94 protein-coding genes, 1 tRNA gene and 1 riboswitch (2 of these 96 only partly in view) are annotated in these 115,343 nt (G+C 45.2%); of the genes, 44 read left to right on the plus strand and 51 right to left on the minus strand.

Annotated features, from left to right (window positions below):
- Nucleotides 1–630, plus strand: partial view of a UDP-N-acetylmuramoyl-L-alanine--D-glutamate ligase gene (gene murD, locus EHO57_RS12520; protein WP_135643606.1) — the final stretch only. Its footprint begins 720 nt before the window's first position; only the last 630 of its 1,350 coding nucleotides appear in the window; its start codon lies beyond the left edge, outside the window; the stop codon is at nucleotides 628–630.
- Nucleotides 631–638: 8 nt separating this feature from the next.
- On the opposite strand, the gene EHO57_RS12525 is transcribed toward murD, so the two are convergent.
- The 10 genes from EHO57_RS12525 to EHO57_RS12570 form a co-directional block, all read right to left on the minus strand.
- Complete coding sequence (locus EHO57_RS12525) at nucleotides 639–2,618, minus strand: HD family phosphohydrolase (RefSeq protein ID WP_135643608.1); 1,980 nt, start codon at nucleotides 2,616–2,618, stop codon at nucleotides 639–641.
- Nucleotides 2,619–2,829: 211 nt separating this feature from the next.
- The gene (locus tag EHO57_RS12530) at nucleotides 2,830–5,184 is read right to left on the minus strand and encodes a patatin-like phospholipase family protein (protein ID WP_135643610.1); all 2,355 of its coding nucleotides are present in this window, start codon (nucleotides 5,182–5,184) and stop codon (nucleotides 2,830–2,832) included.
- Nucleotides 5,185–5,340: 156 nt separating this feature from the next.
- The gene (gene flgE, locus EHO57_RS12535; RefSeq protein WP_135643613.1) at nucleotides 5,341–6,735 is read right to left on the minus strand and encodes a flagellar hook protein FlgE; all 1,395 of its coding nucleotides are present in this window, start codon (nucleotides 6,733–6,735) and stop codon (nucleotides 5,341–5,343) included.
- A gap of 30 nt (nucleotides 6,736–6,765) precedes the next feature.
- Nucleotides 6,766–7,488, minus strand: coding sequence for a flagellar hook capping FlgD N-terminal domain-containing protein (locus EHO57_RS12540; protein WP_135643615.1), 723 nt, complete (start codon nucleotides 7,486–7,488; stop codon nucleotides 6,766–6,768).
- Between the two features lie 10 nt (nucleotides 7,489–7,498).
- Entirely contained in the window at nucleotides 7,499–8,974 is a 1,476-nt protein-coding gene (locus EHO57_RS12545) for a flagellar hook-length control protein FliK (RefSeq protein WP_135643618.1), read from the minus strand.
- Nucleotides 8,975–9,083: 109 nt separating this feature from the next.
- On the minus strand, nucleotides 9,084–12,395 hold the full coding sequence (gene carB, locus EHO57_RS12550; RefSeq protein WP_135643620.1) for a carbamoyl-phosphate synthase large subunit: 3,312 nt from the start codon (nucleotides 12,393–12,395) through the stop codon (nucleotides 9,084–9,086).
- Between the two features lie 76 nt (nucleotides 12,396–12,471).
- Nucleotides 12,472–14,811 carry a sulfatase family protein gene (locus tag EHO57_RS12555; protein WP_135643622.1) on the minus strand — a complete coding sequence of 780 codons (2,340 nt, stop codon included), beginning with the start codon at nucleotides 14,809–14,811 and terminating at the stop codon, nucleotides 12,472–12,474.
- Nucleotides 14,792–15,373 carry an RsmD family RNA methyltransferase gene (locus tag EHO57_RS12560; protein ID WP_135643624.1) on the minus strand — a complete coding sequence of 194 codons (582 nt, stop codon included), beginning with the start codon at nucleotides 15,371–15,373 and terminating at the stop codon, nucleotides 14,792–14,794. The genes EHO57_RS12555 and EHO57_RS12560 overlap by 20 nt, the downstream gene beginning before the upstream one ends.
- Entirely contained in the window at nucleotides 15,370–15,915 is a 546-nt protein-coding gene (locus EHO57_RS12565; protein ID WP_167882249.1) for a hypothetical protein, read from the minus strand. Before EHO57_RS12565 ends, EHO57_RS12560 begins: the two co-directional genes overlap by 4 nt.
- 32 nt (nucleotides 15,916–15,947) lie before the next feature.
- Nucleotides 15,948–16,139, minus strand: coding sequence for a hypothetical protein (locus tag EHO57_RS12570; protein ID WP_135643743.1), 192 nt, complete (start codon nucleotides 16,137–16,139; stop codon nucleotides 15,948–15,950).
- A gap of 105 nt (nucleotides 16,140–16,244) precedes the next feature.
- Between EHO57_RS12570 and EHO57_RS12575 the strand changes: the two genes are divergently transcribed.
- From EHO57_RS12575 to EHO57_RS12595, 5 genes are all read left to right on the plus strand, one after another.
- Nucleotides 16,245–17,237, plus strand: coding sequence for a hypothetical protein (locus EHO57_RS12575; protein ID WP_135643626.1), 993 nt, complete (start codon nucleotides 16,245–16,247; stop codon nucleotides 17,235–17,237).
- Between the two features lies 1 nt (nucleotide 17,238).
- The gene (locus EHO57_RS12580) at nucleotides 17,239–17,598 is read left to right on the plus strand and encodes an LIC12806 family lipoprotein (RefSeq protein WP_135643628.1); all 360 of its coding nucleotides are present in this window, start codon (nucleotides 17,239–17,241) and stop codon (nucleotides 17,596–17,598) included.
- A 179-nt stretch (nucleotides 17,599–17,777) separates the two neighbouring features.
- Nucleotides 17,778–18,926 carry a DUF1574 family protein gene (locus tag EHO57_RS12585; protein ID WP_167882250.1) on the plus strand — a complete coding sequence of 383 codons (1,149 nt, stop codon included), beginning with the start codon at nucleotides 17,778–17,780 and terminating at the stop codon, nucleotides 18,924–18,926.
- A gap of 23 nt (nucleotides 18,927–18,949) precedes the next feature.
- Entirely contained in the window at nucleotides 18,950–20,326 is a 1,377-nt protein-coding gene (locus tag EHO57_RS12590; RefSeq protein ID WP_135643633.1) for an MBOAT family O-acyltransferase, read from the plus strand.
- A gap of 59 nt (nucleotides 20,327–20,385) precedes the next feature.
- Complete coding sequence (locus EHO57_RS12595) at nucleotides 20,386–20,550, plus strand: hypothetical protein (RefSeq protein ID WP_167882247.1); 165 nt, start codon at nucleotides 20,386–20,388, stop codon at nucleotides 20,548–20,550.
- Nucleotides 20,551–20,635: 85 nt separating this feature from the next.
- Here EHO57_RS12595 and EHO57_RS12600 read toward each other — a convergent pair whose 3' ends face one another.
- The 7 genes from EHO57_RS12600 to EHO57_RS12630 all read right to left on the minus strand — a co-directional run bounded on the left by EHO57_RS12600 (nucleotide 20,636) and on the right by EHO57_RS12630 (nucleotide 37,686).
- Nucleotides 20,636–20,959, minus strand: a complete 324-nt coding sequence (locus tag EHO57_RS12600; RefSeq protein WP_135643637.1) for a hypothetical protein — start codon at nucleotides 20,957–20,959, stop codon at nucleotides 20,636–20,638.
- Nucleotides 20,960–20,962: 3 nt separating this feature from the next.
- Nucleotides 20,963–28,417, minus strand: coding sequence for a SpvB/TcaC N-terminal domain-containing protein (locus EHO57_RS12605; RefSeq protein ID WP_425460793.1), 7,455 nt, complete (start codon nucleotides 28,415–28,417; stop codon nucleotides 20,963–20,965).
- A gap of 216 nt (nucleotides 28,418–28,633) precedes the next feature.
- Entirely contained in the window at nucleotides 28,634–33,007 is a 4,374-nt protein-coding gene (locus tag EHO57_RS12610) for an LIC12048 family lipoprotein (RefSeq protein WP_135643641.1), read from the minus strand.
- A gap of 522 nt (nucleotides 33,008–33,529) precedes the next feature.
- Entirely contained in the window at nucleotides 33,530–34,579 is a 1,050-nt protein-coding gene (locus EHO57_RS12615; RefSeq protein ID WP_135643643.1) for a tetratricopeptide repeat protein, read from the minus strand.
- A gap of 12 nt (nucleotides 34,580–34,591) precedes the next feature.
- Nucleotides 34,592–35,527: an energy transducer TonB family protein gene (locus tag EHO57_RS12620; RefSeq protein WP_135643645.1), complete on the minus strand. Its 936-nt coding sequence runs from the start codon at nucleotides 35,525–35,527 to the stop codon at nucleotides 34,592–34,594.
- Nucleotides 35,505–36,536, minus strand: a complete 1,032-nt coding sequence (gene ruvB, locus EHO57_RS12625) for a Holliday junction branch migration DNA helicase RuvB (RefSeq protein WP_135643647.1) — start codon at nucleotides 36,534–36,536, stop codon at nucleotides 35,505–35,507. The genes EHO57_RS12620 and ruvB overlap by 23 nt, the downstream gene beginning before the upstream one ends.
- A 10-nt stretch (nucleotides 36,537–36,546) precedes the next feature.
- On the minus strand, nucleotides 36,547–37,686 hold the full coding sequence (locus EHO57_RS12630) for a S1C family serine protease (protein ID WP_135643650.1): 1,140 nt from the start codon (nucleotides 37,684–37,686) through the stop codon (nucleotides 36,547–36,549).
- 86 nt (nucleotides 37,687–37,772) lie between these two features.
- On the opposite strand from EHO57_RS12630, the gene tmk reads away from it, so the two are divergent.
- Complete coding sequence (tmk, locus tag EHO57_RS12635; RefSeq protein ID WP_135643652.1) at nucleotides 37,773–38,366, plus strand: dTMP kinase; 594 nt, start codon at nucleotides 37,773–37,775, stop codon at nucleotides 38,364–38,366.
- On the opposite strand, the gene EHO57_RS12640 is transcribed toward tmk, so the two are convergent.
- Nucleotides 38,360–38,704 (minus strand): LIC10421/LIC12816 family protein, encoded by a 345-nt coding sequence (locus EHO57_RS12640; protein WP_135643654.1) that lies wholly within the window; start codon nucleotides 38,702–38,704, stop codon nucleotides 38,360–38,362. The two genes, tmk and EHO57_RS12640, sit on opposite strands and share 7 nt — an antisense overlap.
- 122 nt (nucleotides 38,705–38,826) lie before the next feature.
- A complete protein-coding gene (gene omp85 / locus EHO57_RS12645) occupies nucleotides 38,827–40,272 on the minus strand; it encodes an Omp85 family outer membrane protein (RefSeq protein WP_246050682.1) in 1,446 nt (481 codons plus the stop codon).
- Nucleotides 40,273–40,419: 147 nt separating this feature from the next.
- On the opposite strand from omp85, the gene EHO57_RS12650 reads away from it, so the two are divergent.
- From EHO57_RS12650 to EHO57_RS12665, 4 genes are all read left to right on the plus strand, one after another.
- A tRNA-Arg gene (locus EHO57_RS12650) sits at nucleotides 40,420–40,491 on the plus strand.
- Nucleotides 40,492–40,970: 479 nt separating this feature from the next.
- Nucleotides 40,971–42,614, plus strand: coding sequence for a DUF3556 domain-containing protein (locus tag EHO57_RS12655; protein WP_135643656.1), 1,644 nt, complete (start codon nucleotides 40,971–40,973; stop codon nucleotides 42,612–42,614).
- Nucleotides 42,599–44,068 carry a phytoene desaturase family protein gene (locus EHO57_RS12660; protein ID WP_246050683.1) on the plus strand — a complete coding sequence of 490 codons (1,470 nt, stop codon included), beginning with the start codon at nucleotides 42,599–42,601 and terminating at the stop codon, nucleotides 44,066–44,068. Before EHO57_RS12655 ends, EHO57_RS12660 begins: the two co-directional genes overlap by 16 nt.
- A gap of 2 nt (nucleotides 44,069–44,070) precedes the next feature.
- Nucleotides 44,071–44,709, plus strand: a complete 639-nt coding sequence (locus EHO57_RS12665) for a TetR/AcrR family transcriptional regulator (protein WP_135643658.1) — start codon at nucleotides 44,071–44,073, stop codon at nucleotides 44,707–44,709.
- Nucleotides 44,710–44,736: 27 nt separating this feature from the next.
- On the opposite strand, the gene EHO57_RS12670 is transcribed toward EHO57_RS12665, so the two are convergent.
- From EHO57_RS12670 to EHO57_RS12685, 4 genes are all read right to left on the minus strand, one after another.
- The gene (locus EHO57_RS12670) at nucleotides 44,737–45,396 is read right to left on the minus strand and encodes a hypothetical protein (protein WP_135643660.1); all 660 of its coding nucleotides are present in this window, start codon (nucleotides 45,394–45,396) and stop codon (nucleotides 44,737–44,739) included.
- A gap of 105 nt (nucleotides 45,397–45,501) precedes the next feature.
- Nucleotides 45,502–45,861, minus strand: a complete 360-nt coding sequence (locus EHO57_RS12675; RefSeq protein ID WP_135643662.1) for a TIGR04452 family lipoprotein — start codon at nucleotides 45,859–45,861, stop codon at nucleotides 45,502–45,504.
- Nucleotides 45,862–46,627: 766 nt separating this feature from the next.
- Nucleotides 46,628–47,317 carry a hypothetical protein gene (locus EHO57_RS12680; RefSeq protein WP_135643664.1) on the minus strand — a complete coding sequence of 230 codons (690 nt, stop codon included), beginning with the start codon at nucleotides 47,315–47,317 and terminating at the stop codon, nucleotides 46,628–46,630.
- On the minus strand, nucleotides 47,314–54,432 hold the full coding sequence (locus EHO57_RS12685) for an RHS repeat-associated core domain-containing protein (protein WP_135643666.1): 7,119 nt from the start codon (nucleotides 54,430–54,432) through the stop codon (nucleotides 47,314–47,316). The genes EHO57_RS12680 and EHO57_RS12685 overlap by 4 nt, the downstream gene beginning before the upstream one ends.
- Before the next feature lie 286 nt (nucleotides 54,433–54,718).
- Here EHO57_RS12685 and EHO57_RS12690 point away from each other — a divergent pair, with 286 nt between their 5' ends.
- The 3 genes from EHO57_RS12690 to EHO57_RS12700 are packed head-to-tail and all read left to right on the plus strand — an operon-like array spanning nucleotide 54,719 to nucleotide 57,614.
- The gene (locus EHO57_RS12690; RefSeq protein ID WP_135643668.1) at nucleotides 54,719–55,588 is read left to right on the plus strand and encodes an LA_3334 family protein; all 870 of its coding nucleotides are present in this window, start codon (nucleotides 54,719–54,721) and stop codon (nucleotides 55,586–55,588) included.
- Nucleotides 55,585–56,940, plus strand: coding sequence for a Kelch repeat-containing protein (locus EHO57_RS12695; RefSeq protein ID WP_135643670.1), 1,356 nt, complete (start codon nucleotides 55,585–55,587; stop codon nucleotides 56,938–56,940). Before EHO57_RS12690 ends, EHO57_RS12695 begins: the two co-directional genes overlap by 4 nt.
- Entirely contained in the window at nucleotides 56,937–57,614 is a 678-nt protein-coding gene (locus tag EHO57_RS12700) for a tetratricopeptide repeat protein (RefSeq protein ID WP_135643672.1), read from the plus strand. The genes EHO57_RS12695 and EHO57_RS12700 overlap by 4 nt, the downstream gene beginning before the upstream one ends.
- Nucleotides 57,615–57,622: 8 nt before the next feature.
- Here the strand turns inward: EHO57_RS12700 and EHO57_RS12705 are convergent, their stop codons facing one another.
- The 3 genes from EHO57_RS12705 to EHO57_RS12715 form a co-directional block, all read right to left on the minus strand.
- A complete protein-coding gene (locus EHO57_RS12705; RefSeq protein WP_167882252.1) occupies nucleotides 57,623–58,261 on the minus strand; it encodes an ankyrin repeat domain-containing protein in 639 nt (212 codons plus the stop codon).
- 66 nt (nucleotides 58,262–58,327) lie between these two features.
- Nucleotides 58,328–59,491 (minus strand): hypothetical protein, encoded by a 1,164-nt coding sequence (locus tag EHO57_RS12710; RefSeq protein ID WP_135643674.1) that lies wholly within the window; start codon nucleotides 59,489–59,491, stop codon nucleotides 58,328–58,330.
- A gap of 2 nt (nucleotides 59,492–59,493) precedes the next feature.
- Complete coding sequence (locus EHO57_RS12715; RefSeq protein WP_210410017.1) at nucleotides 59,494–61,560, minus strand: TonB-dependent receptor; 2,067 nt, start codon at nucleotides 61,558–61,560, stop codon at nucleotides 59,494–59,496.
- A 132-nt stretch (nucleotides 61,561–61,692) separates the two neighbouring features.
- Nucleotides 61,693–61,869: riboswitch (cobalamin riboswitch) on the minus strand.
- A gap of 191 nt (nucleotides 61,870–62,060) precedes the next feature.
- Here EHO57_RS12715 and lsa26 point away from each other — a divergent pair.
- Nucleotides 62,061–62,801, plus strand: a complete 741-nt coding sequence (gene lsa26 / locus EHO57_RS12720; RefSeq protein WP_135643678.1) for a surface adhesion protein Lsa26 — start codon at nucleotides 62,061–62,063, stop codon at nucleotides 62,799–62,801.
- Between the two features lie 86 nt (nucleotides 62,802–62,887).
- On the opposite strand, the gene EHO57_RS12725 is transcribed toward lsa26, so the two are convergent.
- From EHO57_RS12725 to EHO57_RS12735, 3 genes are all read right to left on the minus strand, one after another.
- Entirely contained in the window at nucleotides 62,888–63,934 is a 1,047-nt protein-coding gene (locus tag EHO57_RS12725; protein WP_135643680.1) for a CapA family protein, read from the minus strand.
- Nucleotides 63,935–63,964: 30 nt separating this feature from the next.
- Nucleotides 63,965–64,594: a hypothetical protein gene (locus EHO57_RS12730; protein WP_135643682.1), complete on the minus strand. Its 630-nt coding sequence runs from the start codon at nucleotides 64,592–64,594 to the stop codon at nucleotides 63,965–63,967.
- 78 nt (nucleotides 64,595–64,672) lie between these two features.
- The gene (locus EHO57_RS12735; protein WP_135643684.1) at nucleotides 64,673–65,209 is read right to left on the minus strand and encodes a hypothetical protein; all 537 of its coding nucleotides are present in this window, start codon (nucleotides 65,207–65,209) and stop codon (nucleotides 64,673–64,675) included.
- A gap of 173 nt (nucleotides 65,210–65,382) precedes the next feature.
- Here EHO57_RS12735 and EHO57_RS12740 point away from each other — a divergent pair, with 173 nt between their 5' ends.
- Nucleotides 65,383–66,252, plus strand: coding sequence for a class I SAM-dependent methyltransferase (locus tag EHO57_RS12740; protein ID WP_135643686.1), 870 nt, complete (start codon nucleotides 65,383–65,385; stop codon nucleotides 66,250–66,252).
- Between the two features lie 12 nt (nucleotides 66,253–66,264).
- On the opposite strand, the gene EHO57_RS12745 is transcribed toward EHO57_RS12740, so the two are convergent.
- The 4 genes from EHO57_RS12745 to EHO57_RS12760 form a co-directional block, all read right to left on the minus strand.
- Complete coding sequence (locus tag EHO57_RS12745; protein ID WP_135643688.1) at nucleotides 66,265–66,837, minus strand: hypothetical protein; 573 nt, start codon at nucleotides 66,835–66,837, stop codon at nucleotides 66,265–66,267.
- Nucleotides 66,838–66,992: 155 nt separating this feature from the next.
- The gene (locus tag EHO57_RS12750) at nucleotides 66,993–67,703 is read right to left on the minus strand and encodes an LIC_13076 family protein (RefSeq protein WP_135643690.1); all 711 of its coding nucleotides are present in this window, start codon (nucleotides 67,701–67,703) and stop codon (nucleotides 66,993–66,995) included.
- A 44-nt stretch (nucleotides 67,704–67,747) separates the two neighbouring features.
- A complete protein-coding gene (locus EHO57_RS12755; protein ID WP_135643693.1) occupies nucleotides 67,748–68,236 on the minus strand; it encodes a hypothetical protein in 489 nt (162 codons plus the stop codon).
- A 12-nt stretch (nucleotides 68,237–68,248) separates the two neighbouring features.
- Entirely contained in the window at nucleotides 68,249–68,629 is a 381-nt protein-coding gene (locus tag EHO57_RS12760; protein WP_135643695.1) for a hypothetical protein, read from the minus strand.
- A gap of 103 nt (nucleotides 68,630–68,732) precedes the next feature.
- Here EHO57_RS12760 and EHO57_RS12765 point away from each other — a divergent pair, with 103 nt between their 5' ends.
- Complete coding sequence (locus EHO57_RS12765) at nucleotides 68,733–69,419, plus strand: hypothetical protein (RefSeq protein ID WP_135643697.1); 687 nt, start codon at nucleotides 68,733–68,735, stop codon at nucleotides 69,417–69,419.
- Nucleotides 69,420–69,476: 57 nt separating this feature from the next.
- The gene (locus EHO57_RS12770; RefSeq protein ID WP_135643699.1) at nucleotides 69,477–70,418 is read left to right on the plus strand and encodes a DMT family transporter; all 942 of its coding nucleotides are present in this window, start codon (nucleotides 69,477–69,479) and stop codon (nucleotides 70,416–70,418) included.
- A gap of 4 nt (nucleotides 70,419–70,422) precedes the next feature.
- Here the strand turns inward: EHO57_RS12770 and EHO57_RS12775 are convergent, their stop codons facing one another.
- Together EHO57_RS12775 and EHO57_RS12780 are read right to left on the minus strand one after the other, a co-directional pair.
- The gene (locus tag EHO57_RS12775) at nucleotides 70,423–71,523 is read right to left on the minus strand and encodes a sensor histidine kinase (protein WP_135643702.1); all 1,101 of its coding nucleotides are present in this window, start codon (nucleotides 71,521–71,523) and stop codon (nucleotides 70,423–70,425) included.
- A 3-nt stretch (nucleotides 71,524–71,526) separates the two neighbouring features.
- Nucleotides 71,527–73,278, minus strand: coding sequence for a SpoIIE family protein phosphatase (locus tag EHO57_RS12780; RefSeq protein WP_246050685.1), 1,752 nt, complete (start codon nucleotides 73,276–73,278; stop codon nucleotides 71,527–71,529).
- A 116-nt stretch (nucleotides 73,279–73,394) separates the two neighbouring features.
- Here EHO57_RS12780 and EHO57_RS18815 point away from each other — a divergent pair, with 116 nt between their 5' ends.
- The 4 genes from EHO57_RS18815 (at nucleotide 73,395) to EHO57_RS12795 (ending at nucleotide 75,676) form a co-directional block, all read left to right on the plus strand.
- The gene (locus EHO57_RS18815) at nucleotides 73,395–73,532 is read left to right on the plus strand and encodes a hypothetical protein (protein WP_167882251.1); all 138 of its coding nucleotides are present in this window, start codon (nucleotides 73,395–73,397) and stop codon (nucleotides 73,530–73,532) included.
- Nucleotides 73,533–73,606: 74 nt separating this feature from the next.
- Nucleotides 73,607–74,218 carry a LemA family protein gene (locus EHO57_RS12785; RefSeq protein WP_135643705.1) on the plus strand — a complete coding sequence of 204 codons (612 nt, stop codon included), beginning with the start codon at nucleotides 73,607–73,609 and terminating at the stop codon, nucleotides 74,216–74,218.
- A gap of 18 nt (nucleotides 74,219–74,236) precedes the next feature.
- Nucleotides 74,237–75,115, plus strand: a complete 879-nt coding sequence (locus tag EHO57_RS12790) for a TPM domain-containing protein (protein ID WP_135643707.1) — start codon at nucleotides 74,237–74,239, stop codon at nucleotides 75,113–75,115.
- 6 nt (nucleotides 75,116–75,121) lie between these two features.
- Complete coding sequence (locus EHO57_RS12795; RefSeq protein ID WP_135643709.1) at nucleotides 75,122–75,676, plus strand: TPM domain-containing protein; 555 nt, start codon at nucleotides 75,122–75,124, stop codon at nucleotides 75,674–75,676.
- A gap of 103 nt (nucleotides 75,677–75,779) precedes the next feature.
- Here the strand turns inward: EHO57_RS12795 and EHO57_RS12800 are convergent, their stop codons facing one another.
- Nucleotides 75,780–76,178, minus strand: coding sequence for a SufE family protein (locus EHO57_RS12800; protein ID WP_135643711.1), 399 nt, complete (start codon nucleotides 76,176–76,178; stop codon nucleotides 75,780–75,782).
- A 124-nt stretch (nucleotides 76,179–76,302) separates the two neighbouring features.
- Nucleotides 76,303–77,187 (minus strand): DUF4349 domain-containing protein, encoded by an 885-nt coding sequence (locus EHO57_RS12805; protein ID WP_135643713.1) that lies wholly within the window; start codon nucleotides 77,185–77,187, stop codon nucleotides 76,303–76,305.
- 247 nt (nucleotides 77,188–77,434) lie between these two features.
- Here EHO57_RS12805 and EHO57_RS12810 point away from each other — a divergent pair, with 247 nt between their 5' ends.
- The 3 genes from EHO57_RS12810 to EHO57_RS12820 all read left to right on the plus strand — a co-directional run bounded on the left by EHO57_RS12810 (nucleotide 77,435) and on the right by EHO57_RS12820 (nucleotide 80,205).
- Nucleotides 77,435–78,562, plus strand: a complete 1,128-nt coding sequence (locus EHO57_RS12810) for a TauD/TfdA family dioxygenase (protein ID WP_135643715.1) — start codon at nucleotides 77,435–77,437, stop codon at nucleotides 78,560–78,562.
- 4 nt (nucleotides 78,563–78,566) lie between these two features.
- Entirely contained in the window at nucleotides 78,567–79,478 is a 912-nt protein-coding gene (locus tag EHO57_RS12815) for a bile acid:sodium symporter family protein (protein WP_135643717.1), read from the plus strand.
- A 121-nt stretch (nucleotides 79,479–79,599) separates the two neighbouring features.
- Nucleotides 79,600–80,205, plus strand: coding sequence for a 2-hydroxychromene-2-carboxylate isomerase (locus EHO57_RS12820; protein WP_135643719.1), 606 nt, complete (start codon nucleotides 79,600–79,602; stop codon nucleotides 80,203–80,205).
- Between the two features lie 141 nt (nucleotides 80,206–80,346).
- Here the strand turns inward: EHO57_RS12820 and ygiD are convergent, their stop codons facing one another.
- Nucleotides 80,347–81,246, minus strand: coding sequence for a 4,5-DOPA-extradiol-dioxygenase (ygiD, locus tag EHO57_RS12825; protein ID WP_135643721.1), 900 nt, complete (start codon nucleotides 81,244–81,246; stop codon nucleotides 80,347–80,349).
- Nucleotides 81,247–81,348: 102 nt separating this feature from the next.
- Complete coding sequence (gene trhO / locus EHO57_RS12830) at nucleotides 81,349–82,398, minus strand: oxygen-dependent tRNA uridine(34) hydroxylase TrhO (protein ID WP_135698318.1); 1,050 nt, start codon at nucleotides 82,396–82,398, stop codon at nucleotides 81,349–81,351.
- A gap of 147 nt (nucleotides 82,399–82,545) precedes the next feature.
- Here trhO and EHO57_RS12835 point away from each other — a divergent pair, with 147 nt between their 5' ends.
- From EHO57_RS12835 to EHO57_RS12845, 3 genes are all read left to right on the plus strand, one after another.
- Nucleotides 82,546–83,328, plus strand: coding sequence for a DNA alkylation repair protein (locus tag EHO57_RS12835; RefSeq protein WP_135645709.1), 783 nt, complete (start codon nucleotides 82,546–82,548; stop codon nucleotides 83,326–83,328).
- Nucleotides 83,329–83,508: 180 nt separating this feature from the next.
- Nucleotides 83,509–84,999 carry a DEAD/DEAH box helicase gene (locus EHO57_RS12840; protein WP_135645708.1) on the plus strand — a complete coding sequence of 497 codons (1,491 nt, stop codon included), beginning with the start codon at nucleotides 83,509–83,511 and terminating at the stop codon, nucleotides 84,997–84,999.
- A gap of 88 nt (nucleotides 85,000–85,087) precedes the next feature.
- The gene (locus EHO57_RS12845) at nucleotides 85,088–86,440 is read left to right on the plus strand and encodes a DNA recombination protein RmuC (RefSeq protein ID WP_135645707.1); all 1,353 of its coding nucleotides are present in this window, start codon (nucleotides 85,088–85,090) and stop codon (nucleotides 86,438–86,440) included.
- Nucleotides 86,441–86,445: 5 nt separating this feature from the next.
- On the opposite strand, the gene EHO57_RS12850 is transcribed toward EHO57_RS12845, so the two are convergent.
- Nucleotides 86,446–88,527 (minus strand): adenylate/guanylate cyclase domain-containing protein, encoded by a 2,082-nt coding sequence (locus EHO57_RS12850; protein WP_135645706.1) that lies wholly within the window; start codon nucleotides 88,525–88,527, stop codon nucleotides 86,446–86,448.
- A gap of 120 nt (nucleotides 88,528–88,647) precedes the next feature.
- Here EHO57_RS12850 and EHO57_RS12855 point away from each other — a divergent pair, with 120 nt between their 5' ends.
- Nucleotides 88,648–89,616, plus strand: a complete 969-nt coding sequence (locus EHO57_RS12855) for an LIC12353 family lipoprotein (protein ID WP_135645705.1) — start codon at nucleotides 88,648–88,650, stop codon at nucleotides 89,614–89,616.
- A gap of 27 nt (nucleotides 89,617–89,643) precedes the next feature.
- On the opposite strand, the gene EHO57_RS12860 is transcribed toward EHO57_RS12855, so the two are convergent.
- From EHO57_RS12860 to EHO57_RS12885, 6 genes are all read right to left on the minus strand, one after another.
- Nucleotides 89,644–90,093: a MarR family winged helix-turn-helix transcriptional regulator gene (locus tag EHO57_RS12860; protein WP_135645704.1), complete on the minus strand. Its 450-nt coding sequence runs from the start codon at nucleotides 90,091–90,093 to the stop codon at nucleotides 89,644–89,646.
- Nucleotides 90,080–90,511, minus strand: coding sequence for an EVE domain-containing protein (locus EHO57_RS12865; protein ID WP_135645703.1), 432 nt, complete (start codon nucleotides 90,509–90,511; stop codon nucleotides 90,080–90,082). The genes EHO57_RS12860 and EHO57_RS12865 overlap by 14 nt, the downstream gene beginning before the upstream one ends.
- Nucleotides 90,508–90,933 (minus strand): SRPBCC family protein, encoded by a 426-nt coding sequence (locus EHO57_RS12870; RefSeq protein WP_135645702.1) that lies wholly within the window; start codon nucleotides 90,931–90,933, stop codon nucleotides 90,508–90,510. The genes EHO57_RS12865 and EHO57_RS12870 overlap by 4 nt, the downstream gene beginning before the upstream one ends.
- 176 nt (nucleotides 90,934–91,109) lie before the next feature.
- Nucleotides 91,110–92,018 carry an esterase/lipase family protein gene (locus tag EHO57_RS12875; RefSeq protein WP_425460786.1) on the minus strand — a complete coding sequence of 303 codons (909 nt, stop codon included), beginning with the start codon at nucleotides 92,016–92,018 and terminating at the stop codon, nucleotides 91,110–91,112.
- Nucleotides 92,019–92,588: 570 nt separating this feature from the next.
- Nucleotides 92,589–94,403 carry a translational GTPase TypA gene (typA, locus tag EHO57_RS12880; protein ID WP_135645700.1) on the minus strand — a complete coding sequence of 605 codons (1,815 nt, stop codon included), beginning with the start codon at nucleotides 94,401–94,403 and terminating at the stop codon, nucleotides 92,589–92,591.
- A gap of 110 nt (nucleotides 94,404–94,513) precedes the next feature.
- Nucleotides 94,514–95,368, minus strand: coding sequence for a pirin family protein (locus EHO57_RS12885; protein ID WP_135645699.1), 855 nt, complete (start codon nucleotides 95,366–95,368; stop codon nucleotides 94,514–94,516).
- Between the two features lie 207 nt (nucleotides 95,369–95,575).
- Here EHO57_RS12885 and rplU point away from each other — a divergent pair, with 207 nt between their 5' ends.
- From rplU to rsfS, 10 genes are all read left to right on the plus strand, one after another.
- Nucleotides 95,576–95,887, plus strand: a complete 312-nt coding sequence (rplU, locus tag EHO57_RS12890) for a 50S ribosomal protein L21 (RefSeq protein WP_135645698.1) — start codon at nucleotides 95,576–95,578, stop codon at nucleotides 95,885–95,887.
- Nucleotides 95,884–96,204 carry a ribosomal-processing cysteine protease Prp gene (locus tag EHO57_RS12895; protein WP_135645697.1) on the plus strand — a complete coding sequence of 107 codons (321 nt, stop codon included), beginning with the start codon at nucleotides 95,884–95,886 and terminating at the stop codon, nucleotides 96,202–96,204. Before rplU ends, EHO57_RS12895 begins: the two co-directional genes overlap by 4 nt.
- 2 nt (nucleotides 96,205–96,206) lie before the next feature.
- Nucleotides 96,207–96,461 carry a 50S ribosomal protein L27 gene (gene rpmA / locus EHO57_RS12900; RefSeq protein WP_135645696.1) on the plus strand — a complete coding sequence of 85 codons (255 nt, stop codon included), beginning with the start codon at nucleotides 96,207–96,209 and terminating at the stop codon, nucleotides 96,459–96,461.
- A 96-nt stretch (nucleotides 96,462–96,557) separates the two neighbouring features.
- Nucleotides 96,558–97,604 (plus strand): GTPase ObgE, encoded by a 1,047-nt coding sequence (gene obgE, locus EHO57_RS12905; RefSeq protein ID WP_135645695.1) that lies wholly within the window; start codon nucleotides 96,558–96,560, stop codon nucleotides 97,602–97,604.
- A complete protein-coding gene (gene proB, locus EHO57_RS12910) occupies nucleotides 97,597–98,457 on the plus strand; it encodes a glutamate 5-kinase (RefSeq protein ID WP_135645694.1) in 861 nt (286 codons plus the stop codon). Before obgE ends, proB begins: the two co-directional genes overlap by 8 nt.
- Nucleotides 98,454–99,716: a glutamate-5-semialdehyde dehydrogenase gene (locus EHO57_RS12915; protein WP_135645693.1), complete on the plus strand. Its 1,263-nt coding sequence runs from the start codon at nucleotides 98,454–98,456 to the stop codon at nucleotides 99,714–99,716. The genes proB and EHO57_RS12915 overlap by 4 nt, the downstream gene beginning before the upstream one ends.
- A 14-nt stretch (nucleotides 99,717–99,730) precedes the next feature.
- A complete protein-coding gene (nadD, locus tag EHO57_RS12920) occupies nucleotides 99,731–100,345 on the plus strand; it encodes a nicotinate (nicotinamide) nucleotide adenylyltransferase (RefSeq protein WP_135645692.1) in 615 nt (204 codons plus the stop codon).
- A 4-nt stretch (nucleotides 100,346–100,349) separates the two neighbouring features.
- Nucleotides 100,350–100,943: a bis(5'-nucleosyl)-tetraphosphatase (symmetrical) YqeK gene (gene yqeK / locus EHO57_RS12925; protein ID WP_135645691.1), complete on the plus strand. Its 594-nt coding sequence runs from the start codon at nucleotides 100,350–100,352 to the stop codon at nucleotides 100,941–100,943.
- A gap of 42 nt (nucleotides 100,944–100,985) precedes the next feature.
- On the plus strand, nucleotides 100,986–102,134 hold the full coding sequence (locus EHO57_RS12930) for an LCP family protein (RefSeq protein ID WP_135645690.1): 1,149 nt from the start codon (nucleotides 100,986–100,988) through the stop codon (nucleotides 102,132–102,134).
- A gap of 3 nt (nucleotides 102,135–102,137) precedes the next feature.
- Nucleotides 102,138–102,515: a ribosome silencing factor gene (gene rsfS / locus EHO57_RS12935; protein ID WP_135645689.1), complete on the plus strand. Its 378-nt coding sequence runs from the start codon at nucleotides 102,138–102,140 to the stop codon at nucleotides 102,513–102,515.
- Here the strand turns inward: rsfS and EHO57_RS12940 are convergent, their stop codons facing one another.
- Nucleotides 102,516–104,594, minus strand: coding sequence for a thioredoxin domain-containing protein (locus EHO57_RS12940; RefSeq protein ID WP_135645688.1), 2,079 nt, complete (start codon nucleotides 104,592–104,594; stop codon nucleotides 102,516–102,518).
- A gap of 165 nt (nucleotides 104,595–104,759) precedes the next feature.
- On the opposite strand from EHO57_RS12940, the gene EHO57_RS12945 reads away from it, so the two are divergent.
- Nucleotides 104,760–106,325, plus strand: a complete 1,566-nt coding sequence (locus EHO57_RS12945; RefSeq protein ID WP_246050687.1) for a TolC family protein — start codon at nucleotides 104,760–104,762, stop codon at nucleotides 106,323–106,325.
- 7 nt (nucleotides 106,326–106,332) lie between these two features.
- Here the strand turns inward: EHO57_RS12945 and EHO57_RS12950 are convergent, their stop codons facing one another.
- On the minus strand, nucleotides 106,333–107,271 hold the full coding sequence (locus EHO57_RS12950; protein WP_135645686.1) for a cytochrome-c peroxidase: 939 nt from the start codon (nucleotides 107,269–107,271) through the stop codon (nucleotides 106,333–106,335).
- 152 nt (nucleotides 107,272–107,423) lie between these two features.
- Between EHO57_RS12950 and EHO57_RS12955 the strand changes: the two genes are divergently transcribed.
- The 4 genes from EHO57_RS12955 (at nucleotide 107,424) to EHO57_RS12970 (ending at nucleotide 111,297) form a co-directional block, all read left to right on the plus strand.
- Nucleotides 107,424–108,611 carry an NAD(P)/FAD-dependent oxidoreductase gene (locus EHO57_RS12955; RefSeq protein WP_135645685.1) on the plus strand — a complete coding sequence of 396 codons (1,188 nt, stop codon included), beginning with the start codon at nucleotides 107,424–107,426 and terminating at the stop codon, nucleotides 108,609–108,611.
- Nucleotides 108,608–109,603: a sigma-70 family RNA polymerase sigma factor gene (locus tag EHO57_RS12960; RefSeq protein ID WP_135645684.1), complete on the plus strand. Its 996-nt coding sequence runs from the start codon at nucleotides 108,608–108,610 to the stop codon at nucleotides 109,601–109,603. The genes EHO57_RS12955 and EHO57_RS12960 overlap by 4 nt, the downstream gene beginning before the upstream one ends.
- Nucleotides 109,604–109,691: 88 nt before the next feature.
- Nucleotides 109,692–110,603 (plus strand): alpha/beta fold hydrolase, encoded by a 912-nt coding sequence (locus EHO57_RS12965; protein WP_425460787.1) that lies wholly within the window; start codon nucleotides 109,692–109,694, stop codon nucleotides 110,601–110,603.
- A 121-nt stretch (nucleotides 110,604–110,724) separates the two neighbouring features.
- Nucleotides 110,725–111,297, plus strand: coding sequence for a Crp/Fnr family transcriptional regulator (locus EHO57_RS12970; protein ID WP_135645683.1), 573 nt, complete (start codon nucleotides 110,725–110,727; stop codon nucleotides 111,295–111,297).
- Nucleotides 111,298–111,587: 290 nt separating this feature from the next.
- Here EHO57_RS12970 and EHO57_RS12975 read toward each other — a convergent pair whose 3' ends face one another.
- From EHO57_RS12975 to EHO57_RS12985, 3 genes are all read right to left on the minus strand, one after another.
- Nucleotides 111,588–112,751 (minus strand): acyl-CoA dehydrogenase family protein, encoded by a 1,164-nt coding sequence (locus EHO57_RS12975; protein WP_135645682.1) that lies wholly within the window; start codon nucleotides 112,749–112,751, stop codon nucleotides 111,588–111,590.
- A gap of 283 nt (nucleotides 112,752–113,034) precedes the next feature.
- Nucleotides 113,035–113,979, minus strand: coding sequence for an MBL fold metallo-hydrolase (locus EHO57_RS12980; protein ID WP_210410038.1), 945 nt, complete (start codon nucleotides 113,977–113,979; stop codon nucleotides 113,035–113,037).
- Between the two features lie 247 nt (nucleotides 113,980–114,226).
- Nucleotides 114,227–115,343 carry the 3' portion of a CaiB/BaiF CoA transferase family protein gene (locus EHO57_RS12985; RefSeq protein WP_135645680.1) on the minus strand. It continues 56 nt past the right edge of the window, so only the last 1,117 of its 1,173 coding nucleotides appear in the window; the start codon falls outside the window, past its right edge — the gene reads right to left on this strand; it ends in the stop codon at nucleotides 114,227–114,229.

The raw sequence follows: 115,343 nt of genomic DNA on the forward strand, positions 1-115,343 counted from the left end.
CTTATCTCCGACGAAGAACAAACCGTCCAAACCTCCCAGGCAAAATACGATGTGAGATCTTTTCCGCTTCCCGGCGGGCATAATCTGGAGAATCTTGCGGCCTCCATTCTCGCAGCCGAGGCAATCGGCGCGAAACCGGAGAATATCCAGAGGCTGATAGGGACATTCCAGGGACTTCCACATCGTTTTCAATATGCGGGGAAGGCAGCGGGAGTCTCCTTTATCAACGATTCCAAATCCACGAATTTACACAGTATGTTAGCTGGCTTAAGCACCTGGAAGGACAAGAAGGGAACCTTTCTGATCCTTGGTGGAAGGCCAAAAGCAGAACCTTTAGAGCCTTTAAAGGAATTCCTTTCTTCCGGAATTGGCTGGGTTTTACTCATAGGAGAGGCCAGGGAAAAATGGGCATCTGAGATCTCCCCTATCTTGGGTTCTCATTTGATCCAAGCCGACAATCTGGAAGAAGGTTTTTCCCAGATCAAAACGGCTGTTCGATCCGGAAGGGCCAGAGTGTCTTCCGTAGTCTTCTCGCCGGCATGCGCGAGCTTCGATCTATATAAGAATTTCGAAGAAAGAGGAGATCATTTCCTCAAACTAGTAGGGATCTGGTCCAAGGAAGAACCTTAATATTATGATTATTTAATTTGAGCGTGATTGAGTCTTTCCCAGACCCGCGCTTCTATGAATACTTTCAGAAGATCCTTATCCAAATGATTTTCCTTGGCTTCCATCTCTAGGATATCCAAGGCCCGATCCAAAGGAACTGCCTTCTTGTAAGGACGATCCTGATCCGTAAGCGCATCGAATATGTCGGAGATAGTCATGATCCTGGACTGCACTGGTATATCTTCACCCGCAAGTCCTCTAGGATAACCTGTGCCATTTAACTTTTCATGATGTGCATGAGCGATTGCAGGGACCATTTTCAGATCGTTGGTCCAAGGGATCTTGCTCAAGAACTGAAAGGTATGCTCCACATGGGATTCTATTTCCTTTCTTTCATCAAAGTCCAAGGATCCTTTTCGGATGGTCAAGAAACTGAACTCGTAAGGAGAGATGAGTTCCACATTCTCTCCTTCCGTTGTGATGTATTGCATTTTGGCGATATCTTCTAGGAACTGGGAATTTGCCTCTTCTAGAATAGAAGGCTCGTTACTCTGAGCGATGATCTGGAACATGGAATTCAGTCGCTTGCATTCTTCGGCATACTCGAATTCGATCGCTTTTTCGAACTCAGAATAGCCCAGATTTCCGTGTTTTTTTAAATATTCTATTTTTCGAATATTTAATTTGGATTCGAAGTCCTTTCTAAGATATCTGAATCTCCAATCGATCAGACCGATCTCGAGATCTTCCAGCTTTTTTGCTTTTACTAGAACCTTCTCCCTTACCCCTACTTTTCCGAAGTCGTGCAGAAGGGAAGCATAACGGATCTCCTTGATCTGTTCCTTATTGAATTTCGTATCCCTATATTTTCCTTCGCTAACCGCATCTAGGGTCTCCGCCAAACCGACAGTGAGTTGTGCCACTCGGAAAGAGTGACCGCTTGTGGTAGGATCCCGAGCCTCGATCGCATTTACGGAAGCGGTAACAAATCCCTCGAATAAGGTCTCGATCTCTCTCAATAGATAATTGTTCTGAATAGCTACGGCAGCCTGACCAGCCACTCCAAGTACCAATTGCGCCGAGTAATCGTCGAAAGGTTGGATCTCTTCTCCTTTCATTTGTTCCACAGTTAATTTCTGGCTGAAGTTCCTCTTGCGATTGATCAGCTGCAGAACTCCGACCACATCCCCTCTATGACCCTTCATCGGGACCACGAGCATGGACTTTGTGTGATAATTGGAAAGAAGATCGAAATTGCCGTTAAAGGAGAACTCAGATGGATCCGGAAGATTATACACATCCGGAATATTCAGGACCTTTCCGGTTTCGGCCACATAGCCGGCAATGCTGGACTTATTGATCGGAAGAATGAACTCTTCCGTATCTATGCTCAATGCAGAGATCTTAAACCGAAGATTCTTTACGAAACCGATATCGTCCTGCTCTACCAAATACAAGGAACCGGAATCCGCATTGGAAATCTCTCTCGCACTGTAGAGGATCTCTCTCAATAGTTTGTCGAAGTCTTTTTCGTTGGCAAGACTGATACCGATCCTGGTCAGTCGATTGATCTCGTACTTTGCAGTATTGATCTTGTGCAATAGATCGAATTGATCCGTGATCATTTGCAGATTTAAGAATGCGTTTGCGAGAGCCTTGCATAAGTTCAGGTCGCTTGTGGAATCCGGAAGCACTTCGAAGATGAGATCGTCTTCGACCTCGGTATTCTTGTATCCTTCGTATCCAAGGCCGGCGTTTAATATAAACCTACCTAAAATGAGTGGGTTTATCTTGAGCTGTTCTCGGATCTTACTGTGTTCAGCTTCTAGACTGGAACTGGAGATATAAAAGACAATATTAACGAATTGAGGAGTGTCCCGGATAGAAACGGACTCGAAGAACTCCTCGAGAGTAAGAAGTTCCGGCTGCATCTTATTTCTAAGAATAGTCAATCTCTGGCCGAGAGCTTTGGAATCCGTTACGATATATTGCTGAAACTTGGATTCCATTCCGATCCATCCTGGACTACTTTCAAAATCATGAAAAGGAGTTTTTTAAGCCCGTCCGGCTCCTTCTTAGTCGAAAAACATGCGTTCGGTTTAAAGTAAAGAAGCCCAAGGCAGGCGCAGATCCTGATGTCTTTCATAAGACGAACGTAAACTCGGATTCCAGCATATAGAATTATTTTAAATTACGGATCCTGAAATAGAGAAGATCTACCTAATTCTTCCTTTTTTCGGAATATACTTTGTCTTTAATGATCTTGGCCCAATCCTTTACGAATTTTTGAGAATGCTCATAGCCTAACTCGTATAATATTCTATATTCGTCCCAATCGAATGTGGAAAAATCCCGAACAGGCAGTTCTACGAATATATCCGAGTTCTCCTTGGTCTTGATCAGATTATTCCTGCTAGACAATAACATAGATCTCATGAACAATTCTCCTATATGAGGATAGGAATATCTTTGCTCCTTCTTCATGAATTGATTTCCCAGAAGTGTTAAGGCAGAAGGCCCTTCTCCCGGGAATCTGGACTCGACAAGTTGTCCATAAGTATTGTCCTTGTTCGGTTGAGACCCCGCCCCTAAATCTACGGAGATGAGTACGCTTGCTCCCTTTCTTCTCACCAAGGAACCGGGAAGGTTGTCCCAAAGTCCTCCGTCCACATACAAGGAACCTTCGGAATAGAAAGGAGGAAAGATCCCTGGAATGGAAGTACTCGCACGAATGGCCTTCCATACTTCTCCTTCCTCGAATACCTTTGGCTTGGAATTCGTAAGATCGCAAGCCACCGCTAAGAAAGGGATCCATAATGTTTCTATCTTTCGATTCCCAAAGAATTCTTTGATCGCCTTGGAATATCTCGCTCCTCTCAAAAGAGAAACGAAAGGAAGAGTATAATCTCTGGTAAGCTTTGCTTCTATCCAGACTTCTTTGATCAACCGAAGAGATTCGTCGAATCCATAGCCCATGGCGAATAATCCTGCCATGATGGAACCGGCACTCGTTCCTCCGATCAGATCGATGGGGATCCCAGCTTCCGATAAGGATCTGAGTAATCCTAAATGAGCAAAACCCTTTGCTCCCCCACCGGCGAGTGCGATACCTACCGACTTGCCCTCTAATCTTCTTGCGATCCGATCGAATTCGCCTGCTCTGTTCTTTCTTAGGATCAGTTTTTGGCCTGGCATTTGATGAAGAAGGGCCTCTAATTCTTCCCAACGAGTATAAGAATCCTCTAAATATACCAGGGACTCTTTCATTGTTTCGCCAAGACTTTCTCCTTGGATTAAATTCCAAGAATAGGCGTTTTTGAGAATAGGTCGTCCAGTTTCCGCAAGTAGAAGGATACGATCCGCTTGTCTCAGGCTTGCTTCCGTCCAAAGAGGATCTCCTGCAGGATCCAGTTCGAATACTACGTTATCGTATTCCTTTTCCAATGCGCCGAACCAGGAAAGAATATCGGGTATCCCGAATCGTATTCCATTTTTCTGATGTAGCTTCTTCTCTTTCAGGAATTTAGAAAGCTTTTCCTCATTTACGGAAATTGCCGAACTGAATGATTTTAAGGATTTGGAAAGTTCGTTGGAAAAGTCACGGAGAGGAAATCCTTCCGTGACGGGAACTAAAGCAATTGTATGGACTTTTCTACCGAGTCGGTCGGATTCCCGATTCTTTTGTCCTAAGCGTCTGGCGATCGTCTCCGTTATATGAAAGAGCGCTTCCGGAGAATCCGAGATAAATTTCCGGAACCCGTTCCTAGAGATCTGTATCACCTGAGAAGAACGAACTGCATACACGGAGGCGGAACGAGGCTCCCCGGTGAGTAGGGACATTTCTCCGATGATATCCCCTTTTGCGAACTCCCCTTCTCCAGTGATATTTCCTTGGTCGTCGGTAACGCTGTATCTAAATCTTCCGGACAATATTACGAAAAGTGAATTTCCTGGTTCTCCTTGGAGCATCAGTCTTTCTCCGCCAGGCACATACAACCATCTTAAGTGAGGGAGCAATTCCCCGATCTTCTTGCGATCTATATGAAATAGCAGTTCTATATTTGAAATAAATTCCAATAGCTCTTTATGGCTCGGCTCATACGAAGCCATTCTGAAAAATCGATTGGTCTCTAGTCTTTCCTTCCAGCGTTTAGAAGTCTCCGGATGTTCTAACTCCCATTTTTTCCAATGTTTAGAACTGATCCGAAGCAGTTTCGAATCCTTTTCCGCTCGTACTCCGAACTTCCCTTCTTTCCAATGGAAGAATCCCGCCTCCCCAAAATGGGAATTCGGACCCAAACGGCGGATCATCAACTCTTCTCCGGAAGAAGATTTTGTGAATTCCTCACAATTCCCTTCTAAGAGAAAATAGAACCACTCGGAAGTCTTTTCGGAAGGAATAAGGACTGCGCCGGAGCTTACTGATTTAAATTCGAAAAGACCGGCAAACGAGTCGGTTTCCTCAGGATCCCAGTCTCGGAACAATTCCGGATTGGATAAAAATACGGATTTGAAACGGTTACTCTTCTCTTCCTGTTTCGTCTTTGTTACGGTCTTTTTCTTTTTTTCTCTCACAGCGTCAGTCTCTGGTCTAGCTAAAGAACATACTATTAAAAAGAAATAATACTGCAATCGGAATTGGGCGATTAGCCCCTCACAAAAGAAAAACGCCCGCGGAATTTCTCCAACGGGCGCAACTGATGAATTGATTAGGAGACTTTGTTAATTATATTAACGTTTTAATCCTAAAACCTCTTGGAGCATTTGGTCGGTAGTGGTGATCGTCCTAGAGTTTGCTTGGAAACCTCTCTGAGTAACGATCATATCCGTAAACTGATCGGATAGATCCACATTCGACATTTCTAATAGACCTGCGTTGATCTTACCTCTTCCTGCGATCCCTGCCTCTCCGATCAAAGGCTCTCCGGAGTTATTGGAGAAGGCAAACATTGTATCTCCCGCCTTGTCCAAACCGGCCGGGTTATTGAAAACAGCGGTCGCGATCCTTGCGAGAGGTTGCTTGATCCCGTTGGAGTAGACCCCAGTGACGGTTCCGGAATTATCGATAGAGAAGGACTCTAGATATCCCATGGTGTATCCGTCTTGCTTCACCGCTTTTGTAGTGAAGTCGGAAGAGAACTGAGTGATCCCGTCTACCATTCCCGCTTCTCCCAAGGAAAGGTCGAAGCTTTGGACTTGAGGATTTCCAGGAAGTTTGAAGGAAACCTTAGCATTCAATTTACCGGTGTTCATCACATCGGTTCCGTCGGAAACATAAACGATCTTACCGTCCGGAGTGAATCCGAACTCTAGCTCGGTCAATCCAGGCATTTGGGTGTTCTGTCCGCCGGTAGCAGCAACGTCTACGGAAAGTTGGGTCGCATCCGTCAAAGAGGTTCTTGCTTTCCAGGTATTCTCGCGCACTTTATAGAATTCCATTTTGAATTCTCTCTCAGCACCTTGGTCGTCAAAAACCTTGATCGTAGTAACATGTCCTCTTCTCGCCTTAGGATCCGGATCGTTGATCATGGCAGTGATCTCTTCTTGGGTCGCGTCAGGCGGGACGGCTTGTACGGAAGAATTCAAGTTGGATCTGAAATCCACTTTAGAAGTGGCTCTTGCAGGTTCTTTAGAGTATACCGGAATTATAATGTCTTCGATGGAAGCGGAAGAGTTGATATACTTATTCCCTTTTTCGTCCAAACGGGAATTCCAGCCTTGGACCTTCAGTCCGTTTGCAGGGTTTACATAGTATCCGTTCTTATCCAGGTTGAAAGCGCCTGCCCTGGTATAGAATTGTTTGTCCCCATCCTTAACGATAAAGAATCCTTCTCCGGAGATAGCCACGTCGGTATTCTTACCCGTGGTTTGCAGAGCGCCTTGGGTCATGATCTTATCGATCGCGGCGATCAATGCTCCGAGACCTACTTGTTGCGGGTTTACCCCTCCGATATTCTCTTTCGGCTCGGAAGCTCCTCTCAGCTCTTGGGAGATCATGTCTTGAAAAGTAACACGTTCCGTTTTGAAACCGTGAGTGTTCACGTTGGAAATATTGTTACCGATCACGTCCATCCGCACTTGGTGGTTTTTCAGACCGGATACTCCAGAATAAAGGGATCTCATCATGGCGCTTATACCTCGAAATTTTCTATTTAATTAATAACTGTTATTGTTCGGTTTGCCTGGAAAGTTCCAGCCAGGCGCTCCGCTGGAAGATTCTTCAAACGATTGCTCGGAAGAAGATTCGTTCTGAGATGCGTTTTGTTGGTTTTGCAATGCAGGGGCTGCATTCTGGTTTTGTAATGCTCCAGATTGTGCCGCAGGGGCTCCCATCGGAGAAGAAGCGCCCACACTCTTAGGAGCAGGTTGTCCTGCCTCCTGTTGGTTTAGAACGCTCGGGTCCGTGATCAAAGTAATCGCATCAACCTCTACCGTTCTGCCATTCACACGGACGAAGGTCTTTCCTTCTCCGTCAAAGAATAATGCGCCGGCCATTCCTACTACGTTCTCTCCGGTCACGAAATCCGGGCCGGAGACCACTTTTCCTACAAGAGAGAAGCTTTGGCGGTTACTCATCTTGCCAATGCCTTGGGAAATATTATTCATCTGTTCCAAAGAAGAGAACTGAGCCATCTGTGCGATGAAGTCCTGGTCTTTTACCGGATTTGTAGGATCTTGAGAAGAAAGCTGGGTGATAAGCAATTTTAGAAAATCATCTTTTCCTAATGCTTTCGCAGTGGAACGTATTTCGATCCCTTGGAGTCCGCTTTTTTCTTCCTTCTCCAATTTGTCGAAATGCTTCCTTAAATCATAACTTCTGTCTCCTTCGAGATAGCGGTTACGTGTTGCTTCGCTTGAAACTGCGTTTGCGTCCGGCATTTTCCTCTCCTTAAACCAAAATGTTTAAGCGTCTGTCTGTATTCTTGTCGGCGAATTCCGAAATTTCTGTAGAGCCTAACTCGGAAACTTCTTCAGAAAGAGAGGAAGAAGAAATAGCAGAAGATCCGTCTGCGAATGCGTCTTCAAAATCCCGAGCAGAGGATCCGCCTTCTCCGAAAGAAAACTGAAAGGAGTCCTCTACTTCTACGATCAGGGATTCCAATTGAAGTCCTTGCTCTTTGAAATCCTTTCTTAATTGTTCCAAGTCTCCCGCAAAGAGCTTACGGACCTGATCGGATTCAACGACGATCTTTCCTTGCACCTTATCTTCTTCCACACTGATACGAAGAGAGACTCGTCCTAACTCTTTAGGGTTCAATCTGAGAGTGGCTTCCGATCTTCCGTTCTCTACTATGTTTAATTTCGCGGACTGGACCAATCTCTGGAAGTTTTCTCTCATCTGAGAACGATCCATTATATTCTGATCCGTTTTCAATTTGGAAGAAGAGGACGCGGATACTTCCTTATTCTCTTGGACCCCAAGTCCTGCTTTCAATAAGGTCAGAGTGGTTTCGTTGCCCTGTCTCTGGGAAAACTCTTGGTTCTGAGAACCTTTACCGGAAGAATCGGATTTAGCGGATGCTTCTTCTGCGGAAGCGATCTTTGCCTGGTTCTTAGTGATTGCGGAAAGCGATTCTTGCTTCTTTTCTCTGGTGATCTTCCAGTTCTCCGATTCGGGAATGAAATTCTCTTTATGAGATTCTTTTAATACGGTTAGGATCTTTTCTTCGTTAGCCGGTTTGGAGAATTTACGGGCCTCTTCTAGGCTTTTCAGACCTTCTTCGAGACTTTCCTTTTCAGAGGATCTTTTGATCTCCTTATTAGGACGTTTTTCTTCTTCCTTACCTGTTTTAATGGAAGAAGCTTGGGTCTCTTCTTTTTCAGCAGCCGCTTGCTGCACATGGGATTCTTCTTTACTTTGCTTGGAGATCTTTTTGAATAAGGATGTTTCTTCTTTGTTTGCAGGATGGATCTCTATCTCCTTTTCCTGCTTGGATTCCAGATTTGTAATAAAGGCGCTCATCTGGCTGATAAAAGGAGAATCCAATTCTACTTCTTCTAATTCCAGCTCGAGATCTTCTTCTCCGTCCTCGGATACTTCTTCTTTGGATTTACTCTCGAAGAGTCGAACGAGTTTGGAATTCTCCGTGTCGATCTCTTTGTCTTCCGGTTCGTCGGAACTGATCTCTTCTTCTTCAAAGAGTTCTCTTTCTTCGGCGACTTCTTCTTTGGAAACTGTTTCGAAGGCTGGCTCGGAAACCTTTTGGCCTTCTTCTAAAACCATTTGAGAGCGGAGTTGTATGGACTTCATGAGATCCATGAAGCTTACGGCAGGGGCGCCCGTTTTTTCGGATACGGATGTCTTAGGCTCCGATTGGATCGAATACCCTTCTTCTCTGGTTGGTCCTTCCGTTCTGATCTGCATAGCTCGCCCCTTGCATTATTAAGGATCGAAATATGCCGGAATTCCTTGATGACTTTATAAAATTATCTTCTTCCCTTTCGGGATTATGTCTCTAATTGAACAGGTCCGCTTATTTAGAGCGATGGATCTCTTGGAGAGAACGGATGGTAAACCCCTTGTCCGTCATCTCTACGAGGCCCTTGATAAGCGCCTTCGCCGCACTTGCAGTGGTCAAACAAGGGATCTTGTAACGGATTGCGGCCTGGCGGATCGCAAAACTATCGTCCCGGGTCACTCTGCTGAGTGGTGTATTCAGTATCAGATGGATCTTGTTCTCTCTGATATAGTCGAGAGCGGTCGGGAATTGGTTATCATAGACCTTATTGATCTTGGAGGAAAGGATCCCGCTATCCGAAAGGAATTTATGGGTCCCTTCGGTGGCGATCAGATTGAAACCTAGGTTGGAAAGATCCTTGATATACTTCAAAAGCTCTTTCTTGTCCTTATCATTCACGGAAACGAATACGGTTCCCTGAGAAGGTAGCTCCTCTCCAGCCATGTACTGGGATTTTAAGAAGGCCTCACCTGCGGTGTCGGCGATCCCCATGACCTCTCCGGTGGATCTCATTTCCGGACCGAGGATGGTATCCACTCCTGGAAATTTATTAAAAGGTAATACTGCTTCTTTTACGTTGACCGTAGGGAATTCCATCTCTTTAGGAAGTGGAAGATCCTTCAGTGTCTCTCCCATCATGATGCGGGTCGCATATTTCACGATAGGATGTCCTAAAGCCTTGGATACGAAAGGTACGGTCCTAGAGGCGCGAGGGTTTACCTCGATCACATAGACGACCTCGTCCTTGACCGCGTATTGTATATTGATCAGTCCTTTGACCTGAAGTTCTAAGGCAAGCTCTCTTGTGGCTCTTCGGATCTCTGCGAGCACATTCTTGGATAGGGACTGAGGAGGAAGAACACAAGCAGAGTCACCGGAATGGATCCCAGCTTCTTCGATATGTTCCATGATCCCGGCGATAAACACGTCCTTGCCGTCGCAAAGAGCGTCCACATCCACTTCGATCGCGTCTTCTAAGAAGGAATCCACGAGTAGAGGCCTGTCTTCGGAGATCTCTTCCGCTTTTTCCATGTATTTATCCAGCTCTTTCTCTTCGCTGATAATGAGCATGGCCCTTCCGCCCAAGACGTAGCTTGGACGAACGAGCACTGGATAGGTGATCGCCTGTGCGATCTTGCGCGCCTCTTCCATGGAAGTTGCGATCCCGTTCTTAGGAGAGATTAATTTCAGTTTTTCTAATACTTCTGCGAAACGCTTTCTGTCTTCGGCTCTATCGATGGAGTCCGGGCTCGTTCCGAGGATGGGAACTCCCCTGCTCTCCAGGTCCTTAGCGAGCTTGAGAGGGGTTTGTCCTCCGAATTGGATAATGACTCCGGAAGGCTTTTCCTTTTTGTAGATCTGAAGTACATCCTCTAGGGTCAGAGGCTCGAAATAGAGTCGATCGGAAGTATCGTAGTCCGTAGAGACTGTCTCCGGATTGGAATTCACCATAATGGATTCTACTTTCAGATCCTGGAGAGCAAAGGAAGCATGGCAACAGCAATAATCGAACTCGATCCCTTGTCCGATCCGGTTCGGCCCGCCGCCCAAAATAATTACAGACTTGGCAGAAGTGACGTTTGTCTCGTCCTCTTCGTCATAGGAAGAATAGAAATACGGGGTATATGCCTCAAATTCTCCGGCGCAGGTATCGATCCTCTTGTATACGGGAGCTATATGAGAAGATTGTAATACACCTTCTAATCGAAGCTCTTCCTTCTTAAGGATGGAGCCAATCTCCGCCTTCTTCTTGTCCGGAGTATGGGTAGAAGATAGGATCTTTTCGATCTCTTGTTTCTTAGCGAGGAAGGCCAACTGGCGATTCGCAAATCCCGCTCTCTTGAGTTTCGGCAGGATAGAATCCCCTTTTTCCAAAAACTCTTTTTCTAGTTTTTGCAGGTCTTCGAATTGGTATAAGAACCAAGGATCTATCTTGCAAAGATCGTGGATCTTCTCCACGCTGTAGCCTTCTTCTAAGGCTTTCTTTACATAGAAGATCCTCTTGTCGTTCGGTCTACGTAAGAATGCGTCTATTCTTTCGGATCTTTGCGGAGCGGAAAGAGAATGGAATTCTACGAGTTCCGCGAAATTCCCGTCGGATCCAAAACCGAATCGATCGATCTCCAAGGAACGCATTGCCTTTTGGAAGCTTTCCTTGAAGGTCCTGCCGATCGCCATGGCCTCTCCGACTGCCTTCATCTGTACGCCGAGGGTATCGTCTGTGCCTGGGAATTTTTCGAATGCGAATCTTGGGATCTTGGTCACTACATAATCGATAGAAGGCTCGAAGGATGCAGGAGTGACTCTTGTGATATCGTTCTTGATCTCGTCCAAGGTATACCCGATGGAGAGAAGAGCTGCAATCTTTGCGATCGGGAATCCGGTTGCCTTGGAAGCAAGCGCGGAAGAACGAGAAACCCTAGGGTTCATCTCGATCACGATCACATCTCCGTCGGCAGGATTCACCGCGAATTGGATATTCGAACCGCCTGTCTCCACTCCGATCTCACGGATGATCTTGATGGACATGTCCCTGAGATTTTGGTATTCCTTATCGGAAAGTGTCTGCTGGGGAGCGACAGTGATGGAATCTCCCGTATGTACTCCCATCGGATCTATATTCTCGATGGAACATATAATGACTACGTTGTCAGCCAGGTCCCTCATGACCTCTAACTCGAATTCTTTCCATCCGAGTACGGATTGCTCCAGAAGCACTTGGCTGATCGGAGAGGCTTTGAGCCCCTTACTCACCACTTCTTCGAAGGTTTCCTCGTCGAAGGCAATCCCTCCGCCGGTCCCTCCCAGAGTAAAAGCAGGTCTTACGATAAGAGGAAGGCCGATCCTTGCCTTGATCTCAAATGCTTCCTTGATATTATTAGCGAGTCCGGAGTTCGGCACATTGACCCCGATCTTCTGCATCGCTTTCTTGAAGAGCTCTCTGTCCTCGGCTTTTTTGATCGCGTCGATCTTTGCCCCGATCAGCTCAACATTATATTTTTCTAAAATACCTGCATTGTGACAGGCAAGTGCTAGATTGAGTGCGGTTTGTCCTCCCACAGTAGGAAGGATGGCGTCCGGTTTTTCCTTTTCCAGGATCTTTTGGACGACTGCCACAGTGAGCGGTTCCACGTAAGTGGCATCCGCAAGGTCCGGATCCGTCATGATGGTCGCGGGATTTGAATTCAGAAGGATGACTCGAATTCCTTTTTCTCTCAGAGCCTTGGTGGCCTGGGTTCCGGAATAGTCAAATTCGCAGGCTTGACCGATAACGATCGGCCCGGATCCTAGGATGAGAACGGAGCGGATTTCTTCCCTCTTGGGCATATTATTTCCAGGATTTTTATTCTAGCTTGTACTTCAAGCCTTTCCGTGGAAGAAAACGTAGGAGTTCCTACCTATTCTAGGAACCTGTCTTAGGCAGGAAATATTCTCCCGCCTTCTTCCATTTACCGGAATTAAGAAGCAGTATTTCTAATCGAGACTTGAGATCGGCACAGGCTCCGTTGGGAAGAGGATGGGTATTCCAAGGGTCCTTCTTCCGATCGTAACAGAGATATTTCACTCCTTCCGGGCCTGGCACATAGATCAGCTTCCTGCTTCTGTCCTGGATCATTCTATGTTTCGAAAATAGGACTGTTTCCTTGGCATAGGAGTCGGAAACCGTCACGCTGTTTCCGTCCTCCGGATCGATCGTATGCAATTCCAGAATGTTCGGATAACGGATCCGATCCTTTTGGAAGAAATGATCCCCTCGGTCCGAGAACCAGATCCCGGTTTCCGAATAGACCGTTCTATCCTCGGCCCAATCCCCCCCGGTCGGCAGATGGCTTAGATCCTTCCCCCCTAGATCCGGCTTGGAATCGGTTTCCAAAACGCTTAAAACCGTAGGGAAAACATCCAAAGAGCTGGTAATCCCTTTAAAATTCCCGGCTTTTTGCCCGGAGAACGACTTAGGATACTTGAGGAGGAGAGGGACCTTGGTAACCCCTTCTCCCCGGAGATGTTCCCCATGCCCATGAGAATGGTCCTCTTCAAACAGGGACTCCCCATGGTCGGAAGTGAGAAGTATTAAAGTTTTATCATATAGATCCCTTTCTTTCAAACGAGCGATGATCTCGCCCACAGCATGATCGAAGGACTTCAGAGAGGCTTGGTATATCTTACGGATCTGTTCCTGCTCTCTTGCGTCTGGCTTCTCGGAATTGCTTGGATCTACGAATCGAAAGTATTTGGAAGGACCGTAGTAGTTCGGATCCGTCCCGTCCTTATAGAAGGGATACGGAGGACTGTATGGGAAATGGGTCACGGAGGAAAAGTAAACTGCAAAGAAAGGCTTTCCTTTTCGATCGAAGATCGGATCCAGATCGGAAAGGATACGAGAATCGTCTCCTAACGTAGGTAAGGAACGGATAGAAGAAAGATATTCCCCTCCTCCAAAAAAAGAACCGGTCAACACGGGAAGAAAGAATACCTGAGACTCTATCGTTCTCTGTTGGGTGAGAGTCTCCGCACTGAAATTCGGCGCGTGTATTTCTTGGAAACCCCAGTTGGCTCTCGGGAAAATATCTCCCGCAAAAGAAGAGACCACTGCAGTTCTATGAGTCTCCGACAGAAAGGAAGGAAGAGTAGGAATGGAAACTCCAAGCTTGGACCTATCCTCTCTATCAGGGAACATATCTTGGATGCCATGCTCAAAAGAATATCTTCCCGTCAATAGATCTGCCCAAGCGGGAAAGGTCCGAGGAATGGTAGTATGGTGATCCAGAAACACAACTGAATCTTTGGCAAGTGCATCTATATTCGGAGTGAGATCCTTATTTCCTTGGATAAAGCCGAGTTTGTCCTCTCGGATACTATCCGCGGCGAGAATGAGAACATTGAATTCTTTAGACTTCTTTGCGATCGGAAATTGCGGAGAAGAAGGTCCCTTTTGAAAATCATGATGTACGAATATAGAAATACCGAATGCGAAGAGAAGCGCGGAAGCAAGGGCGAGATCCTTTTTAGATCGGAATACGCCAGTAAGTTTCCAAGATCCTGTTTCCCCGATCGCCGAAGGATCCTTACTCACAATTGCAGGAGTGATCAGTAAAAAATCCTTACTATACAAAAAGCAAAGAGCAAAAATCCCCAAGAACAAACCGCTGAGATGGAACAAGTAGAAGAGTATTATAAATACTAGATATTCTATCAGGGAACGATACTGTTTCGTTTGCCAAAGAGAGAAGAAACTCCTGCCGACTTGTAAGCCCAGAAAGATCCCGAGCAGGGAAGAAAATACCCAAGGAGGAAAATGATCCGTGATGAAATACAGAAACCCGAGAGCCCAAGTGTGCCTATAATAGAAAAACTCTCCGTACACTTGCGGATATTTGGAAACGGAATGGCAGAATAATAGGAATAAGACAGAAAACAGAATGGAATAGATGCGCAGAGGTGAGATCCGCTCCCCCTTCTTCCAATCCATAAACTCTGGACCTAAAAATAAGATCAGGGCCGCGAGAAAGAATGAATATGCAGAAAGAAGAACTCCTCCTAAGTCTCGCAAAAGAAGAGGGGCTAGTCCATAGAACAAAGAAGCGAACTCACTGATATCCACTCCCATCACATGAAAGGAAGTATTCGTGAGTAAACATAGAAGAGAGAGAACGAATACGAAGATCCCTGCGTGAAGCCAAGGATTACCGGAATGAAACTGAGTGAAGAAAGATCCTTTGGATTTAGACCAGAATGCGGACATTCAAAGTATTCCTTCCGAAAGAACGAGAGGTAAAATCTTCCCAATCCAAAGGAGTCGGAGATTGAATGATGATCGCTGCAGTCCCAGGCTCATTCTGTATGATCTCGTCCACGACCGTTCTCAATTTCTGGGTTTTCTTTTCCCAGAAAGAATACGGTGGATCCATGAAATACACCTTGGAAGTCTCCGGAATATCCAGACCCGAATGGAACCGAAGTGCGTCCTTTCTCATGATTAGATGAGGTTTGCCTAATTTTTCCAAGACACCTTTCAGACTTTCGTAGCGGTCCCAGGCAAGTTCCAGAAAGACGGCCCGAGCAAAACCTCTACTCAAGGACTCGATCCCCATCTGCCCGGAGCCGGCAAACATATCGATAAAGGCAGAATCTTGCAGATTCAATCTGCCTTGCAATTGCAAGGACTCCAGGATATCGAATAATGATTTCTTAATGATCGCAGGAGTAAAATTACTCTTACCCTCCGGAGTGACTGGAGAAGGAATGACTCTACCCTTCAATTCTCCCGTTTGGATCCGAAGCCCTTTCCCCTTCTTTGGTTTCATTTTTCCTCTTTCTTCTTATCCAGGTTCATTTCCAGGATGCGAATACGTTTGCCCAATTTAGAATCCCTGGGAGTGGACTTGACCTTGTCTAAAACGCTTTCCGCGGATTGATAATTTCCTGCCGAATACAAAATGCAAGCGTAAGTATAGACACCTTCCGCATAACGAACGGAAGATTCTCCTTTATCTAAGAAGATCTTTCCCCAACGGGTTCCGGAGTCGTAAGCCTCTAGTACCAAGGCTCTCTCTAAGAATAAATACACGGAGTTGAAGAAGATAGAAGGATGATCCTTGGATCTGGAATAAATGCTAAGAAGGGTCTTGTCAATCTCCTCGAGGCTGGGCTCGGAGGCGACGTAGAGAAGAAGGATCTTATAATCCACTTCGCCGGAGCGGAGACCATGGCGGGAAACTTTTACGAGAGTATCGTAATTTCCTTTTTTATAATATTCGTAAACTTGCTCGAAGTCCACTCCAAAAACGGAGGCACCGAATAGAAGGAAAAATAGAATAACGGAGAATTTGGAAGCGGCCTGGAACATCCCGAATAAAAAAGGAAACGGCCGCTTTAGGATTAAAGTTCGATTACGCTGGAAGAACCGCACATGGAGCAGATATGATTTTCAGGGCCACTATAGGAACCTTCACTGTCATCTTCCCAACGATGATCGCAGTCCTCGCAAACAAAAGTGACGACTTCGTCGTCGAGAAAGTCCTCGTCGCCGTCTGTCTCGTAATCTTCATCAAACTCGTAGTTATAAGGCATATTTACACGGAATCCAAGGAGGGTCCTGGAGTCAAGCCCGAGTAGGTATTCCTGCGCCAAAAAATAAGTGAAACATCCGGCCTTTCGGGAAAATCTGTCAGATACATGCTGTACCAAGCCAACCACAGAAGTTACCGGAAGAAAGCCAATTATAAGCCCTTAGTATTCTTTCTTATCTTATTAGCCTTGGGGGGCATAGCCTTCTTCTTTCGTCAGGACATCAAGAACCTGTTCGCGGGAGACAGACGTCTTCTTTTGGAAAAGGAAAGAAAGATATTGCAAGAAGGGATCGTAAAAGGAGAACCGAAAGAAGGAGAGATCAAGGACTTCAAATCGGTATCAAAAGAATTTGTGACTTCCAATCCGAAGGAAGGGATCTCTTATCATTATTCCGCTCTATCAGGATATTATGAATTCTTACTATTGGGATTTCGTTTTGATTCCGGTACATTATCCAAGATCGCGTATACAGGATTCGAGGAATTCTTAGCCCAAGACAGCTCTTATTTACCCTTGGTCGAAGATTCGTACAGACAGGCATTACGTGCCCAAGCAGTGGATCCTGAGTTTATGGAGTCCACGGACAATCGTTATCTGATCGCATTCGGAGAAGCGATCCGCCAAAAGCTCAGCAGAGCCGCTTTGAACAAATTGCTTGTGTCCATCGATCCCGAGAAGCTGAGTCCGGAATTAAAGGCGGGTTATGCTTGGACTTGCCTCGCAGGAAGTGCACTCTCCGGGAATGCAGATTTTCTCAAAAAGACTCTCGCCCGCCCCGAGATCTCCGGCCCCTTACTGCTCTCCGGGAGGGAATCCGATTTCTTGATCGCACTCTCCGAGTTCAGAGCCGGACAATATGTATCCTCCTTGAATTTCCTCCGCAGAGTGAAAAACACAAACGAAGATTTTCTCACAGGAAGCTCCAAGATCTTGGAAGCAAAGATCTTCTTCTACCAAAACTTGTCTCCTAAGGCAATCGCTCTATTAGAAGAATATTATCCGATTTCCGCGGACAGAAAGGAAGAAGTCCTGAAATTAGCCAGAGAGATCCTCGCAAAGAACCCGACCCTCAAAACCAAACTCCCCATCGAGGAATAAAATGAAACGACTCCTTCTTCTTGTCCCATTTCTGATCCTGGATTGCGGGTTCAAACCGGTCCCCCCACCTGCAGGCAAATTCTGCGAGCCTATGCTGAAAGAAACCCAATGCATCACCCTGGATTTCAGAAAGGGAAAGGCATATCTCGCGGAGAAAGAATATCCGATGAAGTCCACTAGTATATTAAATTATTCGTATACTGTAGACGGAGTGACCTACGAGCTCGAAGTTCTGAACGAGAACCGGGTCAAGATCGTAGGCACGAACGGGTTCAACAAGACTTTGTTGAAGTTGAAAGACAAGGATGAGAGAAAGAAGGAGTGGGCGAAGTTGTGGGAGGCAGTGAAGGGAGTGTTTTGAGGGGGGAGCTTGGAGATTCGTAAATCAGCGGTTAACTTCCAACCTAAAAATCAATATTAAGATCATTAATAAGAAATTTAGAATAGAAAAATCAAACCTCCAATTAGATCTCAAGCAGTCTCCATTGCTACTATTCAAAAAAGGCTTGCTTCGATGCATTCGAATTATACACATGTAACGTGAATCATGATGTATCCGGAAAGAACTATCGAAAGCGAAAGTTTTTTGCATTTTTTATCCCAGTTTTAATTCTAATTTCCTTTCTCATAATTGATAAGATCTTCTTGATCAGCTCCGTGCAAGAGAAGCTTGCCGCCAATCTTCCATATACCGGTTCATTCACGTCTCTCATAAAGAATGAAGATCTAGATGAATTGAACTATGTTAAATCCAAGAAAGTATTTCTTGCCGCCGGAACCTCCCGAAGTATTTACTTTAATGGATATCCAAATATCGGTTTTACCCGAAAAGACCCATTTCTAACTCCGCAAATATCGAAATCGTTAGAAGAATGGGAAGGAGTAAGCATAGGCATGGCAGGCGCAAGCATGCGTCTTATTTACGTCCGCCTATTACAAGCATTAGAGCGAGGGTGGAAGCCGGATTTCGCATTCGTTGAAGTTTCGATGATGAGCTTTAACAACGATAGAAAATATAAGAATTTTCTTAAGCAGAATATCATCCCCGTAAATTTCGCCTTGTTGCATTGGAGACAACTAGGACTGAAAACCGTTTGGGAAATCGTCTTTCCAAATTTCTTTTTGTCTTACAAATATCAATTTTCTCCGAATAATTTCCTCAGACTTCTCCAAGGAGAAGATCGGAAATGGGAATCAATCGTTGCAGGCATGACTGAAAGTGGTATCTTCGACGCTACAAAACACGCATTGACCAAAAAGGACCGGCCTCGCCTAGAAACGTTTACTATCGAAGATTATTTTAATCCAGGTCCTGAGCTGGGCAATATCTATAGGGAAAAATTCGAAGCCGGTCTCCTTGTCTTAAAAAGTGAACAAACCGGGAATTCGTATAAAGCTGATCCTGAAGAATTAGAGTATTTGACCAAAACAATCTTGCTATTGAAAGAAAAAGGCATCCCTACAATTTATTGGAGACCGCGAGTTCATACCCTTTTGAACGAGTACGAGCGATCCGAATCTAATCAAAAAGAGTTTGAATCGAAAGTCATAAATACGATTCGCAGTTACGGAGAAAAATACGTGGATGCAAACGATCTTCCGATGAAATGCAATTATTTTCGGGATGTAGGTCATTTTTCTCCGAGATGCTTTACAGAACTTTCTTCCTTTCTTCTGCCTATTCGCTAATCCAACCGGTAATTTAGAAAAACATGTTATTTAATAGTCTCGCATTTTTGATCTTCTTCTCTTTTGTTTATTTGATCTATTGGGCTTTGGGCCACAAATGGAGGAGAGGCTTTCTCATATTCGCTTCACTTGTATTTTACGGGTATTGGAGCCTTGTTTTTCTAGTTCATTTCGTTTCGATCGTAATTTTGAATTACGTATTTTATTATTTCTTCGAACTACAAGGTAGAAAAAAGGCACTCACCTGGATCGTGGTCCTGAATCTGGTAAATCTTTTTGCCTTCAAATACTACCCATTCTTTCAAAGGATATTAACCGATTTTGGCTTTAAGCTCAATGTCCTTCCCGGAACTGGAGAATGGATCCTTCCGCTTGCCATCAGCTTTTATACGTTCCAAATGATCTCCTTCCAAGTGGACGTGCATAGAGGAGACTTTAAGAACAAAGTTTCTTTTCAGGATTTTCTTCTATTTATCCTCTTCTTCCCTCAATTGATTGCAGGACCGATCTTGCGCGCTAAAGATTTCCTAAATAGGATCCATGTTCCTAAAACCCCGAGGATCCTTTTTTCACTCACCGGATGTTGGTGGATCGTATTCGGGTTAATTAAGAAGGTGCTGATCGCAGATCAAATCTCTCCTTGGATCGATTCCGTTTACAGCTCACCAGGAATTTATAATGCAGAGGCGCATTGGGCAGCATTCTACGGCTTTGCCGTTCAGATTTATTGTGATTTTTCCGGTTATACGGACATCGCCAGAGGATGTGCATTACTTTTAGGATATAAACTCCCTCCGAATTTCTTGGCTCCTTATTTTTCAGGCTCCTTCCGAGAGTTCTGGAGACGTTGGCATATTACACTTTCCACATGGCTGCGGGATTATTTGTATATTCCTTTGGGAGGAAATCGATTCGGTGATCGTAGAACTTACCTCAATTTGTTTATCACCATGCTACTCGGCGGGATCTGGCATGGAGCAAATTATACTTTTATAATATGGGGAGCTTGGCACGGGATCCTTTTAGGACTCGAAAGAATGATTGGTGCACGTTTTCCGATTACTAAAAAACTGCCCAAAATCGTTTCGATTTTAATAGTCTTCCATCTTGTCTGCTTCGGATGGGTTTTCTTCCGAGCAGATTCAGTGACTGACGCTATTTCCTTTTTCTCCGGATTGGCAAATATCACAGGAAATAAACTGAAAATCCCCGGAAGCGTCCAGTGGATCCTACTTACTTTCTTGGTCCTACATTGGTTCGAATACCGCCGATTCAACCTCAAATCCGAGAAATGGAACTGGGCGTTTCGCTATGCATTGCCACTTGTCGGGATTGCTGTAGGCTTCTGGGTTGCTGGATCCGTTTCCGGTGAACGATCCTTCATTTATTTTCAATTTTGATTTAGCTCTTTCTTTAGTGTAAGTGCGAAGGTATTATCTAGGGAATGTGGGAAAAGCCCATGAAGTCCATTAGTATATTAAATGATTCGTATACTGTAGACGGAGTGACCTACGAGCTCGAAGTTCTGAACGAGAACCGCGTCAAGATCGTAGGCACGAATGGGTTCAACAAGACTTTACTGAAGTTGAAAGATAAGGACGAGAGAAAGAATGGGCAAAGGTGAAGGGGATGTTTTGAGAGGCCCGATATTCTATTCTCTGGATTAACTCCTCCAAAATGATTGTCGTCAATATTAAGAAACTGATATTCTAGTTATTCTCCCCCATTGCTTTAATCAAACAATCTAAACGAATATCCCGATTTTCAATCCACAAATTAATTTCGATGCCTATTATTTTATTTTCCAAATAGTCAACATAAACCTCCTGAATACGTGAAGAAGCAATTATAGGACTATTAACCCAATAAATATATGTCGGTTCGTGTTTTTCTATGTGAATACCAATCCACTCCTCCCTGGAATCCAATAAGAGGCTAGCATTTTCTATAATTTCCGTGTTAACAAGGCCTTCTCGCAATTTTGGAAAGGAAAAATAGAAATTAAAATCAATCAACTGACAAACAATTTTCATCTTCTACTCTTTTGGTATTGGGATAAATCGCTTATTGTCTAATTTACTTCCTCTAATCGCTGTGGTAACCTTCCCGGTTGCAGGATTTGTCCCAACAAGTAAATCCTTTCCACTTGCAAAAGCACCTTTTTGAACATACACATGTGTATCGGTTTTAGGATCATAAAACTTTTGCCCTTTTCGAATGGCAACTGACGTCATTTTTTCGGTAATTCCTCTTTCCGCAAATCTATCATATTTCGCATGGGACCCAATTGGATTTCTCACTACAACTGCATTAACATTCCCTCCTTCTGGTCCTCCATTTCCTGAAAATTTAACTTGATTCAAACCTTTTCCAAGACGGCCGAAAATAATACCGCCAGCAAATAAGCTCCCCGCTCTTTCATATCGACCGAGAATACTTATGCCCTGAGTCCTACCGTATTCGTTTTGTTCTTCTCCCGAGGCGATTGCATTTGCTTCTACAATACCAAGGCCAATTCCACCGCCCAGGATGATCGGCGCTGTCCCTGGGGCAGCGGCGGAGATTTTAAGGGCAGCAAATCCCGTTGCTAAGTGCAGAGGAATGCTATCAATTGCTCCTTTGAAGAAAGCTCCAGCTTTTGCTGAATAACTTGGATTCTCTGGCGTAGACCAATAAGATGGTTTTTCAGGACTTGCTATTATATTACCATCATCGTCCGCCCAATGCCCCGTCGGATCCTTATACCGAATTGGATTCCCCCCAACATACGAGAACCGGTTCCACCCCTGCGTACTTCGTGCCCCATCAATGACAGTATCCGCGCTCGTAAATCTCGCAATCTGCGGATCGTAATAGCGTGCATTATAGAAATAGAAATTGGTTTCCTTGTCTAGCTCCTGGGAGTTATACTTTGGCGCAAAGTCCAGATTTCCTCTCTGGACAAGTGTCTCTCCGTATGGTTCGTACTGGGTTTGAGTTAAGGTATGCCCTTGTTCATCCAAGACGTGAGAAACTGAATCCACCTGATCGGTTAGGAAATACGCAGTTGTTCCTTCTTCGTTGAGGGCTGCGATCCGGACCCCATTCAAATAAACATTATTAATAGAACGTAATAGATTGTCTTGGTCTAGATATTCCAATCCATAGAATTTACTTGGATATAGGATCTCTTGGGTTACGGAGCCGGCACCTTGCGGGACCAATGCTTTCTTGCGGACCCTAAAGCCACCGTCGTCATACCAATAACTTCCGATGGTTACATTCAAAGAATCTTGGACCTGAGTGATCCGGTTCTGGGAATCTACGCTGATATTCTTAGTTAGGTCCTTGAGATTGTCCCTCTGGGTGAGCATATTCCCGGAGGAATCGTAGCTCATTACGAGTCTATCGTTCCCGCTCTGTGTGGAATTGATCTGTGTGACTTGGTGATTGCTGTACTGATAATTCCATTCGTCTTGGATGGAACTATCCGTATAATTATGCTCTCTCTTGGCGCTCAAGTTTCCGTTTTGTGCGTACGAGAAACTTTGGCGGAAGGTCTTGGTATAATTGCTTGCGGATTCCTGGAAGATCCCGTCGGCTGCTACGAGTCGGTTCAATCCGTCATAACTGTAATTGAATGCAGTCGTATAATCGGTTGAATTATTCGCGATGGAAGTGATATTATTTCGGCTATTGAACGCATACACCGCGTCTTGCAAGGTTTTGGAGTTTCCGTCCACATCCCCTGTGGAATTGATACGGACCATCCTCTGTTTTATATCGTATGTGTAATTGGTTTGGATCCCGTTGCCTAATGTGAATCCTGCAGTCTGTCCGAATTCATTATAGGTAATATTCTCTACGATGGTCTTGCTGCAATATCCAGGCAAGATCCCGTTCGTATTCACTTGGACAGAGATACCGGAAATATAACCTGCAGTTCCATAGGTATAGCAGGCCCTCATCCTGGAATAGCTCACAGGATGCTCCGGATAATCTATGATCGTTACTCGATCCAATAGATCATATTGGTATTCTGTAATATACGGTCCGTCTGCTAGATCGATCGTCAGGTTCTTGAGACTTCTGGTTTCTTTCTTTACCCTTCCCAGTTTGTCATAGCTGAAGGTCTTGGTTTGGGCCCCGTCTTCTACTTTTACGAGTTTTCCGAGCGCATTCTCGCTTCCACTGCCGGAATCGTAGTCGTAATACGTATCTCCGTCAGAAACGCTTCTCGTGCTCAATCTTCCCAAGGAATCATAAGAGTAAGTTGTAACGATCCCGCGCGCATCCGTGCTCTGGGTTAAATCCCCGAAGGCATTATAGGTGTTGGTGCTAACTCCAAAATCGGGATCACTTTGTTTTCTTTGGCGGCCGAATGCATCGAATTGCCAATATGCTTGGTTCTTTCCGGAAGTATCCTTTACAGTAAGTCCGCTCGCATCACAACTTAGATTTCCTCCATCATTCAGATCGGATTTCTTGATCAGATTCCCCGCAATATCGTAACAGAATCCGATCTGGGAATCCGTTCCGTCGGATCCGAAATCTTCTACATATAGGACCTGTCCTCTGGAGTTCTTAACAGTGCGCTTGCTCGTTCCGCCGCTATGGGCTTCTACTGTTTCAAAAGGATCGTTGTAAGTTACGCTTAGAACGGTTGCTTCTGTCTCTCCAGCGGCGATCGGAAGAATGGTTTGCACCAAACGTCCGATCGGATCATAGCGGAATTGGCTCGGGTTCTTTTCTTCCGCATGCGGAGCGTAGGTGTCGATCTCACTTGCATCGGCCCAGTCCGGCTGTCCTGTGCGAGATACTTTTCCATCCCCATCGTAGGTGATCTTTCCCGATCTTACAAACAGACCGTTAGACGCTCTTTTTACGGTATAGATGACCCGGCCCATTCCATCCTTATAGGATCGGGTTGCAAAGTCAGGATCCCCGCTCCCGGATGGGAAAGTGGTCTTCGCACTCAATGGATAGTTCGAATTGAAATCATACGATGCGAGAACCTTAACACCACTATCCGTGTCCGCGCTGGATTCGATCAATCTTCCGTAATCGTCATATTCGAAATAGGTCTTATTCCCATTCGGATCCGTACTATCTTCGGGAGAACCGAACGCTTTCGCATAGTTGATCGTAAATCGAGTCTGTAATTGTACGGATCCACCAAAGCTTGTCTTCTTCGTAATAAACTGGTGCAGCTCGTCGTCATACTCGTAAGAAGTCCCACGATTTGGGCTCGAACTACTATCCTTCTCCTGTACCAGATTTCCATACGCATCGTAACTCGAATCGATCACCTTGGAGGAAACGGAAGGAAGCCCGCTACCGGAATAGGAAGTAGTCTTTTTAGTCGGATTCCCTTTGGAATCGTATAAGATCGTGGTCGTAGTCTCATGAGTGGAACTTGCTAAAGAAACGACCCGCTTCGGACGAGTTTGATTCGAATTTGTATCCGTCTCAAAATCCGTGGATGTAGTAAATGTCTGGGAAGAATGAGCCATATCCGCAAACAGATCTGTTCCAGTCTCCAGAGTATTGGTGAGCTTATACCCGTCTAGAGTGATCGAATTCTGAGTGGTCTCCGTAGCAGTCCCATTGATGAACTTCTCCACCTTATTCGTATGAGAAAGATAAGAGATCTTGCCCGTAGTAATCTCGATATGCTGGATATCGTGAGTGTATTTTACAGTTCCATAATCCTTGTTATCGGAACCTACAATACGGGTCTGCTGTTCCGCTCCACCCAAGGCGCGGTTGTCCATAAAATTGGAATAAGGTTGGCTAAAGTAAGAATGAACAGTCTTAGAGCCTGCAGCATCGGTCATCGTGAACTGCGAAAATCCGAACGCATCATTCTCCTTCTTTCCGTTAATGAACCCGGAGAAAGCGACCCCGCCAGAGTATGAATATGTTTTCGGGATCGTATTCCCAAAACCGTCGTCTAAGGTAATCTTAGTACAAACCCTATAATTGATGGGAAGATCCGGTATATCATCCGTTCCGTTATTATCGAATTTGGTAGAGTTCTCATATTCGAAGGAATAAGAACCGCCTATACCGTTGACAACCTTCTCCACGATATCCGGAACGCTTCCGTTGGACATGGCAAAATACCAGTTCGGTTCCTTAAGATGAATGATCCCTATATCCGTGATCCCATCTCCGTTATAATCTCCCTGGATCCACTGGAAAGGATAGACCTTGGTCATCAGATCCGGACGGTCCAAGTATACACTCGTCACAGGACCGCTCAAGCTTACGATCTTACTCTGGGAAAGATCATAGAGACTGTTGTCACCATTAGACACAATGATCGGATATCCTCTATGATCAAAAGCGTTCAGGAAACTAACTAATCCAGGATTGTATACAGTGCGAGTAACGCTAGTCGCAGTGATCCGTATCTTAGAGAATACTACGGAAGAATCAGAAGGGTCTTCGTAGACGATTGATTTACCGATCGTTTCAGGGAAGAGACCAAATTGAATTCCAGCTTGGCTAGATAGATCATAATTTGCTGTAGTTATAGGAAGACTGACTCCCCCGGTCAGTAGTTTGAATTGGATCGTCGTGGAACCGACAGTTCCCAAATACCATTTATGAGTTCCTGTCCTGCGATCGACGAAAAGGATCTGTGATTTTCCAGATCCTAAGAAATCTCCGGAGAAGAAACTGAAGTTCGTGCGGTTATTTCGATTCGCACTGGAAGTTCCCACTTGGAACAAATTATAAAGATAAGAAGAAAGAACATCTCCCGCAGGATCCAAATAGCGAGTTCCACTCGGACCGGTGATCAAAAATCTTCCTGCACCTGTAGTCGACTGGTCATCCAAAATAAGAACAGATTTTGAAGAAGTGGAATCAAAGTTGTCCACTAAGTAGGCGCTACTTCCTATATCGAAATTCCCGATCTGGGAATCCGTAATGCCTGCAAGGTCCTTGCTCTGAAAAGAAGTCCCGCTGGCCTGAGTTACTACGAAGAATTTATTCGTAGAGCCCAAATCCATAAAGAAGAGAACTTCATCTCTTGCATTCGTAGTGTATCGGTCCGCCTTTCCTTTGAAAAGAGTCCTAACGGTCGAAGCCTCTGGATTGAATCCAGTTAATACGGATTCAGTAAAAGTAGATCCTTTCTTAAAATCGAATACCCCAGCTTTTCGATCATAGATCAAAAGCTCCGGAGAAGAGCTGCAATCGTCCTGCGTAAAGCAACCTGGAAAGACCAACTCCCCCTTTCCAGGATTCGCATTTCCATCGTATTGATAATCGAGTAAGACAGTTTTGGTATCGGAAGCGGCGTTAATTACTCCGAACCCTTTGGTAAGTTTTACTTCGTCCAGAGGAAGAGGAGTCTTCATGACCCGGCTTTGGTCCGGTCCATAAGACATATCGCTGTAAATCTTATATCTGAATCCGTTATTCGTTGCTTCTCCGATCCAGAACCTTCCATCGGAAGCAGAAAAGAATCCTATGTCTGTCTGTCCGTCTCCGTTGAAATCTCCTTGGAGCCAACGAGTGACAGAAGTAAATTGGGGGGTTTTAGACCAGATCTGAAAGTTGATCGTACCGTTAGTCGTTGCGCCAAGTGTCCAGTTCCCGGAAGCACGATCGAAGAGTAGAAAATCCGAAATGCCATCTCCATTAAAATCTCCGGAGAATCGATCGTTCGAGAATAATGCCTGCTCAGGTGCAGTAAAGATCTTATAAAGTACCCAATTGGTCTTAAAATAGATCGGATCGGTCTTATCCGGATTTCGTAGATTCTCTCCTACGAACCAATATCCGTTACGAGCATCATATAAAGAAATATCGGTGAGCCCATCCCCGTTATAATCTCCAACCAGGAAGTGAGTCTTGTACTGAGATCTTCCTTCTACCGAAGTGTCAGTTGTGCTCACGCTATCCATGTTCGCGTTCGGAGAATAATCAGATCTGTATAAGTTCTGGAATTTCTTTCCGATCTTTAGGAATTCGAAGTATCCGCCTTTATTCAACATCAGGGTCCAAAGCCCGGTAGGCTCGTCGAACAGCATGGAATCGGATAAACCATTTCCGTCATAATCTCCCGGGAACCATTCCATACGGAAAATATCCGGGATACCGCTCATCAATCTTCCGTAATTCTTGAATTGAAATACTCTCCCATCATGTTCCGCTACGATAAGATCCCTTGTCTCCGGCAGATAAAAACCGATATCGGCCCTTCCATCTCCGTTAAAATCGCCACTCACATTTCCCTTGAAGAATCGGATCTTAGATGGCCCGTCATAATTCTTATAGCGGTTCGCGTAGAGTTTGAAATTATATCCGCCTTCCTTACGGCCTTCTGCCGCCTTCCAATTCCCGGATTGAGGATTGAAGAAGAGCATATCGGATATCCCGTCTCCGTTGAAGTCTCCTTCAAAATATTGAGTGGAATCGGGAAGGACTTCCGTTTCACTCGAAGCTTGGTTGGCAACCGTTTGCCAATTGAGGATGCGAGTCGCTGTGCTATATTGGAATTCAGGTTTGGTAGTTTGACGATCGGAGTTTACCGTTTTTAGAATGGGCCTTCCTGAATCAAAGGAAGTATCGTATACAAGAGTATACGTCCAAAGTTTCCCACCGTTCCAGCCTACTTCTACCGTATCCAAAAGACGATCCATGATCATAATGAATCCGGGAGCCTTACTTACATAAGCATCTGGTCTTGTTTTCGTATTGAATCGGACATACTGTTTAGGGGCAACACCGCTTTGTGTATTCCCAGTATATCGAATTTCTTGAATATATAAGTTTCTCTTTTCCGAATATTGGGAAGTGTCGTATTGCACTTCCATATAATTGCCGTTTCTATCTTCCTGCTTAGAAAGATACCAAGCATAGGTCCGAGTGATCTGACTCGGATCGTAGATCCGATTCGAAGACGTATCCCCGTAAGTATATTTAGTGCCGGAAGAATCCTGGACAGTCCAAATCCCTCCGTTCTCTATACTCGTTAAATTTAAAATGACGAAGTTCTGATCGGTAACTTCAATGCGATAGGTCCCGTTCTCATTCGAAGTGGAACCGGAAACCTTGATCAATCGTTTACCATTCCAGGTAAATGTATCGCGAGAATCGTAGAACAAAGCCCCATATTCCGGAGTTCGAGTAATTGCTCCCAATCCTAAGCTCCAGCCGATACCGACCCATCCGTCTCCACCATTGGAAGAATAGGACAACGCCAATTCAGGCTGCATTCCGGCCCGCCCGGAAGGAATTTGGATCGGATAATTTAAGGAAACCTCTCCGAAATGATTGGGCTCAGGTGGTGCAATAAAGATCGCTCCACTTAACGGATCCGCTTTCGTCTGCGGGTCATCTATGGACTCACTATAGTTCGTCGAGATAGAGAAAAGATCACTTCCCTCAGGAGAAGGTGCCGAACCGGGAGAAGGCAGTGAACTTCCAGTAGGAAGCACCGAACTGAAAATCCGATTCATAAGACCAGTTCCATGGGAACAAGAAACAAAGAACAAAGAGGCAGCTACAAGAAAAGCTCGGACGAAAAGATACCCTTGAAAAGAGCGTCCATTTCCTTTCCGAAAGAATTTGGGAACATTCAAGAATGGCTTCGCCTTTTCCCAAATATAGGATCTCTGCCTAAACATGTATAACTGCCTTTGTTTGATCGGTTAGCTACATAAACCTTGCCACTTTCTAGTTTTATAAAGTGGCAAGGTTCCTCTTTCGTCTTACGGAACGATTTGCACGCTGAGCGTGTAGTCCCTTTCGAGCAAAGGAGAAAGGAAGAAGTTATTCAAACCGTACTGCAAGGATCCAGGACTGTTCAGATCCAAATTGAATCCGCGGATTACTTGCTGAGTCGTATCCTGCGCAAACCAGATTGGGATCGATTTAGTATCGTTCACGGCGATAGACACTCCAGATTGAGTTCCTTGGTTCGTAGTACTGATGAAGAACTCTCCGCTTCCTTTTAAAGCAAATGGTGAGAGAGTCGCAGTCCTACCTCGGATCGTCCTTTGAGAATTCTCGTAATGCTCCCAAACAGATACGATTGTATTGTTGGAAAGAACCGTCTTGCCAGGTCTTTGCACTGCAGCCGCAGATACGGAACCGATTGGCAGTGCATTCGTATAAAGGAACTGACCGTCCGCAAGGTTTAATACCTTTAGGTTCATCCCTCCATTCAGAGAGTATGTAACGAAGAGGTAGTTTCCTGAAATCGAAGCTTCTAAGTCGGTTATATTTGAATCAATAGTAAGATCCGTTGTTCCCAACTTAGCCCCGGTTGCCATATCAATTCCACGAGCATACCAAACATTCGAGTTTGATTGCCAGACAACAAATCCTTTAGTCGAAGCTCCTTTCACATGAAGGAATCCAGGAGATGCGCTTGCTGCGGAAGTGATAACTTGGTCGGTCCCGACCATTGTACCTGTTGTCAAACTATAAAGGCAAGCGTTCGTAATCTTATTTCCGGAATTAGGATTCACGTAATGCCTTGCGACAATCGCAGTCGATCCGCCTAATCCTCCCACAGAAACTTCATATCTAGCCGGATCTCCGTTCATCGTATCGCTAATCAGGAAAGTATCGATAGACAATGCACCAGTCGCCGCATTGAAGATCCGTCCTCTTACCAATTTATGCGTATTAAAAACATCAATGTACTGGTTGTCACTCCAAGCAATCAAGGCTCGATCTGATCCTAAGGCGAGGCCAATTGTAGACCATGTGCCTAAATCGTAATTTCTCGTTACGATCTTCTGTTCAGTCCCAATCGCTGCATAAGTAGACATGTTTCGGAAAGCGATATAAATATCCCTACCGTTGTCCCAAACGATCGCCACCTTTCCATTATCCAGCTTTGCCAACAATTTGTTAGGACTTGTAATTGCTGTAGTGCTGATCTGGAATTGGGTAGAAAGAGCAGTTCCGGTTGAAACCTGGAACACTTTTCCGTAGATCGCAGTATCTCTTCTCCAGATAACCATAGTAGCGTCGCCTGAAGTAACGGAAACAGGCTCACTCAAAGGAACCGCAGTTCCTGGATCGCTCAGAACATAATCACTATTTAAAGTTCCCACTTTGTAAGTGCGTCCAGAATTTGTGCTCAGCTGAAACATCCCGGAAGAAAGAAAGCTGCTAAAACTTCCGGCATCCGCCCATGAATTCCAGTAAGGTACTCCTGTATTATAAGAACCCATCCAGTTTACAGCTCGATAATCAGGAGTATATCCTAAACATCCGAACGGATTGAAGAGATTCGTCGTTGAGCAACTGCTTGGACTTCCCCCTGTTAGGAAAGGTAAGAATTGCGGAATGGTAGGATCCGAAGCAGGAGCTGCATTGACCTGAGTATTCCAGTCTGTAATAAAGGAATTATCGACGATCAGACGAGCATCAGGAGCGGTCAGAATACTCGGAATTGTAACTCCGGTTGTTCTACTATTCTTAGTGCGGATCGCGCTGTCCACTACCACAGTATAATATCCGGAAGGAGCGCCTGGAGTTGGAGTGCTGCTTACTACATTATAAGGATAAGAGTCGCCGCTAATATAGATAGAATCGTTCGGCTCGATATTCCCATAGGCGCCAAAAAGATAAAGTGTAGTGTCTCCAATACTTGTAGGAACATCCAAGGAACCGCGCATCTTCTTCACATCTGTGTAAGCCAAAGGCCAGATCGTATTTCGATATGCGCTATTTAAAGCGGGACGGATATAAATATTTACCAAGCTATTGGATGGATCTACCACTTGGCTTAAAGTAGGCATACGTAGACAAATACGGAATGTCTGATCCGCATACCCGGAAGTATCGATCCACATCTTACGGACTCGATACGGATCGTTTAGATCGGTATCTTTATAGACATGGACCCAGTCTGTTCGACTTCCCCCGAAACCTAAGCTGATCTCAAAGTCCATGACCTGATCTATATTAAATCGCTTGGTAGCAATCGTAGGGGTATATTTGAAATTCGTAAAGTATTGGTAGGACCCTCCGCTCGTGGCAGTCCCGAAGTCAGGACTCAAATACTTAGTTTGATCCAAACGAACAGTAAAGACTACTTTTTCATCGAAGCCAACTTTCCCGACAAAGAAGGAATTTTGATCAGGTTCGTATGGATTCTGCCCGAACTGAGATAGATCCCAACGAGTGTTGAGCTTGAAGTAAGAATTTGGATCGTTTGGATCAATCGATCCTCCTGTGGGAGACGACCCGGAAGTTCCAATGGCGGTTGCACCATATGGAGGATTAACTTCATTCTTTGCCAAATCCTTTACGGAAATATAAACGATATCGTAATTATCTCCCGCCCAAATAATTGAATCAACACCCTTTACCATCTGGGCTTTTCTGACGTTTCCAGGATCGAAGATTCTAATATTCGTTCCATCTACCCAATATTCAGTCGGAGCGTTGAATTTACCGTTGGAATAAATTGCCCAAACGCCTGCATTCTGCATCTCATCGGCTGTCCAGGAGCTGATTGGTTTTTGAACACAGGCAGTTCTTGTAACCCCATCGGAACTAGTATACGTTTGATCCGTGCAGGGCAACGTTGTTGGAATTCCTGCGAACGATTTAATTCCTTTGATATGTATTTTAGAATTAGATAATGCAGGTGCAAATTCACTAAAATCAGCAACATAGTCTGCAAACTCCACCTGAGGCCCGGAACAAGAAATTCTCTGTAAAGCTTTCTTTAAGCTCACCCCTGGAGCAAGGACGGAGGCCGTTGTCGTAGTACACGGATCATTTGCGCTAAGATCATCAAAGGCAGCCACCCGAAATTTCTCCCTGTAGTTTGGCCCATAGACTTTAACCAAACTAGTTCTACCTTTGGAGTTCTCTTCGATAACTTTTAAATTATCTCCCGTAAAATTCAGGAGTACGGATTTATAATTTGAATCGGCAACGTGAGTCATTGTATAATCCACGATGAAAATCTTGGGATTATAACCAGAAGCAATAGCGCTTTCTATTTCTGCCGTATTCAAACCCGGAAGCTCCACTACGTACGGACCGAAATCGTCTCCCCCATACACTTCCACCTGAAACAAACTATAATCATCGTTTCTTAAACGAAAGCTTTGAACTGGAATCAAATTTCCTTTTGCATCTTCAAACATGAGCGTGCAAAGAATATTACTCAATTTCACTGGCATGTTTACAGATCTGTTCTTAATGTAAAGCGCCGCACGAACATAACCGGCATTTGATTCCACAACGGAGGTAGTACTGACTTTGGATGTTTTTTCAGATCTATACTTTCGGGCCGAAGTACTTGCTGAATCAGATTTAACAGAAGTCGCATCCTTATCAATATTATTCTTAAATGGTTTATCTGCCCATTTAGTGGTAGTCGCTTCTTGTAAATTTCGCGCGGACCAACTATTTGAATTTTTGATTGAAGCCGAGCCGGATATTGAAAAAGCAGAGTTGGACGAAGATTGTTCTCCTCCGCCACCACTATATTTAAAACTCGTACTTGCTTCAAAATCATGTGACTGACTAGCTTCCGTTTCAGTCTTGTATTGATCTTGGAATTGAACTGTTCTTAAATTCAGTTCGTTCTGATGGATCGATTCAGAACCTTGGTTCTTAGTGGATTCCAGATCGTCAGAGTTAATATCGCTCGTAATCTCATCGCTTTGACCAGTGCTGCTTTTTAAGATAGAGATCTTCATTGTGATCGGAGGAGCGACAGAGGCGTCGATGTCCGGATAATCGGCGACCCACACGTTAGTCGTCGATTCGTTGATATTCAGGATCCCGTCCCCATCAAAGTCGTTCACGATGGTAGTCCCTGTCGGATCGATCGCTCCACCTAAGGCACTAACGTTGACTTTCGTTCCCGGAGGAAGATTGAAGAGATTATTGACTGGCGTGCTTGTCCCCCCGCTACCGATAGGAACTCCGCCCTTATCTACAACAAGAGGAACCTTCTCCGCAACCAACCAGGTCGCACGAGAAAGATCCACGTTCCCACCTTTTCCTGCAAGCCAGTCCATGACACCGCAAGAAGCGATCCAGGGAAGAATAACTAAGGAAACAAGTCCTCGCAAAATCACGGCCCGACAATATGAGCTCTTCATAACGATCCTCCAGCCTTCTCGTTTCCGGAAGACCATCCAAAAATATAAAGGTCACCAGGACAAATTACGAACGCCTACGTTCGCGGCATTTGACCCGATTCAATTTTTTGCACATAGTTTTGCCGAACTCGTCGCCGAATCAGCGCAGAACAATGGCTGTTTGGGATGGACGTTTCAAGAAAAGGGCTATTTTTGTCGATTGGTTTGCGTCGGTTTCCCAAATTTTTCTTTTTGTCGCATTAAATTCACTACTCAAGTAGCGAGTTTTCGGGATTTTTTAAAAATTCCGGGAACCTTTTTTCTCAAATTTGTTTCAGGAAGGTGAATGCTTTATCCTATTTTGGATACAGTATGCGCCACAAATATCCCGAATAAGGATATTTGTGGTCGAAAAATAAAATATTATGATATTTTAAATTAGTTTTATATCATTTATTCAATAATATTTTTCATAAACGAAATAAATTACTGAATTGCCGGTCCTTTCGTAACTGTAGGATTAACGACAATGATTTGATTCTCTCACTTACTCGGTTGACTCCCCGTAAACTCAATCTCTCCGTCTAACTCCTTGATCAGGATCTTTTTCAGGTCCTGATACTCCGGAACGTCCTTGAATCCAAGTCGGGAAGTATAATGCTTGCGGGCTCCATTCTCGAATACGTCCTTGCTTAGGATATATTTCATCCCCAGCGCGCGAACGACTGCAGAAGATTCTAAATTAATATTCTTTAATAGTTTATCTTCCTTATCGTAAACGAAGAAGATATAGTAATAATACATGTCTCCGGACTTTTGGAAGGCTTCTTGGGCGACAATATTCACGTCCTTATGCGAAAATGAATCGAATCGAAAATATTCCGTATTCTTGATCCTTTCGTCTGCGCTTGCGGATCTCAATTTGATCAAAGCCGTTTTCAACATCTCTGCTTCTTTTGTCTTATTCAGTTGGAACTTATTCTCGAGAAGCATATTTACGAGAGTGAAATTATTCGGGTCTTGCCTGTAGCTTTCTTCCAGATACTTTTCGGATTTCTTGAATTCTCGGTTGATAAAGTAGAGATTGGAGAGATTTACCAAGGCCATTAAATTCTCAGGATTGATCTCCAATGCCTTTTCGAATGAATCGATTGCCTTGGCTCTTTCGTTTTCTTGCAAATAGATATTTCCTAGGAACGGATACGCGTTCGGAGAAGCCTTATCTAATTCTATGCATTTCAAGAATTGCTTCTTTGCCCCTTGGAAATCCCCTGCTAAATACAGACTCACTCCGTAATGATCCCTGTATCTAGCATTATTCGGATCTAAAGAGATCGCTTTCTCGAAATAGAGATTTGCATTCTTTGAATCGTTTAACTGGAAGTAGGCGAAGCCTACCGCGTATTGCAATCCGTCATCCTTCTCTCTGGACTTCGATAATTTCAGAAGGATAGGCAGCGCCGATTGAAAATCCCTTTCTCGCATGTACGTATCCGCTTTTTCGAAGTCGGCTCGGTCGGAAGCGGACGGAGCGGATTGGCCGTACAGGTCCAAGGATAAAATTGTTATGCAAACGAATAGGAAATAACGCATAGAGCCTTCCTTCTATCTTCTATATATAGCGGGGAAGAGAAAGCGGATCCCGTAGATCATTCCTTGGGCCTTCACTTCTTCGGGAACTCGGCCGAAATTCTGTCCTCGGATCGCATCTATGCAGGCTTGGTCCACAAGGGTTTGGCCATGGGAGGAAACCAGTTTCGTATCTATGACCTGGCCGGCATCGTTTAATAAGAATTGCACTCTCGCTTCTCCGGGAACGATCGCTTCACGGATCACGGTCCCTGCCCCGTCCCTATAGCCATAATTTCCTCCGCCCGGAGGGGAGAAACTCTGCTCAATTTGTCGGAGCATTCTCTTGAAGTATTCGTATCCTACTAACTTCTTTGTGGGAATCGCAGTATTCGGACTTCCGTCCCAACGAAAACGTATATCTTCTTGGAAGCGATAATTGGAAGGGATCTTAGTCATTCTTCCGGTAGCAGCGGTTTGCTCTTGGGTTTGTTCCGTAGGATTCGTATTTTCCACGGGATCCTGTTTCAAGATAGCGACTTCGTATACCTGCTCATCTTCTGTTTTCTTTTGTGCGGATTGTGGAGTCGCTTTGGAAGGATTGCGAGCTATATTACCAAAAATGAATTCTCTAAACGGAGAAGATGTATGAAATCCCTTCTCCTTAGTGAGTCCGCCCGAACCAGCGGAGTCCGCATTGGAAAGGGCTTTGTATTCGTCCTTTACTGTCTTGTCCACGAACTCTTGTTCGAGTAGCACTTCGTAGATCTTTTCTCTTTCCGCTCTTTCCTTTACCTGAACGAGCGGGTCTTCTCCCAGGATCTGGAACAGGATATTACGTGTGAATAAATGAGCTACTAAGAAGGAACAAAATGCGAATACGATAAATGCCGCGAACAGAAGGCGCTTATCATCTTCCGGCAAATTATTGGTCGTATCTATTTCGGTTTTAAAAAAGGCCGGGAGTTGCATCTTCTTCTATATGTTTGCCGAATGCCGGAGGGACCCTGTCCATCAGCTTGTAGGCCTTCTCTGTGGCAACTCTACCGGAGGAGGTCCGATTGATCAAGCCAACTCTTACCATATAGGACTCATAATGATCTTCTAGTGTGCGCTCCTCTTCTCCCACTACGGCGGCGATCGGCTTTAAGCCCACCGGTCCTCCCTTGTATCTGTCGATCATGCACTCCAAGATCCTTCGGTCCATCTTGTCCAGGCCGAGTTCGTCTATCCCTAAGCGGGAGAAGGCCTCTTCGCAGGCGGGGATCCGTATCCTTCTCTCTCCTTTGATCTCCGCAAAGTCCCTCACTCTTTTGAGAAGGTGATTTGCGATCCTAGGAGTTTTTCGGGATCTTTTTCCGATCTCGAAGGCAGCGGCTTCGTCGATCTCATAGCCCAAGATCTTGGAAGAACGAAGTACGATTTGCTGCATTTCGGGATCGTCATAATATTCCAATCGGAAATGGATCCCAAAACGACTCTTGAGCGGATCGGAGATCATCCCGCTTCTGGTAGTCGCTCCGATCAAAGTGAACGGTTTGAGCTTGATCTGTATAGTCTGCGCAGTGATCCCTTCTCCCACGAGAAGATCGATCATGAAATTCTCCATGGCGGGATAAAGGATCTCTTCTACTTTTCGATTGAGGGAATGGATCTCGTCAATGAAGAGGATGTCCCCTTCTTCCAGATCCGTGAGTAATTTGGCAAGGTCCGCACCTCTGGTAAGCACAGGTGCAGAAGTGACTACAATTCTTGCTCCCAATTCCTGGGAGATGATCCCTGCCAAGGTGGTTTTTCCGAGACCGGGAGGTCCGGATAAAAGAACATGATCGAGAGCCTGCTGTCTTTTCTTGGCAGCACCCACGAACACGGAAAGATTGGAAAGGATTTCTTTTTGGCCCACGAACTCCGAGAACAGAGAAGGACGGAGAGAATTGTCCTCCTCGAATTTGTCCTCGGGATTTAGGGTATGTCCTGCCAAACGATTTCTCTTATTCCGCGAGCTTAACCGAAATCTTTAGGGTCTGGCCTTTTCGGAAGACGGTTACGGTGATCCTTTGTCCTACCTTGGACTCTCTGATCTTAGCCGCAACTTCGCTTGCACTCTTTACCTTGACCCCGTCTAGTTCCAGGATCACGTCTTCTACATCGATACCCGCTTCGGAAGCCGCTGATCCGTTCTGCACTTGACGAACAAATGCTCCGTCCTTGCTAGGAAGTTTGAGTTCTTTTGCGATCTCTTCGGTGAGATCGTCGAGGCCCACTCCCAGTCTGGCGCGCTTGATCCGTCCGCCGGATTTCAGCTCTTCTACCACCGATTTAGCCTCGTTGATCGGAATAGCAAAACCTAACCCGATAGAGCCTTCGCTCGGGGAAAGGATCATTCGATTGATCCCGACCACTCTTCCGTTGATATCTAGAAGCGGTCCTCCCGAATTTCCTTTATTGATGGAAGCATCCGTTTGGATATAATGCACTCCTGAATTGTCTATGCCGCCTCTTCCTACCTTGGAGATGACACCTACTGTCATAGATTGCTCCAAACCGAAAGGAGCGCCGATCGCGATCGCCCAGTCGCCCACCTTGACATCGGAAGAGTCTCCGATCTCAATAGGCTGCAGGTTTACGGCGCCTTCTACTTTTAAGAGAGCTACGTCTATGGTTTGGTCGCTACCCACGAGCTTAGCGGAAACCGGTTCTTTTCCGTTCTTGAATAAGACCTTAAATTTATCGAATCCGCGGACCACGTGATCGTTGGTCAGAATATAACCTTCTTTGTTCAGAACGAAACCGGAACCAAGTCCGTTGATCTTTCTTTTTTGCGTTCTGACACGACCTTGGGGTCCGTAGAGAAATTCTTGGAACGGGTCGTTAAACTGAGGCACGTTAACCGTTCCTTCAGTAGCGACTAACACCACACTAGGGGAGACGTTTTCGTATACTTCTTCAAAGGCTTTTTGAATAGAGATCGCAGCCTTTGCCGCCTGGCTCGGTTCTTTGTCCGATTTTGCATTTAAGAACAGCGTACTATCGCTGCCGGTTCCGCAATATAGAATGGGAGAGAGGATCACTCCTGCCATCACGGATATGCCTATCACCAGGAAATTTTTGAATCGATCGTTTTTTTTCATGGATTCCTGTCCTCGGGAATGCGATTCCGGTAGTACGCTTCAGCATTCGAAGCAAAACCACTCATGTCAAGTGGCTTTCCTTAAGCATGGCGCATACACCGGGATTTTACGTTTTTGAAGGTTTAGACGGGAGCGGGAAAAGTACCCTCACTCGTCGCCTCTTAGACCTTTTGCAGTCGAAAGATGTTCCAGCAATTTGTTTTGCAGAACCTACTCGCTACGAATCAGGAATCTATCTTAGAAAATTTTTAAGCGGAGAAATAGAACTCTCTCCCGAGAAACAGATCGAAGCGTTCTTAGCGGATCGAGAAGTTTCCTTGCAAAGAAATATTCTACCTTCTCTCGCGGAGAAAAAGATCGTACTTCTGGATCGGTACATGTATTCGACTGCAGCATATCAGTCCGGAGAGAATTTTTCGGCAAAAGAGATCTTGGAAAAGAATTTAGAGAGAAAATTCCCTGAGCCGGAACTTGTCTTTTATTTGGATCTAAAACCGGAAGAAGCCCTGTCCAGATTAAAGGTGAGAGATACGACTGCGGATCGATTCGAGACAATCTCCGCCCTGCAAAAGATCGCGAAGGCGTATGAGGAAATCCTTCCGGAGAACACGATCCGTTTGGATGCGAATTTGAGTCCGGAGGCTCTTGCGGAACTCGCCCTGAAGAATATCCCTTACTGAGTGGAAGTCGTTTGCAGATTTCTTAATGTAGCCTCATGGATCTCGGCCTCTCTTTCTAACTGAGAAGCAAGCCCCACTAGTTTTCTTTTTCGACCGGAAGAAGCTTCGCCCTTAGGTTCGGAAGAAGCCAGTTCTCTCAGATGTCCGGCCTCGTCCCTCTTCTTCTTAGCTAAATTGAGCAAGTATTTACGAACGATGTCTTTTTGTTCCTGAGTGGAAAGGCTTTCTACAAGGGCCTTTTCGATCAGCTTCGTCTCTTCTTCAGCAGAAAAAGAAGAAACTGCAAATGGGAATAAGGAAAGAAGGAGCACAATTGCAAGAGGATATTGGAATTTCATCTCGGTTCTCTATATGGGGATTCTAACTAGCCGATGATCTTTGTTTTGCTCGGCTTAAGCTCAAGGAAACAAGAAGAAGAAATTCTGGATAGCAAATTTCTTGGAGCTCTTGCGCAACACCTTTAGAAGATATGTCCCACATCGATGAATAGCTGGGAATCTTCCCTGGACTTACCGTAATCGATCAGGATCACAGTGGCTTGGTTCCAGATGATACGTAGACCGCTACCGTAAGAGAATTTGTATCCCTGGGTACCGATATCATGGTATCCGTCCCAGACCCTTCCGAAATCGTAGAATGGAACTAAGCTCAAGGTCACGAGCTGATCCCAAAACTTGAAAGTGCCAAACCTCCATCTGATTTCCACATTCCCGAAGCCGATCATAGGACCGATAAACCGTTCCTGTCTATATCCTCTTAAGGTCTGAAGACCACCTAAACCGTTGATCGCTCCGTCAATGGACCACATATAACGATATTCTGAAAAAGGAACTTCTCCTTTCGCGTATTGAACGGCGGCGCGAGAAGCAATTACCAATTCCTCGAACAACTTGGGAAAGGGCATATAGAAGAATTTCCCTTGTGCAAAGAATTTCTGGAACTCGAAATCGGAGCCCGACTTTCTGGATACATTGGAGTAATTCACTTCCAAAAGCATTCCGGAATCAGGATCCGGCTCGAAGTCTCTGGTATCGTACGCGAGCCCCAGGTGTAAGTAGTTTACATTCCCCCCATGAAATCCGTTGATCAGACCCTTTTGATAGTCCTGAGTCAGTTTGCTTTTACCGTTCGGAGTAGAAGAAGCCCAACCAGTATTCGGATCCTTTGCCGGAGTAAAATAGTCCTGATTGTTTGTGACCCTTCCATTAGGATAATCGAATGTACGAATGATGTTCTGAGAAAACTCAGGGGCTACGATCCAACGGAACGCCTTCGCAAAGGTCTTATCGATAGAAAAGGTACCTGTAGTGGAACGGAACTCGTACGTATTGTATTCTCGATTGCTTTGGTACGGGAAGGGAGATCCTGGATCGGAAGGTCTACGATAGGAAAGAGCATCCTCCCGATCCCCAAAAGGACTACCTGAGATCAAGGCCCCAGTCGGTTGATTCTTATCTCTATATGTCAGATCGTGTAAAGTAGACGTCCCAATTCCGAAATACTGAGAGTTTTTGTTAACGCTATAGTTAATGCTTCCCTTCAATCGATAGGCGGTATCGAATAAGAAGGGACTGTCGAAGGTCAGCTCATAGTATGCGGCACCGTTTGTAGTCTTGTATGCCTGACCCCCGAACCTGTACATATACGGTTGGAATTCGAAATAAGGGCTCTTGCGATTTCCGTTTTGGTAGAGATAACCCCGAGCTCCATAGCCTTGGCCTCTTACTGGATCTTGGGAGAAGACAGGAAGTCCTGTAGCATACCAACCTTCTCTTTTTTCTTGCAATTCGTCCGGAGAAAGACGTTTCGATTCGCTCAACTCAATGGCAACCTTCTCATCCTCCGCAAATAAGGAGAAGGAAAAGCAGATCGCTAAAACCAGTAGAATGATCCGAAAGAAGAACAAAGATAAAGCCGCCTATAGGCAAGGTGAGGAAGAGGAATAAAAAGTAAGCAAAAAACCAAAGATCTTACGGTAACAAATCGTGCAGGCCCCTCTTCGAAGGAATGCGATTGACTTGGGAACTTCTTCTCAAAAACTCAACAACGTAGGGCACCTATAGCTCAACGGATAGAGTACAGGCCTCCGGAGCCTGGAGTCCGGGTTCGAGTCCCGGTAGGTGCAAAATCCCCGACAACATTTGTATTGGACTCGAAGCTTTTGCACGAAAGCATTTGCAGCGATCCATAGAGAGCGTCGCAAATGCGCCGCGAGCCAAGGATGGCGAAGCGAGTGCAAAAGACGCCCCAGAGCTTAGTTGGCCAGGATGGACAACTGCGTCGGGGCGAGTCCCGGTAGGTGCACTCGAAGCACTATTGTTCCTACAATCCGATGCAAAGAGTTCCTACCTCGTTGGAACCCGAAAAAAATCCTCTTGCGTAGTTTATGTTTTTCTGATATGAGGAAACCGCGATCCCACAAGGCCCGCCTCCTCCACCCAATTCAGGGTGGGGGCCGCCGCCTGGAACCGGTTCCTCAGTAATATTGTCAGCTTCCTTCTTCTTAAAACGCATTCCAAGAAGATGACCAGTTAGTCATTTTTTATTGACATTTCTCACCAATCGACTATACCACGGTCCGCATTACAGAAACTGGAGAGAAAAATGTTCCTACCCAAAGCTCCTCCCTACGACGCCTTAGCCTGGGCAAAGATGTCCTTTGCCGAACGGGCCCGTCTATCCTGCCAGGCCTGGGCAATCCAAGGCTATGGCTCCCCTCTCGGAGCCTATATCGTTTACGTACTAAAGATCGTAGGTTATATCGCGGGATGGATCTATTTCTGTTCCTTCACGCCTGGATTAGGAGAATGGGGAACGATCTCTTGGTGGTTCCAACCTATCGCCTTCCAAAAAGCGATCGTATGGAGCTTGTTATTCGAGGTTCTTGGTCTCGGATGCGGAAGCGGTCCGTTAACCGGAAGATACTTCCCTCCTATCGGAGGATTTCTCTACTTCTTAAGACCGAAGACGACCAAAATGCCTTTATTCGAAGGGGCTCCTATCATCGGAGGAAAGACCAGAGGGATCTTAGAGGTCCTATCCTATGCAGCTCTCATTGTATCTCTTGTTTCTTGCCTGATCCATCCGGCACCGGGTCAAGATCAATTCCTACCTATCATCGTATTATTAGTTGTTGCGGGAATATTAGATAAAACTGTTTTTCTTGCGGCCAGAGCCGAGCATTATTGGGTAACCGTCGTGGTGTTCGCTTTCGCTCCGAATTGGATCGCGGGGGCCATGATCGTGCAATTATCCATCTGGCTATTTGCGGGCTTTTCCAAATTAAATTCTCACTTTCCAAGTGTAGTATGCGTAATGGCGAGTAACAGTCCTTTCACTCCATTTGCCTGGTTTAGAAAAGCGATGTATAAGAATTATCCGGACGATCTACGCCCTTCCAATACTGCGATCGTAAAATCGTATATGGGGATCTTATTGGAATTAGGGACTCCTATAGTTTTATTTACGGGAGTGGTAAGCGGTTCTTATACAATCGTAACGATCGGATTGGGAATGATGGTATTCCTTCATAGTTATATCACGAGTAATTTCCCGATGGGAGTCCCGATAGAATGGAACTTCTTGGTAGTCTATTCTGGTTTCTTCTTATTTGGAGCTCATTCCCAGATTACTCCTTTCGCATTGGACTCTACAGCGGTTGGGATCTTCCTCTTCTTCTTCTCTTTTGCGATCCCTTTATTAGGAAATATTAAACCGGAATGGGTGTCCTTCTTATTGGCAATGCGCTATTACGCAGGCAATTGGGCGGTAAGCGTATGGATGTTCAGGGACGATAGCTACAAACGATTAGAAAATCTCACCAAGACTTCTGCATGGTTGTATGATCAATTGGATATGTTCTACGAAAGAAAGGTCTCTGTAGGTTTGGTCAGCAAGGTCATGGCGTTCCGACTCATGCACCTGCACGGAAAAGCTTTCCAAACCCTGGTCCCAAAAGCCGTAAAAGATTTTGAAAGATACGAATGGGTCGAAGGAGAACTCATTGCGGGAATGATAGTCGGTTGGAATTTCGGAGAAGGACATTTGCATAGCGAACAACTTCTCAGATCCGTGCAATCTCAATGCGGTTTCAAAGACGGAGAATTGCGTTGTATCTTCTTAGAAGGACAACCGCTCGGACAATCCACATTGCATTATAGGATTCACGATGCGGAAAAAGGACTGATAGAAGACGGTAAGATCCAGGTAAACGATCTGAAAGATCTGCAGCCTTGGCCGACCAAATAATGGAATATTCTTCCAAAGAATATGATGTTTGTGTAATAGGCTCGGGCCCTAACGGCCTGAGCGCAGCAGCCTTACTCGCGAGTGCCGGCCATTCGGTGCTCGTATTAGAAGCTTCCGATACGATAGGCGGCGGACTGAGAAGCAAGGAACTTACCCTGCCCGGATTCTTACACGACGTTTGCTCCGCGGCGCATCCCATGGGGATCCTTTCTCCTTATCTGAAGACCCTTCCCTTAGAAAAGCATGGACTGGAATGGATAGAACCGAAGGCCTCGGTAGCTCATCCTTTGGACGGAGAAAGGGCAGTCCTACTAAAACTTTCCTTAGAAGAAACTGCGGAAGATCTGGGAATGGACCGCAAAGCGTATCGTGATCTTCTTTCTCCCTTTCTAAAAGATCCGGACGGACTCCTTTCCGACGCTCTGGCTCCATTAGGAATCCCTAAACATCCATTCTTACTGGCTCGCTTCGGATTATTGGGAATACGCTCCGCAAGATCCATCGCCGAAAACTTCTTCCAAGAAGAAAGAGCCAAGGCACTATTCGCAGGATGCGCAGGCCATTCCATTCTTCCGTTAAGCAGAGCATTGACTGGAGCGCTCGGCCTATTATTCTCTATCACAGGACATATCAGATCTTGGCCGATAGTTGCGGGGGGATCCCAGATGATAGCAAAGTCCTTAGCCTCTTATCTCCAAACCATAAATGTAGAGATCAAAACCGGTCAAAAAGTAGAGAACTTAAGACAATTACCGAAGACAAGAGCGATATTATTCGATACCAGCCCGGACCAGCTAGCAATATTAGGAGAAAAAATATTACCTTCTTCTTATATAAGAAGAATTAAATCCTATCGTTATGGGCCCGGGGTATTTAAAATGGATTGGGCCTTGGACGGACCCATTCCCTGGAAAGATCCTCGTTGCCTCGAAGCCTCCACAGTTCATCTTGGAGGAAAATTCTCCGAAATTGCCGCCTCGGAAGCCGAAGTCTGGAAAGGAAAACACCCGGAAAAACCGTACATATTGGTGGTCCAACAAAGCCAATTCGATCCGAAACGAGCTCCTAAAGGAAAACATACGGGTTACGCGTATTGCCATGTTCCTCATGGATCCAATTTGGATCTAACCGAGGTCTTAGAAAAACAGATCGAACGATTTGCGCCCGGATTCAAAGATAGGATACTAGCCAGACATACAATGAATACCCAGGACTTCTATGGTTATAATGCGAACTATGTCGGAGGAGCGATCACAGGCGGGGTTGCCGATCTAACTCAGGCGTTCTTTCGACCGATCGCAAGAATGAATCCATACGGGACTCCCGATCCGCATTTGTATATTTGTTCCGCATCCACTCCACCGGGAGGAGGAGTACATGGGATGTGCGGGTATTATGCAGCCAAAAGCGTATTAAAGAAAATTCATACACTCAAACCGGTCCGGTACAAATAAGAATGAAATCTTCCCATCTAGTTTCCAGAAGAGAAGACAATAAGACCAGAAATAGGAACTCGATCATAGAGGCAGCGAGAAAGGTGTTCGCTTCCATAGGATTTGAGGCCTGCTCCACAAGGGAGATCATCCGCGCAAGCGGACTTGCCCAAGGAACCTTTTACAATTATTACAAGGATAAAGAATCCGTAATGCAGGATATCGCCGACGAATTATCGGAGGGTATCCGTTCCGGGATCCGAGAAGCAAGGGCAAAGGCAACGACTCCTCTCGCATTCTTAAGCGATGCCTATTTTGCGGTATTCAACGTAATGATGCAAGACCGAACCCATTTGGAATTGATCGCAAGGAACCGGGATATCATTCGGGGTTATCTTTTCCAAGGAGGCCCCATGACATATATATTAGAAGAATTAGATAGAGATGTGGAGAATATGATCTCTGCAGGAAGCTTCTCCGCTCACCCGATCCATATCACCTCAGTCATGATGGTCGCCGCCGGCTTTGAAGCAATGGTGCTCTTAGCAAATGAGAACCGCTACGATATCCGTAAGCTCTCGGATTTTCTAGGTCTCTTGTTCCAAGGCGGGATTGAAAGAGTCTCCCAAATGATGAAGGATGACGGAGAACTTTTTGTGTAACTCGGCCATATAGTTTCTCCGCTCGATCTAAAAACGAAGGCTTACACGATCCTTATATACAGGAGAAGAATTTGGATCCACAATGGTCCGCACAGTAGGATCCGAGAGAAGATTTATAAAACCTTGATCGACTGCATTCGCAATTCCTTTAGAAACGGAATCTGCAGACATATAGCCGGCGTGAGTCATCGGAGGAACGAGAGAACTCAAACGCCCTGATTTACCTTCTACAGTTTTCACTAAATTCTTTCCCTGATAAAATTTAAACTCCATAGATATTTGGAAAACGGTAAAATTGAAGATCCCGGTCAACGCGTCGGTATGAAATTCATATTTGATATCCTGTATTTTAGTAGAGATAGAATTAATATCCCTATGCTTCTTAAATAAGGAATCGATTACGACTACATTCTCAAACTGAGCTTCCGCCCGATTTCTCATTGCTTGTTCGACGGATTGACCGATCTTAAAAGTACTTTCCGAGTAGCGTGGATATGTATAGTCCCTTAGATCTTTCGGAATTAAAATAGCAATCTCCTGAGAATACTGAGGTAGATCGATCCTCACCTTCTCCGGTTTTTGGTCCACAGATATAGCGCAAGAAATGAAAACCCCAAGGCAGAGACTAACGAGTCTGCAATACAAAAAAGCCGATCCGATCGTTCTCAAAAAACTGCGAAAACTCATATTCATACTTGAGTTAGTATATTTGAGGGTTTAATAGGATTGTAAATAAAATTTATGAATAAAAATCAGGCGCAAAACTTGTAAGTAAGTCGCAATAGGCGACTATCAATACTTTTCCGGTTCTAATGCGCAAGGCCCGTTTCTTCTTAGATTTAAATCCCAAGGTGAGACTGCGTTAAATAAAAGTAAGATGTTCTTAACACAATTATCCACTTGGGCCTTCTTGTAATACTTATCTTCCTGCAATCCCTTGAACTCAGTCGCTAAAATATCGGTGGGATCGATCGCAAGAGGTTTTCCATTCAAAGAAGTAAACAACAGATCCGACTCGATAGAAGCGGTGAGTAATCTTTGCTTTACTACATCTCCTCTCTGGTAGTCAAACTGTGTCGCAAGTCCTATAGGACCAGCGACCATACATTTGGCTAAAATCATTCCGAATAGAACTAATACTGTTTTTTTCATTTTTTCCTTCTGATCATATAATTAAAAAATAATGTATTTCCCAGAGAAACTGCCTATTGACTTCCCCCGGTATCGATATGACACTTAGGTTCTACATCGCCTGGCTTGTTCTCTTCGATCTGGAATTCGAAAGCGAAGCCCTTATGGCCTTCCTGAGAGTTTTTATTTTCTCCAAGCTGGAGATGGATTACCGTGGGAGGATGCTTCGAATAGTCTAAGCGAGCCGGCAATACCGTCATTCGGATCGAATGATTCTCGGGGAGATTTAGCTCTCTAATTACTGTGCTAATCCGTTCATTTTCATGATCGTTTATATAGAATTGAAACTTATTCAATCCGGACGGCACTGGCATCCAATACTCACAGTCGAAAATAAAAAACTCTCTTCGATCTCCGTTTAGGATTTGCCAGATCCGGCTTCTATAAAGCGTATCCCCTTTATGAATATAATAATTTTCAGAAGGGTTTATCGAATATAGATAATCTCCTTTTGCTAAAGGGAATGGAGCATCAGGATCAAACCATCGAAGCACAAAATTGTATTGGTTAGTTTTGTAGATCCAATACTCAGGTTCATAACTCCTTCTATCTTTATAGTCTTTCACGTTGAATTTTAAGTAAGTAGACTTAACATTCTTTGCTTCATGACTATATCGAGATTCACCAATACCCGCCAAAGGAATGCAGCCGACATTATGAAAGAAATAAAATGTGAAAGAAAAGGATATGAGGAGGAAGCGATTCATGATTATTACTACCAAGATCTTCATTTATGCGTCTCCGCATTCTCATACAAATCGCATTGTAATTCTTTTTCGCCCGGCTTGTTCTCTTCGATTTGGAATTCGAAAGCGAAGCCCTTATGACCTTCTTGGGAATTTTTATTCTCTCCAAGTTGGAGATGGATTATTGCAGCAGGGTATTTAGAATAATCAATACGCGCAGGAAAAACGGTCATTCGAAGGGAGTGGTTTTCCGGGAGATTAAAATCTCGAATAATTTTGCTACTTCTTTCTTTCTCAAAATCATTTACATAAAACTGAAATTTATTATGCCCGGACGGCAAAGGAATCCAATATTCACAATCGAATGCAAAGAATTCCCTCCGATCTCCATTCAACATTTGTTCAAACCAATTACGATGCAAATGGTCATTTTTGTTTTTGTAATATTCTTCTGCAGGATTTATAGGGTACGAGTAATCACCTTTTGTATATGGAAACGGGGGATCAGGAGGGAACCATTCCAAAAGAAATCTATATTGGTTTATTTTATAAAACCAACTATCTGGCTGATAATTCTTACGATCTTTGTAATTTCTTATTTGAAATTTTAAAAAATTTCCTTTCGTAGTTTGTATTTCATAGCTCCTGTTACGAGGGACAACTCCTCCCAGAGGTATGCATGACTCGCAATGGATGCACAGTATAGTCAGCAGGAGAAATTTGAATTTCACAAACTTCCTCCACAGGTCTTATGAACCGCATCTCCGTAATCTAAAACTAGACCAATCGGTGGAGCAGCCTTTTTCGTCTCATACTCAATATAATACCCTACAGCGTCCGCACCGACAGATCTCCAATCCTTCTTATAAGCACTATTTGCAGTACTCGCGTATCCAAAGTATTCGGCGGCTTTCTTTATTAAGGTATATTCTCCAGTGATTGCTCCAAAGATCCCAGCAGCACTGACTCCCATCATGATCCCGAACTGGATACCGGTTGCATAGCAAGCCGCGATCCTCGCGTCCTTCTCGCTCCAATGTATATTATTGAAACTTGATTTAGACAGACCGCCTGCTATATACGCTTGAAGGGTGAATGGAGAAAGGACCGATCCAGCAAATGCGACCCCTACATAACCTGCAATTAAAGCAGTAGTGCTAAGCAAATACGCGATTCCCGCGGCGGGAACGATGGCAGTAACCAGAGCCGCCATTACCAAAAAAGAAGCGACCGTAAGAGCGGCGACTCCGGCAAGCAAGGCAGTAGCACCTGCAACCATTGCTACAGAAGAAGCGAGAAGTCCGGCCCCAATCCCCAAGGCTCCTGCTACCATGGTTATAGTCGAAGCCACTGAGACTGCTCCCATGCTTGCAACCAATCCTGTGACGGCAGCCATGGTCGCTCCTGCACTTCCCGCTAATGCACCTCCAAGTGCGACACCCATTAGATTCAGTCCGACAATGCTAGCGATCCCGACCCCTGCGGCGCCGATCCCAAGAGCCGTGCCGATCAGGGTTACGGGAGCGATCGCTGCCCCTACTCCTAAGGCATCGCTCCATCTTTGGGAACTGATGAAGAATGCGCGTTGGAAGAAGCCACTAACGGAAATATGAAAATTAAAAAAACCTAAACCGTTTCTATCCAAGAAACTGCTCAGGATGCTATTCCCGCTCGGATCCGTATATCGTACAGGATTTCCTTCCGTGTACATGTATAGATCCATGCCCATAGGGCGATTCGAATCCATAACCGTATCCGCTTGTAGGAATCTTCCTAAGATCGGATCGTAATATCTAGCCTTGAAATAATAGAGCCCTGTTTCCTTATCTTCTTCTTGTCCGTTGTATTTATAACGGAACACATCCGGTCCGGAAGAATCTGTGCGTTGTATTTCCCCATACGGTTTATATGAAATATAGGATGCTCCTCCCTGGTCTCCTCCGGCGATCCGATTCCCATTCCCGTCGGTTGCCATTGTGATCGAACCCAAATGGTCCGGATGTAGGAACAAAAACCCACTGAAAGGAAGTCCGGCTCCGGAGCCTGCTCCCCCCGGTTCGTACGGATTACTGACGGAAGGCGTATCGGAACTGAATTGAGGAGCAATCAACCAAGGGGGAGTTCCGTTCCCGTTAGGCATAAATACGGAGCAATGCGAAAAGCTTAAAAGAAGAATGGGGGTCGCAAACTTAAATAGAATGCTACGGATCCCCTCTTGGTAGGCTAAAAAGGCGAATCCTAAGCTTAAGAAGATTGCTATATACAGAAATCCCAAATTAGTTCCGGGAATTAAGAAGAAATACTTAATCCCTCGGATCGACTTATCTTTTAAGTTCCATACAAGGCCGTTCCAAGCCGATCGCATCTGGGAGGAAGGATCTTCGACCATTAGGGCCTTGCTTACTAATACCGCATCCGTTCTGGTCCATTGGCCGACCAGATCTCCCGCATTTCCCTTAAAGTACAATGTGTGTTGAGGAGATTGCCCCGGAGTTAGGACTACTTCATAGATCCCTCCGATCGAAATGGTTTTACTGGAATCGCTGGACTTTGTCTTTCGGATCCGAGTCCCTGTAAAATCGTAATCGAATAGAATGGTATCCTGATCGGCGGTGGTTAAGCTCTTTAATTTCTGAAAGGAATTATAAGTAAAATTTTCTCCGCTCCTAGAGATCACATTCCCGGAAGAGTCGTATGAATAATCGTAGCTTGTATTCTGCCCGACTACGCGACTCACCGCATTCTTATGAGATTGGTTCGTATAAGAATATGTTAAATTTCCTTTTTGGAGTAGTTTTCCGGAATCCGAATATTGATAGTCTTCGCTTCCATAAACTCCCGCCGCAGTTAAGAGACGATTGAGAGGGTCATAGGTAAAGTTTTGGCTTCGACCCGGATTTACCTTGTCTTGGATGGATAGATAATTCCCAAAATTGTCGTACGAATATTCTATACTTTGGTAGGTCTGGGTATCCTTAGAGGTCTTGAATTTAGTCGGCCTCAGTTGGATCGGATCGTAATAGATATCCGTACGGACCCCATTGCCTAGAACTCTCTGGATCTTGATCTGACCGTCTTCCAGAATGGGACCATTGTATTGAACTACAGGAAAATCCGAACCGCTTCCATTCGAGGGAGTCAATGTGATCCCCGAAAGATAACCCGCATCCGAGTAGAGATTCTTGGCGATACTGCCATCCGGATAAACGATTTCTTCTACTTGGTTCTGTAGATTGAATTTCTTTTGGATGAGAAAGGTCAAATCCTCATCTATTAAATTTTTCTGAATTAGAGTTTGGTTGCCACGAATATCGTATTGGAACTCCGTGCTTCCCAAATTATCCGTAACACGGGTCAATCTCCCGATCGCATTGCTTTTTTGCGGATCATCATACTCGTACGCATGCGATTCCAATTCTCCTTGAGAAGAACGACCCGTAACTTGGACGGTCCTCCCCAAAACGTCATAACCATATCCGACCTTGGATCCGTTCGCATTCCTTTGCTCTATTAGATTTCCCGAATTCGGATCGTAGGAGAACTCGGTAATCCCGGAATCGGGATGAATGATCTTAGTCTGTCTTCCTGCAAGATCGGTCTCAATGTATGTGGTCCCGTTTTCAGGATCGGAAATCTGCGAGGTCTTTCCGTTCGGTGAATAGGAATAGCCGATCGTCTTTCCTTGTTTCGTAACGGAAATTACTTGCCCCAGCGCGTTCTTGACCTCGACAGTCCGGCCAAGAATATTCCCACCCAAGGAATCGGTACTCGTAATCGAGAGTCCGTCACGAGAAATATCGGTTATCGTTCCATCGTTACGCGTCGCTTTGGTCTGGTTCCCTTCCACATCGTAGGAAAAGTCCGTCCAGGAAAACGGATCCGATCCTTCCAAATAAGGATCCACCTTACGAACGACCCGTCCCTGAGGATCCTTATGGGTCTCCTCCACGAGTACGTAGCCGCTCCCAAGACTGCTTCGCTTTTTAGAGATTCCGGTAATATAATTACTCAAATCTTCCCGCCAGGTCTCACCATTACTGATGCGAAATACTTTTCGGACAAGCTGATTCTCTAGGTCCCCGGTGTTCTCATATTCGAATTTTTCAGACCAATCGCTTTCTCCCGGCAGATAACTGAAGGCCGCTCGCCCCAGTGGATCGTATTCCGTTTTAGAGACCGCGCCATTCGGATCGGTATTAGAAAGCTCTAATCCTCTCGTGTAATCGTACGTCTTTAAGGTGGTATGGCCCAGCGAATTGCTGATCTGGGTCGGATACTTATGGACCACAGGATCGTATTGAATATTGCTAATATTCCCGTTGGAATCCTGGACAGAGATCGGATTTCCATACTCGTCATAAGAATGAATGAACTGAGCCTTCCAAACACCCGTCGAAACCATTTCCTGAACCGATGATATCGAAGAATTAGAATATTCCATTTTCTTGTAAGAGATCAAATTCCCATCTCTTTGGATCTGACGATCCGTAGGTAGACCCAGTATTCCCGCATTCCAATCGTTTTGATACGCATTGGTTTCCGTTAAAGTCGTTCCGTTCGTATTTGTAGATTTGCCGATCACATTCCCGAAGGAGTCGTATACTGGAGTGATCGTAGTGGAGCCGAGAAGTTGACCTCCACTGTAGGAATTTTCAGTCGAAGCACCTGGCAGGATCAATATGCTACCAAATTGAGAAGAAGACTTCGTATAAGACCTAAACGATTCTCCTACCTGGACCCCATTTCGAAAGGAAACCTGGTACGTAGGACTTCCTACCATTTCTAGGAAGCTTGGCTCATACTTGGACTGGACCTGGGAATTGGAGACCAAATCCGTTTGTCCAACGGATTGAAAACCGATATAGCTGGAATTCCGAAAGCCTCCTAAGAATATTCTGGAATTCGAATATTGGAATTTTTGGGAAGAAAGAACCGAATCTCCCGCCTTCTGGGACAGACTCGTCAAGAGAACATCCGTAAAGCAGACGGATTGGATCTTAGGATCCGAAGAAGGAGCGCCAATAGAACAAGCTCCGATATGATCCTTGGCAAGTTGGTAATCCAAAGTCTGCATCACTGTGCCGGAAGAAGAGACCGATCCGTTCTCCATTTGCGCGACCAGTCCGCTCGGTACTTCCTTACGGAAACGCAATAGCGAAATACTTACATTCGATTCGTACGGAAACTGGCGATACAGGGTCGTATTGATGAAGGGAGCGGAACTGGGAATACTGGACTGAAACCCCTTTTGGTTCCCATCCATACCGAGAAGCTCCGGCTTTCCATCCGAATTGATATCCAAGGCCATAAAGAACCCATTCGTAGACCAAGTATCGTCCCCGTCCGCGGAGTAGATTGTATTCCCATCACCACCGACTTTTGCATAAGAAATACTTAATAGAGAAGAAGAATCGTCAAAGCGTAGAAAGTCCGCCTTTCCGTCCCCGTTCAAATCCAGAAAAGTCTTAGGATTTCGCCAATTGAAGTAAGCATTCTGCGCCGCCGAGCCGGAACTCGGAGAAGCAGGCAAATAATCGCTCAGATCGATAGGCACCTCGTAATATAATAGATTCGTAATGCTTATCGAGAAATTCCGAGTAGTAATACTCTCTACAGAAGGGTCCGTATTCGCAGGATCCGTCGTATTCACAGCATTCGCTCGGATCGTATCCAGGGTCCCATCCCCGTTCAGATCCATGGATTGGTCCTGATTCCAATACAAGTTAAAGGCAGGAAGATAGGTGGATTGGACCGGATCGTACAATTCTACCTTAAAGAATGGATTCAAATAATTGGAAGTATCGTAAGTAACCCGATCCTTGATCCCGTCTCCGGAGAGATCGATCTCCAAATAAGAAGAAGATGCCAGATAACTGAACTTCTTCTTTTCCAGATTGGCATAGGCCCCATTCACTTCCGAACTTACGAACGGACTGGCCCCATTCGAAACGAATTTTCGTCCATCAAACGGATAATACGAGATATTCCCCTGGCTACCGGTCAAAGAGAAGAATGCAAAATCCGCATACCCATCCCCATTGATATCCGCTAAGAATTGATCCCCATGTGCGCCGAAACTTGGTCTGGATATCTCAGTACTTTCTAAGGGAAGCAATTGTCCGTTCTGAGAATCGAAGAAAGTGACGATCAGTCTCTTGTTCCCATTCGTAGTCGCTATTCTCACAAAATCGGGAACCCCATTTCGATCCAGATCCACGAATTGCTGGAACTCCGTCCCGAAATCGGTAATAGCTAAACTTTGGCTCTTTTGGAAACCGGAGCCGGTAGACAAAAACACCTCTATCGAGGATCCGTCTGCAGTTTGCAGAAAATCCGTCTTTCCGTCCCCATTTACATCTGCGGTAAAAAATCTCTGAGAAAAATCGTCCGCCGTCGAATCCAGGGTTCCTATTAGAATATTTGAATATTCAGAAGAGGAAAAGTTCGGACCGTAATGAACTTTTAAAGGCAAGCCTTTCTGTCTCAGAACTAAAAAGTCGCTCTTCCCATCCCCATTGAAATCACCAGGTAAAATTTGTCCTTGGGTGCTCAACCCGATGGGATCACCCACTCGATTTTCGGCAGCACTCAAGGAGATATTTCCGGAACCGTCCCAAGAACCCAAAGAAGAGACCGTAAATTTTTGGTCTCCCATTTCGCCTAAGATGCGAACTAGCTCGGGAGAACCATCTCCATCCGTGTCCATGGCAGTCACGAAAGACATCTCCACACCGTTCACGCAAACATCCTGGAAGGCTTCCATCCCTGCCCTGCAGAGATCCGGAGCGGTATAATTACTTGCTACAATGCATCCCCAATCCGCGGTGCAGGCACAGATTGCCTGAGTGATCGAGCAAGAAGATTGCACACTCGGCTCCAAGGCCCGATACGAGTTCTTAAAACTCTTGCCGGAAGATTGGAGAAGATCACTCTGCTTGGACCTTTGTGTATACGAAAATGTGATCGGTTTGTACTGTTCTCTATGAAAAGAAGAAAGAATGGACTGACCGTCTAACGAGTCATAGTCGAACTCATAGGTTTCCACTTCCTTTTCCGCACCGGACTCGTCCTTTGCAAAGACTTGGATCCGATCCAAAAGTTTTCTACGAGAGATCTGGCGAGTCGCATAAAACAGCTTTTCCCCAAAGCCATCCGAACGATCCGTATAGGAGAAAACGATCCTGGCATTCCCTCTGGCATACCGGACCTCTTTCGGAATAGGCTCATTGGATTGCAATGTTTCCGGATCATAGCTGATATCATATCCGTTCCCGAATCGATCCCGCACCTGATCCAGATAGTACGTAACAGGTTGTCCGTTCCCATCTAAGATCGAATTGGCTCCGGAAGAATTGTTTTGCCCGAAGGAATATACCGTACCGTTCCTATCTCGGATCTTCCAAACATTAGAAGAGAGATCTACCTTTGAAAAAGTCTCGTATTTGAATTTATAATCCCCATTCGAAGAAAGGATCTCTCCAAACTGATCCGAAACGAATCCATCCGAAGATCCATAATGAATTCCTAAACTAGGATTCTTGGCCACCTGAGAGAAACCGGATAAGGACCAACCCTTCCCCAGGATCCCTTGGTTTGTAGAACCGGAGTATTGGATGGAGATATTCGGCACCAGATCTCCTGCTCCAGGAGGGACCTGGATCCCAAGGGAAAACCTTGCCTTCCCCGTATGGTCCACATTCACTTCCGGAAACGGAAGAGGGATCTCCGTTTGGATCCCGAATAGATTCGCGAATAAGGCAAACATAGGTCGGAGAGGATTCCCCGCCAAGACGAATAACGCACTCAACAGAATCAGAATTATATAGTATTTTCTAGATCGAAACATTCTCTTGCGAATCCTCACCAATAGTTCCGGAACCCAAGTTCCGATCGGGGGAATCAGTCGAGATGTGAGCGGCACCAGATCAGGTGCTATTTATATAGGAGCACTAACGAGTCTAAAAAGACTTTTGTCAAACAGTAATATCCCAATTTAGGATATTTTTTCTTCCCCTCAAAATATTTTCTTTCTTTTTGAAGAAGAAAATGGAAATCGTTTCCAAGAATGGCAAATGGATGAGAGATGCTGAATTTCCGTTCCAGATTGAATTGCCTAGAACCAAGAGAGCGTTATGCGAAAAGAAATCTTGTTATTCCTTTTATCTATATTCCTATCCTCTTCCTCCTTATTATCGACAGAGGTTTTATTAAAAAATGGTGATGCATTCTTAGCAGAAGAAGTTCTCGAGACCCAAAACGATATCTCATTCTCTTGGAAAGATCAGAAATATAGGATCCCTAAGTCGGAGATCCAAAGAATAGATCCCAGAAAGAAGGGCTTAGACTCTTCTTACAAGTACGCTGAGTTTGTATTAAGCGATGGGACCATCTTGCGAGGGATACTCGTCGAGAAGAAAGGCTCGAAACTCGTATTAAAGACGGAGCTCGGTTTTGCAGAATTAGATAAAAGTAAAATAGTATCAGAGCCGTCCGAGGATTTGCAAACTTCTCCTACTCTTCCCGACAAATACTTGGATGCGACCCAGATCAATCGGAATTGGAGAATGGGTCTCTCCGGCTTCGGATTGGCGTCCTTAGGTGCTTGGTCCAAGGCATTTCCCTTGGTATACGGAGGCGGATTCTATCTAGAGAGGAATGCGAAAACATCGGGTTGGTTTTATGGTTTTTCCTCCGAATATTCGAGTGGCCCAGGAAATACAGGACGACTTTCTCTCTGGAGCCAAAATGCATATATCGGCTCCACCTATGGACATTCTTCCCCATATTGGCTTCTGGGAGCAGGAGCAAGTTCTATCACGAGAAGCCAAGGAGAAGATAGGACTTCTGCACTCACTCCCGATCTACTCCTAGAATTCGGCTGGTCCTGGGATATAAGCCAACGTCACCAGATCCGGATCGGACTCCGCTCTCAATGCCATATACAAACAGAAGCGAGCCTTTGCAATTCGGGAGTCCGGTTCTCCTGGGGGTTCTATATATGAGACCAGAATATTTTATTTTTATAATATTCTTCCTAGGATCGATAAGATGCAGTGATCCCGGTTTAAGCTCCATCCTAGGGGAAGAAGCCTCCAAAGTCGGAGTTGCTTACATTGCAAAGCTAGGTCCGAATTCAGCCACCCTTTCTTGGAATTGTTCCGAGCCGGCAAAAGGCGGAGTCTACAGCGAAGCAGGAATGGTTTCGGACCCTTCTTCCCAAAAAAATCATTGGATAGAATTGAAATATCTGCAACCGAACACGGAATATCATGCGATCTTGACCTGTGGCTCTCAGAGCATAGCCCAAGGGAAATCCATCCGCTTTAAGACTTGGATCTCTAACGATCCTCCGAAAACAAGGGGGATCTGGATCGTGGGAGGGATCGGTTCCACTGCCTTGCCGATCGCGGAGATAGATCTATTCGATCCTGTTACCGGGACCTGGTATCCATCGATCACAAGTGTTCCCACGCCTAGGGTGTATGCTTCCGTTCTATCACATAAAAGTAAAATATATGTGATCGGAGGAATGGAACTCGTCTCGGGAGTATACAATATGTCGTCAAAGGTAGAAGTATACGATCCGTATTCGGGTATTTGGGAGAACAAAGCCGGTCTTCCTTTCGGATCTCAGGGAGCGGTGTACGGCTCGGTAGGAGACGAGATCTATATTCTTTCCGGTTCCAATTCTAGCGACATGACGAACGGCCCCGTATTTAACACAATTCTAAAGTTCTATCCGGAGATCGGTGCAAGCGGACAATGGATCTCTTATTCTTCCTCTTCTAGTATCTTTAGCAGAGTGGATATGTCGGGTTGTGCAGTAGACGGTACTATCTTCCACTCGGGAGGAAGGACGTACAATACGGGAAGCGCGAACTCCAGCACGGACGGTTTCGTTCCTTCTGCAAATACGACCACATCTTTCAGCGAGCCCAGCCTTGTGGAATCCAAGCATGGTGGCGCGGGACTTTGCATCAATCCTGGCTCTCAAGACCCGTATCCTGGAGATGGAGTTTGGTTTGCGGTGATCGGAGGATCCACTGGTTCCGGAAATGTGTTCCAACCGGCGACTTCCATTCTTCCAACAAATAAAACGGAGTTCTATCAATTGGGCTCCGGAGTTTTTTCTGCGGGACCGACTCTTCCTTCTTCCTTGTATTATCCGGCGGCCCAGGCTTCGTATGAGACCAGAAATATATTCGTATTCGGAGGAGCGAGTGCGATTAACGTTCCGGAAGACTCCGTGTATTTTTTGGATTCCGGAAATCCCATCCTCTCCTCCTGGAGCCTTCATCCCAAACCGATGCCTCGCAGAAGGTATGCTCACAAAGCGATCCGGATCGACAGATGAATCGCCCTTTGAGAGCCTATCATCGTCCCCGTTCCTCTTATTGGAAAAAGGGCCCTCCTGAGAATATGATCTCGGTTCCTTCTTCCTTGGGGAAGAGTATTGTGGTATTTCTTTTATGTTATATTCAATTTTCCTTATATGCAGAAGATCCTTCCGGATCCGAATCCTCTTGGATAAAAGAAGGAGAAGTATTACTCGAGACGAAACAGTTTGCGGAAGCGGAGAAACTGGCAAATTCCATCTTAGGGTCGAATCCTTCCGATTCGAAGGCGGAATTCTTGCTTACCAGAGCCTGGATCGGGCTCGGTAGAGAAGAAGGACAAAAAGGCAATCTCGCATCGGCTAAGAATTATCTGGAGAGGGCTTACGAAAAATGGCCCTTGAACGAGGATTTGCAAAAGGAGATCTCCGAATTAGGCAAAGACTCTCCTACAAAAATGGGAATTAGGGGCCAAGCAAGGCAATTCCCTTCTTCTTTTCCTTGGGTTGAATGGAGGTCCGGCATGGAGTCCTTGCGGACCGAGATCTCCGGATTGAGAACGGAGATTTCTGAATTGAAAGCGGAATTAATGTCTATTCGTACACAAGGCAGCAGGATCCTCTTCTCGATCTTGGCCTTACTCTGCGTTCAGTCGATAGTGCAGATCCTTGTTTTATTCAAAAAAAGTAAATAATGAAGATATTATATACTTAAGGCAACTCCGCGTTCTGCGGCAATATCCCTGGCAGTCTTTCCGTCTTCCGTCTTCAGGTCCGGATCGGCTCCTTTTTGCAATAAAAGATGCACGATCTGTTCGCTTCCTTGGCGGGAAGCAGCTATATGTAGAGGAGAAAATCCGCCTTCTTGAGTGAAATTCGGATTGGCTCCGTACTCCAACAAGAGTGCCACTGCATCCGTCTTCCAAGAAGCGACTGCAGAATGGAGTGCAGTATTTCCCAAAGAGAACTTGCTTTTGGATTTCGCGTGGATGTCCGCACCCTTATCTAACAAATATTTGATCAAAGAGATATGTCCGAAATGCGCGGAAAGATGCAGAGGAGTCCAACCGTCAGGACTATAGGAATGCACCAAGGAAGGATTTCCCTCGATCAACTCTCTAACTCTCTCTTCGTTCCCTAAGGCAGCAGCCTCATATAAATTCAACGGGATCCCAAGAGTGAGATAGGCCTGGACGATATCTTCTTTTCCGAAATAGAGTGCGAATAAGACCGGAGTGATGCCTTCGGCATTTTGCTTGGAGCAAAGATCCGGGGCTTCCCTCAAAGAATAGATCACCTGAGCTTTCTGGCCGGCAGCAATCATCTGAAATATATCGGAAATCAAAAGAAGGGCCTCCAAAAACCACCGATGGATGATCCATTTTTTCGGCGTTTTGTCAATCCGCTTTCAGGGAGAATCTTTCAATTGGATCAGATCGAAAGGTTGCAAATCCACCGAGACCGGTAGAGGCGTAATGAGCTGATTCCCATTCTTGGTATCAAACATACTCACTCCCGGTTGAGTGAATTCGGTATTAGCAACGTACAGGATCCCATCGTCTCCGAGCAGAATGCTGGAAAGACTCGCATCAAAAGAAGAAGGAATAAAGATCAACGTGGATATCTTGTGACCGGTACTTGGATTAAATACTTGTAATGTTTTATTGAAGCCAGCATCCATCACGCTAGCATAGCCCAATTGGTCGCTTGCGATCTGGACCACCATCATGTCCCCACCCGCAGTCGTCTCCGAATACAAGTATCCTGAACGAAAAGTACGAGTAGAGAGTCGGAACGCAGTGACTCCCCCGTCCAAAGCGCTAATGAATCCCATTCGATTCGGGGTCGGAATGACGATATGAGGTTCTCCGAAAAGATCCAGTAACTGCGGTTTACCGACAGGATTGGGCGTCGGGAACGTATACACCGCGATCACGGAATCGGTTAGTATATCAATTTCTAATAATAGAGATCCCCAGGGTCCCGGCGGGAAATATCCGCTCGGATCATTCCGATCCAATCTCTCCAAACATAAAAAGAGACTATTCCCTACGATCTGCATTCCTGAGGCTTCCGGCAAGTTATCCGGGATAGCACTCGGTTCCGAATATCCTCCCAGATCCATATTCCCGAGAGAGGCCCCCGTACTCGGATCGATGATCCGGAGAAATCTGGAATTGTACAAGGAAACATATGCCTTATTCGGCCCCACAATGGCTATATCGTTCGGATTGGTTCCCGCTCCCATGGACCATTCCGCCACAGTTTGGAAGCCGAAATTCGGATCCAGTACCTGGACACTGTCCTTATTTAATCGATTTATAATATATACTTTCTCATTCCCGAAACGAGCGACTGCGTCCGAATGGATGGGGGTCAGTCCCGGATAAGAAATCAGTAGTTCAGGGTTGAGCACCTTGAACCTACCACTACTACTGAAATCCGTAGCTACCACTCCTATATTATTCGGAAGGTTCGGAGTGAGGAATAAAGTGTACAGAGGAGGCCTTTGTATATCCCCGCAAGCAGTAAGGATAAGGATCGAAAGGAATATGTAGTATCTTCTACTCATCTTCAAAACCTTGCACTCAGAGTAACAAACCAATTCCGACCAGGTAAAGGATACCCTACGATATCCTGGACCCGTTTATCTCCCATATTCCGCAGATCAATGCTTAGGAGTAATTCCTTAGGAGCCTTTTCCTGCTTTTGGTTCTCTTCTTCCGGAGAAGAATATAATATCAGAGTAAAATATGCATTCCAGATCTGACGTGCAGGCTGGTAATTTACGTATTCGTTGGTCCGGTCCTTAAAGACGGCCCCCACATAGACACCTTCGAACCCAAGCTCCCAGATCTTGCTCTTATACGCAAGGGTTGCACCTATCTCATGTCTGGGTCTAAGAGGCAGATATTTGCCATGCAAGTACGGAGCAGCGGACGTATTGATCGCTTCCTGGTACGTATAATCCACCAAGAATTTCCAACCCTTGTATTCGGACTTGTGAGAGACCTCCGCTCCGTCAATCCGTGCAGAGTCCACATTCTCCGGACGAAGAGTGAACTGTGAATTCGGTATGAATAGGATCATGTCTTGGATCCTTTTCCTGAAATAAGAAACGGTAAGGCTCGATTTCAGATCTCCGTCCTTATAGCTTCCCGTAAATCCAGAGTCGAAGTTTTCACTCTTTTCCGGTTTCAAGGAATTGTTCGCGATGATGGTCCCCACTTCTCCGAATAATTCCAAGAAGCTTGGGATCCGATTCTGCTTGGAAGCGTTGGTCTTAAAATCCAGACCATAATTTTCTTTTTCGATTATCTTCCATAAGAGGCCTGTCTTTGGGTTCGAGAACTTAGTAGTCTTGTCCGGAGAAGCAGTCGGGTCCTGTCTTTGGTACCAAGGTTGGTCCGATTGAAAACGATCCCTATAATTGTCCCAAGAAACGCCCGGGGTCAAGATGAGTTTTCCATCGAAGAAACGGATCTCATCTTCTAATTGAACAGTAGTGTAGGTCCTGAATTTCCCAGGCTCATATTTCAGATCTATATTTTGAGGAGTGCTCCTAGAACGATCGAAGCTTTCCTTCTCCAAACCGAAATGAAGTCGAAAGATCTGGTTATAATCCAATAGATACAAAGTAGGAGTGAGATAGGCTCCCGATTGATGAATGATCGCAGAAGAGTTAGGTGTTCCTTTCGAGAACTCGGACTTAGGATCGAATAGATCATCGTTCGCGATCGTAGTGAACGCGCGCGTCTCTATTCGCAAGAGTCCATCCAGAAGTCCCTTGGTATCCGTTCCTATGGTAGAAGTATTCCTCAGATACCTGCGATGCACTTGCAGGGTTTGGTTGCTTTCCGGTCCGGGGATCCCATGAAATCTATAATTCAGATCGTTCCAAAATTTGATCTTGGTATTTCCGATCTCCCCGTTCAGTCCGATCATACCTTGGGTCCTTTCAAACTGAGCGTTCCTTCTTCTGTCGATGGTATCGTCGAAAGGATTTACAAGAGAAGTGCCATGATCGTTTAGATAAGAAAAATTCTGGTCCGATTTTTCGCCCAAGAAGAAGAGACTGGTGCCTATTCCTCCATAGCTTCCCGTATGCGTTACGCTCCCCTTTCCTGTATTGAAGCTTCCTCCTCCGATATTCACTCTGGTCTTGGGAGGACCACCTCCTGTGCGTGTCACTAGGTTCACACTGCCACCGATGGCAGAACCCGAGAATCCTACGGGAGCCCCGCTCCTGTACACTTCTATGCTTTGCAAATTATCGAAGGGAAGATCCGCAAGATTGACTTCCCCTCCTTGCGTATTATTAAAAGGAACTCCATCGATATAGATCCTGGACTGGTTCGGGTTGGTCCCTCTTAAGGAAAGAGTTGAATAAGAGCCTAGGCCTCCGTATCTACGGATCCTTACCCCGGCCTCTCTTTCCAAAACATCGGGAAGACTAGTATAACGTGCAGTGTATTGATTTAGATCGATCGCCGTTTGAAAACCACTCGGGTTCTTTCTGAAATTCTCCGGATCGTTCGCTTTGGTAGTTTTTCCCACCACCTTTATAGGAGCGGATTCCGTCTTTGGCAAATCCTGAGAGAAGCTAGGCTTAGAGAGCAAAACGATCCCCAGAAAGAGGATCCTCTTTCCAGAAAAAGTTCTGTAGAAACCGGACTTTCTACCAAAGGTCGAGCGCAAAGAAATCTCCAAGCGGGAAGGAAGGAAACGCCGCTCGGTCGTATGCAGCGAAAGGCCTTAACTCCCGAAAGCCAAAGTACGAAAGTAAACCGGATAGGTTTTCTGACTCACACCCGATTCGGACCCTTCCCGTCCGAGGACAGTGGGCGATCTCCGATCGTTATTAGTGTTTACAGCTGCGGGTACAGCTTCGGGATTTCACCGAATTCCCTGTTCCAAATTACTTGCAAGACCAGGTTCCCAACGATCGATAGGGGGGCAATCTTAAAAACCGTCATATAGGAGCGCCTATAGAAAGCGTTCTTACAAAGTCCCTTCTTCTATAATTTCAGATCCGGAAAGAAATATTTTCTTGATGTCGGATGAAATCCGGAAAGGATTCACGAAATCCGTCGGCCGAAACATTCCGGCTTCGACAGGAAAACTAGGAGCTCAGAATCCGAATGAAACGTACTCGATCTATTAGCATTCTCTTTGCGGGAATCTTCTTCTTACTCACATCCTCCTTATCCGCAGCGGGAACTTATTCCGAAGGTTGGACCGTTGCGAAACTGATCCAATTCGAAAGTAGAGGTCTGATCTTTGATTCTTACGAAGGTACGATCGAAGTTACCACAGTAGACACGTCCGAAAATTGCGACGATCAAAAAGACGCTTGTTATACCGCGGTAAAGAAGAAGGTGGATTTCAGCGTTCGCCCCGAGAATCCGGATGTGGTCAACTTCCTCACTAAGAACTTGAACCAAGAAGTGCTTTTGCAGTATAGGATCCATAGAATAGAGCCTATTGCTCTATCCACGGATTTCGAAGTGATAGGAGCTCAACTCCAGGATAGGTCTGCTCCTAAGGATCTACAGGACAAATTCGTAGTTCCAAAATCCGGATCCAAGAGGAATTTCTCCGTATCAGGTCATATTCTAAGTTTGGAATATAAAGGAACCATGATCGGCACTTGGGAAGGGACCTACCTGGACGAAGTAAGAGGAAAAGTGCATCCATTCTCTATCACCGACGAGGAAATGGCGAACTATGCGACCAAGACCTTAAAATACGCGACCAAGTATTATATGGGGATCTCGGTAGCATTCACTACCGGATGGAGAGAATCCCATTACGATCTATTCGAGATCAACTTCAAGGCGCCGGCAGGAGCCTTAGATCCGACCCCTAAACCGCAACAATAAGTTAGGATCCGATCCCTAAACTAAAAAGCCCGCTCTCGCCACCGCGAGATCGGGCTTTTCTATATTAGAATATTCCAATAAATGAATTAAGGAAAGAAGGTTCCGTCCGACTGGATCTTCGGTCCTTTTCCTGGGAAATCCGTCTTGGTCAAGGATTGCATTAATTCTACAGTCTTTGCATCCGGATCCGGGGCCGGGATCCCGTTCTGGCTCAATTGCAAAGGCAAAATCTTTCCTTTTACGAAATTCCCCTTTTTATCCAGATCGGCTTCCAAAACTAAGGAATAGCCGCCGTATCCTTTGGTAGAGAATACTCTATAGCCCAAAAAGTTCCCGAGAGAATAAGCGATCAATTTCCCTTTATACAATTCCATGGCTCTAGGCAAATGAGGGCCGTGGCCTATGAAAAGATCCGCTCCTGCATCGATCAAAGCGTGAGAAAGAGCGACTAGATTTCCTCGATATTCACCATAGAATCTTTCTTGCTCATTCTTCACATGAAGAGCTGGTCCACCTTCCGCTCCGCCATGCACGGATATAAAGACGAGTTGAGCCTTCTTCTTAGCTTCTTTCACCAAGGAAACTCCTTCTTCGATCGCATTCACATGATTATGAGCACTTTCCATATGACTGAATCCGATCCATGCGATAGAAATGCCTTTCACATTCATATAAGTGATGGCACCTTTCTTTCCGGTAAATCGAACTCCTGCTTCGGAAAGATTCTTGGCTGTATCCTCGAATCCTTGCACATGAAAATCCAAACTGTGATTATTCGCAATGGATACGATATCGAATCCCACATCCTTTAGGATTTTTGCATACGATGGAGGAGTACGAAATGCAAAGATAAGAGGACGATTGATATTCTTAGCGCAATGAGGATAGTCAGTAAGAGTACTTTCAAAATTTGCGAATAGTATATCCGCCCCTTTCAAACTGGGCTCTACTTCGGTAAATAAGGTACGTCTCGGGTCCGCAGGAAGCTTGTTCTCAGGGTAATTTGTTCCCATGACCAAGTCTCCCACAGCTTTGATCTTGAGAGTTTCCGTTTCAACGGAATGGAGAGATTGACTTTCGGAAAGAAGGAATAGTATCCCCAGAAGAGAGGATAATGCGGCGATTCTTTTCATACTAAGGGAAGGTTTTTGAAAACCTTTCCCTTAGAAAAGCTGTTTTCTTCCGATGAGGTCGCTTTGGGCAGAAGGAAAGTCTGCGAACCAAACCGAACCGATGACCGCCCCTACGAACGGATCAAAGATAACAGTAAGATTGCCCAAGGGAAAACCTTCCGGCAGAAAATTCGCTGTCGGGTTATGGACTGCATGAGTAAAGACACAGGAACCAACCAGATTCGAATTTATATTTCCCCCGGAAAATGAGATCGAAATCGGCTCAAATCCAACCGATTGGAAAGAAGGACTGGAAGTAGAAGCCCCATCCACTCCGTCGATGGTAGTAATACTAGCATTATTGCAAGACGCTTGGATAAAAATATTAAAACCAAATTCGGATTGAGTCCAAGAGTTCGGAATGTTCGGAATATCCAAAGAATAGAATGATCCGGAAGTCCCGAACGGTATGACTACCGGATTCGGAGAGAATGTAGCAATCGAACTAGCGATCCCAAGAAGCGCGAAAAGAGGAGCTTTTTCTTGGTCCTTTTTCTTACTATTGTCACTCCCAACAAGCAAACCGGTATCGGGATTGAAGAGAACATAAGAGGCTCCGCAATTTACGGAGAATAATAAGACTAGTGTAAGAAGAGAAAATAATACCGCGATTCTTTTCATGCTAAGGGAAGTTTTTTGAAAGTCTTTCTCATAGAAAAGCGGTTTTTATTTCTAAATTACGAGAGTCTTTCTGCATCATTAAGGAGTGATCACAACAGGAAGGATCCCAATTACAGCTCCCGTCGGCAGACCGATATCGGGGGTAGCTCCGCTCACACTGTGAATAATAACGCAATTCCCTGTACCTAAAAACCGAAACGTCGCATTCTGAGCGGAATAGCTCGACGAACCTGAGAAGCTTATGGAGGTATAATTATCATCACTCGCGGAAGGACAACCGCTAGGAGTCAGAGTAAGATCCAAAAAGGATTCTCCGTCATTTGTCCATGTAGAAGGGATCGGAGTTTTGATAGAGGCAGTGTAGCTCTGATAAGCAAACACCGCCATAGTTAAAGTGGTGGGATTGAATTCTAGAAGAGAAGAGCCCGAGACCAATCCCAATAAGGAAGCGATCTTCTCAGACGAATCGTCCTTCTGATTATTAGATAAACCGAGTAATTCTCTGCCTACATCCGTGCCCGTCAATACAAGGCCGCAATCGAAAATGCAGGAACTTAGGATAACAAGAGAAGTGCTTATTAGAAATCTTTTAATAATATATTTCAGAGTTCGCATACAATCTGTTTAACAACGAATTTACCGAGAAAGCAAGCCTTAAAGAGGAGTGTAACGGAAAACTCAAAGAGTCCCGAGGTACAGAATAAAAATCCCCCATTCTTTGGAGTACATAATACGAGAAATTACTCATTTTATGTCTGAAATTTTACCAAAACGTCGATCCTTATACTATGCCACTTATACCTTGCAATACATGTTCTAATATCGATTTTAAACCCATGTTCACTAAGGCAAGTCCCAAGGGAGAAGTCTTCTCCATCGTAGAATGCAAACAGTGCGGACTCGTCCAGGTAAATCCACAGCCCTCTTTAGAAGAGGTCTCCAAATATTACGAAGACTCTTATTTCACCCAAAGGACCGATAGAGGATACGACAATTATTACTCGGAAGAAACGAAGAAGGAGATCGCAAGAGTATTCGGTTTAAACCTGCAGGACTTAGGCTTCTTTAAGTGGGAAAGAATGATGAGCGGAGAAAGATCCGCCTTGGACGTAGGATGTGCCGCCGGATATTTCCTGGACTATCTTAGGGGCAGAGGATGGAAGACCAAAGGATTAGACATAGCGAGTGGCCCGGTCCGATTTGCAAAGGAGACTCTGGGCTTGGATGTGGAACAAAAAGATTTTTTAACCTGGGACCTTGAGGGAAAAGAGAAATTCGATCTGATCACATTATGGGCAAGTATAGAGCATTTGCACCAGCCCAAGGAAACACTTCAGAAAATCTTAATGCATCTCAAACCGGGAGGAAGAATGATCCTCTCCACTTGCAGATACGGAGTCCTAGCAAAATACCTAGGACCTAAATGGAGATACTTGAACGTTCCGGAGCATCTTTACTATTATAGTCTACCGGGGATCATTTCCTTAGGGAACGAATTGGGTTATATTCCGCTGGCTCATATCTCGTATGGAAGCGGACTCACTGCGAAGAAAGGAGCCGGCCTATTTTACAAGACCGCAAAGAAGTTCGCGGACTGGTCGGTAAAGAAATTCGACCAAGGCGATATGATGGCGGTCTGTTTCGGGGTGAGTAAGTAGTCGGACTAAAGTTTATGGGGTCACCGTAACGGAAACGGTTCCGAGACTAGTACCATTTAGACTAGCATCAGGAGCGCTTGTAATGGTATGCTGGATCACACCGGAGCCGGGCTTGCCGCTGGAAGCTACATTTGGAAAATGGAGTGGATATCCCTGGTCATCATCCGCGATATTAAAACTAGTCAGGGTCATACTCGACAAAACTCCAGGCATAACTAGATTTACGTTGATCGTGCCATGCAGTCCAGTCAGGGGCCACTTGGAAAATACGATATCGTAAGAACCGGAATTGCCTGCCTTAAAGGAAATATGAGAAGGGGAAAAACTCGCAAGCCCAGTTCCTCCACTCACTCCTAAAGCAGCAAGGATCGCACTACTACTTGAATTGGAATTACTTTGCTGAGCGGCTTCTTCCGTTTGTTGATAGGTTAAGGCGGCACCACAATCTAATAATAAGGCAAAGATGAATAGGAAGGCCCCAAGTCTTTTTAAAGGAAGAACGCAATGAGTAAGGGTAAGGTTCATATAAGGACTCTGATTTCGCTTTTCATAATTGTATAAGAGCATAGCACGAGTAACACTCATCTCAAGTCGGATTTTCTTTTTTATACGGAAAGCTCAGAAATTTATTGAATTCATTTTATGTATCTCCCCTGTTCGAGGGAGATACATTAGGTCACAGCGTTAGATGGATCTCAATCCATCCTTGCATTTCATTCGAATCAGATCCTGAACGAAGATCATTTATCCTTATCTTTCGAGGTATCCTTAACGCGGATTACCTTCGTTGCAAAGATCACTTTATAGACTTCTTTCTTAGAAAGGTTTGATTCCTGCTTATGACCATTAGAATCATCTATCTCTAACTTCAAGGAATCTATGTCCTGGCCTACAACTCTCGCTTCCAGGATCTTACCGGTTCTCAGAATAATAGTGCTGTAATCCTTACCTGCATGCTCTGCTGGGCTCGTCTTTTCCAGATACTTGCGAAGACCTTCTTCCAATTCCTTTTCAGTCTTAGCGAATAGTTCTTGGCGTGCCTTCTCTCTTTCATCTTCGAAGAATTTTTCGTAATCGTCCCTATGCACGAAGCGAGTACCTAGATCGCATTCTGAAACATGCACTCTGTGAAATACGATAGAGGAGAAGAAGCCGGTGAGCAAGGTCAATCCGCCCTGCCACCAATTTACCTTATTTTCAGAAAAGTAAACGACGCCTGGTTTTGGATCAAACTGAGGATCTTTGGAAAGTTTCACCAACCCGTAAAACGCAAACCATCTAGTATATGGCGTTAATTCTGAGCAGGGTTTGCTACCGGACTCCAATCCAAGTTTGTCTTGTTCCGAAAAATCGACCCGTTTATCAAGAGTACATTGAATGAAAGTGAATAAGAAAAAAGTTATAAATAAGAAGAGAGAAGAAACTTTTTGCTTGGGACTGTTTGGTAACATAAGTCATGTTCCATATCAAACAATTCAGGACGCAAATCATTTTCCTACTTGGCAATTTTTTTTGGGTTCGAATATGCAATCTTCTTCTTACCACTAGAAGAAGCGATAGGCCAGGCCTGGCTCTTCGGGATCGGCTTTTCTCTTAACAATCTTACAATAAAATAACAAGGAAATGCGATAGCTAAGAATAAGAACAGATAACGGGGCAATAGACTTTCTAATATGGATTCTCTGAACAATCCGATGGATCTTGCTTCATTTTCCGGGATCTTATTTCTATAATCTGGACCGTACTCATAGGCATATACCTTTAATTTTAAGCCTCGCCAAACGCGCTCGATCGGATTCAATCGATTCTCAAATGCGGATTCGGAGCTGATCCGATCCAATCTAAGAACGCTTCCTAACATTGCGCTCACCAGAAAGATGCAGAAAGGGATCCCCACAAGCACAAGAAACAAAGAAGAAGGACGAGAGGATTTCTTCTTTGCCGAGACTGACGACTTCTTATGCTTTTTATAATGATGTGTCATGTACGTCTCGGATCACTTTTTGGGCTTTTCTAAGACTTCTTTGATAAACCTAAGAAGTAAGAATGTAGGATAAAGTAATATAGTTAAACTGAAGAAGAATTTAGGGATCACTTGTTCTAGGGAGAAGTCCCCGATCATCCCCGAGTCCCTTCTTTCATCCGAAGTCATCTTAGTTCGGAAATCGTAACCGTACTTGTGGAACATTTCCTCCATGGATAGATCTTCCATAAGTTTGTCTATATCGGATAAGGATGAATAGGCGCTCCTTTCTTTAGAGAGACGATACAATTTCAACCCTTCTCCTATAAAACTGGTAAGAATGAATAATGCAAGAGGGACCAAGAATAATATTTGGAAAGGAGTAAGTGGCTTTTGTAATTTCGCTGATTTCATCTTAGGATTGGTTCTTGTATTTTTGGGAGCTTCTACTCTTTAGTATCGATCTAAATTCCTTGCTTTTCCAAGGAGTTTTTCCAAGATTCCGGATAATTCAAACATGCGACATATTCGACTTCTACCTTTACTATTGCTTCTATCCTGCACCACCGTTGGATTTCATCGCGAAAGCGTAAGAGAGACCTACGATTACGGCAAACCTAGGACGGTCCGCGTCTGCGTTTGGAAGGATACGAATGTCTCCAAGGAAAGAATGGATACCCTCTTCGACTCTTGGAACGAAGAATTGAGTATGTATCGTTTGCAAGCAAAAGTAAGTAGGGTCCAAGACTGGCAGAGGCCAGGTTGGACGAGTAACGATATCATGAAGGAACTCTTTCAGGCGCCTCTTCCCTCGGATTGCGATCGTATCCTTGCTCTTGCGGGAGTACAATTCTCCGATCTTCTTTACGAATTTGCTTCTTATATTCTCGCTTTGTTTTTCATTCCTACCTTCGAAGTCTTGGGAGCCGTAGACAGTTATACGGGGACCAGAGGATTTGTCTTGGCTCATACTGCCTCTTTGGGCTCCTTATTGTACGGAGGCTCAACTCATACAATGGTTCACGAAGGATACCACATGTTCGGTTGCGGACATGCATTCTTTCTTTCGGAATGCTACGGAAAGATCAAAGATATTAAGGCCGCGTCCGAAAGATCAGGAGAGAGCTTCTTTCCTGCAGCATTGAAAGAAGGCGGATTCTTATATTCCCAAAAAGATGTGAACCTGATCTTTTTAGGACAATGATCCTTCTTTTTCGCGAATCTTACTTTTAGAGCTAACACGATCTGGAAACCTGGAAGAATGAGTTCCATTCCCGGAGAGAACAGACCTTCTTCTAAGTTTAGCGAAGAAACTCTGGGTTATATTTACGCGCTCGCGGGGACAGTCTTATTTTCCTCTAAGGGAGTGCTCGTAAAACTAGTTTATAAATTTGGAATAGACTCGGTAACTACTCTCGCTTTGAGAATGTCCTTTGCCATTCCCTTCTTTGCATACGTTCTCTACCAGGAAAACCGCAAGAAGACCTCCTCTCCTATTTCCAAGAAGGATTATGCAGTCGTCGTATTCTTGGCGTTCATGGGATATTATTTGGCGAGCTTTTTCGATTTCTGGGGTTTGGAATATCTATCTGCGTCCATCGAAAGATTGGTACTATTCACCTATCCTGCGTTAGTCCTCATTCTAAGCTTCGTATTCCTCAAGAAGAAGATCCATAAGATAGAGATCTATTCCGTAGCTCTGACCTATTCCGGGATCCTACTCGCATTCTTGCCGGATACGGAATCCCAAGGAAGATCGGTTTGGATCGGAGGGACCCTGGTCTTTCTATCTGCTTTAGCCTATGCCATCTATCTGATCGGAAGCGGACAGATGATCCCGAAACTCGGCTCCAAAAAATTCACCGCTCTTCTCATGATCTGGTCCGGAGTATTCGTGCTCATTCATTTTTTCTTAAAGAAGGATGTACAGATATTATTCCAACAAACCTGGCAAGTGTACATCTACGGATTTGCACTCGGGTTCTTGACTACTGTGCTTCCCGCTTTCTTAACCACCGCAGGGATACAAAGGATCGGATCGAACAAAGCGTCTATCGCAGGAAGTGTGGGCCCGGTATTCACATTATTCTTGGCATCCGCCACATTAGGCGAATCGATTACTTGGGAAAATCTGGCAGGAACTGCAATCGTTCTTTCCGGGGTATTCCTACTCGGTAGAAAGAAACAGAATATCGGATCATAGATCGTTAAGCATCGAACTCAACGATTGCCTGGGTTCCTTTCTCATTTTGGATCTGGAACCTTCCTCTCAATTGCTTGCATAGGATCTGGACCAGAGTGAATCCGATCGTCTTAGGTGTATTCCAGATCTTCCAATCCTCGAAACCGCTTCCGAAGTCTTGGATCTTGAGCCTGTACGTTCGGTTTATTCTTTCAAAGCTAACGAATATCTCCGGACTGTTCTTCTCTCTGGAACCATGAATGACCGCGTTAGAAACTAACTCGCTAAAGATCAACGCGAGAGGGATCGCCTTTTCCGTATTCAAACGGATCAGTTGCATATCGTTTTGGATCTTTAGATTGGGAATACGGTGCTTCTCACAGATCCTTGCGATCAGCTCTGCGCCTACTTCGGAGAATACGATCTCGTTATAATTCTGTTCCTTATAGATCGCATTCTGCACCTCGGAGATGGAAAGCATTCTTCTTTGGAATTCTTGCAAGATCTTAGAGGTATCTCCGTTCTCTATGCTATGCATTTCCACCAAACCGGAAAGTACCTGCATATTATTGCGGACACGATGGTGGATCTCCTTGATCAGATTGTCCTTTTCTTCTGCATGCCCATAGAGAAGACGAACGATCAGGATCGCTATACAAGAAAACATGCAATGCAACATGATCCTGTCGATAAACAAAAGGGATTGGAATTCCCCTTGCATATAATTCCAATAGGCTTCTATAACCAGGAGCAGAAGACAATATAAGCTAACGAAAATAGTCTTTCTGATATCCGTAAAATATAAGAATAGAAGAATGAGAATAGCGACCGCGTACGAGCGCGCGTCCGTCTTGATCCCAATAACTAATCCAATGGTGAGGGCCAAAAGACAACTCGACAGAGTGATATTGACCGCCCAATTGTATCTTCTATTGTACACAAGGATCAAAGAAAGTGCGGAAGAGAAACTTACCAGGGTGAATCCCGGTCGAAATTTAGGTACACTGAAAACGATCACGATCGCACAGGAAACCAATAGGAATGCGTTCAAGAAGAAAAGATGTTTGGCTCGGATACGGGTCAGATAATCCGAATTTATGTACAGTCGATCTAATTTATCGAACACGATCTACCCTGTAATATCCAAAACTAACATAGCCATATCGTCTCCAAAGACCCCTTCCGAGAATTCAAAAACATCCGAGACGACCTGATCTAAATATTCTTCTAGGGAGTTCAACTCCTTATGCTGAGCTAAAATATCCTGAAAACCAGGGAGATCCAAAATCCTTCCCTCGGAATTAAATACCTCGTACATTCCATCCGAATAGAATACCAATCTATCACCTTTTTCTAATTTAATGGACTCGTTGAAATACTCTATGGAATCGAAGATAAGTAGAGGAAGGTTCATCCCTTTAAGTTCCAGTCTCTCTTCTCCTCTGAATAGAACGATGGGAGGATGACCTGCATACGAATAGACCATCTTTTTTTCCAAGGGGAAGAAGCGGGCCCAGACTGCAGCAATATGATGCTCTACTACCATCGGTTTCAGGTCCCGAACGAATTGCTGTATTCCTTCCGCAGGTGAAAGTCCAGTCCGAGCATGATGTCTGAAGGAAAGCACCGCCATACCCGAAACCATCGCAGAAGAGATCCCATGTCCGGAGACATCTCCGAAGAGAATATCGATCACTCCAGTCTCATGCTGGATATATGTGATGATATCCCCTCCCACTTTTTCGAAAGGCCTAAAATAACTATCTATTTTATAAAAAGGAGAGGAAGGAAATTCCCTGGACACAAGAGATCTCTGCGTAAGGCGCGCAAGCTCCAGATCGTGGTTCATTCTCTCGTAGAAATCGTTTAGATCCGCTTCTCTTTTCTTTCGATCGAATGCGAGAACGATCAAATCCCCGACTAGGCGAAGAATATAGATATCCTCTTCTGTCCAGAGCTTCTTATTCTTTACGGAATCGAAGCCTACGAAGCCGAATTCTTCTTCTCCAGAAGAAAGACCAACTACGAGAAGGGAACGAGTTCCCCTTCTCTCCAATAAATTGCGAAGAGTGACATGAGTGTCCGGAATATTTTCCAGGGATTCATAGATCAGATGTCCCTTATTTCGGATCGTATCGTAATCCGTCTTAGGAAAGGTTTCTATGGGAAGATTTTGCAGAAGATGCATCCTGGGTTCTACATCCGGAGCGCACCATTCGTTCGTATTAGAAATTGTTAATCCTGCGTGAGTGTATAGAAATACGAATGCGCGGTCCGCTCCGCAGAACTTTCCTAGTTCCTGGAGGCTATAGTTCACTGCCTCGTTCGTATTCCCCGGTTCCACGCTTAAGAAATTACGGGAAAGTTTGGTCAGAAGGCTTTCGAGCGCAATGGTCCTTTTGAGGCGGGACTCCGCCGCGCGAATAGAAGTCACATCCCTCTGCACTCCCCACGCACGCAAAAGAAAACCGTTCTCCACCACACCCAAGGCAGTGCTCAGGAAGAAGCGACTCTTTCCTCTCTTGTCTATCTCTTCGGATTCTGCGTCATGGGTCTTGTAACCGGAACGAATGAATTCTTCGATCCCTAGAATATTCAGGCGATTGGTAGGACTGATAATTTCTTTAAGAAGAAGACCCTTTAATTCCCCGGCCGTATGGAACCCATACAATCGGGCCATGGTATCATTGCAATGAGTGAGCCTTGCGGTTTCGTACAAGCGGCGACACTGCTCTTCTAGGGAAAGAGAAGTATCCAAAGGAGAATCCAGCTCAAAACACCAGATCCCTTCCGGAGCTCGACGGAAATATCCATCGACTCGGTCGATCTCGTCGAACCGGCTTTTAAAATCCAATTCCATTCCCACCTGGGCCCTTGCCATTTTTCTATCTTATCGGCCTGGAAAATCGGGGAATTTCCCCGCTTTTTCTTTTCCCCCAAGCCTTTTTTGTCCGGGTGATTCCTTATATTTATATCCAGGAACCTAAAGGAGGGCCAATGAAAACCGAACATAGAAACACAATCAACCAAGAAAAAATCTCCGCTCTGGCAGAGCTGCTTGCTGACAAACTCATTGAGGAAATCCGCAAAAGAACTTTAGAAAGACACGAAAATTTCCCAAAAGAAGCGGCGTAATCCGAGTGAGAAGAATAAAAAACCGATTGCCAAAGGATATTCCTGCCTGAGACTTCCGCAAGTCGGAGGCGGGAATGTCCCAAGGCAATCTTTTCAGCGCTCGTCGCAGTATACTAATTTTAATCGCAGGATTCTTCTTATTCCTAACCAATTCATGTGGATATAATACGATCCAAGTCGAGGATGAGAAAGTAAAGGCAGCTTGGTCCGAGGTACTGAATGTGTACCAAAGAAGGGCCGACCTCATCCCAAACCTGGTCAATACCGTTAAGGGATACGCTGCCCAAGAGAAGGAAGTTTTAACGGAAGTTACAAAGGCCAGAGCGAGCGTAGGCTCCGTGCAGGCCACTCCGGAAGTATTAAATAATCCTGAATTATTTGCAAAGTTCAACCAAGCACAAGGGCAAATGACCTCGGCACTTTCCAGGCTCATGGTAGTGGTGGAAAAATATCCGGATCTAAAATCCAACCAAAACTTTTTGGACTTACAAGCCCAGTTAGAAGGCACAGAGAACCGGATCGCAGTCGCAAGAAATCGTTATATCCAAGCAGTCGAAGAGTATAACGTGACTGTTCGGACATTTCCGAATGTGATCACTGCCAAGATCTTCGGATATGGAGTGAAACCGAATTTCACCGTAGAAAACGAGAAAGAGATCTCCAAGCCTCCTCAAGTCCAGTTCTAAGGCTTCTTTCGAATGCTTATGAAGCGATTTTGGTTTCTTCTACTCTTCTGTCTTTGGACGGCCCCGATGTTCTCGGAGCCTGTTCCGATCCCACAGCTTTCTCATAGGGTCACGGATCTCACCGGTACCTTGACCGATGAAGAAGCCCAATCCCTGGAGACCAAGCTCAAGGAATTCGAGAAGAAGAAGGGAAGCCAAGTCGTACTCCTCATCATTCCTACAACGGGAGAAGAGACCATAGAGCAGTATTCGATTCGGGTCGCCGATGAGTGGAAGATCGGGAGAAAGAAAATTGCGGACGGGGTCATCTTTCTAGTCGCAAAGGACGACAGAAAAATGAGGTTCGAGATAGGCAGAGGCTTAGAGGGAGCCATCCCTGATGTTCTCAGCAAAAGGATCCAGGTAGAATACGTTAGGCCTCTTTTCAAAGAAGGGAAATACTACGAGGGGATCGATCAAGGGATCGATAGGATCCTTTCTCTCATAGACGGAGAACCTCTACCTGAGCCGACCCATACAACCTTTCAGGGCTCCGCTAGCAATCCGGACGAGGATTCTTTAAGCAATTATTTCTGGATACTCATCGGGATCGCGATCTTTATCGGTTTCTTCTTAAGAAGATTGTTCAGCCCTATACAAGCTGGGATCGCAACAGGGATCGCATATTATGTGGGAGGCTTTCTAGGACTTTCCTTAGAAGCGTTACTTCCTATCTTATTCATCTTCTTTATTATAGCCTGGGTGGCTTATGCTGCGGCTAAGAGCTCCGGCGGTGGCGGCGGAGGTTGGACCTCTTGGGGATCCGGCGGAGGTGGGAGCTGGGGATCTTCTTCCGGCGGTTCCTTCGGTGGTGGTGGCGGAGATTTTGGAGGAGGCGGGTCCTCTTCGGACTGGTAAATGATCATGGCTCGTAATTCTTCTCGAATAACTAGACTCTTTCAAAATTCCTGGGCCGGGCTCAGGGATTCCTTTCGGATCGGTGATTGGCATCTATCAGGTTTTAGTTTATTACGAAAATATTTTAGTTCTAAGGACCTGAAAGAGATCAAGTCTGCTGTTACCGATTCTGAAAAATCCCATAGAGGTGAGATCCGGATCGCGATCGAAACCAAGCTTTCCCTATATCAGGTCTTGTTCGGCAAGACAGCAAAAGAGAGATCCGTGGAAATGTTCTCCTTCTTACGGGTCTGGGACACCGAAGAGAACACAGGCATACTGGTCTATTTGCTTCTATCTGAAAAGAAGATCCTTATCTTAGCGGATAGAGGGATCTATAAGAAGATCGGACAGGATCGATTGAATGAGATCTCTCATAAGATTGGGACAGGACTCAAGTCTGGAAAAGCCAAAGAAGCAATAGTAGAAGGGATCCGAGAATTGAGTTCGGATCTAAAGAAACATTTTCCTGCCAAGGGAAAGAATCCGAACGAACTGCCGGATGAACCTTTCATTGTCTGATCTTCAACAATGTTTATCGGATCGATCGTTTCGTATTTAAAGGGATCAGACTTTGATCCGAACGAAAGCTGTTGATCCCCAGGATGGGGATCGAGATAAAGCATTAGAAACTTCTAATCTTATTTACCATGGAGTAGAGGCCGTTCCTGCGACTCATGGAAAGATGTTTGTCCAGACCGATCTCTTTTAGGAAATCCAAGGAAGCGGAGCGGATCTCATCTCTCGTCCTTCCGGAAAATACTCGGAGCAATAAGGCGATCATTCCTTTGGTGATTGCGGAATCGCTATCGGCTTGGATAAACAGTTTGCCTTCCTTTTCTTCCGGAACCACCCAGACCCTGGATTGACATCCTGGCACCAATCTGTCTTCGGTCTTCAGATTGGAAGACAAAGGAGGAAGTTCGTCCCCGATCTCGATCAGCATCTGGTAACGTTCTTCCCAATCGGCGGCTTCCGAAAATTCTTCTATGATCTCCTTTTGAGCTTCTTCCAGACTGGGCATTTGCTTCCTCTAAGGCGTTTCTTCTAAACTAAAAAGAAGGCCTCGGAGGTAAAACAAAAATACCCGAATGCTTGCGAAACTTGGGCAGTGTAGAATTTTCTCATAGGACCCTTGTTCTATTTTCCTAATTCTTCTTGAACCAACGGTTTCTTGCGAATCTAAACAAGAAGAAGGCTCCGGTCGCCAGAATAAGGAAAGGAATGCTGTAGATCAAAAGCACGATCAGCCTCAAGAATAGTTCGATCAGATCCGTGAACACATCCTTGAAATTCGGCACTTCCACGCCTTTCGGTTTTTCCGGTCCGTCGATTCGAATGCTGATCTTTGCCCATTGCACTCTGTCCAAGATCTTCCATTTCTCGAACTCAGCAGAGTCCGCCGCATCTTCCGATTGTCCTAAAAGTTCTTCCGCCTCTACCGCACCCTTAGAAGGCAAACGGGAAACAAGTTCTCCTCGTCTCACCATTCTGGTTTTCTCTCTGCGAGCATGGATCTTTTCCAATTCGAAAGCTTCCGTATGATCCTCTACTTGGATATTCTCATGAGTAAGAGTACCTAACTTGTCCAATTCTAAAAGCACTTGGTATAAGTCGGAAGATTTCACATGGATTACCACGGTCATCGTGGGAGAAGATACATCCAGATAGGTATCGAAGTTTGTGCTTTGGACAAAACCGTATTTGTCGGAAAGCTGTAAAAGAAATCTTCGAGCGGCGCCGAAATCCTTGGTTTGGAAGGCAAGATCTACTTTATATTCCAATAATCTTCCGATCTTTAATGTTCCCGTCTTTGCGGAGAAGAAGGGCTTGAACTGTTCCTGAGTTCCATCCGCGTCCTTGCCGGTCTTCAGATCGTCCAAGGCTTCTTTTTCGCGGTAAACCGCCGAAGGAGTAGGTGTACTCTTCTTTGCGGACTCGCCTGCTACAGCGCTTTGCTCCTCGTTCTGCTTTTCTCCCTTACATACGATTAAGGCAGACAATAGAAAGAGGAAGATCAGGGATTTTTTCATTTGCTTCTCCTAAGTGATCCCGGATGGCCTTAAGTCGACGATCCGTATATAGCTCCTTCTTAGAAACAAGTTGAGAGTAATTTCTTTCCCGATTTTACCAAAAATCGACTCCCTTCCTAGAAAGAACGATATGACGCAAAGAGGCGCATAAGGGCAGCAAGGCCGATTTATTCCTTTAAGAATGAAAAGGCTTGCCTTTCCTAGCTTCGCTTTTATAAAAGTTTCATCATTGGAAAGGAAAACTTTTATGAAAGCGAGCCTCGCCTCTAAGTCCGAAAAATCGAAAATAAAAAAAGTTTCCCCTAACAAGGCTAAGCCGAAAGGCATAGGCCGAGTAGAAAGATCCTTCTTCCCGGGAAAGGAACTTCCACGTATCTATACTCCGGGCGATACTGAGGCGCTCGAGCCAGGTTTCTTGCCGGCATGGATCTCTAAAAATAAAAAATCCGTCGATCAGGATCTTTTGGAATACGGTGCGATCTTGTTCCGAGGGTTTTCGGTCTCTTCTCCCCAAGAGTTCGAGGATGCGGCCTTAAGTTTAGATAAGAATCTAAAGACGGATTATTTGGGGACTTCTCCCAGAAATCGTATTACGAAATTTGTACATACTGCGAGCGAGCTTCCTCCACATTATCCGATCATGCAACATGCGGAGATGAGCTTTTTGGATCGGCCTCCTCGCAAGCTCATGTTCTTTTGCGCACTCGCCCCGAACGAAAACGGGGAAACTCCTCTCACAGATCTTAGAAAAGTATATGAGGAATTAGAGCCCGGCCTCTTAAAGAAATTCGAATCCAAGGGAGTGAAGTACATCCGAAAGTACGACGGTCCTAAGGCGTCCCGTTATAGTCTATGGAAGACGAAACGTTGGGATGAAATGTTTTCCACCACTGAAAAGAAAGAAGTGGAGAAGATCGCATCCAAACAACGCTTCCAAGTGGATTGGCTCGCAGAAGACGGACTCAAGCTCACGAACAAGCAAGTCGCAGTCAGGACGCATCCTCAGGCTAAGACCAAGGCTTGGCATAATCATAGCCAGGTCTTCCATCCGGATGCGGCCAGGATCGAATATTCAAAAATCCTAAAACACCAAGCAAATCTCCGAAGCCTGATCCTGGCCGGAGTATTACAGGTCCTGACCTTTCTCAAAAAGAAACTGGTAGAGACCCAGGATCTGGATACGAATGTGGAATTCGGGGACGGAACTCCGATCAGCACAAGCGAGCTAAAGAAAGTCAGCGAAGTCTTTTGGAGGAACCTGTCGGTATTCTCCTGGCAAAAAGGCGATATATTACTGATCGATAATTATTCCGTTTCGCATGGGAGACTACCCTTCTCCGGACCAAGAGAGATCCTAGTCACTTGGACGGATTGAACGTATGCAAGATTTCGATCTAGTTCGCTTAAACTTCAGCCCGAGTAGTCTATTCTTACTCAATATTTGTCTTGGGCTGATCATGTACGGCATCTCTCTGGAACTCAGTATTGCCGATTTCACGAATCTGAGAAAACAACCCAAGGCCGCCATGATCGGATTATTCTCCCAATTGGTCTTATTGCCTGCGGTGACTCTGGGGCTTTTGTACATCCTAAAACCTCATCCGGGTTTGGCTTTGGGAATGATCCTTGTCGCCGCTTGTCCCGGCGGGAATATGTCCAACTTCATTACCTTACTTGCCAAAGGGAATGTGCCTCTTTCCATTTCCCTGACAGCAACGACTACAGTGCTTGCCTGGTTTTTTACTCCCTTCAATTTCTTTTTCTGGGGAAGGCTCTACTCTCCTGCAGCGGATCGTCTGAAGGAGATCAGCCTAAACCCGGTGGATCTAATCCTTTCCATTTTTCTAATATTGCTTTTGCCCTTACTCTTAGGAGCGCTTACAAACCGTTTCTATCCGAAGCTGTCCAGCGTATTAAAGAAACCGATGAGAATAGGATCCACTGTGCTACTAGGGATCTTTATTCTACTCGCTCTTATAGGCAACTGGAGGTCCTTTCTAGAATATGGACCCACTCTGTTCTGGTTGGTCCTTCTTCATAACGGCTCCGCATTGACGGCAGGATATCTGGCCGCTTGGATGGGAGGACTTGCGCAAAAGGAAAGAAAGACGATCGCTTTAGAGACCGGCCTTCAAAACTCGGGACTCGGGCTGATACTCATCTTTACCTTCTTCCAAGGATTAGGCTCCATGGCATTGATTGCCGCTTGGTGGGGAGTCTGGCATTTGATCAGCGGACTGGCACTCGCGAGCATCTGGGGAAGGGAAAAAATTCCCCAAACATCGACCTAGACAAGTTGATCACACGAAATACGATCAAATAGATAATGGAATTTCTACGATCCGATAAAATGCAATTGCGTCGGTTATCAATTGCACTAGTCCAAAAGGATCTTACAGATAGTGATCAAATATGAATCCATCTAAGCCAATTCTTTCTTTCTGGTTCGAATTCTCGAGCACCTACTCGTATTTGAGCGCAGGTAGGATCCGATCCGTATGTGAGAGAGAAGGGATCGAATTCGAATGGAAACCTTTTCTACTCGGACCCATTTTTAAAGAACAAGGAATGTCCGATTCTCCCTTCAATCTATTCCCTACAAAAGGAAGATATATGTGGAAGGATATGGAGAGAAAGACTAAGAAATACGGATTGCCCTTCCGCAAACCGGATATCTTTCCTCGGAATGGGCTCAAGGCAGCGAGAATAACGACTGCCTTCTTAGATCAGCCTTGGATAGAGGAATTTATTTTAGAAATTTATAAATTAGAATTTTCTCAGAATGTAGACATCTCCGACAAGATTGCCCTTTCCAATCTATTAAATTCGCTAGGGCAGAATGCCGAAGAGATCCTTCTTCTTTCCGAATCCGCGGAAAACAAAGAGCTCCTTCGTAAAAATACCGAAGAAGCTTCCATCCTAGGCATCTTTGGCGCACCTAGCTTCATTGTGAACAGAGAACTATTCTGGGGAGATGACCGTTTAGAAGACGCAATCGAGTTCTTAAAAAGAACCTAAACGAATCCAAGAAACGCTTCTTCACTATCGATCGCAATTCGAATCTCGGAATTACATTTAAGCTCCGATCGAAAATCCTTCTTTCCTATTGGATCAAGATTGATTGGAGAATTCAAATCCTGATCCTGTCAAAGGATAAAGCTACTGGATCTTCAAACTCGTAAGAGAAACGGAACTTTGAATGACATCGTTATAAAAGTGGATCTCTTCCTTCTCCTCTGCGAGAGCCATCGTATATAGCACAGGAAGATAATGTTCCGGAGTAGGAACGGCCATCTGCACAGCAGTCCCCAGAGTCTGGTATGCGGATAGACTCTTTACATCTCGTTTCATAATTAAATCCTTGAAGGTCTCATTTGCATCCAAGGCCCAGTCTTGGGCATGATCCTGGTTCTTCCAATCGTATAGACGGAGATTGTGAACTAGGTCGCCGCTGCCTACGATGAGTATTCCTTCTTCTCTTAATTTAGAAAGGGACTTTGCAAATTCATAATGCCAAGAAGCAGGCTTGGTCGCATCCAAACTCAATTGTAAAACAGGGATATTCGCCTTCGGATACATATTCCGAAGAACGCTCCAAGTACCATGATCGAGGCCCCATTCATAATCCAATTGGATCTGGCCTTCTTCGTTCTTAGAAATGCGCTCCGCTAACTTTGGATCTCCCGGAGCAGGATACTGCACGTTAAACAACTCTTGCGGAAAACCGTAGAAATCATGGATGGTGGGAGGAAATTCCATCGCGGTCACATATTGGCCTCGAGTGAACCAGTGTGCAGAAATACAAAGAATTGCCTTAGGCTCCGGAAAATCTTTCACGCTATCGGCCCATGCGGTTGCAAACTCATTCGGACCAAGAGCGTTCATAGGACTTCCATGGCCTACAAAGAACACCGGCAGCTTTCCCATCTTTTTTTCTCCCTGCTTTCCTACTAAAATTTTTCCGAGCCCGAGTCCGCCGAGGACAAGTCCTCCAACGCCAAACAAGAACCCTTTCCTAGAAAGAAGGCCAGGTCTATCGGAAATTTTGAGTCCACTCATGGATGGCCTTCTCTTTTTCTTTTAGACGAGTTGTAACTCAATTAATTACAAGATATTTTCCCCTCCTGGCGAAAAGAAAAATCCATTCGAAGATCCTGAAGATCAGTGTCCTTTGTACAGCTCGAAGACTTTAGGACGGATCCTGGATTTGGAGAAATGTTGGTTGGAAACGGTCTTTCCTTTTCTCATCTTCTTCTGCTCCGAAACCGGCAAGGAGATAATCGACTTACATTCTTCAGAACAGCATCCGTCAAACTTCTCCGCACAGGATTCGCATTGGATGAATAGAATATGACAACCGGGATTTGCGCAGTTCACATGTCGATCGGACCGATTCTCGCATTGGTGGCACTCACTTAGGATCTCTTCTCCGATCGCTTCTTGGAGTCGGCCATCGAATACGAAGTTCTTACCCTTGAACTTGGAATCCAGTCCCTTCTCCTTGATCTCAGAAGCGTAAGAAATGATCCCGCCGTGCAATTGATATACATTCTGAAAACCATGATGCTTCAGATAAGCCGAAGCCTTCTCGCAACGAATACCGCCAGTGCAGTACATTACGATTTCCTTATCCTTCTTATCTTGGAGAAGGTCCAAGATCAAAGGCAATTCCTCTCTGAACGTATCGGATTGGGGAAGAAGAGCTCCCTCAAAATGTCCGATCTCCGACTCGTAATGATTTCGAACGTCCACAAGTACTGTGTTCGAAGAATCTAACTTTTGATTGAACTCTTCTGCAGAGAGATGAACTCCCACATTCGTAACATCGAAGCTATCGTCCTCTAAACCGTCGGCCACGATCTTACTTCGTACCCGAATGTCCAACTTCAAAAAAGAAGGAGAATTTTCCTCTACTGCGATCTTGAACGGGACATTTTTGAATTCAGGAATGGAGTCGATCTGATCTCGGAAGGCCTGAAAATTATGTTCCGGAACGCAAAGCTGAGCATTGATCCCTTCTCTTGCGATATAGATCCTTCCTAAAACACCCAGATCGTCCCAATTACGATAGAGAGAATTTCTAAGAGCCTGAGGATCTTCTAAGATCACGTACTTATAAAAAGAGATCGTAGTACGATGAAAATTCTCCGATTCCAGTTTCTTACGGAGAATATCCTTGCTATAAATATTATGAAGCGGTTTGCGTTTCATTCCTAAAGCGACTCTTCTGAAAATAGGATTTGGCGGAACTTTTCTCTGGCAAGCCCAAAAACGTAGGAGTTCCTACCTAATTGCGAGGCTTTTCACCTTCTTCTATAATGCTTGCCATTTTAAGGATCGGATCGGATGACTTTTCTCATGCCCAAGGCCCCTTCTCCCAGACCAAAGACTTCCTCCAAAGCCAAATCCGCATCTAAACTTCCGGGAGAAGATTCTACTGCGCGGGACTTGCTGCAAGAGATCCGTTCCTATGCGGATCCGAAAAAGGTGCCCATCCTTTCCAGCTTCTTCAAAACAGGAAAGGGACAGTATGGAGAAGGAGATCTATTCCTTGGGATCCAAGTGCCTCCTCTTCGAAAACTCTCCAAGAAATACAGAGGACTTCCCCTCTCCGAATTACAAAAGGTAGTAAGCTCCAAATATCACGAGGAAAGATTGGCCGGGTTCTTTGTACTCTGCGAGACCTTCCAAAAATCGACCGAAGAGGATCGAAAGAAGTTACACGAGTTCTATCTCAAAAACATGAAATACGTGAATAATTGGGATCTAGTCGACCTAAGCGCAAGGGATATGATCGGAGAGTATCTCATCGATAAGGATAGAAAGCTTCTCTATAAACTCGCTCGATCCAAGGACCTATGGGAGAAGAGGATCTCGATGATTGCCACGTATGCATTCATCAGAAAGGGAGACTACGCGGATACCTATAAGATCGCGGAGATACTACTGCGTGACAAAGAAGATCTGATCCATAAAGTTGTTGGCTGGATGTTAAGAGAAGCAGGCAATCGGGACCTGAATTCTGAGATCGATTTCTTGGATAAACATGCCGCAACGATGCCAAGGACCATGCTTAGATACGCGATCGAGAAATTCCCCGAGAAGTTGAAGAAGAAATATATGCTGGCCGGCAAGAGTTAAGACTTCTTTAAAGCTATGCACCAAACCTAGCCCTGAATTCATGGAAGAAACGACTCATTTAGAGCTGAAGTCTATCTAGTCCGATCCGGACTCACGAAACCCTCGAAGATCCAAGCTCTCCTCCTAAAACCGCAAAATCGCAAATTAGGCAAGAAATCATGTCGATCCCGGAGACCATTCGTGAAAACCAAAAAAACATTCCAAGACCTGGATCTATCCAATGAGATCCTAAAGGCAATCCAAGACCTAGGATTCCAAGAACCATCCGCTATCCAATCGGAGGCCATTCCTCTCATCCTAACAGGAAGAGATGTGATCGGACATTCCCGCACGGGAACAGGAAAGACCGCGGCATTCGCCATTCCAGGATTAGAGATCTTGGAAGAAGAGGAGAAACATCCTCAGATCCTAGTACTCTGCCCTACTCGAGAACTAGTAGTCCAAGTAGCGGAAGAGTTTCGAAAATTAGGAAAATATAAAGAAGAATTATCCGTAGCTGCTATTTACGGCGGAGAAGATATCAGCCGCCAATTCAAAGCCCTCAAGAAACATCCTCAAGTGATCGTAGGAACCCCAGGTAGGACCATGGATCATATGAGAAGAAAGACCCTAAATCTGAGCTCTGTTCGGATGGTGATCCTGGACGAAGCGGATGAAATGCTGGACATGGGATTCTTAGAGGATATGGAAACCATTCTTTCCGAAGTACCGGAGGAAAGACAAACCATACTATTTTCCGCAACCCTCTCCCCTAAGGTAATGGGAATTACCAAAAAATTCCTGAATTCACCTAAAACAGTGGATGTGACCGGAGGAAAGGCGGATCGCCCTAAGATCCAACAGATCTATTACGAATTGAGAGAAGGAGTAAGGACGGAAGCATTAGTCCGACTCCTGAGCCTATATACCCCAAAGGTAGCATTAGTTTTTTGTAATACAAAAATAAGAGTAGACGACCTTGTAGAAGTCCTGAAGTCCAAAGGGATCTTTGCAGAAGGATTGCACGGAGACCTTTCCCAGAAACAAAGGGACAAGGTAATGTCCGGATTCCGAACAGGGGTCGTAAGCGTACTAGTCGCCACCGACGTAGCCGGAAGAGGAATAGACGTAAGCGACGTGGAAGCGGTATTCAATTACGATATTCCCAGAGATTCCGAAGACTATGTGCATAGGATCGGAAGAACGGGACGAGCAGGAAGAAAAGGGATCGCACTCAGTTTCGTATCCGGAAGAGAGCTTCGCACCTTATACAGGATCCAAGACCAGCACGGATTCCAAATGGAAGCGGGAAAGGTGCCTAACGTATCCGAATTGAATGAGAAAAGATTCCAAGGATACGCACATCTGGTACAAGAAGTCGCAGAAGAAGGCGACCTCACCGAATATTCCAAACTGGTCAAGAAGCTTACTTCGGATGGGCTCCCCGCAGAGGATCTAGCAGCCGCATTATTCAAATTAGCCTTAGGGACCCGTTTGGACAAATTCGACGAGACTGTTCGATTCGACCAGGAATCCCAGGGAAATCGGGACAGAGGGGATCGCAATCGCTCCGATCGGGATTTCAAAGGAAAGAACCGAAAAGACGGCAGAAAACCGGATCACAAATCTAAACGATTCGATCCTCGCAAGAAAGGAAAAAGCGGCCCGCCCCATAAAAAACGCAGCAGATAAGCAGATTTGTCCGGGCTCCTCATAAAATGGAAATCCTGTCTAGGAAATGGATTTCCTGGAATCGAGTAGGTTCCAAAAAGGAGGAAGAATGGAATTTGCAATCGTACTGTTAACCGGGCTTCTCATCGGATTCGGGCTGGCGTTTTTTATCGCCAAGGCACTGTATTCCAAAGAGTCAGGGATCAATCCAAGCGAACACGAAAAGCTGAAATTGGATAAGGCAGGCCTAATCGCGTCCGAACAAAGATCCAAGGAAAGGATCTCTCAATTAGAGAAAGAAGTCAAAGAAGGCTCCGAAAAAATGGAAGAGGCCATTGGCTTCTATCAATCTATGAAGAAGGAATCGGATCTTCTGAAAGAAAGATTGGAGAATCAGAAAAAAGAGTTCGAAGAACTCATGTCCAAGTTGGACGAGAAATTCAAGCATGCGGCCAATCAGGCCCTTCTGGATAACTCCCAAAAATTCAATCTGCAAACCCAAGAGAAACTGACCGATCTACTCAAGCCTTTCAAGGATGAGATAGAGAAGTTCGGTGTCAAAGTCGAACAATCCCATAAAGAGCATAAGGACGACACCGCGAACCTAAAGGCTCAGATCAATAATCTATTAGAAATGAATAAAACACTTTCTGAGGATGCTAAGAGTTTAGCTTCCGCATTGAAAGGAAATTCAAAGACCCAAGGAGATTGGGGAGAGGGAATTCTAGAGAATATCCTACAGAATAGCGGACTCGTAAAAGGAAGAGAATATACCTCCCAAGAGTCTGTGCAAACCGAAGACGGAAGACTTCGTCCGGACATAGTGGTTAAACTTCCTTCCGGAAAATCCATAGTCATAGACTCTAAGGTTTCTTTGACTGCATATGTGGAGTATGCAGCCGCAGAAACGGACGAGGGAAGAAAGACAGCTCTTCAGAAACACCTCAAGAGTCTCTATGATCATGTCACAGGCTTGTACAAGAAAAACTATCAATCCTTGTACGGGATCGAGTCCTTGGATTTCGTACTCATGTTCCTACCGGTGGAACCTTCTTATTATGAGGCAGTAAGAACGGATCCGAAATTCTTAGAAGAAGCGTATGCCAAGAATATCCTGATCGTAACGCCTTCTACCCTCATGGTCTCTTTGAAAATGGTGGCTAATCTTTGGAGAAAAGAAAAGCAGAACAAGAACTCGGAACAGATCGCGGAAGAATCCGGAAAAATGTACGACAAGATCGTAGAAGTAGTCACCGCATTAGAAGTGCTCGGAAAGTCCTTGGATAAGTCCAAGGACAATTACGATGCAGTATTAGGAAAATTGAAATCAGGGCGAGGGAACCTTCTTACAAGAGCGGAAAATATCCGAAAGTTAGGAGCAAAAGTCCGAAAATCCCTGGATTCCATCTCCGAAGAAGATATGAACGAGATCGAAGAGACTCTCTTCTTAAACGGAGAATAAGTCCTTTAAGCCAGATCGGGACCAGGCTGCACCTTGCCGGAGCTAGGAGAGATCTGCTCCGTGCATCTCTTTAAATAAAGATTCGCAGCCTTGTCTCCCGAATAGATCCGTAAAACCTCTCTAAAAGATTCGCCTGCATCCATATATTTTCCGGAATGGAATAGATCCACCCCTCGTTCGAAATTGATCCTGGAATTCCGAAAGGCTTCCTTTTCCGTAGTGCTCAGATAATCCCCGACCTCATGGATATTCAGGCTTTCCATCTTGCCCTTGAACTTCAGACGATCCAGTCTTCTTAATACGAAGCGATCCGCTCCTTTTAGCTTCCGAAGAGTGTCTTCGCTGATAAGAATATTCGAACCATAATATTTATTTAATGTTTCTAACTTGGAGGCCAGGTGCACAGCTTCGGAGATGACTGTGCTTTCCATTCTTCCACCGGAACCTACAATCCCCATCATGAGAGAACCTGTATGAATACCGATCCCGACTCGGATCGCTCTTTCTCCCTTTTCGATCCTTCTTTGGTTATATTCCAAGATCCGATTCTGCATGGAGATTGCCGCAGAAACCGCGTCATCCGTATCCGAGAAAAGAGCCATGATCGCATCCCCAAAATACTTATCCACGAAGCCTCGATGTGCCTGGATCACAGGCTCCATTTCGGAAATATAAGAATTCAATAATTCAAAACTTTCCTTGGAATCTATGCTCTCGGAGATCTCCGTAAAGGAACGAATATCTGCGAACAGAATAGTCATCTCCTTCTTGATCTGGTCTCCGGGCCGCATATCTTCCAACTTGTCCTTGCCCAAGAATTCCAAGAAACTCAAAGGAACAAAACGACTGTACGTATCGTTCAGTCTCATCAATCTCTCCGAAAGCTTCTCCTTCTCCCGATACAGATCCCTGTATTTGGAAGAAAGAATGAAAGCCTGGTTGAAGACCGCGATCAGTAGACCGACTGGAATAATAAAACGAGTAAAGATCAATTGATGAGCAGAAAGAACATCGAAAGTCCCCGCACAGATCAAGGAAAGGAACGCAAATGTGATCGGAAGGGAATATGGAGCCTTATGCGCTAGTGCTCGGAAAATCACGTAGATCGCCACTGCCACCGCAAAGAAGAAGGTACCTTGGAAATAAGGAACAGCGGAAGAAGGGAACGGAAACGGGAAAAGAAGACTCAAAGAGAAAACGAAAGAAAGACCATAAAAGAATAAGATCCATTTCCGAGGAAAATAATCGGGAAAGGTATATCGTAAGAAATGCATGGCAAGAGGCATAGCGGCATACATGGTCACGTATTCCAGGATCATCGAGAGCCTGTATGAAATATGGAAATAATAGAGCAAAAATTTTTCTTCAGTAACGAAGATCCGCAGAAAGATCACAAAGCAAAAGAGAGCAAATACTAAAGATCCTCTGTCTATTCTATGCAGAAAGAAAAGCCAAAGGTGATACAACCCTGCCAAGAAGAAGATCCCGGCCAAAAAGAAATCCCAGTCCCGAATAGTCCTGACCTCTTCCGACAAAGCGCTCGCCTCGCCGAAACGAATATGATACCAGAAGCCGCCAACTCTATGATGAAAATTAGAAATTTCGAATATAAGATCCAGATTTCCTCCGGAATCATCCCATTCATAATAAAGAGGAAGATTATCCGGAATGCTCGTCTCTTTTGTTTTTCCAGGAATTCCGGAAGAAGCTACTGCCTTTCCGTTCAAGATCAATCGAAATGCAGTAGACTGCCATTTGGAATAGATCGCAAACCTCTTCTGATGCTCCGGAAGAAGTACCTTCAATCTCACAACCGCATACCCATCCCCAGGCCAAGTGCTCGGGACCATATAAAATCTATCCGTAGAGGAAGAAGGAGTTAGATCTTGGAATAAGACCTGAGGATAATAAGACCATTCGCCACTCAGATCCAGAATGGGTTGAGAGGAAAAATCCCAAGAACGTAAATCCAGAACACCTTTCTGAACGGAAGGTAGTATTAAAGGTTTAGGAGAACAGGAAACTAGGCAGAGAAAAAAGAGAATAAAAATTAAAAGCGATCTAAGAATGAAAAGTTTTCGAATCATATCTCGCTTCACTGGTTTTCAACTGCCCGCATACGATCTTTGGGAAAGAAGCCTTGTCAAGAGAATAAGATCTTCCGTTTTTTTTCTTTACCCGATAAAGAGTTCCACTAACTTGCTTCCATGTTTCAGAAGTCTCTCGGTCAAATTTCAGTATTTCTTTTATTATGCAGTCTTTGTCTAGACTGCAGCGATAGCTTAAAAGGCAAACCTACTCCCGCAATCCCTGAACTCGCCGGATTCTATGTGAGCGAAAGATCGAGAGACTGGTTGAAAGAGAATAAATTAAAGATCCAAGCTCTATGGATCAGACGCAGCGCAAACGGAGAGATGGAATTCATGAACAAGAGCATCACTCGTTTGCAATTCAGCGTTAGCGACAATAGAGAAGAATTAAAGACCAGGACAGGCAAAGTACTCACCAGCGGAAGAGAGATCCTTCTTCTGGAATCCATATATAGGGAATATCATAGACAGTACTCCGGCAAAAACAATCCGGATGCGAAGGATTGGGATCTCAGATCCTTTGGACCGTTCGCAAAGGTAAAAGAAGTAAGCAATCTAATAGGAGAAGGAACCGGAAGAGGAGGACAACTCGCTCCGGACAACAACTCCATCCGTTTTTCCAATGGAGAAACCTATTATAGGATAGGTGGCCCGCTTTTAGGAAGGATTTCCGTAAACGTAAATAAGACCAAGAGGGTCATAGACAACGAAACTGCCGGAGTGATCTTCTTTCCATTAAGTCCCACCGCATTCCCCGAAGAGACTGGAAAGCAGAGCTATCTGGCATTCTTCTCCACAACGGAATCACTCAGCCCAGGAATGCCGCTTAGGATAGGAGACTATTCCGGTTCCATAAAAGAAGTATTCGATCATCTATGCGTAGTAGACTTATCGATAAAGCCGGGCACCCAGGCGCCCAGCCTCACCTATCTGACACCGATGGTCTTAGATGGACAGGTGGATCTGAAAACAATCTCCCATAAAGAAAGCACAGAAGAACTGATCCGCAGACTAAAGCAAGATCCGAACGTATCTAAGGAAGAATTGATCCGAGAGTTAGAGAAATTAAAAGGCAGAGACCAATAGAAGGATCCGGTTTCTAGGATCTATTTCTCATTGCTGAGAGAGTATACCTAAACTAGAAAGGAAGCCTTTACGATTCGTACCAAGAACCGTAAAGAATTCCTCATCGAAGTCTTCTACGGCTTGGATGGCTTGCTTTAAAAGTTTCTGACCTTCCGCAGTTGTGAGAACGATCTTGGCCCTAGTGTCCGTTCCATGAGCGGAACGTTTCACGAACTTCTTACCTTCTAGAGTTCTAAGTACTTGGGACGTGGTCATCGGATCCGTCTTTGCTTGGTCCGCGATCCTGATCTGAGTCGTTTCCTCTCCGTGGGTCTCCAGCCAATGAGTCACGGTGAGTAAAACGAATTGAGGATGTGTCAAACCCAAGGGCTCCAGTACCTTACGGATCCCTCTCTGCCAGAGATTCGTAACCTGCCAGAGCAAAAAACCGGGACTCTCTTCGGATTTTTCGTATCTAGAAACCTTATCCTTGGACACTCACACCCATCCTTTCCGAGATCAAAAGGAAATCTTTCGGACCGATCTCCAAGAATCCAGTCCGAAACGGAAAGCCCCAGGACTTTTTATTCGGGATAAATTCCAGAGAAGGGATCAAAGGAAGAATATCCGCTTCCTTCGCGTTCACATACTCCACATTCCTACGGAAAGGGCAAAAGTCCGAGCTCATTTGAAAAGGATACATCAGATCGTCCGATACCTTACCGATCGAAGTGAATTTACGACAAGCCTCACTACCTCCAAAGATTTCTTTGGAGGAATAGACCAGAACCCAGTCCCCCTTTCTCATTCTAGAAAGAGGGCCCTTCTTGCCGTGACATGCTTGGATCATCCCTTCGGAGATCCCTCGCATTGCATGTTCTTTAGAAGCGACTACGATCCAATATCTTGGGCTCATTTCTTCTCTTCCTTTACTAATTGGGAGAAGGTCCTGATCTCCTCGCTCATACCCTTGGCCTGTTCTTCTCCGATGATCTTTCTCCAGAGAAATCCAAGAGGCCCCGTGATACTCAACTCCACCTTGATCTCCGTTCCATTCTTCTTTTGAGAGAAGAAGTGAACGAATTTCATTTTAGCCCCAGGAAGACGAGTCACATCCCCGAACACAAAAGGCATTTCCGATTCGGTGATAATAGCCTTACAGGTAAAGCCTCCCTTCGGCTTAAGAAGGAATTCTTTTCCTACGACCGGCTCTCCCTCTATCCTAGTCCACTCAATGTCCGAGTCCCATTTAGACCAATTGCGGACATCCGCTCTGGCCTTCCAAAGGGATTCGGCATCTATTCCGGAAACCTCGGTCACATATTCATACTTCCACATAATCGACCCCATTTAGTAAGCATGCTTACTATTTATAATAAGTATACTTATTATAAATATATTTATCAATCAAGCATTTTTTATATGTATACTTACTATTTTTCAGGAGGGAAGAAGGCATAAAAAAAGCGCCTCCTTTCGGAGACGCTTTCTCTTCTCTAAACTAACTTCTCTTATTATTGATTGCTCTTAGCGTTTTGAGCCATTTTCAGGAAGTACCCGTTCGTATCATACCAGGTCTGTCCCAAGTAGAGAGCATTTGTAGCTTCTAAGTGGTCGATACCAGTGGTAGTGATCGGAATAGAAGGACCGCCTTTCCAGGTTCCCCATCTCATAGAGGTGTCGGTAACCACTCCGTCGTTCAGAACGCTTTGTCCGAAGAAAGGAGCACCGATCCCGCAGATAGGCGCCAACAGTCCCATAGCAGGGTGTTGGATCAGATCCGCAATAGTGATATAAGATCCGTAGGAGTAGTATTTGAATCCGGAAACGTTCGGGGTGTTATTATTGAAGGTAGTAGAACCTGCAACAGTAAGTAGCTTCAGAGCTGCTACTGCGTTTTGGCTGGATTGGCCATATACCACACCAACAAGAGTGTTGATTACGGTTCCTACATAAGGAAGAGCCCAAGAAGGGATTACCGCGTCGATCACGCTCGCAACTGGGCTACCCAAGTGAGGAGTGTTCAGAGTGGTCAAAGTAGCCACTTTGCCGGAGAATCCGAGGTTGGAGATGAGATATCTCGCGTCCAATCCACCTTGAGAGTGCCCGATGATATGCACTTTTCCGGTATAGTTATTCGCCGCCATTGCAACTTGGATCGCAGTTTTCAACTGAGCCGCGCGGTTTGCAGAAGAATCCGTAGCAGTTACAGTTGGAGTTAGAACGGTTGCCCCTTGAGAAGTCAAATAGGCCGCATTGCCTCCCCAATAATCGATGATCCCGGTGGATTTACCCCAACCGAAAATACCATGAGTCAAAACGATAGGATATGCACCTGCCAATGGTTTACTTGAAGATCCACTTCCGGATGCACTTACCATACTCGCCGCTAGGAATAAAATCCCAGCTACCAACAGTTTCATTGTACGAAACATTCTCTTTAACCTCTTCCTTTTAAACTATTCTCTCTAAAGCGCCCTCTCCGGCTTCGGCCTATAGAGAGAAGGAACTCTTTTTATTTATAACGAACGAAATGTTTTATTTAAAATTCCGTAACGTTCGTTATCGAATCCTACGCATACAAAACTAAACGCAAGTTCAGCAAGTGGAATACAAAACACTGTTCAATTGTCAATTGAGAAAATAAGAGAATTATAAGTGAAATGAAAAAATGATACTAAAACGATCGTTTAATCAAAAATAAAAAATCGGAATATTCTAAAATTCTAATGTAATATTATTCAGAAATAATTGTATCGACCGTTACAATGGCACTTCCAAGAAGAAATAAAATCTATGATCTTCTGGATCCATTCCAATAGGGGAAGCTACGGCAACCATAGGCCAAGGAATAAAAAAACCCGCGAATCTCGCGGGTTTTTTCGTTTCTGAATGATCCGTCTCGGATCCAATTTGGGAAAGATTGGGAGCAATGATCCCTCTCACCAGGCCAGGGCATTTTTGATTGCCCCGACTTAAAAACGGTTCTGAAATTATTTCCCGGAACGTTTCCTGAGGTTCGGATCCAGGATCTTCTTACGAAGTCTCATGCTCTGAGGAGTGACTTCCAATAATTCATCGTCGTCCAAGAACTCGATATTCTGCTCTAAGCTGAATCTGCGAGGAGGGACCAGGCGGATCGCCTCGTCTGCCCCGGAAGAACGAACGTTGGTGAGTTTCTTCTCACGGACAGGGTTCACCTCGAGATCGTTCTCTCTGCTGTGGATCCCGATAATCATTCCTGGATACACTGCTGTTTGAGGATCGATGAGTAGTTCTCCCCTTTCTTGGATCTTCCAGAGTGCGTAACCAGTGGTGTCTCCGGAGTCCATGGAGATAAGCGCTCCGTTCTTTCTACCAGGGATCTCACCCTTGTATAGATCGAATCTTAGGAAGCGACTGGACATCACCCCTTCTCCCTTAGTCTCCGTCACAAAATAACCTCTGAATCCAATAATCCCTCTAGTTGGGATCACGAATTCCACTCGGGTCATTCCGGATGGATGGGCTTCCATGAGTTGGAGTTCGCCTTTTCTACGGTTTAATTCCGCGATGATACTTCCGGTGAATTGGTCCGGTAGATCCATTACGAGATATTCGTACGGCTCCAGCTTTTCTCCGTTTTCTCCCTTCTTGATGATTACTTCGGGACGGGAAACTTGGAGCTCGAATCCTTCTCTTCTCATTGTCTCAATGAGAACGGAGAGATGTAGCTCTCCTCGGCCTAGGATCTTGAAGCGGTCCTTGTCTTCGGTCTCTTCCAAACGCATTGCCACGTTGGTCTCTAACTCCCTGTCCAAGCGCTCTCTAATATTTCTGGTGGTTACGAACTTTCCTTCCTTACTCGCAAAAGGAGAATTGTTTACCATGAAGAACATGGAAACGGTAGGCTCTTCTACCTCGATGGCAGGCATAGCCGCCGGTTTTCCTGGCTCGCAAACCGTATCTCCGATGAACACATCAGGAAGGCCCGCGATCGCAACGATGTCTCCCGCTTCTGCTTCTTCGATCTCGTTTCGTTTGAGACCTTCGAAGTTGTATAATTTCGTTACTTTGAGTATTTGGCTCTCATCCCTTCCGTTTTGCTTCGGAGAGACTTGCACCACGCTCATTCCTCTTTGGAGCTTTCCGTTATAGATCTTACCGATCGCGATACGGCCCACGTAATCGTTATAATCCAGTGAAGTGACTTGGAATTGAAGTGCCGCGTCTATATTCGCTTTCACCGGAGGAACATGAGAAAGCACCATGTCCAAAAGAGGATCCAGGTTTGTTCCAGGAGCATCTTCTAACTTATTTACTGCCCAGCCTTGCTTTGCAGAAGCATAGATGATCGGAAAATCCAACTGCTCGTCGGTAGCTCCCAAATCGCTGAATAGGTCGAAGGTCATGTCCACAACCGCGTCCGGACGAGCTCCGTCTCGATCGATCTTATTGATGACTAGAATAGGCTTATGGCCCAACTGAAGGGACTTGCCCAATACGAATCTCGTTTGAGGCATAGGTCCATCGAATGCATCCACAAGCAACAAGCAGGAATCCGCCGTGGAAAGCACTCGTTCCACTTCTCCTCCGAAGTCCGCGTGTCCCGGAGTATCCACCACATTGATTCGAGTTCCTTTATAAACAACTGCGGTATTCTTGGCCTTGATCGTGATCCCTTTTTCTTTTTCGAGATCGTTATGATCCATGATCCTTTCCCCGTCTTCTTTAGCCGTAACGGCTCCAGTTTGGCGTAAAATGCCGTCCAAGAGGGTAGTCTTACCGTGGTCAACGTGTGCGATAATGGCGATATTGCGGATTTCCATGCTATGACCAAAATTTACGGAAGGGCCAGGGTGACAAGGTGGAATTTTAGGAAATTCTTTTCATTGCGATGACAAGCATAGGCCAATGTATCGCTTATTGATGGAGTTTACTATTCCGGCAATGGGATCCTTTCCTTCTCTCCGGGAACATGAGCGAACCTGTCCTCTCTCCAATCTAACTTGGCCTGTTCGATTCTTTCCAAGGAGCTAGATACAAAGTTCCAATACATATGTCTCGGTGTTGAAAGAGGGGTCCCTCCTAAGAGCACGATCCGAGACGCCTCTTCTGCCCGGAACTTTACGCTTCCTCCCTTAGGATAGATAGCCATATCGCCTATGGAAACGATCCTTCCCTCTGCGTCCGCCTTTCCTCGAGCCACATAGATCCCTCCTTCTTGGTCGGGAGGGACCGGAAGTTCCACTTCTGCTCCGGCCTCTACCTCCAGGTCCGCATAGAATAAGGGAGAATATACCTTAACCGGGGACACTTCCCCCATGAATGAGCCTGCTATTAAGCGAAGTTCCCAACCTCCCCCGCTCAGTACAGGCAATTGGTCCTGGCTATAATGAAAGAATTCAGGAGAAGTCTCTTCGAATTCCTTTGGTAAGGCCACCCAGGTCTGGATGCCTTCTAAGATAGAATATTCCGGATCCAATTTGGATCTTTCGCTATGAACGATCCCGGATCCTGCGGTCATCCAATTCACCTCGAAAGGACGGATATCTTCTACCATCCCGATACTGTCCCTATGAGTAATGACCCCATCGTAAAGATAAGTGACTGTTGCTAGGCCGATATGAGGATGAGGCCGAACGACTAGCTCCGTTCCTGCGTGGATCGGAACAGGGCCCATATGATCCAAGAAGACGAATGGTCCCACAGAACGGGCCTCTATTTGAGGAAGGATCCTTCTTACGATAAATGAATCGCCCAGGTCTTTTTGTTTGGAAGTAAGGTATCTCATAGTGCCTCAATCTTTAGACAATGAGATTTTTCTCATCCGGCAAGAGAGCAAGACTTAATCCAAAATTCGAAGTCCAGCTTGGAAAAGCCGGCCAAACGGGCTTGCTTACGCATGGGGGAAGTTACAGAATAACCCCTTCAAACCACTTGACATGGTCCACTCTCGAGCAAAACTGGTCAAAACTCGAGAAAATTAGGCCTTAAAACGATGTTCGCGATCATCTCTGTCGGCAATCGACAATTTAAAGTTACTCAGGATCTAGAATTCCTGACTGAAAAGACCGGAAAGAACGCCGGTGAAACCTTCGACGCTAAGGTACTTTTATTTGCTGAAAATAATAAGGTCCATATCGGATCTCCTGAACTGAAATCTGCAAAGGTTTCCTTGAAAGTCATAGAAGACGTGAAAGGGGAAAAGGTTCACGGATACGTTTATAAGAAACGTAAGAACTACCAAAAGACCTGGGGACACAGACAAAAACTACAAAAAGTTAAGGTAGTTTCTCTTTCGGCAGTTTGATCCGAATCCGAATACTCCGAAAAGGAGAAGAGATCCTTGGTTTGGAATCTTCCGGGCATGCTTCGAAGATGCACGGGTCCAAGGGAGAAAATCTTCTCTGCGCCGCTGTCGGAGTACTCGTCCAAACTCTTTACCTGCATTTACATCAGGAAGGGTTTACAGAAGAAGCGGCAATCGGGGACGGTCTCTTAAACTTTAAGATCCGCTCCGAAAGGAAAAAAGATCCGATCGTTCTTACGAGCTTTGCTCTGATAAGAAGCGGATTGGAAAATTTGAAGGAACAATATCCTTCTGAAATAGAACTCATAGGAGAATAAACATGGCACATAAGAAAGGTGGCGGTTCTTCCAAAAACGGTCGTGATTCCCAATCCAAACGTCTGGGTGTAAAGCGTTTCGGAGGAGAATTGGTTTTAGCGGGCAATATCCTTGTTCGTCAAAGAGGAACTAGACTGAACGCAGGCAAAAACGTAGGCGTCGGTAAAGATCACACTCTATATTCTCTAGTAGAAGGTCACGTGAAGTTTGAACACGTCTCTAAGACAAAAGTTCAAGTTTCCGTTTACCCGAAATAAGCATTTAAAATACTTATTTTTAGTGCGTGGAAAAAGAAAGGCCTTCCGGGGAATTTTCCTCGAGCGCCTTTCTTTTTTTATTTTAGGACCTGACCAATGGAAAAATTCATAGATGAAGTGCTAATAGAAGTCACCGCAGGCCATGGCGGCGCGGGCTCCATGCATTTTCGTCGTGAGAAATACGTAGAATTCGGTGGTCCCGACGGTGGAGACGGAGGCGTAGGAGGAAATATCCTTCTTCGGACGAATCTCTCCATGGTAACCCTGGATCGCTATCTCACCAAGAGAAGGTTCCGAGGACAGGACGGTTTTCCAGGCGAAGGGAACGAAAGGTCTGGTAAGAAGGGAGAAGATCTCATCCTCCAGGTTCCTCTGGGCACCCAAGTCTACGACGAGGAAAGCGGAGAACTACTTTACGATTTCATAAAGGAAGACATGGAATTCCTCGTGGTCAAGGGAGGCCGTGGAGGAAAAGGAAATACCCATTTCAAATCCTCCACTCACCAGACACCTAAATTCTCCCAACCAGGAGAAGACGGAGAATACAAACATCTTCGCTTGAGCTTGAAACTTCTTGCAGACGTAGGCATCGTAGGTCTTCCGAATGCAGGCAAGTCTACCCTTCTCTCTAAGATCACCGAGGCTCACCCTAAGATCGCGGGCTACGCATTTACTACTCTCTCTCCCAATCTAGGAGTAGTGAAACGCAAAGGAGATATCTATCGTTATACGATCGCAGATATTCCTGGCATTGTAGAAGGCGCAAGCAAAGGGATCGGTCTCGGCCTCTCCTTCTTAAGACATATAGAAAGAGTAAAAGGTATATTATATGTTTTTGATGCAAGTGCTCTGGACATCAAAAGCGATTTTAAGATGCTACAAGCAGAATTGCAGACATACAACCCTGAATTACTGAATCGTCCCCATCTGATCGTTTTGAATAAGATAGATGTTTGGGAAGACCAAAGTTTTACCCAAGAGGTACTGGAATCCGTTTCTTCACTCGGAAAAGTGGTTCCTATTTCCGCTCAAGAAGGACTGAATCTCGAAAAACTATTGGAAACCATGGATGAGACATTCTTCAAAAAGGAATGGGAAGCTTTGGAGTCGACCGATCGGAACAAAGAAGGTTCGGATGAATAGAAAAGATTACGACGCGAGGATACGATCCTCTAAGAAGATCGTGATCAAGATCGGCTCTGCTCGTCTTTCCGGTTCGGAAGAAGAAGTGAACGATTTCCTTTTCAATCTTGTCTCCGATATCCGACACCTTCGCGACCTTGGCAAGGAAGTCATCATCGTCTCCTCCGGAGCGATCGCCAGAGGGAGAAAACTTTTAGCTACTCTTTCTAATTTCAAGGATGCCGGAGAGTCCCTTCCCGAAAAGCAAGCATTGGCAGCGGTGGGCCAAAACCGCTTAGTGAACTTATACGATAGTTTCTTCTCTAAGGTAAATATCCCGATCGCTCAGATCCTGTTCGGTGTCATGGACATAGAGACCGGAGAAGGTTTCAAGAACCTCAAGAATACATTCGGGCAACTTTTGCAATGGGGCATCCTTCCTATCGTGAACGAGAACGATTCCGTTGCCACGGACGAAGTAAAATTCGGGGATAACGACGTTCTTTCCGCCATAGTCAGTCTAATCGTAGAAGCTGATCTTCTGATCATTCTCACCGGAGTGGAAGGTTTTTTAAAAGACGGCAAGCTTGTATCCTTCTTACAAAGAGTGGGAGAAGAAGAATTGTCCCAAGCCGGCGGCCCAAGCGGCCCAGGCACCGGGGGAATGTATACAAAGCTCAAAGCGGCTTCCATCCTGAACGAGGCCGGAATTCCTTGCGGGATCGTGGATGGGAATTCTAAAAATTGCGTGCGCAGGTTTTTAGAAACGAATACACTCGGTACATTAGTATTCTCGAATGGAAAAGAGAAAAGCTTTTCGGAGGAAGAGATCAAATCCATCCTCCGGGCCAAGCGCAACGGAGGTCACGAATGATCCAGAGATCCACCGAATCGGCATATGTGGAAGGACTTTGCAAGGAAGCAAAATCCGCTTATAGACAGATCCGTTCTTTGAGCTCTTCTCAAAAGGATCAGGTATTGGAAAGACTCGCCTCCTCTCTCCTTTCCAGAAAAGAAGAGACCCTAAAAGAGAATGCAAAAGATCTAGAAGCCGGAAAGTCAAAGGGTCTTTCCTCCGCATTACTCGATCGACTCACCTTAGATGAAAAAAGGATCCAAGGACTGTCCAAGGCAGTTCTGGAGATCAAGTCTCTTCCGGATCCAGTAGGAGAAACGGTTAGAGGACTAACTCTTCCTAACGGGATCCGATTGAACACGAAGAGAGTACCTCTTGGCGTTGTAATGGTCATCTACGAATCTAGACCCAACGTGACCATCGATGTGGGAGCGCTTTCCTTTAAGTCCGGCAATGCTTGTATCTTAAGAGGCGGTTCCGAAGCGATCCATTCGAATACGATCCTCGCTCAGATCTTTCAGGATTGCCTGAAGGAAGCTGGTCTTCCGCCTAACGCAGTTACTTTTGTGGACCGTACCGAGAGAGAGTATATGGTCCCCTTTCTAAAACAGACCTCTTATATTGATATTGTGGTGCCTAGAGGTGGAGAAGGTCTGATCCGATTCGTCTCCGAGAATTCTCTCATTCCCGTCGTGAAGCATGACAAGGGAGTCGTGAATCTGTACATAGATAAGTCTGCGGATCCCAAGAAAGTGGTTCCGATCGCGATCAATTCCAAGGTGCAAAGACCCGGAGTTTGTAACGCAGCGGAAAATCTGGTCATACATTCCGAATATCCTTATACCAAGGAACTTCTGGAAGAACTGGCTGCCAAAGGAGTGCAACTTCTTCTGGATCCTAGATCACTTGCGATCTATCCGAAGGGACAGGCAGTTACCGACCAAGATTATATGGAAGAATTCTTGGACTTAAGGTTCTCCGTAAAGACCGTAGATCATATCCAAGAAGCGATCGAATTCATAGAAGTGACAAGCTCCGGTCATACGGAAGCGATCGTAACAGAAGATATTTCCGCTGCGAATTTCTTTACTCGGTCATTGGATTCTGCTGCTCTGTTTGTGAATATCTCCACACGCTTTCATGATGGAGGAGAATTCGGATTAGGTGCTGAAGTCGGCATCTCCACAGGCAAGTTGCATGTAAGAGGTCCTATGGGCTTAATTCATTTAACAACCACAACTACTTACGCAGAGGGAGAAGGTCAGGTCCGAGGCTGATCGGATCTCTCTTTATGAGTTCCTCTCAATTGATCGGTGTTTTTGGAGGAAGCTTCGACCCTCCTCATCTAGGACATTTGGGAATCGCGGAAAACTTTTGGAAGAATTTCCCGAATGCGGAAGAATTGGTGGTCATCCCGAATTTCACTTCTCCTTGGAAACAAGGAAAGAAGGCTTCTCCGGAGGACGTTCTAGCCTTAGTACAAGCTCAGTTCCATAAACTTCCTAAGACCAGGATCTGGGAGTGGGAACTCCAACAAGGTAAATCCAATTATACGGACGAGACCTTGGCGGAACTATCGAAAGAGAGACCGAATTCCAAACTGGCTCTTCTGATCGGAGAGGATAATTATTCCGGGTTCCATAAATGGAGAAATTGGGAAACCATTTTGGATCAGATCCATCTTCTTCTTGTGTTTCGTAGATTTTCAGTATCCATCCCTCTCAACCCAGAACTAAAAGAGTACCAGGACAAGATCCTTTTCTTAGATAATCCGATCGTAGAGGCTGCTTCCGTAGAGCTAAGATCCAATCTAACCGAGTCTATTCATAAGAAGGAAAAACCTTCCGTTCTTTCTCAAGAGGTTTGGGAACTTATTCTAGAAAAAGAATGCTACGTAACGGAATAATCGAATGACCACGGAAACTGTACAGGCTCAGATCCAATTTTTTTGGGACATCGTTCCTAAGGAGATCACTCACACTCGTTGGGAGCATAGCATCCGAGTTGCGGAGATCGCAAAGGAGCTAGCCCAGATCCATGCTCCTCAATTCTCGGAAGAAGCGTATCTATCCGGGATCGTTCACGATATTACGAAGCAGAAAACGAAAGAATTCCATCTGGCATTATTTGATAAGGTGGGAGATTCGGAATCGCCGAACCTTCCGGAAGCAGCTTGGCATTCTCGCTCCGGAGCGCATTTTTTAGAAACGGAGTTTGGGCTCAAGAGAGAGTCCGTTTTGGGTGCGGTACGTCATCATACCTTGGGTGGGAAAGATCTGAGTCTTCTGGAGTGTATTCTTTATGCTTCCGATTTCTTGGGTTCGGATTTTGCGGAAAGACAACCCGTTTATTCCGATTGGAGAAGAGAGGCAAAGGAGAATCTATACTCTGCCGTTTTGAATAAGGCAAAGCATACGATGCAAAACCTTCTGGATCATAAGAAAGAGATCCATCCTCGAACGATCGCCATGTATCATTTTGCCTTGGGAAAATTATCCAATTGACAGACTTGTTTTTATGTTCTGAATGGGATTCGAGGCTTTGATTTGAGTCCCTCTAAACCGACTAGACCCTTTCCACTTTTCGTTCTTTGGATCGCATCCGGGTTTCTATTAATCGCATTCATTTTCTTTCTATTCCGGAATATCCGAAGGACTGGTCTGGACGAAAAGATCAGCTCAGGCAAACCGATCCATATTTTAGTACATGCGGTCGGCAACGACGATGTGTATGAGTTCGGGTTTCTAGCTACCCTATTTCCTTCGCAAGAAAGGGCCGGTTTATTCTTCTTACATCCGATCACTACGTTCGAGGATCCGGACGATAGTTTGGAGCAGCTCAAGTCCAAGGCTACTTCTACCGCAAAGGATGCAATCCAAGATATCCTTGGCGCCAAGCCTCATTATACGATCAAGGTAAACGCATCTTCCTTTATTCGTATCGTGGATCTTTTGGGCGGAATGGTATTGTATACGGACAACCGGACCATTCGTAATTCTCCTTCTTATGTGCGCTCTCCCGGGATGTATGCCTATTCGGGAGAAGACGCGTACGATTATATTTCCTTTATGGACAAGAAGGAAACCTTGGACTACTTGGATCGCATCAGTAGACAAGAGAGCGCGGTTCTTTCCCTTTACGAGACTTTGTATGAGAATAAGGATCTTCTGAATTCGTTTTGGTCCGAATTCGTATACGGACTATTGGACTCGGATCTAACTAAGGAGGATTTTTATGCCCTTCTCAAGTATCTGACCTCTCATAGACTTACATTCGGGATCACGGAACTTCCTGGAGAACCAGCCTTGGACCCTAAGACAAGACGCTTATTCCTAAAGGCGGATCCTGCCCGCGCATCTATTGCATTAAGGAAATTTCATAAAGATGTATCTTCCGAGATCTTTGCCGACGGAGAATTTGCAAGGACAGAGGTATTGAACGGAACAGAAGTGCCCGGACTTGCAAAGGATGTGCGAAGCATTCTTGCGGATAAGAGGATCAAGGTGCTTTCCGTGGATAATGCCTGGACGAAAGATATAGAAAAGACGATCATCCTGGATCGTTCCGGAAATACCGCCGTCTCCGATAAGATCTCCTCTATCTTGGAAAAAACCAAGGTATACCATTCATTAAGAAAGGATTTAGGCTTAGATGCAACAGTGCTTTTAGGCTCCGATATAGAACCGAAAAAATAATATATGACCCCTGCTCCGAAACATCCACCCCAAGCCACATTAGAGATCCTAAAGACAGTCCATAAGATCATGACTGATAAGAAATGCGAAGAGATCGCAATTTTGAACTTAGAAGCGGTGCATTCTTACTTAAGCTTTTTCTTAATTTGTACTGTGAACTCCGCGGTGCAGGCAAATGCGGTCGCAAGAGAGATCAAGAAGGCTCTGAAAGGTTTCAAACTTCCTCATAAGGAAACAGATAAGACCGGGGCCTCTAGTTCTTCCGGATGGACTCTGCTCGACTATGGCGAATTCATTATCCATATCATGACCCCGGAAAAGAGAGAATATTATAATCTAGACCGTCTCTGGAGAGATGCGGAAAGAATAGAGCTGGACTGACTAAACCAGTTTTTCTCTCAACTCGGCCCAGTCACTCACAGGAAGATCGCATTCGAATCCTTGGCATAGATACGCCTTGACCCCGCCACCGGAAGTCCTGTTCTTCAATAGTAAGAATTGATCTCCGTTGGCTTCTGCTTCCTTATCGGTTACCCAAGCAAGTACAGTTTCCGGTAAGAAGACCGAGCCCACTCCCTTCCAGATCGGAAGAAGATCTTGTTGGCTTGAATAGACCACCACCAATTCCTTTCCGGGAGATCTTCTGAGCCAAAATGCGGAAAGCATGTAAGGATAATTCATCGGATAGGATTCCAATTCTTCTTTAAAATAAGTGAATATAGAATCCGCATATTGAAAGTATCGATCGGAGTCTATTCCTAGTTTTGCCAGGAGCACGAATGCCAATGCAAACGAACTATTGGAAGAAGGTTCCACCCCGTCATATCCGTCCACGGTCCTTCTAAGCAAGGTCTCCGAGTCGGAACCGGAATCAAAGAATACCCCGGAAGGACTGATGAATAATCGGATCGCTTCTTCCAAATACCGGATCGCATTCTGCAGATAGTGGTAACCCTTTCCTGCCTGGAACAAAGAAATGGAGGCAAGCACGAACTCCGCATAGTCGGTGCTATACGCAAGGAACCTTGCTTCCCCTTCTCTAAATCTTCTAAGCAAACGTCCATCTTCTCGGATCAGGTTCGCTTCCAAGAATTTATACGTTTCTTCTGCGTCACCAAGTAGATCTCCATCCCCGAACGCCAGGGCGGCCTTTGCAACTGCCTTGATATAGAGACAATTCCAGGAGAATAATACCTTATCATCCCGAAGAGGACGGATCCTTTCCGATCTCTTCTCCAATAATTTCTTGCGATTTCGACTAATGATCTCCTGCAGTTCGCTCGGTTCCAAACCGTGAAGTCTAGAGAAATTCATACGGAAAGTTTCATGAAGTATATTCTTCTCTTCGAAATTCCCTTCTTCCGATATATTCCAATAATTCTCTAAGAGAGAAGAGTCCGACCCGCAAACTTCTCTGAATTCATGCTTGTCCCATAGATAGAAGAGCCCTTCTTCTCCTTCGGAGTCGGCATCCTCTGCGCTAGCGATCCCTCCACCGGGAAGTCTCATATCTCTGTGCAGGTATTCGATCACATCGTAAGCTGCGTCCTTATATTTCTCTTCTCCCGTAGCTTGGAAACATTCCACTAACGCTTCTAAGAATAAGGAATTGTCATAGAGCATTTTTTCGAAATGTGGAACGAGCCAATGATGATCCGTAGAGTATCTGCAAAGCCCTCCACCGATCTGGTCGTAGATCCCACCCTTCTTCATAGCAGTCAGGGTTTCTTCTACCATTTCAAGGGCCTTTGGTTCTCCCGTTGATTTATAATATCTTAATAGAAAGAAGAGTCCCATGCTTGGCGGGAACTTATTCACCGAGTTGGACTTGAAGCCGCCATACTCATGATCATAGAACCGATCGTATAATAAAAATCCGTTCTCGAAGCAGGCTGTAGACGGGAGATCTATGCCTTTAGATCCTTCGGAGGCTTTGGTCTCTCCGGATTCCCTCAGGTATTTTGCCAACTCTTCGGAGGCCTCGAGTAACTCTCCCTTCTTCTCTTTCCAAAGCCCGTTCAGTATGCTCAATACTTCTTTAAAACTCTTTCTTCCATACTTTGGTTCCGGCGGAAAATACGTGCCCCCAGTGATGGGTTTGCCTTCCGGGGTAAGGAACATATTCAAGGGCCATCCTCCTTGTTGGCCCATGGCGTGCAACGCGTCCATATAGATGCGATCCACATCGGGTCTTTCTTCCCGATCTACTTTAATAGAAACGTAATCCTGGTTTAAGAATGCAGCCGTGGTTTCGTCCTCAAACGATTCTCTCTCCATTACATGGCACCAATGGCAAGTGGCATAACCTATCGAGAGAAAGATCATTTTATTCTCCGATTTAGCCTTGGAGAATGCTTCATCCGACCAAGGAAACCAGTCGACCGGGTTCGATGCATGTTGCAATAGATACGGACTTTTTTCAGACGCAAGTCGGTTCAATTTCTTGTCGGGAGTTTTCATCTATTTCCGTTGTGTTAGACTTTGAGATTCGATTTTTCGATTTGGCAAATTCTTCCAAAACAAAAACCATGCCACGTAGGAAGTTCACTGCGCATGCCCAGGCTCTCAGCTATTCCTTTCGTAAGGAAATTCTATCTACGGCTTTTTCTGGTCGGAGCCTTTAGCATGCCTTCTGTTTCCTTCGCGCAGGATCTTGGAACTTCTCTTCATAATCAACCGCGGATCGTGAAGCTTACCTTAAGAGAAGCGGTCAATTTCGTTCTCGATAATAACCTCACAGTTAAGAACGCGAAAATGGATTTCGTGAAAGCGGACTCTGCCGAGTTAAAAAATCTATCTCAATATGCATGGACGCTGGTCGGCTCTATTTCGAAAACAAAAACAACATTACCGAATAACAATAATAACGTATTGAACGGTCAAAAGATTTCAAACGACCGGATCGCTATGGGATTTCAGAAGCAATTCCAGACCCAGACCTTCTTCAGTATGGAATTGAGCCATACACGCTTTGACTCGAACGCATTCGAGACCGCTGCCTCTGCCTCAAGGCTTGGCGCCGTAGGCCCTCTTCTTGCGGCTCCTCCTCAATACACGGATGCTCTGACCGTTACCCTGGCCCAGGAGTTCTTGAAATATTCCTTTGGGGAAACGGAGAAGGACAGACAAAAAGTCCTAAAACAAAACGCAGTCATTCGCAGGGATGAACTTGTAGATATACTTTCCCAACTTGTGGTCAAGACCCTGGTGGATTATTGGACCTTAAGTGTTTATGATTCTCAGGTAGCCACTTTCGAGAAGTTAGAGAAAAACACTCGAAATATCCGCGACCTTACCATTCGCAAAAGAAACCTAGGCCTCTCCGAATCTTTCGAAGTGAATCAATGGACAAGTGCTCTTACCCAGACTGAGAATAGCTTGGAAAGAGCGAGACTCTCCAGAGCCGAATCGGAACGGAATCTGATCCGAGTATTGAACGTGGATCCGAGCTCTAAAGTAGCCGGGATCACCGATCTTCATGAAAAAGTCCCTACCGATATCAATCCGGAAAGGGATTATAAATACGCTTTGGAGCATAGGATAGATCTCAGAAACTTGGCTCGCCAAAGAGAGATCGCAGAAGTAGAACTCAGGATCAAGCAAGCAGAAGATATGCCTTCTCTAAAGGTTACGGGAAGTTACTCCACAAGAGGACAGACCTTCCTGAACCCGATGCAAAACTATGTGAATCCAGAGACGGGAATGATGTCCTTTCGTTATCCTGAAAAGACCTTAGGGATCGCTCTCTCTTATCCGCTCTTCGATATCGGGATCAAAACGGATATCAGAGACGCGAAATTCAAAGTAGAGACGTTGGAGAAACAGGAAGCGGATCTAAAGGCTCAGATCAAAGAAGAGTTAGAGAATAGATACAATTCCATCGTTGCCGGTGCCGAACTCTTAGAGACAGCTACTAAACAAAGAGAAGAAGCAGAGAAATTCTACCAAGGCGTTCAGTTAAGATTCAGCCAAGGAAGATTCACTGCAGTCGTAGTAAAGTCGGCTTTGGATGGACTGATCCAAGCAGAACTGCAAGTCGCCCAAGCAAGAATTAATTTTAATATCGATATAGTGCGCTACGATCTGGCACGGAATTACGTCTTCGAGAAATTCGGAGTAGATATCAAACAAATCGTACACGAGCTTTCCAAACTGGATTTGGAAACCGTATCTAATTCCCAATCTAAATAAGAGTTTATTAAGCTTTCGGAATAGAAGGGATTTCCCATTGAATAGGTTCCCCTTCTAGTGCCTTTAAGAATTCGATCAGATCCTTCTTGTCCTGATCGGAAAGTTGCGCAGGCTTTAAGAGAGGGTCCCGAATTCCTTTTGCATGTCCCCCATCTGCAAAGTGGTTCACCGTATCCTCCAGAGAGCCGAAGGCACCATTATGCATGAAGAGTTTCTTTTTACTCACATCTCTCAAGGTGGGAGTTCGGACCTTATCGCTGATCCCAGGAAGTCCAGTAGCATGCAGTTCCGAATCTGAAAAATTAGGACCATGATGACATTGCACGCATTTGGCCTTGTTCTGGAAAATATTCCAACCGCGGATCTGTGCAGGAGTCAGCGCGGTCTCTTCTCCCATAACGAATCGATCGAAGCTGGAATTCTTACTTACGATCGTCCTTTGGAATGTGGAAAGAGAAAGCACGATCCGATCCAATGTGATCTCGGGAGTCCCAAAGGCGCGATTGAAAAGTTCCCTATATCCTTGGATGGACGAAAGCCTCTGCACAGTCTTTGCCTCATCTCTTAACAACAGGGAGGAATGCACTTTTTCCTTTACGATATCTTCTAGTTCGATTGCTTCGGGATCCTTGAACACATCCTTGTATAAGGCAACGTTCGTTAGAGAAGGTGCCGGATTATGGATCTTATTTCTAGGGAAGCCTTCGGACGGGGTAGCGGAATTATGGCAGCTCGCGCAGCTCGCATCTTCTTTATAGGAAAGACGAGGATCGAAATATAAGATCTTTCCTAACTCTACTTTATCCTCGTTAAATGGATTATTGCTAGGATGGATCACATTCTTAACTACGAATTTCTCCAACTCAGGCTTAGGACGTTTATCCTTGCACTCTAATAAGAAGAAGAGGGAGAAAACAAAGACCAGAATGGAAAAGAAGCGATTCATAGTTCCCTACCCAGGATGCGACAAAGTTGCGCCTTGTCAATCTCCTAATAAAAGAGAGTCCCTTTCGTCCCAATACCTTCTCGAATAAAATCGAAACAGGTGTCACAGCCTCAAAGGCAAAGACGTCTTCCTTGTAGAACGGGAGGAATTCCATGTCAAAGAAGAACATTTTAATCCTTGGTGGAGGCTATGCCGGGATCATAGCCGCAAATCGTTTGGCTCGGAAGAAGGAAGATCTTCAAATCACACTTCTTACCGCAAATCCGAATTTCGTGGAGAAGATCCGAAACCATCAGGTCATTGCGGGGAACCTGAAAAAGACTCATTCTATCCGGGACCTACTCCATAAGAAAGTGGATCTTGTTCTCGCAAAAGCAACGAAAATAGAACCGCAAAACAACAGAGTGATCTTGGAAAACGGAGAAGCAATCTCTTATGATTTCTTAGGTTATACTCCGGGAATGAGAAGTGTTAACCTGAAAAATCTTCCGGGCAATTACTTTTCTATCGTAAATCCGGAAGATTGCTCGCAATTGAGAAAGAAAATGGAGAAGTCTTCTTCACCAAGGGTTACCGTTTTAGGTGCGGGACTTACAGGAATAGAGACTGCCACTGAGATTGCCGAGACTTATCCTCATGCTCGTGTTACCCTTATGGACTCAGGATCGGTCGGAAAATCGTTCTCTTCCGTAGGTGCGGAGTATATTAGAAAGATATTAAGCGATCTTAAGATCGAAGTCGTCGAGGACAGCAAGGCGGAGTCCCTAGGAGAGGACCATATCCAAACTTCTAAGGGGAGCTTTCATTTCCACGACTATTGCGTGACCTCTGTCGGATTCGTTGCCTCGGATCTGGGATCGAAATCCGGTCTGCCTCATTATCCGAATGGACAGGTAATTTTAGACGAATACATGCAAGTTCCTGAATATTCGAATATTATAGGCGCCGGAGACGCTGTAAAACCGGAAGGTGAACAATATTCTCCGCTCAGAATGGCATGCGCTACTGCTCTGCCAATGGGGATCTATATGGCGGAAAGGATCTCAGGGCTCTTAGGATTGAAAACTTCCGTAGGAAATACTCCATTCTCCATGGCCTATGTGATCCGTTGCGTTAGCCTGGGAAGAAATAGAGGGATCGTGCAGTCAGTACAACCGGACGATGTTCCTGTGGAGAAAATTTGGACAGGAAAGATGGCGGCTTTTATTAAGGAAACGATTTGTAAATTCACCATCCTATCCTTAAGAATGGAGAAATACTTTGATTTTTATCCAATCCCTAAGGCAAAGCAAGAAGTCGTTAAAAAAGAAGAAGGGCTTTTAGCCACAAACGCAAAATGACGAACCAAGAGAAACTAGACCAATTCATCGAACATAAGGGAATCGTTTTCGGGATCGCCTATAGAATGACAGGTAGCGTCACGGAGGCGGAAGATATAGTCCAAGAGAGTTTTCTTCGTTGGGAAAAAGCGAAGGAGATCAGCATAAAGTCTCCCAAGGCTTTCTTATCTACGATCGCCGCGAGGCTTTCCTTGGATTCTCTCCGAAAGGCCAAAAGAAAACGAGAAACTTATATCGGCCCTTGGTTACCGGAGCCTATGGCTCCGGTCTCTTCGGAGGAAGAACCTGATTCGGAGACATTGGATCTGGCCTTCCTCCATATATTAGAAAAATTGAATCCAATCGAGAGAGCCGTCTTTCTACTGAGAGAGACCTTCGAAATGGAGTACGACTCGATTTCCGAAGTAGTCGGCAAGTCTGTCGAGAATTGTCGTCAGATCCTCAAAAGAGCCAAGGAAGCTTTAAAGACCAGCCGCAGAAGGTATGAAGCAAATCCGGAAACCAGAAAGAAGATCTTCAGAGATTTTCTTTTAGCAGCATCCAAGGGAAAACCGGAACTTCTTGTCCCTTTCTTGAAGGAAGAGATCGTGATCTGGTCGGACGGAGGAGGAAAAGTAAACGCGGCAAGGATCCCTATCTATGGACAAGAAAGGGTTTCTCATTTCCTAAATAAGGTGCGTGCGAATCCGCTTCGACACCAATTGGACTTCTATTATACGTTCGTAAATGGAGCGGAATCCCTCATCGGCTATAACGGGAACGAGCCTGTATACTTCCAAAATTTCCTCATCGAAGAAGAGGGGATCTGGAAGATCATGAATGTATTGAATCCGGACAAGCTTAACTCTTTCCAAAATAAGCAGGAGCTATTGGACAAAGAATTGATCTTTCCCATAGAGAATTTTCTTTTATTCCCGAATTCGTATCACAAAGGAGTTCCAAAGTGGCTGAATCCTGTGGTGCAATTAGTGAAGTGGGTAGTCTCCAGATAAATCCTGATTAACATAGGATAACCGCTTTCATGCTTAGGAGAGTTCTCGGATGATTGACTCTTCCCGTATTTGAGTGCAGACTCTATACATGAAACGACAATTCATTCTTACTATCATGTTAGTAAGTTTCATGATATTCCATTGTATGGGAGCACAGAGCATGGAAACAACGATAGAAAATCCATCCGGGGTAGAGAAGAAGCCGACAGGATTCTTTCCTTCTAAGTTAGGAAAGATCGCATATTGGATAGAAGGAAAAGGAAAACCGATCATACTTCTCCATTCCGCGGGACATGATCACCAAGACTTCGACTCCGTTCTTCCGGAGCTTAGTGCAAAATACAAGGTGATCTCAATCGATTGGCCAGGGCATGGAATGTCTCCCAATCCCGAGCCCAGTTCTTCTGCCTCTGCAGTGGAATACGCTCAGATCATTCCCGACCTTGTAAAAGATCTCGCGCCGGAAGGAGCCGTACTCATCGGAAATTCCATAGGCGGATTTGCGTCCTTAAACCTTGCTCTTCAAAGACCGGAACTAGTCAAAGGATTGATCCTTGTGGATTCCGGAGGAATGAACGAACCAAATTGGGTTGCCAGGAACTTCTCCGCACTTAAAGGAAAAGTATGGTTCACAGGTTTAGTTTGGAACTTCTTCCCGAATCAATATATCAAGATCAAGAATCGACACACGCAATCCATTCTCTCCCGTATCAAAGAAAGAGAAAATATAGAAGGTGCAAAGGAAGTGAATGCAGCTATCTGGAAAAGCTTCTTAGACGAAAGACACGATCTAAGAGCGAAGGTGGATCGGATCAAGGCTCCTACTCTCATCGTTTGGGGAGAATTTGATCCGGTAATAGAAGCTAAGATAGCGACTCAGTTACATGAGAAGATACAGGGATCCCAAATAGCCCTCCTTAAAACGGGGCACGTCCCTTTTGCGGAAGACCCGAAAGCATTCCTGCAAGTTACCCTTCCCTTTTTACAAACAATATATTAAAGGAAGAAGGTTTCGCCTTTTTAGAATCAGCTGGTCAATATGATTTGCAAAAATTCCTCCCCGGCCTTCCCTATAGGTCGTGGGGGAATACAAGCTCAAAGAAGGTGAACCGGACTGGGAAATGATCTACGAGACAGTAAATCTGGTTTCTCCCATCCCCAAAGAAATTTGGTCTAAGGCCGGTAATCTATATACGGTCCGCAATCTGGAATACGGAGATTATTTCGTAAAGCAAGGCGGTAACGCAACCGAGTTCGCATTCGTTTTCTCCGGAGTATTAAGAGAATATTATCTTACCGACCAAGGTAACGAGTATATCAAGAGCTTCAATTTTCCAGGAGAATTCACCGGCTCTTATTTCGATCTTCTTTCCAACCAACCTTCTACCTGCACGATCCGAGCGATCACAGATTGCAAACTGGGAGTCGCAAAATTTTCCGAGTTACGAGCCCTCTTTTCCCAAGACATAGCTTGGGAAAGATTGGGAAGAAGGTTCGCAGAACTTCTCTTCTTAAAGAAGGCCAAACGAGAATACGAACTCTTGGCCTTGGATGCGGAAGCCCGATATGAGTCCTTATTGCAAACCTATCCTGATATAGAAGAGCTCGTGCCTCAGTATCATATCGCAGCCTATTTGGGGATCACTCCGGTTTCCTTGAGCCGGATCAAGTCGAAGAGAAAGAGCGAGAAATAGTTCCTACATAGAATTTTACAGAAGGCGGCCCCCGCCCTGGTTCGGGTGGGGAGGAGGGCCCTGTGGGAGAACCCTTGCCCTATATCATAAAATCTTTATTCCTTCAACCGAAATTTCCAACAGTTCCCACGCTGTAGGAACTCTTTCAAGTTCTTGTAGGAACCTTTTCGCTCACTTTCTATTGGTCCTCGAAAGGAACCGCCCTAAGATAAAAAAAGCGCCGGGAAAACCGGCGCTTTCTAAAGGATCTCTTATATTCAGAAATCCGAATATTGAATTCTTTCGAATTCTTATTTTGCGGAAGCTGCCTCGCGAATTACGTAAGCTGCGATCTCGTTCTTTTGGATTTGAGTCGTTCCTTCGAAGATACAAAGGATTTTCGCGTCTCTCATCAGTTTTTCAACAGGATATTCTTTAGTGTATCCGTATCCACCGTAGATCTGAACTGCATCGGTTGCCGCTTTCATTGCGGTTTCAGAGCAGTATGCTTTGGCGATTGCAGAATACTTAGGTAAACGAGGATCATCAGCGTCGGACATGCGAGCGGAAAGATAGCAGATCTGACGTGCAGTCTCTACCCCGATAGACATGTCAGCAAGCATGTGCTGAACTGCCTGGAAGCTGGAGATCTTGGATCCAAACTGCTCTCTTTGACGAGCATATTTGGAAGCGTGGTCTAAAGCTGCTTGCGCAACACCCACTCCCATAGCTGCCACGTAAGGACGAGAAGCGTTCAGAGTTTGAAGTGCGTAGATGAAACCGAGGTTCTCTTTTCCGATCATGTTTACTTCTTCAACTGCGCAGTCTTCGAAGATGATCTGACGAGTGTCGGATGCACGAATTCCAAGTTTATCTTCTTTTTTACCTACGATCAGACCTGGAGTGTCGCGTTTTACGTAGAAGCAGGAAACTCCGCGAGTTCCACGACCTTTATCGGTATATGCGAAAACGGTATAAGCGCCTGCGCTTCCACCACCGGTGATCCATTGTTTGGTTCCGTTGATGACCCATTTGTCGCCTTTTTTCACTGCAGTAGTGCTCATTCCTGGAACGTCAGAACCTGCGCCAGGCTCGGAAAGACAGAAGGAAACTCCGTATTCTCCGTCGATTACCGGTTGGAGCCATTTTTTCTTTTGTTCATGGCTTGCACCTTTCATGATCGGAAGAATTCCCAAACCGGTGTATCCGAAACAAAGGCTGATCCCGAGGCATCCTCTGGAAAGTTCTTCGGTTACAAGACACTGTTCTACGGAACCAAGTCCCCATCCACCGTATTCCTCGGGGATAGTGAGTCCATTGACTCCAAGCTCGGTTCTCATTCTATTAATAAGTTCTTCCGGATGTTTGTTTTCTTCGTCCCAGTGGATGGCAACCTCATGGGTGATCTCCTTCTTAACGAAGCTGCGGATCGTGTCCCTAATCTCGATTTGTTGCTCAGTCAGTTCCTGATACATCTTTTCCCTTCTTGCGAGAGTTTCTAGTCCTAATTTTTCGCCAGGGTCGATTCAATCAAGAAAAACATAGCTAAGTGAGCGTTCATTTTATCTCTAATGGGACAGAATTTCGGGAATTCTACTTATTTTAGCGCATTTTGGCGATTTGAACACTTATAAAAAACAGAACGTTCGTTCTGTTTCAAAAAATGCTTCTTCTACATGGAAGGACTGCTTCCACCAAAGATTTATTTTTGATCTAAAAAGAGCCTAGCCTTCGCTAAGCTCTTTTTAGATTTAACTGTTACTTTGTAGGTGCGATTGCAGTGAAACTTTGGTGCCCTGGGTGTACTTGGATCTTAGGGAATTTTGCGGCGATCTGTTTTAGAAGATTCAAACTCGCAACATTCGCGTCTTGATCCTTGGTGAATCCGCCGGGAGTTACGCTATTCTCCCAACCCCATTTCGTATGGCAGGTATCTCCTGTAAGTAATTGAGTACCGGTTGTGGATTTCACTAAGAATGCCAGGCTTCCAGCAGTATGGCCCGGAACATAGATCACGTAAAAGGATTGGTCTCCAAAGAAATCGATAATATTGATCTTAGAACCTTCTTCCTTTCCGGAGAAGTTTAACTCGGAAAGTACAGTGTTTGGTCCGAGAACCCTATCCGTTGTCCCCTGTACGAACATATGAAGAAAACGGGAATCTCCAGGCTCGTTCGGTCCAGTATAGATCGGAGTTCCTACAGGAAAATCGGAAACCCCGAAGATATGATCCAAATGCATATGAGTTAAGAAGATTCCCTCTACCTTCTTAGGGTCTTTTGCCATCCATTCTTTGATCGTAGTATGGATCTTTAGATCCGGTATATTCATTTGAGAAGCAACGATCCCCGAGACTGGCCATTCCTTCTGGTCCTTGCGAAACACATCTGCCATCCCGGTATCGACTACGAATCTCCCGAATTTAGGATGATCGATCACATAAAAGTAGATCTGGATGGGTTCTTTTCCGGGCTGCAATCCGGCAGCGGCTACTTTCGGATCTTTGAAATTGATCAGTCCTTCTCGATCTGCAAGCCAATCGGATGCTACGATCTTCTTAAGAACGATCGGACCTTTTTCAGTGAGTGGGATGTTTTGCAATTCCGCCGCGGTTCCTTTGGAAACGGAGACGGATTGATTCGAAGTGACCGCGCAATATGGGAACATCGCGAGGAGGAGAGATAGATGGAGTAAGTGTTTCATTTTCACAGGAAATAGACCCTAATTTATTTCCTGCGTGCGAAAAGTTTTTTTTGCCTTCCGGAAAAAGTTCCTACAAGGAATTTTGCAAAGGCGGCCCCCACCCTGAATTGGGTGGTGGAGGTGGGCCAGTGGGAGAACCCTTCGCCTATATCACAGATTACCTACTTTCGCAACTAGAATTTTAAAGAGTTCCCACCACGTGGGAACTCTTTCCATCTGTCGTAGGAACTTGGACCCGAACGAGAACCTAAATCACTTTATCCTTTTTCAATTCCTCGATATCCGCGTCCGAATATCCGAGAGATCTCAGGATCTCGGCATTATGCTCTCCGTGAGCTGGAGGTTCACTGCGATAGGTGACCTTGCTTTCGGAAAAAGGAAACGGAGAACCGAATTGAATATAGTCCCCATACTCTGGATGCTTGCGATCCAAGATCAACCCCTTCTCACGAAGAACAGGATCATGTGCCACTTCATCCATCGTTTTCACTGGAGTTAAACAAGAATCCGGATTTTGAAAGATCGGATCGAGATCGGCTAACGTCTTAGAGGCAAAGTATTCGGTCAGGATCTTCTTCCATTCGGCAAAGTGAGACTCTGCGATCGGGACTCTTTCCAAATGAGAATCCAAACCGGATTGGCGAAGGAAGGTCTTAAAGAACATCTCTTCGAGAGCGCCTAACGCAACCCATCTACCTTCTTTCGTTTGATAGGTGCTATAGTTCGGCAATTTCCCGGAAAGCAATTCATTCCCCCCTTCCGGATCCTTTCCGGTTGCGGAATAGATCCCTCCATACAAGGAGATGAATTGCAAAGAAGCTTCCATCATGGAAACGGCGATCTTCTGTCCTCTTCCCGTCTTTTCCCTATAATACAATGCGGCAAGAATGGAAGATAACGCAGTCAGAGTTCCCCCTCCTATATCCGCCAATTGAAAACCGGGAGCCTGAGGCTTTTTGCCTGTCTGAGAAAGAACTCCGGATAAGGAGAGATAATTCAGATCGTGGCCCGCAAAATCCTTATAAGCACCGGAGTCACCGTAACCATAAATTCCACAGTAGATCAATCTAGGGAACTTTTCCTTTAGGTCTTCGTACCCGAGTCCCATCTTGGAAAGTCCATCCGGTCGAAAGCCTTCCAAAAGGATATCGGCGTCTTCTAAAAGCTTAAAAAGGATCTCCTTAGACTTCTCCCTCTTAAGATTGAGAGTGATCGCCTTCTTATTCCGATTCAGCATGAGATACAGAGAAGGAGCCCCGTTGTCTTTCTTGAACATGACTCTGGTCGCATCCATGGCTCTTGGATTTTCTATCTTGATGATTTCAGCTCCCATGTCTCCCAGATACATGGAGCATAAAGGACCG

This window comes from Leptospira langatensis (genome assembly GCF_004770615.1).
GTDB lineage: Bacteria > Spirochaetota > Leptospiria > Leptospirales > Leptospiraceae > Leptospira_B > Leptospira_B langatensis.

Bases quoted from the DNA above. Each gene is read 5' to 3' on its own strand.
- EHO57_RS12750 (WP_135643690.1), bottom strand. From the start codon at position 67,703: ATGTTACCAAACAGTCCCAAGCAAAAAGTTTCTTCTCTCTTCTTATTT.
- ygiD (WP_135643721.1), bottom strand. From the start codon at position 81,246: ATGAGTGGACTCAAAATTTCCGATAGACCTGGCCTTCTTTCTAGGAAA.
- EHO57_RS12615 (WP_135643643.1), bottom strand. From the start codon at position 34,579: ATGCGTTATTTCCTATTCGTTTGCATAACAATTTTATCCTTGGACCTG.
- EHO57_RS12940 (WP_135645688.1), bottom strand. From the start codon at position 104,594: ATGAAAACTCCCGACAAGAAATTGAACCGACTTGCGTCTGAAAAAAGT.
- EHO57_RS12655 (WP_135643656.1), top strand. From the start codon at position 40,971: ATGTTCCTACCCAAAGCTCCTCCCTACGACGCCTTAGCCTGGGCAAAG.
- EHO57_RS12675 (WP_135643662.1), bottom strand. From the start codon at position 45,861: ATGAAAAAAACAGTATTAGTTCTATTCGGAATGATTTTAGCCAAATGT.
- EHO57_RS12845 (WP_135645707.1), top strand. From the start codon at position 85,088: ATGGAATTTGCAATCGTACTGTTAACCGGGCTTCTCATCGGATTCGGG.
- rpmA (WP_135645696.1), top strand. From the start codon at position 96,207: ATGGCACATAAGAAAGGTGGCGGTTCTTCCAAAAACGGTCGTGATTCC.
- EHO57_RS12960 (WP_135645684.1), top strand. From the start codon at position 108,608: ATGACGAACCAAGAGAAACTAGACCAATTCATCGAACATAAGGGAATC.
- EHO57_RS12800 (WP_135643711.1), bottom strand. From the start codon at position 76,178: ATGCCCAGTCTGGAAGAAGCTCAAAAGGAGATCATAGAAGAATTTTCG.
- carB (WP_135643620.1), bottom strand. From the start codon at position 12,395: ATGCCCAAGAGGGAAGAAATCCGCTCCGTTCTCATCCTAGGATCCGGG.
- EHO57_RS12725 (WP_135643680.1), bottom strand. From the start codon at position 63,934: ATGAAAAGAATCGCCGCATTATCCTCTCTTCTGGGGATACTATTCCTT.
- EHO57_RS12735 (WP_135643684.1), bottom strand. From the start codon at position 65,209: ATGCGAACTCTGAAATATATTATTAAAAGATTTCTAATAAGCACTTCT.
- EHO57_RS12950 (WP_135645686.1), bottom strand. From the start codon at position 107,271: ATGAATCGCTTCTTTTCCATTCTGGTCTTTGTTTTCTCCCTCTTCTTC.
- EHO57_RS12955 (WP_135645685.1), top strand. From the start codon at position 107,424: ATGTCAAAGAAGAACATTTTAATCCTTGGTGGAGGCTATGCCGGGATC.
- EHO57_RS12755 (WP_135643693.1), bottom strand. From the start codon at position 68,236: ATGACACATCATTATAAAAAGCATAAGAAGTCGTCAGTCTCGGCAAAG.
- lsa26 (WP_135643678.1), top strand. From the start codon at position 62,061: ATGAAACGTACTCGATCTATTAGCATTCTCTTTGCGGGAATCTTCTTC.
- EHO57_RS12915 (WP_135645693.1), top strand. From the start codon at position 98,454: ATGATCCAGAGATCCACCGAATCGGCATATGTGGAAGGACTTTGCAAG.
- flgE (WP_135643613.1), bottom strand. From the start codon at position 6,735: ATGATGAGATCCCTTTATTCTGGAGTATCCGGTCTGAAAAACCACCAA.
- EHO57_RS12560 (WP_135643624.1), bottom strand. From the start codon at position 15,373: ATGAAACCAAAGAAGGGGAAAGGGCTTCGGATCCAAACGGGAGAATTG.
- EHO57_RS12710 (WP_135643674.1), bottom strand. From the start codon at position 59,491: ATGAGTAGAAGATACTACATATTCCTTTCGATCCTTATCCTTACTGCT.
- EHO57_RS12685 (WP_135643666.1), bottom strand. From the start codon at position 54,432: ATGTTTCGATCTAGAAAATACTATATAATTCTGATTCTGTTGAGTGCG.
- EHO57_RS12610 (WP_135643641.1), bottom strand. From the start codon at position 33,007: ATGAAGAGCTCATATTGTCGGGCCGTGATTTTGCGAGGACTTGTTTCC.
- EHO57_RS12855 (WP_135645705.1), top strand. From the start codon at position 88,648: ATGTTTCAGAAGTCTCTCGGTCAAATTTCAGTATTTCTTTTATTATGC.
- EHO57_RS12595 (WP_167882247.1), top strand. From the start codon at position 20,386: ATGAAGTCCATTAGTATATTAAATGATTCGTATACTGTAGACGGAGTG.
- EHO57_RS12805 (WP_135643713.1), bottom strand. From the start codon at position 77,187: ATGAAAAAATCCCTGATCTTCCTCTTTCTATTGTCTGCCTTAATCGTA.
- EHO57_RS12770 (WP_135643699.1), top strand. From the start codon at position 69,477: ATGAGTTCCATTCCCGGAGAGAACAGACCTTCTTCTAAGTTTAGCGAA.
- nadD (WP_135645692.1), top strand. From the start codon at position 99,731: ATGAGTTCCTCTCAATTGATCGGTGTTTTTGGAGGAAGCTTCGACCCT.
- EHO57_RS12570 (WP_135643743.1), bottom strand. From the start codon at position 16,139: ATGCCTTATAACTACGAGTTTGATGAAGATTACGAGACAGACGGCGAC.
- EHO57_RS12695 (WP_135643670.1), top strand. From the start codon at position 55,585: ATGAGACCAGAATATTTTATTTTTATAATATTCTTCCTAGGATCGATA.
- EHO57_RS12965 (WP_425460787.1), top strand. From the start codon at position 109,692: ATGAAACGACAATTCATTCTTACTATCATGTTAGTAAGTTTCATGATA.
- EHO57_RS12555 (WP_135643622.1), bottom strand. From the start codon at position 14,811: ATGTCCGCATTCTGGTCTAAATCCAAAGGATCTTTCTTCACTCAGTTT.
- EHO57_RS12820 (WP_135643719.1), top strand. From the start codon at position 79,600: ATGAATCCATCTAAGCCAATTCTTTCTTTCTGGTTCGAATTCTCGAGC.
- EHO57_RS12810 (WP_135643715.1), top strand. From the start codon at position 77,435: ATGAAAGCGAGCCTCGCCTCTAAGTCCGAAAAATCGAAAATAAAAAAA.
- typA (WP_135645700.1), bottom strand. From the start codon at position 94,403: ATGGAAATCCGCAATATCGCCATTATCGCACACGTTGACCACGGTAAG.
- EHO57_RS12690 (WP_135643668.1), top strand. From the start codon at position 54,719: ATGCGAAAAGAAATCTTGTTATTCCTTTTATCTATATTCCTATCCTCT.
- EHO57_RS12865 (WP_135645703.1), bottom strand. From the start codon at position 90,511: ATGAGCCCAAGATATTGGATCGTAGTCGCTTCTAAAGAACATGCAATG.
- EHO57_RS12665 (WP_135643658.1), top strand. From the start codon at position 44,071: ATGAAATCTTCCCATCTAGTTTCCAGAAGAGAAGACAATAAGACCAGA.
- EHO57_RS12745 (WP_135643688.1), bottom strand. From the start codon at position 66,837: ATGAGTGTTACTCGTGCTATGCTCTTATACAATTATGAAAAGCGAAAT.
- EHO57_RS12870 (WP_135645702.1), bottom strand. From the start codon at position 90,933: ATGTGGAAGTATGAATATGTGACCGAGGTTTCCGGAATAGATGCCGAA.
- EHO57_RS12780 (WP_246050685.1), bottom strand. From the start codon at position 73,278: ATGGCAAGGGCCCAGGTGGGAATGGAATTGGATTTTAAAAGCCGGTTC.
- EHO57_RS18815 (WP_167882251.1), top strand. From the start codon at position 73,395: ATGAAAACCGAACATAGAAACACAATCAACCAAGAAAAAATCTCCGCT.
- EHO57_RS12970 (WP_135645683.1), top strand. From the start codon at position 110,725: ATGATCTACGAGACAGTAAATCTGGTTTCTCCCATCCCCAAAGAAATT.
- EHO57_RS12740 (WP_135643686.1), top strand. From the start codon at position 65,383: ATGCCACTTATACCTTGCAATACATGTTCTAATATCGATTTTAAACCC.
- EHO57_RS12600 (WP_135643637.1), bottom strand. From the start codon at position 20,959: ATGAAAATTGTTTGTCAGTTGATTGATTTTAATTTCTATTTTTCCTTT.
- EHO57_RS12620 (WP_135643645.1), bottom strand. From the start codon at position 35,527: ATGCAACTCCCGGCCTTTTTTAAAACCGAAATAGATACGACCAATAAT.
- EHO57_RS12640 (WP_135643654.1), bottom strand. From the start codon at position 38,704: ATGAAATTCCAATATCCTCTTGCAATTGTGCTCCTTCTTTCCTTATTC.
- EHO57_RS12580 (WP_135643628.1), top strand. From the start codon at position 17,239: ATGAAACGACTCCTTCTTCTTGTCCCATTTCTGATCCTGGATTGCGGG.
- EHO57_RS12835 (WP_135645709.1), top strand. From the start codon at position 82,546: ATGCCCAAGGCCCCTTCTCCCAGACCAAAGACTTCCTCCAAAGCCAAA.
- EHO57_RS12565 (WP_167882249.1), bottom strand. From the start codon at position 15,915: ATGTTCCAGGCCGCTTCCAAATTCTCCGTTATTCTATTTTTCCTTCTA.
- EHO57_RS12590 (WP_135643633.1), top strand. From the start codon at position 18,950: ATGTTATTTAATAGTCTCGCATTTTTGATCTTCTTCTCTTTTGTTTAT.
- EHO57_RS12540 (WP_135643615.1), bottom strand. From the start codon at position 7,488: ATGCCGGACGCAAACGCAGTTTCAAGCGAAGCAACACGTAACCGCTAT.
- yqeK (WP_135645691.1), top strand. From the start codon at position 100,350: ATGACCACGGAAACTGTACAGGCTCAGATCCAATTTTTTTGGGACATC.
- obgE (WP_135645695.1), top strand. From the start codon at position 96,558: ATGGAAAAATTCATAGATGAAGTGCTAATAGAAGTCACCGCAGGCCAT.
- EHO57_RS12760 (WP_135643695.1), bottom strand. From the start codon at position 68,629: ATGAAATCAGCGAAATTACAAAAGCCACTTACTCCTTTCCAAATATTA.
- trhO (WP_135698318.1), bottom strand. From the start codon at position 82,398: ATGAAACGCAAACCGCTTCATAATATTTATAGCAAGGATATTCTCCGT.
- tmk (WP_135643652.1), top strand. From the start codon at position 37,773: ATGGCGCATACACCGGGATTTTACGTTTTTGAAGGTTTAGACGGGAGC.
- EHO57_RS12785 (WP_135643705.1), top strand. From the start codon at position 73,607: ATGTCCCAAGGCAATCTTTTCAGCGCTCGTCGCAGTATACTAATTTTA.
- EHO57_RS12765 (WP_135643697.1), top strand. From the start codon at position 68,733: ATGCGACATATTCGACTTCTACCTTTACTATTGCTTCTATCCTGCACC.
- EHO57_RS12945 (WP_246050687.1), top strand. From the start codon at position 104,760: ATGCCTTCTGTTTCCTTCGCGCAGGATCTTGGAACTTCTCTTCATAAT.
- EHO57_RS12975 (WP_135645682.1), bottom strand. From the start codon at position 112,751: ATGTATCAGGAACTGACTGAGCAACAAATCGAGATTAGGGACACGATC.
- EHO57_RS12790 (WP_135643707.1), top strand. From the start codon at position 74,237: ATGAAGCGATTTTGGTTTCTTCTACTCTTCTGTCTTTGGACGGCCCCG.
- EHO57_RS12815 (WP_135643717.1), top strand. From the start codon at position 78,567: ATGCAAGATTTCGATCTAGTTCGCTTAAACTTCAGCCCGAGTAGTCTA.
- EHO57_RS12545 (WP_135643618.1), bottom strand. From the start codon at position 8,974: ATGCAGATCAGAACGGAAGGACCAACCAGAGAAGAAGGGTATTCGATC.
- EHO57_RS12730 (WP_135643682.1), bottom strand. From the start codon at position 64,594: ATGAAAAGAATCGCGGTATTATTTTCTCTTCTTACACTAGTCTTATTA.
- EHO57_RS12700 (WP_135643672.1), top strand. From the start codon at position 56,937: ATGAATCGCCCTTTGAGAGCCTATCATCGTCCCCGTTCCTCTTATTGG.
- EHO57_RS12630 (WP_135643650.1), bottom strand. From the start codon at position 37,686: ATGAAAAAAAACGATCGATTCAAAAATTTCCTGGTGATAGGCATATCC.
- EHO57_RS12795 (WP_135643709.1), top strand. From the start codon at position 75,122: ATGGCTCGTAATTCTTCTCGAATAACTAGACTCTTTCAAAATTCCTGG.
- rsfS (WP_135645689.1), top strand. From the start codon at position 102,138: ATGACCCCTGCTCCGAAACATCCACCCCAAGCCACATTAGAGATCCTA.
- EHO57_RS12525 (WP_135643608.1), bottom strand. From the start codon at position 2,618: ATGGAATCCAAGTTTCAGCAATATATCGTAACGGATTCCAAAGCTCTC.
- EHO57_RS12575 (WP_135643626.1), top strand. From the start codon at position 16,245: ATGCTGTACCAAGCCAACCACAGAAGTTACCGGAAGAAAGCCAATTAT.
- proB (WP_135645694.1), top strand. From the start codon at position 97,597: ATGAATAGAAAAGATTACGACGCGAGGATACGATCCTCTAAGAAGATC.
- EHO57_RS12850 (WP_135645706.1), bottom strand. From the start codon at position 88,527: ATGATTCGAAAACTTTTCATTCTTAGATCGCTTTTAATTTTTATTCTC.
- rplU (WP_135645698.1), top strand. From the start codon at position 95,576: ATGTTCGCGATCATCTCTGTCGGCAATCGACAATTTAAAGTTACTCAG.
- EHO57_RS12885 (WP_135645699.1), bottom strand. From the start codon at position 95,368: ATGAGATACCTTACTTCCAAACAAAAAGACCTGGGCGATTCATTTATC.
- EHO57_RS12980 (WP_210410038.1), bottom strand. From the start codon at position 113,979: ATGAAACACTTACTCCATCTATCTCTCCTCCTCGCGATGTTCCCATAT.
- EHO57_RS12670 (WP_135643660.1), bottom strand. From the start codon at position 45,396: ATGAGTTTTCGCAGTTTTTTGAGAACGATCGGATCGGCTTTTTTGTAT.
- EHO57_RS12875 (WP_425460786.1), bottom strand. From the start codon at position 92,018: ATGAAACTGTTGGTAGCTGGGATTTTATTCCTAGCGGCGAGTATGGTA.